The organism is Lachnospiraceae bacterium oral taxon 500, from assembly GCA_002999035.1.
Lineage (GTDB): Bacteria > Bacillota > Clostridia > Lachnospirales > Vallitaleaceae > W11650.
In genome coordinates, this window is sequence record CP027241.1 from 1,240,073 (window position 1) to 1,355,415 (window position 115,343).

Genomic DNA, 115,343 nt, shown 5'->3' on the forward strand with positions numbered 1-115,343 from the left:
GCAATAAGGTTTTGATTGCAGTGATTTTAGCAAATGCTTTTCTCTTTACGGTATCGGCCTGAAAAGAAAAGCTTTTGACCGGGAATGGGGCTAAAACGGGAGATAAGGTATTGTCCTAAGGAAGAGAAAACAGTTCCGGCGGATGGGAAAACCTATAACATAAGAATGGAGGTTTGGAAAAAAACATGTTACGCTATATCATTGAAAGGATTGTGCTGATCTTTGTAACGATGTTCGTGGTCATTACCCTGAACTTTTTCTTGTTGCAGCTGATCGACGGCAGTCCTTTTGATAACGGCAAGATTACGCCGGTTCAAATTGAAATGATGAAGAAAAAGTTCGGCCTGAATGAACCGCCGATGAAGCAGTATTTAAAATATTTGCAGGGTCTGGCCAAGGGAGATTTGGGTGTTTCCTTTAAGCTGCAAAACAAGGAAGTGTCCGGCCTGATTGCCGATAAACTGCCGAATACTATTAAGATCGGCCTGTTGGCTTTGGTTTTCGGGATTGTGGTCGGAATCTTGCTGGGGGCGCTGGCGGCGATTTACCGGAATTCGTTTTGGGATCATGTGGTTACGATTTTGGCGGTCATCGGGGTGTCTATCCCGTCCTTTGTACTGGCGGCTTTTTTACAGTATTATTTTGTGTTTAAGCTCGCCTGGTTTCCGTTTCTCTTTCAGGAGCCGGATCCGATCAAGGGGATCACGGCTTGGGATACTTTCCGCTCCATGATTCTGCCGGCTTTTTCGCTGTCGCTGTATGTCATTTCGGCGACCATGCGCTATATGCGGGCGGAGTTGGTGGAAGTGTTAAACAGTGATTATATTTTGCTGGCTCGGGCTAAGGGTCTGAATAAATCGCAGGTTATCATGCGCCATGCCCTGCGCAATGCCTTGATTCCGGTGGTTACCATTGTCGGGCCGATGGCGATTGGTCTGTTGACCGGTTCCTTAGTAATTGAAATGTTTTTCGGCGTACCGGGGCTGTCCCGGCTGCTGCTCAACGCTGTTTATCAGAACGATTATTTCCTGATTTTAGGCGTAAACTCTTTTTACAGCCTGATGTATGTTGTTGTTATTTTGGCGGTTGATTTGCTCTATGGCGTAATCGACCCGCGGATTCGGCTGAAAGGAGAGAATTAAAATGGAAAATATGGAAAAAAAGACATCGCAGCCGAACCAAGCAGATTTATTTGTTCTGACGCAGGGGCATAGCGAGGAAAGAGAAAAGTTAGTGACCAAAAGCATGACCTTCTGGCAGGATGCTTGGCGGCGGCTCCGGGAAAATAAGATGGCGATGGCGGGGCTGTGGGTTATTGTTATTTTGGCGGTATTTGCCACGTTGGCACCGTCGGTTTTTGCCTTCCGCAATGCAGACGGCAGCCGTTATACCTATCACTCTGCGCCGATTCTTCTAGATGAGGACGGCAAGGAAATCAGCAAGGTGGATATTGCCTTTCTGCCGCCGCGCATTCCCTATCTGGAAAAGCTGGGCATTTTTAACGGTGTGATTAAATTAGAGCGCAGTTCATGGGATATTTTTGTTGGCGAGCTGCCGGCGACCGATGAATTTAAAGAACTGAAAAAGCCGCAGAACCGGAAAAAATTGATCAAAGAGCTGGGCATTGCCTATCATCCCTATGAAGTCAATATTAAAAGCATGCAGGTTAAGGACGGGGAGAAGTATGTGACCTTGCTGGATCTAGGCACCAAAAAAGAGGTGGAGATTCCGCTGGTTGATATGATTAGCCCGTACAGCCGTTTCAAGCCCGATACCTTTGAATTCGTATCGGCTTCGGTGGACGACAAGGGTGTGGAAATGGTCACCATCCTTTCGGATGAGTATGCGATTAAAAATGTGAAGAACCTTTATTTTTGGTTTGGTACCGACCGGCTGGCTTTGGACATTTGGACGCGGCTGTGGATTGGCGTTCGGATTTCGCTGATTATCGCCTTGATTTCAATGGTCATCGACTTTGTGCTGGGCATTATTTACGGAACAATTGCCGGCTTTTACGGCGGCACGGCGGTTGATACTGTGATGATGCGCTTTGCCGAAATCTGGGGCAGTATTCCGGCGCTGGTATTGATGATTATTATGATCAGTATTGAAAAAAAGATTTCCCTGTTCTTAAATACCGTTACTGGCGGACTAAGTTACGAGGTGATTCGTTTTATTATTTTGGTCTTTGCCATGAGCTTATCCGGCTGGATTGGGGTAGCCAGAGTGGTGCGCGCGCAAATTTTAAAGCTGCGTGATCAGGAGTTTATTTTGGCATCCAGAACCCTGGGTGCGGGTAAGGCGCGACTGATGGCCAAGCATTTATTCCCGAATATTATCGGTCAGCTGACAGTTATGGCGACCTTTTCCATTCCGGGTGCGATTTTTTATGAAGCGTTTTTGACCTTTATCGGTCTGGGTTTACCGATTCCGATGTCGTCGCTGGGCGTCTTGGTCAACGAGGGCTATAAGGCGCTGCAGAGCCGGCCGAGCATGCTGCTGATTCCGGCTGTGATCATGTCGATTTTAATGCTGTCGATCAATCTTTTGGCCAATGGCCTGCGTGATGCGCTGGATCCGAGAATGCGATAGGAGGAGGGAAAGAAAATGCCAAATAAAATATTAGAAGTTAAAAATTTGGAAGTTAATTTCCGCAGCTTTTCCGGTGAAGTCAAGGCGGTACGCGATGTTTCCTTTGATTTGTATCAGGGTGAGACGCTGGCGATCGTGGGTGAGTCCGGCTCGGGCAAATCGGTAACGGTCAAGGCGATCATGGGGCTGCTTTCCGCCAATGGTTATTATAAAGGCGGGGAAATCCTCTTTGACGGCAAGAATATTGCCGCTATGGCTGAGAAAGACCTGCACAGTATTCGCGGCAACCGGATTGCCATGGTTTTTCAGGACCCGATGACTTCATTGGATCCGACAATGAAGATTGGTCAGCAGATTATGGAGGTTATCCGTCTGCATCAAAAAACATCCAAAGCGGAAGCTTATGAAAAGGCCATCAAATTGATTGAACTGGTCGGCATTAGCGACCCGAAGGAAAGAATGAATCAATACCCGCATCAATTTTCCGGCGGTATGCGTCAGCGGATTGTCATTGCGATTGCGCTGGCCTGTGAGCCGAAGATTTTGATTGCCGATGAGCCGACGACGGCGCTGGACGTGACGATTCAGGCACAGATTTTGGATTTAATGAAGGATTTACAGAAAAAGATCGGTGCATCCGTTATCTTTATTACCCATGACTTAGGTGTGGTCGCCAATGTGGCAGACCGGGTGGCGGTTATGTATGCCGGCCGGCTGGTTGAAATCGGAACGGCCGATGAGGTCTTTTATGACCCGCGTCACCCCTATACCTGGGGACTGATTGCGTCGATGCCGGATTTGGATACGCAGGGCAAGCTGTATGCGATTCCGGGGACACCCCCGAACCTGGTGCAGCCGCCGAAGGGCGATGCCTTTGCTTTGCGGAGTGAATATGCGATGGAGATTGATTTTGAGGAACAGCCCCCATTATTTAAAATCACCAATACGCACTATGCGGCGACCTGGCTTTTGGACGAAAGAGCGCCGCAGGTCGAGCCGCCGGAGATTATCGTGAGGCGGCGGGAAAGACTGAAGGAGGTGAGATAAATGGAAAATACGAAAAACACCCCAAATAAGCCGGCAGTTTCCGAAGAAGTGCTGGTCGAAGTCAAGAACCTGAAGCAGTATTTTAAAATGGGACAGGGCAAGATCGTCAAAGCAGTTGATGATGTCAGCTTTCATATCAATAAAGGTGAAACCTTCGGTTTAGTCGGCGAGTCCGGCTCCGGCAAATCTACGACCGGACGAACCATGATTCGGCTGTACCGCCCGACCGGCGGCGAGGTTTATATGAAAAACCGTTTGATCAGCGGCCGGATTTCCAAACAGGATATTGCCTATGTCAACCGGAATATGCAGATGATTTTCCAAGATCCGATGGCCTGCTTAAATCCGCGGATGAAGGTAATCGATATTGTTGCCGAGGGGCTGGATATTCATAAGCTGGCTAAGGACAAGAATGACCGGCGTGAGCAGGTGATTCGGATGATGAAGCTGGTGGGCTTGGATGAACAGCATATTGAGCGCTATCCGCATGAGTTTTCGGGCGGACAAAGACAGCGGATTGGAATTGCCCGGGCCATGGCGGTTGACCCGGAAATGATCATTGCCGATGAGCCGATTTCGGCGCTGGACGTGTCGATTCAGGCGCAGGTGGTCAATTTGATGAACGAGCTGAAGGAAGCGCACGGGCTGACGTATTTGTTCATTGCCCATGATCTGTCGATGGTTAAATACATCAGCAACCGGATTGGGGTTATGTATCGGGGTAAGATTGTCGAACTGGCTACCTCCGAGCAGCTCTTTAAGAAGCCGCTGCATCCCTATACCAGATCACTGTTATCGGCTATTCCGCTGCCGGATCCGATTAGCGAAAGAACGCGCCGGCGGACGGCTTATGTGCCGGAAAAGGAACATGATTATTCCAAGGAGCAGCCCACCTGGCGAGAACTGACACCGGGGCATTTCGTGTCGGCGACCGATGCCGAGGTCGAAAAGTGGGAAGCGCTTTATCGGTAGAAATCAAATGATGCCAGTGTTAAAAGTGTGAAAATCCGGGCGGAGCTTTCCGGCAAAAGAAGTTTCTTTTGACGCTGCATCAAGAGTAAGGATATTTTTGAACCAAATGCCGCGGGGACAGAGCGAATGAGCTTTGCGCCGCAGCGGCAGGGTTTGGAAATATCTTTTTTTATAAGCGGCTTGCCTTGAAAGGGACGGAAACAGATGAAAAAATGGTATTATCTTTTGGTTTTGCTGGCGGGCAGCGGGCTTTTGCTGCGGCAGTTCGCTGCCGGAGGGCTGGGCGGCAGCCGAATTGAGCTGCTGTATGGCTTTCTGCTGTTGCTGGGAGTGACAGTTATGGCCGGGATTGATCTGCAAAGATATGAGATTCCCGGTTCTGTGCAGCTGTATTTTTTGATTTTGGGCATTGTCCGGCTGCTGCTCAGCCGGCAAATTTTGAATCCGCTGCTGGCTTTTGTTCTGATGGGCGGTCTGCTCTTAGGGATTGCCATTTTAACCGGCGGCCAGCTGGGCGGCGGCGATATTAAGCTGATGGCGCTGGCCGGATTGAGCTTGGGGCTGCGCAATATTTTTTTGGCGCTGGCGATTGGGTCGATTCTGGGAACTGTCATTGGGCTGGCGCTCATGGCTGCCGGCCGAATTCGGCGTGATACGCCGCTGCCTTTTGGCGTATTTTTGGGTGCAGGTATTTTTTTGGCTTATCTTTACGGGGAAAGCCTGTGGCGGTGGTATGCGGGGTGAGGCCGACTAAAACACTGGCGCTTGGCGGCATACATAGTAATACTGCATAAAATATAAAACCTTATTTTGGGTATAACGTATATTGTAAAATACTTTTTTCTGTGTTATCTTATAAACATCTGGAAGACATGTCACTGGTAATGCAGGCAGGATCGACTTGATAATAGCTAAAATATAGCCCGCTTTTGGGGGAGTTTTGGACAGCTATTTCAGGTGCGATCTTTTTTTGTTTCCTTTTTTGGCCGATCAGGATAACAAAAAATGAACAACAGGAAAAACATGGAAAGGAGTTATTCTTATGGCAAAAGATTATTCATCTATCGCTAAAGCCGTCGTAAAATTAATCGGTGGTGAATCGAATGTAACTCATTTTGAACATTGTTCGACCCGGCTGCGTTTTTCGGTTGCCGATTTGAGTAAGGTTGATCAGGCCGGATTAAAGGGAATTTCCGGAGTGATGGGCGTGGTTGCCAGCGGGAACCAGTGCCAGGTAGTCATTGGCAATGATGTGATTGAAGTTTTTGATGAAATCAAAAAGATTGCCAAGTTTGGCGGTAGTACATCTGCCCCGGTCGCCGGCGGCAAGAAAAATATCGGACCGATGGTGTTGGACTTTATGGTCGGCGTATTTCAGCCGCTGGTTCCGGCGATTGCCGGCGGCGGTATTCTAAAAGCGTTTTTGGCGTTGCTGTCCTTAATCGGAGTGATGAACAGCAGCAGTGTGTTATATCAGGTGCTGATGAATGTAGCCGATGCGCCGCTGTACTTCTTGCCGGTGCTGGTAGCGGTCACCATGGCGACCAAGATCGGCTGCAATAAACTGACAGCGGTGGCGGCGGTGGGAGCACTGCTTCTGCCGAAAACGGCTGCTTTAATCGGCGCCGAAACTCCGGCTGTTTTGTTTGGGTTGAAGATTCAAAATGTCAATTACGCCTATCAGGTATTTCCGGCGATTTTGGCAGTGGCGGCGCTCTATTTTATTGAAAAATATGTAACCAGGATTACGCCCAAACCCATTCGGGTGTTCTTTGTGCCGATGGTATGCTTTGCGGTGGTATTTCCGCTGACGCTTTTGTTATTGGGACCGATTGGTCTGACCTTTGGTAAAGGGCTGACGGCGGTAATCCTTACTTTATACAAATATGTCGGCTGGCTGGCGGTTGGCCTGGTGGCGGCAATTTTACCGCTGATGATTTCCGTTGGTGCGCATAAGGCGTTTATCCCTTATTTGCTGGCAACATTGGGCGATTTAGGATATGAGATTTTGTATATGGGTGCGTCTTTGGCGCATAATATTTCCGAGGGCGGAGCGGCTTTGGCGGTTGCCTGCAAGACGAAAAACGCGGAACTGCGCTCGGCTGCTTTTTCCAGCGGCGTCTCGGCTATTTTTGGTATCACCGAACCGGCCATTTATTCCGTTACTTTACAGCATAAAAAAGCGCTTTACGGCGTGATGATCGGCAGCTTTGTCAGCGGCTCCTTTATCGGCATGATGGGCGTAAAAGCCTTTGTGGCCATGGGACCGGGTCTGGCCGGCATGGCGATGTATGTTGATCCGGAGAATGGGATGAATATTATTTGGGCCTTTGCCGGATTCGGCATTGCGCTGGCTGCTTCTTTTATTGCCACCTTCCTGTTATATAAAGATGAAGCTGCGGCAGCTGTTAAGGCGCCGGCAGAACAACATAACGATGAAATCTTCCAAGCACCGCTGACCGGTAAAATGGTTGATATCACCGAAGTTCCGGACGCGGTCTTTTCCGCTAAGATTTTGGGAGAAGGCGTTGCCATTATTCCGGACAAGGGTGAGCTTTACGCCCCGGCGGACGGGGTGATTGAAACGGTTTTTGAATATAAGCATGCTATTGCCATGACCTGCGACAATGGTGCGGAGGTTCTGCTCCATGTCGGCATCGATACGGTTAAGCTGGAAGGTAAATATTATGAAGCCAAAGTCAAAAGCGGCGACCGGGTAAAAGCCGGACAGCTCCTGATGGAGTTTGATATTGACAAGATTCGGCAGGCCGGATATGATGTTGTTACACCGATTGTGGTCACCAATCATGCCGGTTTTCAAATTGAAAAAGGGAAGCCCGGCCCGGTTGAAGTGGGCGCTGTCATTATGAATGTTTCTAAGGAGGTGTCGGTATGAGTTTTCCGCAAGGCTTTCTGTGGGGCGGAGCGCTGGCTGCCAATCAGGCGGAAGGCGCGTGGAATGTGGACGGTAAGGGCTGGAGCGTGGCTGACGTGGCCACTTACAAGCCGAATGTCGATGTTAAAAATTACAAGGCGCATGTAGCGATGTCCAGTCAGCATATTCACGAGGCAATGGCCGATACGGATGACACTTATTATCCTAAGCGCCGGGGAATTGATTTTTATCATCATTATAAAGAAGATTTGGCTTTGTTCGCTGAGATGGGCTTTAAGGTTCTGCGCGTTTCCATTGCCTGGACGAGGCTATTTCCGACCGGCGAAGAATCCGAGCCGAATGAAAAAGGGCTGGCTTTTTATGACAGTCTGTTTGCGGAAATGAAAAAGCTGGGAATTGAACCGCTGGTTACGCTGCATCATTACGAGATGCCGCTGGCGCTCAGCTTAAAATATAACGGTTGGACCGACCGCCGAGTGGTGGATATGTTCCTGCGCTATGCCAAGACCTGTTTTGCACATTACGGCAAATATGTTAAATATTGGCTGACCTTTAATGAAATTGACAGCATTCATCGCCATCCTTTTATTACGGCCGGTATTGTGCCCGATTTGTGCGGGGAAAAGGGAGAAGCCGCCTGCTGCTATCAGGCGCTGCATCATCAGTTTGTGGCGGCAGCCAAAGCGGCGGTTTTGATGCGGGAAATGATTCCGGGTGCCATGATCGGCACGATGCTGACGAAACTGATGACGTATCCTTACACCTGTAAGCCGGAGGATGTGGCCGCTACCCAGAAAAAAAATCTGGAGAATATGTTTTATTCTGATGTGCAGATTTTTGGGGAATATCCGCGCATGATTTTGCGGGACTTGGAAAAGCGGGGAATTAAGATTCTGATGGAGCCGGGAGATTTGGAAATACTGGCGCAGGGAACGGTAGATTTTCTGTCTTTCAGCTATTATAACAGCATGACGGAATCGGTGGATCCGGATGCGCCGCGGACGCCGGGCAACACCGTTTTGGGTGTTAAGAACCCATATTTGGGCAGCAGTGAGTGGGGGTGGCAGGTTGATCCGGTCGGTATGCGGATTGCACTGATTGAATTGTATGACCGTTACCGGCTGCCGCTGTTTATTGTTGAAAATGGGATTGGCTCACATGATACTGTTGAGCCGGACGGCTCTATCCATGACCCGTACCGGGTGGATTATTTTCGTCAGCATTTTCTCCAGATGGAAAAGGCGATTGACGAGGGAGTAGAATTGATGGGTTATACCAGTTGGGCGCCGATTGACATTATCTCTGCGTCAACCAGTCAGATGAGCAAACGTTATGGCTTCATTTATGTTGATCAGGATGATTTGGGCAACGGAACTTTAAAACGCTCGAAAAAAGATAGCTTTTATTGGTATCAAAAGGTTATTGCCACCAATGGTGCGGATATGAGTTGAAGTAAGGACTTGACAGGGTTATAACAGAAAAGTTTACAGTTCAGACAAGCTTTCCGGGCGGATCAATCCGGATTATCTGCCGGCCTGAACTGTAAGCTGTAAATTGTGAAAGGAGGAGCGGACAGTTTGCTGACCATTAAAAAGGTACTGAATTCCAGTGTTGTGTTGGTAACTACGCAGGACGGACAGGAACAAATCCTGCTGCAAAAAGGCGTTGGTTATGGCCGTAAGCCCGGAGAAGCGATTGAAGTGCTGGAAAACAGTCAGCTGTTTGTTCCTTTTATTCCGGCTGACAGGCAAAATATGCTCCAGCTTTTGGCTGAGGTGCCGGCGATTTATCCGGAATTGACTCAGGAAATCGTGACCTATGCGCAGCAGCAATTAAATGCGGCGCTCAATCCGCATATTTATTTGACGCTGACCGATCATCTGCATTTTGCGGTACAGCGGGAAAAACAGGGAATCATTATTACCAATCGGGTATTTTGGGAAATGAAAACCTTCTACCAAAAAGAATACGCGATTGGCCGGTATGCCTTGGAAATAATTCGGGAAAAACTGGGCAGCCGGCTGCCGGAAGAAGAGGCAGCCAATATTGCCTTTCATATTATCAATGCGCAAAATGAGGACAGCCAGGGCGATGCCATGCGTGACGCCAGATTGATTGGCCGGATTGTCATGCTGGTGGCTTATACCATGAAGTACCAACCGGATAAAGAAAGCATTCATTATGCCCGCTTTATTGCGCATTTGCAGTATTTTGCACAGCGCTTTTTCACCGGCAAGATGCTGGATTCAAAGGATGATTTTCTTTACCGGCAGATACGGGCGGCTTACCCGCAGGCATTGGCCTGTGCCGAAAAAGTCAGGACGCTGCTGGTCAAAGAAAATGACATCTTTATCAGTAATGAAGAAGTAGCTTATCTGGCTGTCCATATTCAGCGGCTGACCGACAAATAAAATAAAATCTCTTTCCATTTTCCCCAAAGTGTGATATACTGTTGCCGATAAGAGCGTGAATACAGAGTGGCAGGAAAGACCGGCGGCATTTGTTTCCGCTAAGTCCTCACATAGCTGTCCGCTTGTCTGAACTGTAAAACAAAAGTAAGAAGGAGAAAAGAAATGAGCGCAAAGGTTGAACATTTGGGAAAAAGTATGGTTAAAATTACAATGGAAGTAGACGCCGCTACCTTTAAAAAGGCGATTGAAACGGCGTATTTAAAAAATAGAAGTAAAATCAATCTGCCCGGCTTCCGGAAGGGCAAAGCACCGCGCAAGCTGATTGAGCAGGCGTATGGGGCTGAGGTGTTTTACGATGATGCGGCCAATGAGGTAATGCAGCCGGCCTATGAAAAGGCATTGGCTGAGGTGGAACTGGATATCGTTTCCCGTCCGAGTATTGACATCGTCAAGGCCAAAGAAGGCGAGGAGTTCATCTTTACCGCCGAAGTAGCGATTAAGCCCGAAGCGGTTTTAAAAGACTATAAAGGAATTGAACTGAAAAAAGAAGAGATCAGCGTCAGCGAGGAAGAGATTGATAAAAAACTGCAGGAAGTCAGAGAGCAAAACGCTCGGATTATTGATGTGGATGACCGTCCGGTTAAGACCGGTGATACCGTCACCATTGATTATGCCGGTTCGGTTGACGGTGTAGCGTTTGAGGGCGGCACCGATCAGAATCACAAGCTGACCATCGGTTCCGGTCAGTTTATCCCTGGCTTTGAGGATCAGATTATCGGCAAGAATATCGGCGATGAATTTGACGTGCAGGTAACTTTCCCGGAAAAGTACCATGCGGAAGAACTGGCCGGAAAAGCTGCGGTTTTTGCTGTTAAGCTCCATGCCATTACCGAAAAGGAACTGCCGGAGTTGGATGATGAGCTGGCACAGGATGTGTCGGACTTTGACACTTTGGCGGAGTACAAGGAAGATATTAAAAAAGAGCTGCTTCACGAAAAGGAACATAAGGCTGAGCATGAGCTGGAGCATCAGGTCATGGATGCTTTAGTGGAAAGACTGGAAGTGGAGCTGCCGGCGCCTATGGTCGATTTGGAAGTGGAAAATCAAATTTATAATATGGAAAACCGGATGCGGGCGCAGGGCTTTTCCCTGGAGCAATATATGCAGTTCACCGGTCAAACGATGTCAGCTTTGCAGGACAGCATGAAGGAAAGCGCTGTCAAGGGCATTAAAGGCCGGCTTGCTTTGGCAGAAGTCATAAAGGCCGAGAAATTGGAAGCAGCCGCCGAAGATATCGAAAAGGAATATCAACAGATGGCGGAAAACTACAACATGGAGATTGATAAGATTAAAGAATATGTACCGGAAGAAGAAGTCAAAGAAACGATCTTGAACCGGAAAGCGCTGGCGGTGGTGACCGAAGCAGCTAAGTTTATTTAATTGGCACACGGATAGTATCCCGGGGTCAAAGGCAGTTGCGGCATGATAAAAAAGAGGATAAATTCTTTGGCAGGGAAGCCCGGCAACGGAGTTTTATACTTTTGATCTTTCCATCATAAAATTAAATAAAAGACGGCGGAGAAGCGGCGGACCTTTAAACATAGGGGACAGCCGCTTTCCGCAACCTATCGGCCTAACTTTCAGGTGAGTCCATCCAGATTGCCGCCCGGCAGAAGTGCGCAGCGCTTCGACCGGGGAAAGCGAAGCTGTTAACAAAAGAAAAGGAGTGAAGCAATATGAGTTTAGTACCTTATGTTATCGAACAAACCGGACGCGGTGAGCGTTCTTATGATATTTATTCCCGGCTGCTGAAGGAGCGCATTATTTTTTTGGGTGAAGAAGTCAATGATGTGACGGCCAGTCTGGTCGTCGCCCAGCTCTTATTCCTGGAATCGGAAGACCCGGAAAAAGATATTTATTTGTACATCAACAGCCCGGGTGGTGTGATTACCGCCGGTATGGCGATTTATGATACCATGCAGTACATTAAGTCCGATGTATCGACGATTTGCATCGGCATGGCGGCCAGTATGGGCGCTTTCCTCTTAGCTGGCGGTGCCAAGGGCAAGCGGATGATTCTGCCCAATGCCGAGGTCATGATTCACCAGCCGTCGGGCGGTTCGCAGGGACAGGCCACCGATATCAAGATTCAGGCGGACCGGATTATTGAAATGCGGCGGCGGCTCAATCAGCTTTTAAGCGAAAATACCGGTCAGCCGCTGGAAGTGATTGAAAGAGACACCGAGCGCGATCATTTTATGAATGCCGACGAAGCGGTTGCCTATGGGATCGTGGATAAAATAATAGAAAAGAAATAAGCAGAAAGAAGAAAGGTGATAAATTTGACGAAGCAAACAGATGAAAAAAGGCAGCAGATTCGCTGCTCGTTTTGCAATAAGACGCAGGATCAGGTCAGAAAAATGATTGCCGGGCCGAACGCTTATATTTGTGATGAATGTATCGGTCTGTGCGGAGAGATTGTCGCCGAGGAGTTAGGGCAGGCGCATGAAATTGATTTGACCAATATTCCTAAGCCGGGGGAAATTAAGGAGTTTCTGGATCAGTATGTGATTGGTCAGGAAGAAGCCAAAAAAACTCTGGCGGTAGCGGTTTACAATCACTATAAACGGGTGAATGCCGGTGATGATGACGAAGTTGAGATTCAAAAATCCAATATTCTCCTCTTAGGGCCGACCGGTTCGGGCAAGACTTTGCTGGCGCAGTCGCTGGCCAGAGTATTAAACGTACCCTTTGCCATTGCCGACGCAACATCGCTGACCGAGGCCGGTTATGTTGGCGAAGATGTGGAAAATATTCTGCTCCGGCTGCTGCAGACGGTTGATTTTGATGTGGAGAAAGCGGAACTGGGCATCATTTATATTGATGAAATCGATAAAATCACGAAAAAATCGGAAAACCCCTCCATTACCAGAGATGTCAGCGGCGAAGGCGTACAGCAGGCACTGCTGAAAATCTTAGAGGGAACGATTGCCAATGTGCCGCCGCAGGGCGGGCGCAAGCATCCGCATCAGGAGTTTATTCAGGTCAATACCGCCAATATTTTGTTTATTATCGCCGGTGCATTTGACGGTTTGGAAAAAATCATTGAGAAAAGAAGCGGCAAAAACGGCATTGGTTTCGGCGCGAAAGTGACAGGCAAACAGGAGGAATCCCTGGGAGATACACTCAGGAAAGTAAGCCCCGAGGATTTAATCCGCTACGGCCTGATTCCGGAGTTTGTCGGCCGGGTGCCGGTGGTGGTCAGTCTGGATAACCTGGATGAAGAGGCGCTGATCCGGATTTTAACGGAGCCGAAAAACGCATTGGTTAAGCAGTACCAAAGTCTTTTGGCGATTGACGGAGTGGAGCTTGAGTTTGAGGAAGCGGCGCTGAAAGCGATTGCGAAAAAGGCAATTCACGGCAAAACCGGTGCCAGAGGGCTGCGGGCGATTATTGAAAAATTGATGCTGGATATTATGTATGAGATTCCCTCTGACCCGGAGATCAGCAAGGTGATTATCACGGAGGCGGCGGTTTCCGGCGGAAAACCGGAGGTAATCCGCAATGTTCAGGCAATTAAAAAGCCCTCTTTCCCCAAAAAGAAAAAGGTTGTCGACTCAAGCCAGGATCTTGCCTGACAGGAGGCGCCATGGAAAATAAGAAAGAGATGCCCTTGTTGATTTTAAAGGGCCTGGTTATTTTACCCAAAAGTCTTCTCCATATCGATATTAAGCACGAGTTTTCGGTCACGGCGGTCGAGCGCGCCATGGCCGAAGACCAGCTGGTCTTTTTGCTGACGCAGAAAAACTGGCTGAAAGATGAGCCGGATTTAGACGAGGACCTTTATACTGTCGGCACAATTGCCCGGATCAAGCAAATCGTCAGACTGCCGAAAAACAGCCTGTCGGTGGTAGTTGAGGGTCTGGCGCGGGGGCGGATGGAAGCGTATGAGCTGACGGATAATTTTTACCGGGCAAAGGTGGAATACCTGCCGGAGCTTGCGGCGGAGGTCAGCCCGGAAGAAAAAGAGGCCTATGTTCGTCAAATTCAGGAGGCGGTGGCGGATTACGTTGAACTGGCCGGTAAGATTGACAGGCAGTTGGCGGAGCGGGTGCTGGCAGCCGATACGCTGGGTGATCTGGCGGACGGGATTGCCGCTTATTTGCTGCGGCCAATGGAGAAAAAACAGGAGATTTTAGAGGAACCGGACGAAGAAGAGCGGATTAAAAAAATCAGCCAAATACTGCTGACCGAAATTGAGATCATTAAGCTGCAGCGGAAGTTAGGCGAGGAAGTGAAACGCTCGCTGGATAAAAATCAGCGCAATTATGTGCTGCGGGCGCAGCTGAAAGCAATTCAGGAAGAGCTCGGCGAGGAAGACGACGAAGAAGATGAGATTAAGGAGTACCGCCGGCAGATTCAAAAGCTGAAAGCGCCGGCTGAGGTTCGGGATAAACTGACGCTGGAATTAAAACGCCTGTCCAAAATGCGTTTGGCTTCGCCGGATGCGGCGACTGCCCGCAATTATTTGGATGAAGTGTTGGAATATCCGTGGAACAAGCGAACCAAGGAATCGAATGACCTGAAAAAAGCAGAAACGATTTTAAACGAAGATCATTATGGTCTGGAAAAAGTCAAGGAACGGATTTTGGAACATTTGGCAGTGCGCCAGCGCTCCAAAGGCGAGGGCAGTCCGATTCTCTGTTTGGTTGGCCCGCCCGGTACGGGCAAGACATCGGTGGTCTGCTCCATTGCCAAGGCAATGAACCGCAAGTATGTCCGCATTTCTTTAGGCGGCGTCCGCGATGAAGCGGAAATTCGCGGGCATCGCAAGACCTATATCGGTTCCATGCCGGGCCGGATTGTGACGGCGATGAAACAGGCGGGGACGGTCAATCCGCTCATTCTCTTAGACGAAATAGACAAGACCAGTTCGGATTTTCGGGGCAATCCCGCTGCCGCTTTGCTTGAGGTTCTCGACGGCGAGCAGAATAAGAGCTTTCGGGATCACTATTTTGAAGTGCCGGTCGATTTGTCGGAGGTTTTGTTTATTGCTACGGCCAATACTTTGTCAACCATTCCCCGGCCGTTGATGGATCGGCTGGAGATTATTGAGGTCAGTTCCTATTCGCTCAATGAAAAGTTGCATATTGCCAGACGGTATTTGCTGAAAAAGCAGATGAAAAAGAACGGTATAACCGAAAAAGAACTGACCATCAGTGATAATGCCCTGCGCGAGATTATTTCCGGCTACACCAGAGAAGCCGGTGTTCGTGGTCTGGAACGCAAGCTTGGCGATATCTGCCGCAAGGCCGTCAAGGAAAGCCTGCTGACCGGCAAAACCCGGGCGACGGTCAAGGAAAATAATTTGGAGCATTATTTGGGGATTCCCAGCTATCATTATGATAAAATGGCGGCCAGCCCGCAAATCGGCGTGGTTCGCGGTCTGGCCTGGACGGAAGCCGGCGGCGATACCCTGTCGATTGAAGTGGCGGTAGTCGGCGGCAAGGGCGACTTTAAGTTGACCGGCCGTTTAGGTGATGTGATGAAGGAATCGGCCAGCACGGCCATGAGTTATCTGCGCAGTACAACCGATCAGCATCAGCTGCCGCCGGATTTTTATAAGACCAAGGATTTTCATATCCACATTCCGGAGGGGGCGGTGCCCAAGGACGGCCCATCAGCCGGAATTACCATGGCGACGGCGATGCTGTCGGCTCTGACCGGCCGGGCGGTGCGCAATGATATTGCCATGACCGGTGAGATTACGCTGCGTGGCCGGGTGCTGGCTATCGGCGGCCTGAAGGAAAAGATTTTGGCGGCTAAGCGGGCCGGGATTAAGGAAATCATCGTCCCGGCAGCTAACAAGGCCAATGTCGGCGAATTGGACAGTGAGATAGTTAAGGGTTTGACGATTCATTATGTCGAATCGGCGGAGGAAGTTTTTGCCTTGGCGGTTTTGGCGCCGGCGAAAAAGCCCCGCTCCGCCGGCAAAAAGAAAGCGGCCGAGTAGATTAAATAATAAAAGAGCAGATTAGTTAAAAAGCTGGTTTCAGCTGAAAATAATCTGCTCTTTTTACTTGGTTTCTCAACTTGCCGGAATAGTCTTTTTTTAACGTTTAGCTATGTCAATTCGCAAAAAAGGCTTTGCCTTTTTCGCTAGGCATTCTGCTAAGCGGGTTGTGCCCGCGTAGAAACGCAAAGCCCTTCGACAGAGTCAGTTTTTGACGACTCCCGACAAAATATAGCAGTCCGGCGTATCCACCAAGATATCAATGGTAAAGTACGGCGCGAAAGCAGCCGCTTCCTCGGCGGCGCTTTGCAGCGTCCGTGATATGGTGTGATGATTGGCCGGGCCGCTGTGCCGGTGATTGATAACCTGCCGGCTATGGTCATGGGCAATCACCATTCGTCCGTCGCCGGTTAAAATCCGGCGGAGTGCAGCCGCCAGTTTTTCCGGCTCCAGGATATGTGGATAAGCGTTGAAAACAATCGCCCAGTCAAAGCCCGTTTCTGCAAACTCCATAACATCCGCGCAATGAAAACGCACCGGTTTGCCTTCGGCTTTGCGCCGGGCCAGTGCAATCATTTTCTCCGACACGTCAATCGCCTGATAATCGGCCGGCTCATAGGGCAGAATATGCGGCACCAACACACCTGTACCGCAGCCGATATCAAGCACCTTTTGTCCTTTTTTCAGGCCGGTCAGGCGCAAAATAGCGGCGATCCGGTCATGGTCATTGTGCACGCGGCTGTCCCACTGCTCAGCCCGCTGGTCAAAAAACTCCTGCATTAAAGTAGACATAAATTTCCTTTCTGTTTCATTTCTAACGAAGTGTATTCGGCCAAAAAACAAAGTCTTTTGCCAATTTCCAAATATCGAAACGTTGCGCTTTCTGTACGGTGCGAACCTGTCAAGCAAAAAGACACAGCCTTTTAGCAAACAGAAGTGGTGAAACGCTGCGCTTTCCACGTGGCACGCAGCCTACCTAAAAATGGCTGTCCCGATGAATGCGGATAAGCTTAGTTTTTAAGATCAGGTTTATTAGCAGCATGCGCGCTAAAGGCAGGCGGAACTTGCCGGCAAAAGCTGAGTGAAATTTTAATTATCATAAACGCGGGCTTTATTCAGCAGCAGCAGAAGTGAAGGAATAAAGATTAACTGTAAAATAATACCGGGCAAACCTTTGGTCACTGCACCGATAAGATAGGGCAGCGGCGAAAGCTGAATTCCGGCGACGGTCAGGGAAAGAACAAAGACCACCAGGCCGGCCGCAATCCGGCCGCCAAGCATAGCAATCAGCAGGCAGAGAATTTGCGCCAGACTTCGGTTTTCCACCAAACGGCGCTGGCGGCTAAAGGACACCAGTCCGGCGTAAGCAGCCAATTCTACCATCATAATAACGGCCATTGGGAACAGCGGCGGCATACTGGTCAGAATAGAACTAAGCAAGGGGGTTAATAAACCCACCATAACAGCTGGCAGGGGTGATAAGAAAAAGCCGGCCAACAGTACCGGAATATGCATGGGCAGAAAAACAGGACCGCCCATTTGAAAGAAATGGAAGCCCATCGGCAGAACAATGCCCATGGCAATAAAAAAGGCAGCTTTGGTTAATTCGGCAGGTTTGAAAGTCGGTTTCATGGAATTCTCCTTTTTTAAGCATAATAAATTTTCTCGTGATCACCCACCGAAAATCATTTTTTCAAATGCTGCCAAAAGCCGGTGATAACGAGCACGGCGCCAAATCAGCGGTTAGGCTTGCTATTTATCTTGAAAAAATTCATTTTCGGTCAGGAAAGGCAAATTCTTTTGCCGGCTTTCGGCTTCAGCCGAAAAGCTGTCTGATATCAGTTTGATGCCGCTTCAGCGGAGAGCCTTTTGGACATGGCCAAAGACAATTATAAAGTTTATATATGTAAAAACTAAAAATAATATAACATATTTTAACGAGATGGACAAGAGGGGAACGGAAAATTCTTTTGCCCAAACTATAATGTGTGGCTTTTCTTGACAACGTCCCGAAATATGATAAAATATGATTAGTCACCGATTATCCTAAAAAGGAGGTGCATCATGGCATACATTACCCGAGAGCTTGAAAGGAAATTCCTAAAACTCAATGATTTTTTTAAGGTCGTTCTTGTAACGGGGGCAAGGCAAGTCGGTAAAACAACGATGTTAAAGCATTTGGCCGGCAATGACAGAACCTATGTCACGATGGATAATGCAATGGCAAGGGCGCTTGCCCAATCTGACCCGGTATTGTTCTTCCAGACCTATAAGCCGCCGATTCTCATTGACGAGGTGCAGAAAGCACCGGAGCTATTCGAGCAAATTAAGATTATTTGCGATGAGAACGACGAAACAGGTTCTATCTGGCTTACTGGTTCGCAGCAGTACAAGATGATGAAAAGAGTACGTGAGACCCTTGCCGGAAGAATTGGTATTCTGGAACTATACGGTTTATCCGCAAGAGAAAAAGCTGGGCTTGTGTTCGATACCGACTTGGATTTCTCGTTGGCCACCTTGCAGGCAAGGCAGCGGAAGCTTCCCCAAAACGATGTGATTCAGGTATTTCATCATATTTGGGAGGGTGGTATGCCGCAAGTGCAGGGGGTGGATGATGAACTCAGACAAGAGTATTTTAATTCCTATATCGACACTTACCTGATGCGTGATGTTGCCGAAGCAGGCGGGATTACCGATACCGTGCGTTTCCGCAAATTCCTTGTAGGCTGCGCTGCCCTTGTATCAGAGCAGGTCAATTACGCAACGCTGGCTGAATCTGCTGACATTGCGCCAAGCACCGCCAAGGAATGGCTGAAGGTGCTGGTAGGACTTGATATCATCTATTTGCTTGCACCGTACGCCAACAACGAACTAAAACGACTCAGCAAAACACCGAAGCTGTACTTCTGTGATACGGGACTTTGTGCCTATCTATCTATGTGGCTGACACCGGATACGCTGCGCAGCGGTGCTGCCAGCGGCCATTACTACGAAAATTATGTGGTAATGGAGTTGGTCAAGAACTACGCCTATGCCAAGTCCAAGGTGAACCTTACTTATTTCAGAGATTCCAACGCCAAAGAAATTGATGTATTTGTTGAGGAGAACAATGTCATTCATCCGCTGGAGATTAAAAAGAGTGCCGCACCTGACCGCCGTGAAGTCAAAAAATACAGTGTGATTGACAAAGCGGCCTTGAAGCGTGGAGACGGCGGCATCATCTGCATGTGCGAGCAGCCGATACCGATTGACGCGGATAATTGCTTTATTCCGAGCAATCTGATCTGAATAATTTTAAAGCACTGGCTGCCCTACCCCTTAACTGACCCGATCATAACGCCTTTGACAAAATATTTTTGAATAAAGGGATAAATTAGCAGGACCGGTACCATGCTGACCACAATCAGGGCATATTTGATGACCCCGGCTGACTGCGCCAGTTTGGCCTGCATTTCCGGATCCGATACCGTTGACGGGTCAATTTGATCGGCCATTAGAATTTCCCGCAAAAACAGAGTCAAAGGATATAAATTCTTGTCATTTAAGTAAATCATAGCGCTAAAATAGGAATTCCAGTGTCTTACCCCATAAAATAAAACCAGCACGGCGATGATTGCTTTGGACAGCGGCAGAACGATTCGAATAAAATACATAAAATCAGAACAGCCGTCGATTTGAGCAGCCTCCAAAAGATCGGTGGGAATCGTATTTTGAATAAAAGTCTTGCAGACAATCAGATTATATACGCCAATCGCGCCCGGAATCAGCAGAGCCCAGACAGTATTTAAAAATCCCAGCTTTTGTACCAGTATGTAGTGCGGAATCATACCACCGTTAAAGAACATGGTAAAAGTAAAAAGCAGCATAATAAAATTACGGCCGTAAAGGTCATGGCGCGATAAGCAGTAAGCGGCGGTCAGGGTCATGGTAATGTTAATCAGGGTACCGACCAGGGTATAAAAAAGTGAGTTTTTAAAGCCCAACCAGACGGTTGGAGTGTGGAAAACCGTCCGGTAGCCTTCCAGACTGAAGTCAACCGGAAAGAGGATGACTTTTCCGCTCTGGACAGCCGTTCCGGTGGAAAAAGAAGCACTGATCACATAAATACAAGGGTAGAGCACCAAAAGGAAAAATAATGTCAAAATCAAAGTAGTGAAAAAATAAAAAAGCTTATCATTCAAACTGTATTTTCTGCGATGCATGGCAACCTCCTAAAAAATACCGCTGCCGTTCAGTTTTTTGCTGCCCCAGTTAGCCAGACTGAGCAGCAAGAAGTTGACGACCGAATTAAACATACTGATGGCGGTAGAGAGAGAAAAATCATTCAGGCCGCTGGCCAGTCCGACTTTATAAACATAGGTGGAAATGATTTCGCTGTAATTCAAATTCAGATTGTTCTGCATCAGCAGAACCTTTTCAAAGCCGAGATTCATAATGTTGCCGACCGCCAAAATCAGCATAATGCTGGCAGTTGGCAGGATGGCCGGAATATCGACATACAGCAGTCTTTGCATCCGGCTGGCGCCGTCAATCGTAGCTGCTTCATGCAGCGTCATATCAACACCGGATAAAGCGGCAATATAAATAATGGCGCTGTAGCCGGTCGTCTGCCATACGCCTGACCAGACATAAATATGTTTAAACAGTTTGCCATTAGTCAAAATATTGGCAGCTACCCGGCCGGTCAGCAAGGTATAAAAACTGCCGTAAATGCCGCTGCGGTTATTTAAAATCTGCATAATCAGGCCAACCATGACTACGGTTGAAATAAAATAGGGAATATAGGTAACGGTTTGGATGACTTTTTTATATTTTTCATTCAGCATGGCGTTCAGCAGCAGGGCAAATACAATCGGAATGGGAAAGGATACCAAGAGACTGTAAAGCGAGATAACCAGCGTGTTTTGAATAATATTGGCAAACTTATAAGAAGAAAAAAACTTAATAAAATTATCCAGTCCCACCCAGGGGCTGCCGAAAATTCCCTGAGCGATGTTATATTTCTTAAAAGCGATCACAAGTCCCCCCATAGGGAAATAAGCGAATACGATTAAATAAGCCAGCGGCAGCAGCAGCAGTAAATAGAGCTGCCAGCGGAGTTTTATCTTTTTCCACGGAGTTTTTGTTATTTTGGAATGAGTCACGATTTTCCTCCTCCCATACGCGAACGGGTGCGGCCTTGCGGCAGCAAATGTGTTTTTGGCGTCACTGGCGGCAAGCTGCAGCCAGTTTAGATGCCCGTCCGGTCAATGCCGGACGGGCAAAGCAGTCTTATTTGCTGCGCTCATAAACGGCTTGGGCAATGGACAGCCACTCGTTTAAACCCATGCTTTCCAGCTCCTGCAAATATTTATCCCAAGTGCCTTCAATATCTCTGGAGCCGGTGATAAACTCAGCCATCGATTGCTGGATATAACCGGGGATATTGGCGATTGCTTCCTGCACTTTAGCGGCTTCCTCTTCGCTGTAATGCAGCAGCGGCAGGACATGTTCCGGGTGCTTGGTAAAATAGTAGTTATAGTTTTTACCGACCAGTTCTTCCGGATTATATGGCTTGGTGCCATTGGCAACTGTGTTCGCCATAGTCAGGCTGGCATAGCGCGGATTGATATTATGCCAGGTTTTGTTGCACGGCTCCTGCCAGTAGTTGGAAATATAGGCCATGCTAACCTTATCGTAGAGCTTTTCTTCAACGTAAGCATTGGTCATGCCGGCCAGCTTTTTTTCGTCTCTCGTCCAGTCAACTTCTTCTTCGCCAAACCGGGCGATAATGGAAGTTTCCGGATCATAAAATTCATCGGCCAGCTTTATGGCCAAATCAACATTTTTACAAGAGCTGAAAATAAAGAAAGTCTGCGCCGGGGAATATTCCGTATACGGTGTGTAACAAGCGCCGTTTGGCCCGGTCAGCGGCGGCAACAAAGCCATTTCCAAAAAGTTTTTATTGTTGTAAGCATCAGGATAATTAGACAGCGAGCCACAGGAAGTCAGGCCAACAATGCTCGGGTCATGGTTTAAAGTGGCTTTAAACTGGGTGTCTTCATCGGTAAACGTTTCGGGAGAAAGCAGCCCCTCTTTGTAAAGTTCATTCATAAAAAGCAGTCCGTCTTTGAAGTTATCGGTAGTAAAGGGAGCGATTACCTTGGTGCCGTCGGCGGAAAGCGCCAGCCCGCCGTTCATCGTGTTATTATTCCAAAACTCAAAAGCATTCATTAGGCTGGCGATAACGTTTTGCCCATAGCCGCCGTTTTGGAAGCCGTAAACACCGATTTCATCCTTAAGACCGTTGCCGTTGGGGTCTTTTTCATAAAAGGCCTTTAAAACGGATTTTAGTTCATCGGTTGTCTTTGGCAGGGCAAGGCCCAGCTTATCTAACCAAGCCTTGTTGATAAAAGTCCGGTTTGGGGTCAGATTCCAGGTTTCCGGCTCAAACCGGGACAAGCTGTACATCATGCCGTTAGCCATGGTCTGGGTATCATTCATCGTTTTCCGGTCTTCTTCGGGAATAGCGTTATAATTTGGCATTTTTTCCGGATTTTGAAGATATTCGTTCAGCGGCAGGAAAATTCCGCTGCTGCCGTATTGCAAAATGGTTTCCGGTGTCAGGGCATTACTGACAATCAGGATATCGGGCAGATTGCTGCCGGAGGCCGTCATTAAGGAAACTTTGGTGCGAACTTCATCATTGGCGGCCGGCAGCTGATAAAATTCAATGTCGATGCCGAGTTTATTTTCTAAATATTTGGTAAAATAATTGTCGTCATAGTCGGTGACAAAGCTGTTGGTCTGCAAAGCAATGACCAGTTTTTTGCCGCCTTCTTCTGATTGGGGAGCGGTTGTTTGGTTATCAGCGGGCTTATCAGCAGAAGTTTGGGCCGGGTCTTCGCTTTTGGGAGTGTTTTGCGTCGATGGCGTACAGCCGTAAGAAACGAGGGTTAAAGCGCAGATAAGCAATAAAGATAGTAGCTTTTTCATAAAAATTATCCTTCCTTTCTAGAGATGAGTTTAATAAAATGATGTGAGCATGTCAAAAGATGAGAATTTTTGCGTTGAGATCTCGCAACGGATTTTCACGTTTTTGACATTGACAGCATAAAATTATCAGGCAGACAGCCTTTTTGCAATTCACTTTCTTTAAAATGCCAAATGTCGCCGTTTTTTTGGATGAGGTCAATCGTCTGATCGGCCGGCGCCTCTTCTGCCCGCAGAGCGGTCACGGAATTGTTTGCCGGCTGCGGGAAAAAAGCAGTCACGATACGCAGATTCTTTCCCCGGATTTTGGCGGAAAGACAATTAACCGGCCGGTACATGCCCTGCTCAGCCGAAGTAGCGAGATACCCCTGCCATTCCGGGTGTGTCTGGCCACAGAGAATGGAAAGGGACAGCCCGGGCAGAGAAAACAAAACGGCCATGTCATTGGAAAAAGCACCGTTTGGCGTAAGATTCAGGCTTTCGTCGTCAATATGCCATAGCATTTCATATTCGTGTTCGGTTTCGGCGGTCAGGCGGTCAACTACCAAAAAGAAGGGGGCAGCCGGCCCTTTTTTAATAAAGTACACTGCTCGCTGATGGACGACGCTGCCGGCCGGCAAATCATCGAACGCTTCCCGGTAGCTGCCGGATGCGTAATCGCAGTCGGGATGAATATGCCAGCCAAAATCAGGTGCCTGGCGGGTAATGTCATCCTCCTGCCAAACATAGTCCTGCCGCCGGTTTTGCCCCCGGCCATCGACCCGGATAACATTATGGGCGCGGCTGGAGAGGACATATCGGCGCATGTCCGAGTCATCGTATGCATAATTGCCGCCTTCGGTCAAAAGCAGTCGGCCGCCGGCAAAAATCAGCAAAGACAGCTTATCTTCATGTTGATGTCCTTTGCCAAAGGGAGCGGCATCCAAGAGGGCCCAGGTATCGTTTTTGGCCCAACCGGTTCGCATCGCCAAAAAACCGGCGTAGGGCAGAGCAACAGAGGTATATTCCGGGGGGATCCCCTCCGCCCCTTGGCTGGCGGCCCAGTCAATCAGCGGATCGTTCGGAATCATTCTTTGCTTGGGCCGCAGGATTTCCGCGACAGCCCATTTTTTGCCGTCGTTGATATCAGGCAGTTTACCGTCGGGCATCATCAGTTGGACATTCAAATGACAAGCTGTTTTTAAGACAGCGAACAATTCCGGCGGCAGCGGATAGGCAAAGGCCTTGGCGGTTTCAAATAGACGCTGGTAATTATTGACCGCAACCTCGTGATAGCAGGTCGTCAATTCATAGTGGAAACCGTCCGGATAAAACTGGCGTTTAGCCTCAGCCAGCATTTTTTCCAGAGCAGTTTGCAGCCAGAGATTCGCTTGACGCAGCTGCGGATATAAGATACCGATGTGAGCCAGACCGTTCATTTCCATCAGCAGCCAATTATTTTTGGTGCAAAAATGGAACAGACGATTGCCGTGTTCCCAGACCGAAGCATACCATTGAAAGAGCAGCTCATCGGTAAAATGCTTCGTCCGGAAAAAAGCAAACAAAACATAGGGCCAGTTGGCGCCCATGCGGATACCGCATTCAATCGTGCGCCAGCATTTGGTATCGTAGCCCGGTGCGCTTTCCGGACAAGGTGCCTGGGTGAGCCAGGATTGAAAAAGTGCGGCCACTTTTTGGGCGTAAGCGTCATCGCCGGTTAAGCGGTACTCATGCGCCAGCATTTTCCATTCATTGTGCCGGCTGAACTGCCAAGTCCACTCCTTGTACTGATTGGCGGTTGGGTTTGCCAGCCAGTCCACCGGTTGGCCGACTCCGAAATCGCATGGCACACCAACCGACAGAAAAACATTTTTTTGAACAATTCGCTGGCAGGCTTCGGCATCGCTTTCGCCCGGATACTTAAAAACATTTTCCGGCGTTTCGTAGGGGATCGTGAAAAAACGTTCCGGATCCAGCGTCCGGCGCAGATACGTGCCAAACTCCTTTTTGGCAGCGGCGTAATCATCCTGCCGAACCGCTTCCTTTACCTGTGTCAGCCCCGGATAGTCAAGATCAAGGCAGTCTTTAAAAAAAACTTCCGCTTTCATTTCCACCTCCTTTTTTGTGATTTCATTGTAATGTGATTCCATTGCTGCTTTTATTCAGCAAGAAATCCTAAAAATACCGAACAACATAATTGGAAAAAACTATTAGCTGTCATCGGTTTCTCCTCTAAGATATTTTACCGACTTTATGTTTTCAGTATATAGTAAATTCAGTTAAAAAACAATCCCCAAAAACCGGCCTGAACTGGAACCGGCTGTCCTGACGAACATGGGAAAGTTGAGTAATTCCCTTGCAATTTCCCCATTTTTCCGCTACAATAAACTTAAGTTTTTAGGACTGAAAATCAGATTTTTGAAGGAGCTTGTTATGAAACGCCGGTACTTGATGAAATTATCACTTTCCATTTTTCTGCTGCTGTCCTGCATAGGAGTATTATATATTACCAATATCACTTTAGCGGAAAATAGCAGCGGTCGCGGGAAAGAGGCCGGAGTGGCGCCCAAAACTTACCCGGCGCTGTCGGAGGAACTGATTTATGAGCTGCAGGGTGCCGGTTTTGAGGATTATTCGTTGGAGGCGGGCAAACCTGCTCTGATTAAGCAGCCGCATCACCGTTTCGTGCTGCTCAATAAACAAAACTATTTGCCGGCGGATTTTGTGCCGGAAAATTTGACCATGCCCGGGATTCCTTTTACTGGCGGAGCGGGAAGCCGGAAGCTGCTGGTTTCGGTTGCGGCTACTGCGGTGGAGCAGCTGGTGGCAGCCGCTGCGCAGGAAGGTGTTGTCCTGAACGGCGTGTCGGCCTATCGCTCCATTGACTATCAAAAAGAGGTTTATGCCCGCAATGTCAAAAAATACGGCCAGAAGCATGCCGATCAATACAGCTCGGTGGCCGGTTACAGCGAACACCACAGCGGCTTGTGTATTGATATCAGCAGTCCGAGTGTCGGCAATGCGTTAGAGGAACGACTGGGCAAAGCCAGGGAAGGACAGTGGCTGGCCGCCAATGCCCATCGCTATGGTTTTATCATTCGCTATCCCAAGGGCAAGGAAGCCATTACCGGCTATGCCTATGAGCCGTGGCATATTCGCTATTTGGGCGTGCCGCTGGCGACGTATCTATATGAAAATGATTTATGCTACGAAGAGTTTATCGGTTTGGTGCAAAGCGGCCAGTTGCTTATCCCGGAAAAGCCGCTGGCTCAGTTTAGCGACCGTGATGTTTTAAAAACACATCCGTACCGGCAGGCGCTGGAACTTTTGACGGTGAAAGGCGGGCTTTTGCCGGATGCCGAAAACCGCTTGCAGCCGGAGCAGCCCATCAGCCGGCAGGAGTTTTTAGCGGCCGCACTGCAATGGCTGAGTCAGATCAGACCGGCAGAGGCAGCGGATAGCCCGGTTGCCGCGGAGGACAGCCAAACGGCAGCCGAAAGCCAGACCATAGCGGAAGATCAAGCTGCGGTCAAGAGCCAAATGATAGATGAAAAGGAAATAAAGGCGGACAGTAAAACGGCACCGGACAGCCAAAAACCGGCTGAAAATGAGAATAAAACAACGGAACAAATGGCACCGGAAGGTTTGCCGGCGCAGGGCTTTACGGTTTATGCCGAACTGCTTGAACGGGCGGACGGATATGGCGTTGCGTTGCTGGCGGAGACAGATGCCGGTTACGACCAGCCGCTGTCCCGGGCCGAAGCGGCCATGATTTTGGCGGCGCTGGCCGAGCGGGCTTTGGGTGAGAGCCATACCCTAAAAGGTCAGTTGCAGGAGTATGTCAGCGATGCTTTTGCCCTGCGCGACAGTTCCTATCAGGCAGCAATTGAGCAGATGATAGCGGCCGGAGTGATTTCCAATGCGGAATTTCAGCCGTTTTCCGCGGCGGCATCCGTGACCAGAGCCGAAGCGGCCGTCTTGCTGATGCGGCTCTTTCAGCCGGCAGACCGGCAGGTCAATCAAAAGCTGGAGATTGAGCGACTGAACGATTTGACGGATGATTATCAAAGCAAAGCGATGTGCTTATTTAATAATGAAACGAAAACTTTTGTCTGGCAAAAAAATGAAACCATGCGTCTGGCTCCGGCTTCACTGACCAAGTTGATGACGGTTTATCTGGCTCTGCAGGAGATTCCTGATTTACAGCAAAAGGTCAGCATTGCCGGTGCTTACCGCAGCCGGGTGCTGCGTTTCGGTGCCAGCATTGCCGGTTTTTCCGCTAATGAGAAGGTGAGTTATGAAGATTTGGCGTATGCGGCACTTTTAGCTTCCGGAGCGGAAGCGGCCGGCACACTGGCGATCCGGACGGCGGGCAAAGAGGCGCTTTTTATTGAAGCGATGAATCAAAAAGCGGCGGAGTGGGGCATGAATGATACCCATTTTCAGACGGTGGAAGGGCTGGACGCGGAAGGACAATATACGACGGCCCAAGATATGATTATTTTTCTGGAAAAAGCCTTGCAGGATCCGCGCTTTTATCGGATCTTTACCACGGCGGCCTATACCACCGGAAAAACATGGCAGCATCCCGGCGGGCTGCGGCTGACCAGTACGGTGCTGGGCAGTATTTCGCCAAATGAGGAAAAGGGCTTTCATATTATCGGCGGCAAATCCGGCACCACCGGTAAGGCCGGTCTGTGCTGGGCAACACTGGCGCTGAAAAAAGAAACGCCGTATCTTTTAGTCACTTTGGGTGCGCCGCTTGACAATATCTATAAGCCGACCAAGACCCAAAAAGCGGATGCTTTGAAAATTTATGAAAGAGTGATGCCGCCGCTTAAAAATACCGAGCAGCCGGCAGGGAAAAATTAGCAGTTAAGAACGCCGGATAATCGGCGATTTCTTCTCTGCCTCTGGAATAGAAGTAGGGCAGGAGAGAATACCTGCTGATAGAGAACAAAAAGTAAAGAGGGAAACCGAAGAAAAATTGTTAAGAAAATAATTAAATTTACACAGCAAATGATAAATATTCTCATTTGATTTTGGTAAATTTTACTGCTTGACTTTTGAAATATTTTTGATATAATCATACTCATAAATGATGTTGATTTTCATTATCAATACATTTAATGCTAAATGGCACTTATAGTGTCAGATAGCCTCCTTAAATAGCCTTACCTTATTAACCTTGAAGATTATTAGCGTAATCTTCCCCCTCTAACCAAGGGTAGAAAAACAAGCGGCCTAACCTACCGCTTGTTTTTATTTGCAGTTTTAGCAGCACCCCCACACGAGGTGCTGTATTGCCCAAATAAGATTTTAAGTTGGAGTTGTAATAGTAAGAAGGTATTTATGTTATAGAAAGGCCATTCGTGAAAATGTTAGATGAAATCAGAGTTTATTGGGATGAATTAAAAACAGAATATGAAAAGAGATATAATCAAGTTTTTTTAAGCGATTTTGAAAGCTCAAAAGAGTATCTCGAAAGAATGAAAAGTTATCTTTTAGCAAAGCAGAAAGAATGTCCATCCGATGTTGATGTGGTTTGTACACTTGCTTCCGTAGAGGTGGAACTTAGAGATGAAAAATTTGACTATATCGAATTTCTGGATGGATTTTTAAACGAATTTGAAAATTCTTTAGGAGATAACCAAAAAGCAAGAATCTATACTAATATGGCTTTTTGGGATGATTTTTCCAAAGATAGTTTAAAGTATTTTAATAAAGCTGAAGATTTGAATTCACCATTTGCAGAAACTTATACAGGTCTTGGCCTCTATTATTTTAGTGAGTATGAATTCTCTGGAGAGGAAAGTGACTTATCAATAAGTTATAATTACTTTAAGATAGCGAGAGGAATGGATGAAAACTATGTAACTTCCTTAAACTATGCAGTATCTTTATATGAACTTAAGGAATATGAAGAAGCAAAAGAAATATTTATAGACTTACTCAAAATTTATCCTGATAGAATGCGTTTGTTATTGTGTTTAGCTTATTGCGAGGTGTATCTTGGAAATAAAAATAAAGCAATTTCTTATGCAGGGAAAGTAAAGCATGGACAGGATCGTAATTATAATTTAAATACGGATGATATTTCAGAAGACCAAATTATTGATGTCTATTATGCGCTTGAAGAATATGACACTTTTTTAAATCTTTGCGGCGATTGTGTTGAGTACTATTATATCGCAGAATGGGAAGAATATTTTTATGTTTTGTGGTTAAAAAACCAAAAAGAAAGATTTTATAACCTTGAAGAAAAGAATCGAAAATATTTTGAAGAGGCTATAAATGAAGCTATCGCTGATGAAGACTATGATAGTGAAAAAGAGAAACAAGAAACGATTGCCAGTTGGGAAAAAGATAAAAAGGATTTTGAAGAAATGATTTTTCGGATAAAAAATGGAGCTTTAAGGCCTGGGATAAAATTAAAATTATATCCGGAGTATTCATGTTTTATGGTGGACTGTGTTAGACACAAATTTATTTACTTAGAAACCTTTCTTTGAAATACATTGGCAAAGCGACACGCATGTCTTATAATAAAAAAGCGACAAGCGAGTCGCTTTTAAGAAGGAAGGGTGATGTAGTGTCAAAAAAAGGTGATAGAACGAAACAGTTTATAAAAGAAAAAGCAAAAATACTGTTTGCCGAAAAGGGCTTTAAAATCGTTACAATGAAAGATATTTGCGAAGCTACAGGGCTAAGTAGGGGTGGATTATATCGCCATTACGATAGTACCCATGTGATTTTTTCAGAAATAATATCTGAATTTTTAGACGATCAGAACAATCTATTTTCAGAAAGCATTGATAACAATGTTCCGGCTAAAGAAATTCTAATAAGCATATTAGACAAGTATGAAGCGGAAATGCTTGATACAAAAGGCTCATTAAGCATGGCAATTTATGAATATTTTAGCAATGATGAGATAAGCGAAAGTGAAAACCTCTTATTAAAGCGATATGCACTATCTTATCAATCATGGAATACCTTGATAGAATATGGGATTTCGCGTGGTGAGTTTAAGCAAGTAGACACCAACAGTATATTTGATTTAATTGTATTTTCCTATCAAGGAGTACGAATGTATAGCCAGCTTATGCCTGTTTCTAAAGAAACGCCCGGAAGAATTCTTAAGCAAATTAAACAGCTCATACTAAAATAAGAAACGGAGGACACATTAATGGTAAACAGTGATAAATTGCAGCTTGTAAAGCCTACACTATCATTAAAAAATGAAGCACTTAATTACAGACAGGAACACTTTGATTATGGGGAATATGTTATAAACGGAAGCGAATTATTTGATAAAATACAATCTTATGAGGAATGGTTAGAAAAAGTAACAGTAAATTCAAAATCGGAAACTGTTGATCCTAATTGGGTTTTAACGGATACTTTTTTTGTGATTAGGCTCTCTGATAGCAAAATTGTAGGAATAGTAGATTTACGATATCAGCTAAATGATTTTCTTAAAGACTTTGGCAACTGTGGATATAGTGTACGTCCTACTGAACGCAGAAAAGGTTATGCTGCTGAAATTCTAAAGCAGATATGTACTTTAGCCAAAAGTCAGGGATTAGAAAGTCTTCAACTATCAGTAGAAAAGAATAACACCGCTTCAATAAAAACGATTAAAAAAAATGGTGGTACATATTTACGAAATTTTGTTTTCGACAACGAAGAAGCCTATATATACACTATCCGATTGTAACGATAACCGCCGTTTTTATCCTGCTGGAATAAAGAAGCGTAAGCTCAAAATCAATCAAAGGATTAGGAAAACACGGCGGACATATTCATTTTGCGGCGCCACGCCGGCAGACTGCGTAGCAAAATCCGATGCCCTAAAAGGACCGCGGCGAATAATTTCAAGCGGAGCATTTGGTCTGACGGCGGAGAACTCCCCAATAAATTTCTATTTATTTACATAAAGGCAAAACTGTCAAAACATAAGAAATCAGATTATATCCTGCATGAGCGAGTATACAGGGAAATAGTGAACCTGTTCGGAAGTAAAGGAATCCCAGTATCAAACCGCAGATAAAAGAAGGGACTATCTGAATCAAATTAAAATGAAGCAAGGCAAAAAGCGTCGATGATATGATTAAAGCCACCATTTTTCCATAATTTACTGATAAGCCTTCAAGTAAAAAGCCTCTCATTAAAACCTCTTCAATAACAGGTGCCAGAATACAAAAATCAAGTAAGCTGATAATGGGTGCAGCACTTATTGATTGAATTGTCTGCTGATAGTTTTCCTTACTTGCGGGAAAAAGCTTCTCAAATATAGGGTCTAAACCTTTATCCAAAAGGAAGTAGAATAATACGGAACAAGCTATAGCCAACAGCGCTCCATAAAGTGAAATATTCGCAAATACTTTTGCTTTGAAATGTGTCTTTCTCTCTAATAAAATAAAGTATGATACCATGCACAAAATAACAGTGATAGTGTTCAGAATTCTGCTATAATCCGGAACGATCTTCCTCCAAATCACTATATCAAGGATGGTATATAAAATCATAAAGCAGAACCAAATAAAAATCCATAAAAACCCTGTTTTAATTGATAATCCATTATTCATAGATTCTCCTTTAAGATTTTATTCGAAGGAACATTAATACCAACGTCAGGGAAACAGCTGCTCTTACTATATGATGAGATAAGTGGAAATCATTCATCAGACCGGTAATAATAGCTGCGATATGCATACAAGCCAATCCCGCTATCAAAAGCACAAGTAAATGAGAAGTTTTTAAGAATGCTACGCCAACAAGCATTGCGCATCCTATAAAAAAGAATAAATGAGCAAGATTGAATGGATTAACACTCAAATCTGATATTACCGCTAACAGGGTTAGAATTGCATATATACTCAGCAATGCTTTAAAAAGTATTTTCTTCATTTAGTATATCCCTCCATTTTTCCGCTTTGAAGTGCATCCGCTAACTTGGAGTGCATTTTCTCCAGAGTGTTAACGCTTTTCTGCATTCGGCTTATTTTTTCACGAGTCATGTTACACTTAGTAAAGACAAGATCTTTTAGATCCGTTAAAACCTGTTCATCTTTTGAGCTTAAGCACATGGGATTTTCGATGACATCATCAAACGTAAACAAAAAAACAATTTCTTTGAGCAGAAACCCGGCCTCTTTCAGTTGTGAAATCATGTGAATTTGCTCTAAATTTTTCTCCGAAAAGGAACGTACACCATTTTTTCTTTCAATTTGCAATAGACCTATTTTTTCATAGTAACGTAATGTATCAGCTGTGGTTCCGGTTAATTCAACAACGTCTTTGATTTTCAAATAAAGAGCCTCCTTTCAAGAACAATGAATAAATACCTGAAGTATTTAACAGTAGTATAGACCTTGGAGTTAGCTCCAAGTCAAGAAGAATTTTAAAGCATCTTGATAATGTTCCGAAAGTCTAAAGTGATATCGATGAATGCGACCGCGAAGCGGGCATATTCATTTATGCTGTGCGCCATATTCCCATAATTTTTTAAAAGGGCTTCTTGTTGCGGCCGTGCCCTTATGAGATAATGGATAGGCTTACCACCCCTATATTGGTACGGAAAGGGGGTGTGTTTGTTGAGTATATTTTTGTCGTTTATCGTTTCTATTATGGCAGGTATAGTTTGCCACTGTATCTGTAAATGGCTGGATAGAGATGAAAACAGGTAGTCAGCCTAAGGCCTAAGCCACCTTACCAAAACAAAATAGAAAGGCCACGAGTTGCGACCTCGTGGCCTTTCTTGTGTTCATTGAGCATTCTTGTCGTTTTGCCTGTATTTATTATAGCACACCAAAACCAGTTTGTAAACTATTATAAAAAAACTAGATTTGACATTCCGCCGGGTTAGCGATAAAATAAGAAATAAATATTTTTTTAATATTTCATAAGGAAATGGGAATCGGCGCAAAGCCAAGCAGGAAAATAAAAACAAGGCGGACTTCATAAAGCCTGAAAATAAGCAAGGAAGCGCTGAATAAGAAGAAAAAGGGGAAGGCTGATTAAAGGGGGACAAATATGGAAATATTAACAGTTCATCAAAAAGGGAAATCTCAGATTAAATCCAAAAACCGCCTGAAAATTTTTAAGCTGATTCTGAGCAGCGGCGGTATTTCCCGGATTGAATTGGGGAAAAGCCTGCATTTATCGGCGGCATCGGTGACCAGAGCAGTAGAGGAGCTGGTGCGGGCAGGATTGGTGTATGAGGAAAAAAAAGAAATTACCTTTGTCGGCCGGCGGCCGGTGCTGCTAAACATCAGAAAAAACAGCTGTTACAGCATGGGTATTCATATCAGTCGGCGCAGTATCAGTCTTTGTATTCATAATTTGTTAGAGGAAGTGGTTTACGAGGCCAAGGACAGCATCGGGGGAGTCGAATATGCGGTGGATTTGCTGCGGGTACTGCATCAAATGATGAATCGGGCTTTGGAAAAAAGCGGTATTTCCAAGGAAAAAATTGTCAGTGTCGGGCTGGCGGTCAGAGGCATTGTCAACCGGCAGCGGGGCACTGTCATTTATTCGGAGCAGACGCAGGAGATTATTCCGATTGTCGAGTCGGTCAAGTCGCTGTTTGACAGCGCAGTGTTTTTGGAAAACAATATTGATGTCGATTTAAAATCTGCCTATTCTCAGGAGTTTCCGCATACCGATGAATTAGTGTATGTCTTTGCCGATGAAGGCATCAGCGGCGGGATGATCAGCGGACGGCAGGTAATTCGCGGCCGGAACAATATGGCGGCTCAGTTCGCTCATTTGCTGGTCGAAGAAAACGGCCGGCTGTGCAGCTGCGGCCAAAAGGGACATTTGCAGCCGTATTTAGCCAAATCGGCGATTGAAGCCGAGTATCAAAGCCAAAGCGGTCAAACCGGCGTTAATCTGGTTCAGATTTGCGACCGGGCCGATCAAGGGGAAGAAATCGCCCGGGCGGTTTTGCACACAGCACTGGAAAAGCTGGCGGCGGCGATGGCGCAGGTGATCGTTTTGTTTAATCCCGGTGTCATTGTGCTGTGCGGCGATATTTTTGAACATTATCCGGACGGCGTCCCCTTTTTAAGGGATACGGTGGCGGCCAGGGTCCCGATTCCGCCACTGCTGAACTTTGACTGGCGGGTGCGGATTCGCCGGGAGATCCGGCCGGAGCGCAATGTTGCTAAGTTAGCGCTAGAATATTTATTGGAACAATAAGGAAAGCCCGGTCAGAGAAGCACTTTAGCAAAGCGCCTGCGGCCGGGCTTTTTACCTGCAAAATACGGTTTAGACAAGTGGAACATCCTCAGCTTCAAATTCATGGATGCTGCCTTTGACGGATTTTTTGGAAACATACATCGCCAAATCGGCGCATTTTTTTAAATCCTCATAGTTGCCGCCGATCGAACAGACATAACCGCAGGAAGCGCTCATGCCGTAATGCTCACCGTTTGGCAGGGTGATATAGGATTCGTTCAGTTTTTGGTGCGTTTGCCGGACGATGGCGGTCATAGCCTCCTGGCTGTCATAGCCAAACAAGAAAGCATAAAATTCATCGCCGGAAACGCGGGCGGTCAGGCTCTTTTCCGGATCCAATTCTTTTAAAATCCGGCCGGCCTGACACAGGTAAAGATCGCCGGCGTCATGGCCGTAGGTATCGTTTAAAGTCTTTAAAAAATCCAGATCCCACATCACCATGCAGATAAGCTCATCCGGGTGACGGAATAAATAATCGGTTGCCTTTTTGGTAAAGGAAAAACGGTTAAGCAGCGAAGTCAACACATCATAATCCCGCTCTTTTTTTATCTGTTCCTGTTCCAGTACATATTTGGTATAATCCAGCATTACGATGGTCCGGCCATGCTCCAGCTCACGGGTCTTAACGCAGATATATTTTTGGGTGCGCTGATCCAGATAAATATCGGTTTGGATCGAACCGTCCTTAAACCGATCGCAGTAAGAGGAATGTAAGGTAAAGTTTTGGTAAATCTTTTTCTTTAAGTTTTCAAACGCATCGCTGGTAAAGGTAATGGCCGATTCGTTGGCAAAGTCTTCGCCCAGCAGAGCCTGAAAGGTACCGAAGCCGCGGGTGATGTTATGAGCCGTGTCGGTATAAAAGGTGACCAGATTGATGTCGCTGGCCATCAAGATTTCGGTGATGGTTTGGTGAAAGTCCAAAATATTTTGATTTTGCGAGATAATGGTGTTCGTTAAAATATCAATTTCACTGATTTCGGTTTTGGGCAGGCTGAGGAAGTTTTGCGGAAACTCCTTTTGACCGATGGCCGCGGTCAATGCCGAGATCGGGAAAACAACCTGTTTGGTAATAAACAAAGCAACGATAATGCTGAATAAAACAAATAATATAATTAAAAAGATAAAGGTGCGGATCAGCAGATCGGCTTCCTGCATGACTACGTTTCGGGGTGAAATCGTCACATAATAAAAAGAAGATTCGGAAAAGGGGATGTATTCCGAGGAAGCATAGGTCAGCAGATGAGCCGAACAAAAATATTTTTGACCGTGAATGGTCGGCTCCGACAGTAAGTCGGTTGAGGAATAGTTAAGGATATCGCGTGACCGGAATAGTATATCGGCCGCTAAATCGGACTCCAGCGCCTCCATATTAAAGGCTTTTTCGGCAATAATATCGTATTTGGCAGTCAGATGATTATAGTGAACCAGCATGACCTGATGCGGAAAGTTCTCCGGAAAAGAAGTATTGCCGATCAGTTTATCGAAAGAAGACAAAAAAACTTCCGAAGCTAAAAAGCCGTATACGGTATTTTGATAATTTAAGGGGATGACAAACAGAAGCGCGGGATTATCGTTATCCAAACTGAGAATCGGACTCCAGATACCTCGTTCATACATAGTTAAAGAAACAGGCGTTTGATTTCTTTCTTTCAAGTAGTTCAAAAATCGGCGCAAAGCCGGATTATCACCTGCTGCCTGCGCATACTGCGGAAAGAGCGGTAAAATATCACCGGCGAAATCAACGCTTTCCTGTCTGACCAGTCGGGCCAGCTTTTGCGGATTAGAGCGAAAATGAAAAACTTCCGGGCTATCCGGCCGGGAAAGCTCCAAATAAATGCCGTCAGCATGTAAGTGGGGGCTTTTTAAAACCATGTCGGTTAAAATATCAGGACTGACGGTAAAGGACGAATGCTGTTCAATACTTTTGGCGTATTCTTTCCCCAAAGCTTTGATTGGCTTGGAGAGTGTTGCCAGATCGGAAAAATGGAACCACATTTCCGAGTCTACCACAGCAGCATTATTGAAAGCATTATTAAAAAAGCTTTTTTTGGCTTGCCGGACAACACTGTCAAATAATCCCAGCTGAAAAATAAACAGCCAAAAAAGAACGATTTGAAAAAAGGCCATAAATAAAATAGGAATGAGGATTTTTTTGCCGATTGAGGCGGTTTTATATGATTTAGCATTGGCAGTATTCATTTGCATTCTCCTAATGCGGCAAGGCCGTGAGCAATCACTCAGCGCTTCTCCGGTCGAAGCTGCGCCTGTCTGAAAAGTCTGAAAAAGCAGTTTCAATGGGCAAAATTAAGTTATAAAATACATCTTATATATCGGCTGAATATTTGATGGAAATAATACTGGAAAAGAAAAATAGCAAAAATTCCCCAAAACATTAGGACGTCTTACCGGGAAATAAATGTTACAGTTCATACTTGAAAAATGCGTTCTTTCCGATTATAATAAAGGTTAAGACATTGCAAGGGAAAGGAATTAAAATTATTTATGAAGCAGGAAAACATCAGAAACTTTTCGATTATTGCCCATATTGACCACGGCAAATCGACCTTGGCTGATCGGATTATTCAAAAAACCGGATTGTTGACCGACCGGGAAATGAAAGACCAAATTTTGGATACCATGGATTTAGAACGGGAGCGGGGCATTACCATCAAATCGCAGGCCGTGCGCCTGGTCTATAAAGCCAAGGACGGGCAGGAATATATTTTAAATCTGATAGACACGCCCGGGCATGTCGATTTTAACTATGAGGTTTCCCGCTCGCTGGCTGCCTGCGAGGGCGCAGTGCTGGTAGTTGACGCGGCACAGGGGATTGAGGCGCAGACCCTGTCAAATGTGTATTTGGCTTTGGAGCATAATTTGGAGATTGTGCCGGTCATCAACAAGATTGACCTGCCCAGCGCCGATCCGGACAAGGTGATTCAGGAGGTTGAGGACGTGATTGGCATTGAAGCGGCGGATGCGCCGCGGATCAGCGCCAAGGAGGGGCTGAATATTGAGGGGGTGCTGGAGCAGATTGTGGCCAAAATACCGGCGCCGAGCGGCAGTGTGAATGAGCCGCTGCAGGCCTTGATTTTTGATTCCCTGTACGATAGTTATCGAGGGGTTATCGTCTTTTGCCGGGTGTTTAACGGCAGCGTCCGGCGCGGCGATATGATTCGCTTTCTGGCAACCGGCAAGGAGTTTGAAGTGGTCGAGGTCGGCTTTTTTGCACCGGGGCAGTTTATCGGCGCAGAGGAATTAACAGCCGGCAGTGTCGGCTATATCACAGCCAGCATTAAAAACCTGAAGGACACCAAGGTCGGCGATACATTTACCAGCGCCCAGAATCCCTGCCGGGAGGCTTTGCCCGGCTATAAGGAAGTGCTGCCCATGGTTTACTGCGGTATTTATCCGGCGGATGGAGCCAAATATCCCGATTTGCGGGACGCTTTGGATAAGCTGCAGTTAAATGATGCTTCCCTTATTTTTGAGCCGGAAACATCGGTCGCTCTCGGCTTTGGTTTTCGCTGCGGCTTTTTGGGGCTGCTGCATTTGGAGATTATTCAGGAGCGGCTGGAGCGGGAGTTTAATCTGGACTTGGTGACAACGGCGCCGTCGGTTATTTATCATATTTATAAGACCAACGGCGACATGATTTATTTGTCCAACCCAACCGAACTGCCCGATCCTTCCACCATTGCCCGGATGGAAGAGCCGATTGTCAAGGCTGAGATTTTATCGCCTAAGGAATATGTCGGCAGTATTATGGAGCTGTGTCAGGAGCGGCGGGGTGTGTATCAGCATATGGAGTACATTGAAGAAAACCGGGCGATGCTGACCTATGAGCTGCCCTTAAATGAAATTATTTATGATTTCTTTGACGCGCTCAAATCCCGTACCCGCGGCTATGCGTCGCTGGATTATGAATTGTCCGGTTATCAGCCGTCAGATTTGGTGAAACTGGATATCATGATCAACCGCGAGGTGGTCGATGCGCTTAGCTTCATCGTCCACAGTGAAAAAGCCTATGAGCGTGGGCGCAAGATTGCCGAGAAGCTCAAAGATGAGATTCCCCGGCATTTGTTTGAAATCCCGATTCAGGCGGCCATCGGCAACAAGGTGATTGCCCGGGAAACGGTGAAAGCTCTGCGCAAAGACGTGCTGGCCAAGTGCTACGGCGGTGATATCAGCCGTAAGCGCAAGCTTCTGGAAAAGCAGAAGGAAGGCAAGAAGCGGATGCGTCAGGTCGGCAGCGTTGAGATTCCGCAGCAGGCGTTTATGAGCGTCTTAAAACTGGACGAAAAATAGCGCCGGGCAGTCGGGAACTGCAATCTGTGGCGGGGAAAGCCCAAGGGGAAAAAGAAAGGCTTTTTGCGGCGGTGCGCGGATAATTTTGTTCCGGTGATTTGTTTTGGCGCCGGTTTTCAGCCGATGACCGGCACCGGTAAGCAGACAGATTTCGGCAAATATTTTTAAGGTTAAAGCAGGCAAAAAAGGAGAGGGCGGGACTTTCCTCAAATAGGGGAAATCCGGCCGGGAACAGTTAAATATATTACTCAACTTTCCCGTGTTGACAGAACAGTCTTTTTTAGGCAGATCGCCCACCCGGGCGGAAGTGCGCAGCACTTCGATCAGGGGAGAGTTGGGTATATTGCACCAGAAAGAAGGAAGAAATGGCAATTACAAAAGAATTATTAGAAAAACTGGAACAGGAATATGCAGCGGCGGCGGTTAATGAAGTGGCGGCGCCGGCTGTTGCGAGAGTGGGATTAGAGGAAGCGGCTTTTAATCAGGACAGCCGTCGGCGGCATACTTTTCACTTTTCTGACAAGACCGGGCAGGGGGCGATTACCAATCAAAAACAAAGCGGCCGCTGCTGGCTGTTTGCGGCATTAAACACCGCCCGGGTCGAAGCGATGAAAAAATATGATATCGACAGTTTAGAGTTTTCGCAGACCTATTTATTCTTCTGGGATAAATTAGAGCGGTCCAACTATTTTTTGGAAAGCATGATTGAAACCCGGAACGAAGCTTTGACTTCGCGGCTGGTGGCGCATCTCCTGGCAACTCCGACCCAGGACGGCGGCCAATGGGATATGGCGGCGGGGATTATTGATAAGTACGGCATCGTGCCGAAAGAAGCAATGCCGGATACCTTTCACTCGACAACCAGCGCACCCCTGAATAAAGTGCTGAACAGCTATTTACGCTACTTCGCGGCGGAGATTCGTGAGCAGGCGGCAGCCGGCAAGGATGAAGCGGCTCTGACTGCCTTAAAGGAAAAGCAGCTGGCCACGATTTACAATCTTTTGGTCAAGGCCTTTGGTCAGCCGCCGAAGCAGATCAGCTATGAATATGAGGATAAGAATAAGAACTTTTGCCGATTGCCGCAGATGACCCCGCAGGAGTTTTTTAAGAAAATGGTCGGTTGGAATCTGGACGAGAAAGTTAGCCTGATTAATGCGCCGACGGCAGATAAGCCTTACGGCCGGGCCTATACCGTCAAATATTTGGGCTCCATTAAGGGCGTGCGGCCGATTTGCTATGTCAATATCCCGATTGCGGCCTTAAAGCAGGCAGCCATTGCCTCAATTCAGGCCGGCGAGCCGGTATGGTTCGGCTGCGATATGGGTAAAAATGTGGACAAAGAAAGCGGCATTATGGATCATGATCTGTATTTGTTTGAAAAGCTGATTGGTACGGAGCTTCCGTGGAGCAAAGAAAAGCGCTTGGATTATGGCGAAAGCTGCCTATCGCATGCCATGGTTTTAACCGGTGTGGATTTGGATGATAACGGCCGGCCGGTCAACTGGCGGGTAGAAAACTCCTGGGGAAAGGATCGCGGCAAGGACGGCCAATTTTCGATGAGCGATGAGTGGTTTGACCAATTCGTTTATCAGATTATGACCGATAAAAAATATATCGAAGCGAAATGGCTGGAAGCTTTAAAGCAGCCGGTGATTGAACTGGAACCGTGGGATCCGATCGGGGCGCTGGCACTGACGGTTTGCGCCGAATAGAAAGCAAGGCCGACAGGCGAGCAAGGTATTCCCGGGAATAGACGGAAGTAAATTGACAAAAGAGAAGAAAAATGATATTCTAAAAAGAGAAGGAAACAGAAAAATATTCACAACGGGAAAAGATAGCAGATTCTGAAGATTCGGCTGTTTTGCCGGTCGGTAAAACGGAATAGGCCGAGAAAGGCGGTTTGCATATGGGAAAGAAGATTTTGGTGTTATTGATCGTTGCTTTCTTATCACTAAACCTGGGAATGGGCTTAAAGAGCTATGCCGGACGGAGCAAGGTTAAGCAAGAGCAAGACTTGCTTGCGGGCGGGCAGGTGGAGAATAAGGTCAAAGAGGCTTTAAACCAAGTCGGGGCCGGCGGACATGGGAATGAAAACCTTTTGCAGGCGGACGAAATAAAAGCCTTGGCTGAGGATATCTCTATTCAGGCCTGCCAGATGGCGATTGCACAGTTTGATGACGGCGAAAAGACGGCGACTAAGGATAAGGCGGATGACTTTTTGTATATGCTGTTAAAGGGAGACCTCATAGACATTGGTGGTTTGCCGGAAATTGAGGGCTTGAATTAAAGAATGGAATAAAAAAATCTGCAGCCAAAACTGCAGATTTTTTTATTATTGGCGGCGGGTTCCCAATGCCCTGTTCCAAACAAAAATCCCTATTGCCCGGAAGCCTTGAACTCCGTCCAGACCTGATTATAAAGACCAAGCGCATCGCCCAGATCGACAAAGATTTCCGATTCGCCCCGTTCCATTGAGGCAAAGGGCAGAGCGCCGAGCAGCTTTTGCTTTTCCGGCGGCAGCAGTTGATACGCCGCTTGATTCGGAGTGTTATAAAAAATTGTTTCCATATTTTTAACGGCTACGTCTGCCCGCAGCAGATAATTGATAAATTGATAGGCTTCGTCTTTATGCTCGGAAGTTTTGGGAATAACCATGGCATCAAACACCAGATTGGTTCCTTCCTTGGGGATGGCATACTTAAAGTCCGGTGATTCGTTCATCACGACATAAGCCTCACCCGACCAAATCAGCGCCAGATCGCCTTCGCCCTGGAGCATCATGTCCTTAACATTATCCTCGGCGTAAGCCACTACCAGCGGCCGCTGTTCGACCAGAAGCCGGCCGGCGGCGGAGAGCTCATCGGGATTGGTAGTATTCATCGAATAGCCCAGGATTTTCAAAGCCACCATCAGCGAAGTCCGCTGCACATTCAGCATGATGATCTTATCCTGATAAGCTTTATTCCAAAGGATATTCCAGCTGTCAACCGGTTCTTTTACTTTTTGGGTATTGTAAATAATACCGGTTGAACTCCAAAAATACGGCGCCGAGTAGCGATTGCCGGGGTCATAGCTCAGGCTTGAAAACTCCGGATAAAGATTGGCCAGATTCGGGAGCTTTTCATGGTCCAGCGGCATGATTAAATCATTTTTAATCATGCGCTCAATCATATAATCACTGGGAATGACCACATCATAGGAATTGGCGCTGGTGGAAAACTTGGCCCACATATCTTCGTTGCTGGCAAAAGTATCGTAAATTACCCGAATTCCGGTTTCGGCTTCAAAATTGTCCAGCAGCTCCTCATTAAGATAATCGCCCCAATTAAAAACGGTAATGGTTTTTTGCTCTGATTCGGTGCAGCCGGTGTGAAGCAGCAGGATCGCTGCGATAAGAAAAACACTGAGTTTCTTAAAATACGACATAAAGCCTCCTTTGATATGTCGTGATCGCTTTAAGGTCTGTGTCAGCACGGAGCGCCGGATGTTTGCCCATGCATGGCCGCAGTAATCCGGTTACTGTGCAGCCTTAAATTCGGTCCAAATCTGATTGTATTGATGAATAAAGTCTTGTGGGTCTTTAAAAATTTCCGAACTTTTTTGCAGCTCGTCAAAAGGAAAACGGCCGAGAATAGCCTTACTGTCATCGTCTAACAACTCAAAGGTAGCCGTGTTCGGCGTGCCGTAAAATATATAATCGGTATTTTTCTTGCCGACTTCACCGCGCAGCAGAAAATCAATGAATTGATAAGCTTCTTCCTTATGCGGTGCGTCTTTGGCAATAACGATATTGTCAAACCAATAGTTCGTGCCTTCCTTCGGAACGGCATAAGCAAAATCATCCGATTCCTGGATGACGGCATAGGCTTCGCCTGACCAGCAAACCGCCAAAGCGGCTTCTTTTTGCAGCATCATATCTTTGACATTATCGCCGACATAGGCCAGAACCAGCGGTTTTTGCGCCAGCAGCAGCTCTTTGGCGGCGGTCAGCTCATCCAGATTTTTGGTGTTCATGGAGTAGCCCAGGAGTTTTAAGGCCACCATCAGGCCATCCCTTTGCGAGTCCAGCATCAGGATTTTCTGGGAGTATTTTTCATTCCACAGGATTGACCAGCTGTCAACCGGGTCATCGACCATGTTTTTATTATAAAGAATACCGACCGATCCCCAAAAATAGGGAACCGAATAGCTATAACCCGGATCAAAGTCCAGATCGGCAAAGGCCGGATCAATATTTTTTAAGTTCGGCAGCTTACTCAAATCCAACTTTTCAATCCGTCCCTCCCGAATCATTTTTTCAATGATATAATCGGAGGGGAAAAGCACGTCGTAATCGTTGCCGCCCTGAGTAAAGCGGACCCACATATCTTCATTGGTGGCAAAGGTATCATAAACGACCTTGATGCCGGTTTCTTTTTCAAAATCATCCAGCAGCTCCTCATTGATGTAATCACCCCAATTAAAAACATGAACGGTCTTACCGCCGCTGTGGCCGCAGCCGGCCAGTACCAAAATCAGGAAAGAAACAACAATAATTTTTTTCAATGAATACCTCCTTTAAACGAGACCATTACCCCTCTGGCTATAGCCGGTAGGGAGCCTTTCTGAACAAGGCTGCAAGACAGTTAAATCCAAAGTTCAATGCCCGCGGTCAGCTCATCAGTTGTTCCTTATCATCGGAATATTTATTGACCAGCAAAAGCAAAACCAAAACCGCAATAAACATCAAAGTCGACAGAGCGTTGATGCTGGGCTTAATTCCCCGTCTGGCCATGGTGTAAATCTTAATGGACAAATTGGTGACGCCCACTCCGGCCGTGAAATAGCTGATGACAAAGTCATCAATTGACATGGTAAAAGCCATAATCGCACCGGTGATAATACCGGGCTGAATTTCCGGCAAAACCACTTTGCGGAAAGCGTAAAAAGGCGTTGCTCCCAAATCCATAGCGGCATTAACCGTATCGTCCGGCATTTGCGCCAGCTTTGGCAGCACTGATAAAATGACATAGGGCACATTAAAGGCAATATGCGCAATCAGCATTGTGGTAAAGCCCAGTTTAAAGCGCAGTACCGCCAGTGCGGAAAACAAGGCCATCAACGAAATACCGGTTACGATATCGGGGTTAAGCAAAGGAATGTTGTTAACTGCCAGTAAAATCTTTTTCGGGCGCCGGCGCAGATGATGGATTCCGTAAGCGGTAATCGTACCGAAGACGGTGGCGACGGCCGAGGACAAAACAGCACACAGCACCGTGTAGTACAGGGCTTTCATAATGCTCTTATCCTTAAACAACTCCGAATACCAGCGCAGGGAAAAACCGCTCCAGGCAGCAGTTGATTTGGAGTTATTAAAAGAAAAAATAATCAATACTAAAATCGGCGCATACAAAAAGAAGAATATAAAAAAAGTATAAATCTTTGCTAAGCTTTTTTTCATTTGACTGCTCCTTCGTATTTACTGTCAATTTTATGCAGCAGCCGCATAAACATTAAAATAAACAGCATCAGGATGACGGAAATGGCTGAACCGAAGCTCCAGTTGTTGACCTTCATAAACTGCTCTTGTACCAGGTTGCCGATTAAAACACTTTGTCCGCCTCCTAAGAGGTCGGAGATGACAAAGGTGCTGACGGCCGGCATAAATACCATCGTCACGCCGGAAATCACGCCGGGGAGCGATAACGGAAAAATAACCTTATAAAAGGTGAGCCACGGCGGGCAGCCCAGATCATATGCCGCTTCAATCAGGCTTTTATCCATTTTGACCAAGACCGTGTAAATCGGCAGAACCATAAAGGGCAGGAAATTATAAACCATGCCGAGCAGCACGGCGTTATTGTTATAAAGGAGTTCCAGCTGAACGCCCAACAGCGAAAGAAGCCGATTGATAAAACCGTTCCGGCCGAGAATCGCCATCCAAGAATAGGTGCGCAGCAAAAAGTTCATCCACATTGGCAGAATAAAAAGGAGCAGCACCGTCTGCGAATGTTTCATTTTGGAAATAATCATTGCCATCGGGTAGCCCAAAATCAGGCAGATTAAAGTCGCCAGTCCCGCCAGATAAATCGAATTGGCAAAAACTTTCAGATAAAGAGGATGAAACAAATTGACATAATTAGCCAAAGAAAAGACCAATTCGCCGGTTACTCCGTTTTTAACGGTTAAGCTGTAATAAAGGATCAGGACAAGCGGCAGTAAAATAAAAAGAGCCGTCCAAATTACATAGGGAAACGCGCTGTATTTTTTCAATGCCTCTAAGCCTCCTTTTTCATAATATGAATTAAATCAGGGGCGATAAACAGCCCGACTTCCTGTCCTTCGGCGTGCGGGATTGTGCTTTGAATCAGCCATTCCCGGCCGTTTTCCAGGACAATCATTTCATAGTGAACGCCTTTAAAGACGATGGAATCGACCACGCCGTGCAGCTGGGCGTTCGGCCCGGTGGTAATTTCAATATCTTCCGGCCGGACAACCACGTCGATGGCTTCGTCCTGATCAAAGCCGGTATCAATGCAGGGGAAAATGGTATCGGCAAACTCAACCACCCGGTCCTCTTTAAAAATACCGGGCAGGATATTGCTTTCGCCGATAAAATCAGCCACAAAGGCATTTTCCGGTTCGTTGTAAATGTCAATCGGCGAGCCGACCTGCTGAATCTTGCCCTTATTCATAATAATGATTTTGTCCGACATGGTCAGGGCTTCCTCCTGGTCATGCGTCACATAAATAAAAGTAATCCCTAGATCCTGCTGCATATATTTCAGTTCCAGCTGCATTTCTTTGCGCAGTTTTAAATCAAGCGCTCCCAGCGGCTCGTCCAGGAGCAGGATTTGCGGCTCGTTGACCAGCGCCCGGGCAATGGCAATCCGCTGCTGCTGTCCGCCGCTGAGTGAATTGACCCGGCGCTTTTCAAAGCCGTCCAAATTGACAAGATGCAGCATTTTGCTGACTCTTTTGTCGATTTCGGACTTAGCCATTTTTTTGATGTGCAGGCCGAAAGCAATATTATCGTAAATCGACATATGCGGAAACAGGGCATATTTTTGAAAAACGGTATTGATCGGACGGGAATAGGGCGGCAGGTCAACGATGCTTTTGCCGTTTAATAAGATATCGCCGGAGGTCGGCGTTTCAAATCCTCCGATCATCCGTAAAGTCGTGGTCTTGCCGCAGCCGCTGGGGCCCAAAATGGTTAAAAACTCTTTGGTTTTTACCCAAAAATCAATATTATCGACAACTCTGGCACCGTCATATTCTTTTACCAGATTAATTCCCTCGATCAATCGTTTGCTCATTTTTTTCTCCTTATTATAGTAAAATCAGATCGAATTCCGACTGTAGGTTTCGGCCTGATACCGCCTGTTTTCCGCGCGCCGGTTCATTGACGGCTGCGGCGAAACCTCCGCAGGGTGCCGCTTACCGGGCGGCGCCGGATGATTGGGATGTCCCATGTAACCCTATAAATAGGTAATAACACCGTTTTTTGGTGAAACGCCGCTTTAAAAGCAGGGCGGGGTTGATATCAAAAGTAAAGTGGCCGGTTTGGCAGAGCGATTATGGAGGCTGTGATAGCCGTTGGCCGGGTAATAAAAGCTGTTGCCCTTTTTAATCCGGTAAACCTGTTTATTCAGATTCAGCTGAATGCTGCCGGATAAAACATAACCGAAGATTTCGCCGTCGGTCGGCGCAAACTCCAAGAACTGTCCGCCGGCTTCCAGGGACAGCAAAATCGGCTCCATTTGATTTTTCTGGGCGTTGGGAACAATCCAACTGACCTGATAGCCCAGCTCCTTATCGGTTTTTAAGAAAAAGTCCTCTTTGCAAAAAAGAACTTTTTCTTCTTTTTTTTCGCTGAAAAACTCGGCCAAATTGGTGCCGAGGCTTTCTAAGATATCGTTTAAGCTATCCAGTGAGGGCGAAGTCAAATCCCGTTCCAGCTGCGAGATAAAGCCCTTGGATAATTCGCAGCGGTCGGCCAGTTCTTCCTGCGTTAAATTATTTTTCAGCCGCAGCTGCTTAATACTTTCTCCAATCTGCATAAGAAATACCGCCTTTCCGGTTGCTGAATTTAAGGGTCAGGATCCGTGACACAGGATGGTTTCGGCTGATGCCTTCGCAGATTTCCTGTATCGTCATATATTAAACTTAAAATACAGCTTTGCTAAACACGGAAGATATTATACATAGGATTCATAAAAAAGTCAAGAGCTTTGTCAGGAATTTTACCTTTACACTTTGGCGAATTTTACCTGGGGGCAGTTATTCGGGGCAGTTATTCCCAGCCTCGGGTAAATCCGAAGTTGTAAATCAAGAAAAGTATGATATACTGGTAAAAATATTTGGATTTTAGAAAAACATAGCTGATTTGAGGTATTAAAAACATCTGCCGCAGGGGAGAGATGGGAAAAACGATTGTTAAGTTTAACCGTTTGCCGGAATTGATTCAGGAGGTCAAAAGAGAATGAAAACAATTTTAATCACAACGGAGTTTACCAAGGAAGAAAAAAACAAGGCAGCGGAAATTGCTGCCGGTCATCACTTGATTTATAAGGGCAGTACCGGGTTTTCGCCGGAGGAGATAGAACAGGCGGACGCGGTGCTGGGCAATTTTCCGCCCCGGGATTTGGCGGCGGCTCGGAATCTGGAATGGCTGCAGCTGCAAATGGCCGGAACCGACAGCTATTTAAAACCGGGGATTTTACCGGAAAAGGTCGTGCTGACCAATGTCACCGGCGCTTTCGGTGAATCGATTGCTGAGTATGTGCTGGGAGCGGTTCTGCTTTTAAAAAATCACTTTCATACCTATATCCGGCGGCAAAGCCAAAAAAGCTGGGCTAAGATTCCGGTCACGAACTTAAAGGGCAGCACTGTCCTGCTCCTGGGACTGGGTGATATCGGCCGGGAAACGGCCAAGCGGATGAAGGCAATGGGAGCATATGTCATTGCCGTTAAAAGGCGGCCAAGTGAGCGGCCGGATTATGTGGACGAGCTTTATTATGAAGCGGAGCTTGACCGGGTCATTCCCCGGGCGGATGTGTTTGTGCTGACGATTCCAATGTACGCCGAAGTGCGGCATATTATCAGCCAGAGGCGAATTGCGCTAATGAAGCCGTCGGCACTGCTGGTGAATATTGCCCGGGGCGGTCTGATTGACCAGGACGCCCTGATTGCGGCTTTGCAGCAGGGAAAAATTGCCGGTGCGGCGCTGGACGTATTTGAACAGGAGCCGCTGCCGGAGGACAGCCCTTTGTGGGAACTGGAAAATATTCTTTTAACACCGCATAACGCCGGCGGCTTCAGCTCGCCGATGGCCAGAGAAAAAATCGGTCAGATTATGCTGGATAATTTGGAGCGCTATTTAACCGGTCAGCCGCTGAAAAACGTGATTGATAAAAAAACCGGCTATTGCTTGTAATAAGCATTTGCCGTTCAGGCAGGACACTCATAATTTGCTGAAAGCGAATTATGAGTGCGGGTATCCTGTCCCGCCCGAAGCATCGCGTTTCAGTTCGGGTGAGCAGCTTTTCCGGCCGAAATATTGCGTGTTTCTGCCCAAACGGCATCCTACCCCGGTTGAAGTGCTGTGTGTTTTAGTTCGGCGGCAACTTTTCCGCTCGAAGCGCCGTGCGCTTCAATCAGGCGGGCAGCTTGCCCCAATGGGCGACTTGCCTAAAAAACTTTTTGGCGGGCATGGGGAAGATTAAAAAAATTAGAATAGGATTAAAAGCGTGCCGATGGTGTTCTAATTTGATAAATAAATATATATAAAGCATTTAATGCATATAAAACATGTAAAAAATCAGAAAAATCGGTTGGTTTTTCTCCGAAAATATGATATGGTACTGGCATTGAATTTGTCCGGGAGATCCGGCAAAACAGAGGTTATGATCTCAATTTTCCGTAACCTTTGTTTTTTTGCGGATAAATCAGCGAAAGATAGTGCGGAAAGGAAATTAACTTCAGCGGCAAGGCGCAACCCCTTTTTCTTTCGGCGGCGGGCAAACGGGAAATCAAAAACGGCTTAATAAACTGCATTTTTACTATTTCAGTTAAGCCAATCATCAAAAAGGAGATAACAATGAAACGAAAATTAACAGCACTATTATTGACAATGTGTCTGCTGCTTACTGCTTTTCCAATACCGGCGGCAGCAGCGGAAAGGATTACGATTCGCATTCAAGGCGATGAGCATGTTAAGGGCTTCCAAGTCGGCAGTGAGCTGAAACAGGAGCTTGTGCTTGAGGCAGATAAGGGAAAAAATTTAGAGGAGATTATCAATGATAATCCCGGAGAACCGGTTTTTAACACGGGCTATGAGGCGGAAAACTTCTATACCTCAGGTGGTGAAGTAATTGCTTATGAGCGGATGGCTGCCTATATTCCGGCCGACGGGGAAACCTTTCTCGTTAAGGGAAAATGGAAAGAAATGACAAATATCCAGATGATAGCGGCGGGCAGCAGCAGAGTGTACAAAGGCGGACAAGGGCTTATTTCAATTGCTGTTTACGATAAAGAAGATAAGCCGAATACCATACCGGCCAGTGAATATACATGGTCTTTGGAGGGGGCAGTGCAGCCCGGTACCAAAATTGAACCGGATGGGGCTTATGGTTTACTGACGGTTGATTCGGCGGAAACGGCAGCGTCACTTACGATTAAAGCGGTTTTTCGGCATCAGGCAGGTGTTGAGGGGGAATATACGGTAAGTGTTATCGATATGCCGACGTATTCCGGCTTGGAGATTGAAAGCCGGATCCCCGGAGACTGGGAACCGGGTAAAGTCTATGGTTTGATAATAAAAGGCAAAAAAACGCTAACAGAGACAGATAATCTTTCGCCGGCGTATTTTAATTTTGCCCTGACCGGCAATACTTCGCCGAATACCAAAATTGATCCCAGAGAGGGGTATGTCACAGTAGCGGCGGACGAACTGTCCACTTCGCTGACGGTTACAGTTGCTCATAAGACAAATACGGCTTTGCAACAAAGTAAGACCTTTACTGTTACTGTGCCGGATTATAATTTGGCAATTAAACCGGAAAATCCGAAAGTGAAAAGAGGCGAGAGTGCTCAGTTTTCGGCGTATGCATCTTATACAGATGGCAGCAGGGAAGTAGAAGTCAAAGCGCCGTATCTTGTTTGGCGGATGGCGACTTCGACAGATTCTTCAACTATTACGCCGGAAGGGCTGTTTACTTATGCTCAGAATCAGGAGGGTAATCAAGTAAACGTAGTAGCAGAATTTAAAGGGAAAGCAGCTTATGTTACAGTGAAAGAGCAGATTCTTGAGAGCATAGAGATTACGGAGATTCATTCGCTTTCATCGGTAACTCCGGGAGGAGAGATGCAGTTTAAAGCCAAAGGCAAAGATAATTTTGACGAAGACATCGTTTTCGCACCAGGCGAGATTAAGTTTGAACTGGTAGCGGGCGGTACAGTGGCACCGGCTCTGGAGAAAACCTCGACCAATACCCGTCTTGATGAGAGGACCGGCAAATTAATTGTCGGCAGGGATGAATTTAAAGATAAGCTGACGGTGAAAGTAAGCCATGCGGCTACCGGAAAGTCTGTTCAAATGCCTATTAATGTTAATCGCGGTCCTTATACTCTGAAGTTGAAGCCCCAAAATGCAACGGTGGCCAAAGGAGAAAGCAAACAGTTTACAGCGTATGTGGTTGAGGGTTCTACGGAAGTGGCTTTAAAGCCAACTGACCTGACATGGAAAGCATTCGTAGATTCAGCAGAAGCCACCCAGTCGGCAATTACCGTAAACGGTGTCTTTACCTATGGAGCAGCAGAAACGGCTACAGAAGTAGCGATTAAGGCGACTTTAAAATATGATTCGACTAAAATGGCTAATGCAGTGGTCAAGCTAGGGGCGAGCAGCAATCCCCCGCTTAACGGCTATGACAATGGCAATAGCAGTAACAATGGCAATAACAATAGTAATAACAATAACAATAGCAGTAACAATAGCAGCAGCAACACCGGCGGACCGGCTGCACCTGCACCGCAGCAGCCGAAGAAGGCGGAAGATAATAAACCGAAACCGCAAGACAAGAAGACGGATAAGACCAATGAAATTATCGGGCGTTTTCAGGATATCGCCGGACACTGGGCGCAAAAAGCAATTGTAAAAGCCATAGAAAAAGGTATCTTTAAGGGTGTAGCCGAAAACAGCTTTGCGCCGGATCGGCAAATGAGCCGGGCAGAGTTTATCACCGTACTGGGCCGGATGAGTGAGCAGGCGGCAGTCTTGCGGGAAATTCCGTTTAGCGATGTGAACACAAATGCTTACTATGCACAGCATGTGGCATGGGGGGCGGCGCTTGGTCTGATGAAAGGTTTTGAGGACGGCACTTTCCGGCCGGAGGCTAAGATTACCAGAGAGCAGGCAGCAGTCATTTTTGCTAATTTCTTAAAGGATAAAAAATTGCCGGAAAGCCCGGTAACTGCCTTTGGCGATGAGGAAAATATCAGCGGCTGGGCGAAAGAAGCCGTCAAGAAAGCGGCCGCGCTGGGGCTGTTAAAGGGCAAGGACGGCGGCCGGTTTGCGCCGAAAGATGTGCTCACCCGCGCAGAAATGGCGCAGATTTTAGATAATCTGAGTAATATGCTGGAGAAATAAAAAAAGCAGGCAAGCAAGAAACTTGCTGTAAGAAAGGTCAAAGAGCGTGGCATAAAAGCTGCGCTTTTTGTTTTTTGCTGGGAAGAGTATAACAATTCAGGTAAGCCGCTTGCGAAAACCATAGAGATTTTATTAACGAAAATCCATCCGGCGCGGGTCTTGACTATTGCTTTGAAATTCCTTATAATAAATTCAACTTTCAACCGGGCGGATCCCCGTCCCGACAGAAATGAGCAGTATTCGAGCGGGCAGGTCATGTGCCCGGATAAAAGTGCATAGCGCTTTCGTCAGGGCAGGATGCGTGCGTGGCGTTTCGGCCAAGGGAAAGTTGAGTAACAAAGAAATAAAAGACAATACAGCAACAGAAACAACGCGGTGCGAACAGATGGAGGAATAAGATATGGCATTACAATTTACAGATGCGAATTTTGAACAGGAAGTATTAAAATCAGAAGTGCCGGTATTGGTCGATTTTTACGCGGATTGGTGCGGCCCCTGCAAGATGATGAGCCCGGTGATCAGTGAACTGGCGACCGAGTACGAGGGCAGAGCCAAGGTTGGCAAACTGAATGTAGATGATAACAGCGAAACAGCAAGGGCTTACCGGGTTATGAGCATTCCGACGATGATTGTTTTTGTCGGCGGCAAAGCAGTTGACAGCATTATGGGTGCGGTACCGAAGCAGAAGTTAGTGGAAAAGTTAGATGCGGTGCTCTAAGGCACATCGAAGTAAAATAAGAAACAAAACCGGCATTTTCGGGTCGTTCTGAAAATCGTCGGTTTTTGTGCTGAAATAAAAAAGGGGCAATCTTATCCCGGTCAAAACGCTATCCGTTTCTGCCGGGGTGTGGTCTGCTCGGAGTGAAATGCTTTGCATTTCTGTCCGGCGGGCGGCCTTGATTGAAAGTTACGCTTTCTGTTCGGCCAGATTATATGCACATGCACAGGAATCAACCGGTCAAGCGGTGCCGGAACCCGCGGAAAAACAGGGCGGTGCGTTAAGTTCTGAAACCGGATTTTCGGCGGCGGAGTGAAAAATAAAGAATTCGGTAATGGGAGGAAGTTATGAAAACAATAGGATATTATGTTTCGGATACGGGTTTTGGCCATATTACCAGATCGCTGGCTTTGATTGAGCGGATTTTGGAGGAAAGTGATTATCAGGTTTATCTGGTCAGCGGCAGAACGCAGATTGAATACGCGAAAATATATTTAATTCCCTATGAAGACCGGGTGATTTATCAAATCACCGAAACAGAAGCCAAAACGGTTTATTTTGAAAATACTTTAACTACCGATATCAAAACCACCGAAAAAAATGTAGAAAAGTTTATTCGTAAGCTGCCTGAGCTCCTGGAAAAGGAACTGGAAACGCTGAAAGACATTGCGCTGGACTGCGTGATTACCGACCTTTCCCTGCTCGGCATCGAAGTGGCCAAAGCGCTGAATGTGAAAAAAATCGGCCTGTCCAATTATACCTGGTATCACCGTTACCGCAAAAAAGGGATTAAAGAGGAATTTATCGGTTATTATTTAAAGCTGTATAACGAATTGGATATGTTTTATCAACTGGCGATGGCTGACCGAATGGATGGGCTGACCTGTCCGATTGCGGACGGCGGTCATTTGATGCGGCGGGTTAATTTTTTGGCATCGGTTGACCTGAAAAAAATGTATTGGCCGGCGATGTATCTTTCGATTGGCCAGATTGCCCGCAAAAAAGATATGATTATCAACTTTCAGTCCGGTCATGTCTTTGCTGCCGGAGCATTGACCGCTACCGGTGATGCACATGTCATCAATCTGCCCAATAAGATCAGTCATAGTCAGGACTATCTGATGGCCAGTTCTCTGGCGCTGATTAAGCCGGGCTGGGCGACGGTGATGGAATGCCTGATTTTGGGAAAGCCTTTTGGCATTATCGTATCGGAGGACACCGAGGACGAGGAGCTGATTGAGAAACTGCGGGCGCTGGATTGTTGTTTTTCGCTGCATGAGGACGCGCTGGATTATTTGGATGTGAAAAAATTAAATGTCAAGGCGGTTCATACCAAGCGGGTCAAAGTGTCGGATGATACGGCGGCAACCGCCAAGAAGATCCTGAAGTTTATTAAAAGCGACAAAGTCTCGAAATAATAAGCGGGCAAAGAACCGGCGGGGAATTAGGCAAATGTGGTATTTCCTGTGCGGGCGCACAACTTGTCTAAGAAAAAGGAATTGAACGGTGGAAGAAAGCGGAGCGAATCATAAACCGATATTGTTTTACCGAGAAAGGCGGACGGAGGGAAATGCTTGAATTCATTTTAGGCAAGCCATATTCGGATAAAAGTAAATATATGCAGAAGCAGGCGCTGAAAGCGGCGGCCGCCGATCCGTTTGCGCCGGTCTGGTATTTTGTGCCGGAACAGTATACTTTGCAGATGCAGCGCCAGCTTTTGGCGCAAAATGATAAGAAAGGACTTCTAAATTTAGAAGTCCTTAGTTTTAACCGTTTGGTTTATCGCCTGCAAAACGAGCTGCCGGCGGCCGGAAAGCTCGCCCTCAAGGGGAGCGGCCGGACGGCTTTGATTTATCGCCTGTTGGAAGAAGGCAAAGACCGCTTTCCGCTGCTGGCCGCCAAGCGAAAGAGCCATGCTTTTATCCAAAACTTGGCAAAACAGGCGACCGAGTGCTATCAGTATCAAATGTCCCCGGAAAAGCTGCGGCAGACAGCGGGCCAAATATCGGGTGAACTGCTGCGGGATAAGACGGCGGAACTGGCGGAATTTTTGGCGGCTTATCGGGCGGCTTTAAAAAAAGAATATTTTGCGGTAGAAGCTGCCCTGGAGGAGGTTTGCAGTTTGCTGCGGCGCCTGCCTTTATCCGGGACAGAGATTTTTGTGGATGGCTTTTACGGCTTTGTGCCGATTCAGCTGGAGATTTTATCTATTTTAAAGGAAAGAGCCAAGGCGGTGCATATTGCTTTTCCCTATGCATGGAAAGATAAGGCAAGTTTAAACTTAAATGATTTGCGCTATCCGGCGGAGCTTTATTTTGATGTCAAAAATGCAGTTAGTAAGCTGCGTTTGACGCCGGCAGAGGAAAAGATTACGCTGATTGCAGAAACGGCGCCGGGTATTGCGCCGGAGTTTTTAAAGATAGAGGCGGAGCTGTTTCAAAGCCCGGGGCTGCCTGCCGGCGAGGAATGCGGGCATATTCATTTGGCGGAAGCGGGCACGATGGAAGAAGAACTGCGCTATGTGGCCGAGCAGATTCTTTTTTATGTATACGAACGGGGATATCGGTTTCGGGATATTGCCGTTTTAGCCGGCAATTTGGAGGATTATGCCGAGAAAGCGGAACGGATTTTCCGGGAATACCGGCTGAGTTTTTTTCTGGATAAAAAGGAAACCATTCGCCGCCATCCGGTTATGACCTTTATTGAATCGGCGCTGCAAACGGTGCGGACGGATTTTCGTTATGAAGAATTGATGCAGCATTTGAAAAATACTTATAGTTACCTGCCGAATTTGGAACCGGAGCAAAGCGAAGCCTTGGAGGCGGAAATCAGCCGGCTGGATATTTATGCTGCCGAGCATGGCTTGCGGGGCAGTGCCGCCTATGGCCGGTTAGAGGGGCTGTCGCCGGAATTAAGTGAGATTTTGGCGGATTTAACCGAGCTATCCCAGGGACTGAAGCGGGAAAAAGACTTTGCCGGAAAATTGGCTGTTTTTCAAAATTATCTGGAAAAGCGCCGGGTATTTACTGCACTGGAGATGCAGGCCGAAGCGCTGGCACTGCGGGCCGATTGGGTCAAGGCCTCGCAGTACCGGCAGGCCGGGGAAAAATTACAGGAATATTTTGCGGAACTATTGCGCTTTATGGCGCTGCCGCTAAATGTAAGTACTGATGCGCAAATGGAAGCGGGAAGTGAGGAGCGGCCATTATTGCGCGCGGAGGGCAGAGAGTGGTCATCACCTGAAACGGGCAGCGCCAAACGGCTATCGCCGGCAAGGGAAAAAGCGGAGCGGTCATCATTGGGAGCGGAAAAAGTAGAGCGACCATCACCGAAAGCGGGGAGCAGTATGGATTCAGCCTTGCTTTCAACCGATGATTTTGCGGCACTTCTCTTAGCCGGAATGAGCGAGTTAGAGTATGCGGCAGCTCCGCCGGTGCCGGATCAGATTGTAGTCGGGAGTTTAGAGCATACCCGTCTGCCGCAGACCAAGATTGTTTTTGCGGTTGGTCTGACGGAAAGCAGCGTACCCAGCATTCAGCCGGATAACGGCTTTTTCTCCGACTGGGAGCGGCAGATGCTGAAAAAGACCGGGGCGGGTGCAGGACTGGCGGAAGACCGCCGCACCAGTATCTTTAAAGCGCAGCTGACCATTTTTATGAGCCTTTTAAGTGCGACCGAGCATTTGTACCTGAGTTATGCTGCTGCCGCTGGAAACGGCCGAAGCGAGCGGCCGGCTGATTTATACTATCAAATCAGCCGGATGTTTGCCCATAATGCGGTGAAGAACTTAAGCCAATGGTGGCAGGCTCATGAACAGGTGACTTATCCGGAACCGACCCTGGTCAGTTTTATAAAGCAATGCCATGACGGCGGGAGAAATCCCAATTTTTCAGCAGTTTATCAGAGTTTAAAAGCATCTTCACTGGGAGAGGCGGTTGGACGTTTAACCCGGCCGGTTTATCGGCCGGCGGAACAGATTGCTCCGGCGCTGGCCGCTCGACTTTATTCCGGTCGGCGGCGGATGAGCATATCGCGGCTGGAAAGCTATAACGCTTGTCCGTTCCGGCATTTTCTCAGCTATGGCGTGAAAGTCAGAGAAATTGTGCCGTATCAGGCGGAGCGGGTTGATATGGGGATTTTCCTGCATAAGGTGCTGGAAGCCTTTTTCCGGCTGAGCCGTAAGCAGAAAAAACAAGTTTTTGAATTGACCGCCGAGGAATATGATCAAATTTTAAGCGCGGCAGCGGCCGAAGCGCTGCAAAGTGACCGGCGCAATATTTTCGGCGGCAGCGCCCGGAACGGCTTTTTGGCCGAGCGCCTGACGGAGCTGGCTGACCGGGCGGTTAAGACCGTGCAGAAGCAAATGCAGCGAGGTGAGTTGAGTTTTTATCAGGAAGAAATTCATTTCCGGCCGGAGGACTGGGCGGCTCTTCGCTTTTTTACCGAGGACGGCGCAGAGTTTTTCCTGGAGGGCGTGATTGACCGGATGGATATCAGTCGGGAGGGCAATGTTGTTTATTTTTCGGTCTTAGACTATAAAACCAGCGAGCATGATCTGGACTATACTGCAATTTATTATGGTTTGCAGCTTCAGCTTTTGCTTTATTTGGAGGCGGGGCGGGAATATCTGCAAACCCGGCAGGAGCTGGCGGCGGTGCCGGTGGGAGCGGCGTATTTTCATTTAAAAGATCCGCTGTTTGTGCAAACTGAAATTGCCGGCCGGCCGGCTGAGGAAGATTTTTTAAAAGCTATGCGGCTTCGGGGCGTTTTTGCGGCGGAAAGTCTGACGCGACTTGACCGTGGGGCGGCCGAGGGGCAGCCGGTGGTGATGAATGTCCGGCTGAAAAAGGACGGCAGCCCTTATGCGGGCAATATGGTCTTAGCGGCGGACGAATTGGAGCAGCTGCAAACCTTTGCCCACCGGCAGGCGGAAACTGCGGCCGGCCGTATTTGGCAGGGGGACGCGGCGATTCGGCCGTATTATTATAAGAAAGAAACGCCCTGCACCTATTGCCGCTATGCCGGAATCTGCAAGTTTGACCGGCAGGAGCGGCCGTATCGGTATTTAAGTTCCAAAGGGAAAGAGGATGTGGTAGGGAATTTTTAAAAAATCCCCCCTTGCCAATTGACGTAAAGTATGATACAATACTTTACGTCTGTTTTTTAGGCTTCTTTTTTTGTGGCCGAAAAATAAGAATTTAGCAGCACTAATGAATCAATATTGGAGGTGAAAGGAATGCCAACATTTAACCAGTTAGTCAGAAGCGGAAGAAAATCCGCCGAGAAAAAGTCAACGGCTCCGGCGCTGCAAAGAGGATACAACTCTTTGACCAAAAAAGCGACCAAACAGTCCGCTCCGCAAAAGAGAGGCGTTTGCACTGCCGTTAAGACCGCTACTCCGAAAAAGCCGAACTCGGCACTCAGAAAGATTGCCAGAATTCGTCTGACCAACGCAATGGAAGTTACCGGCTATATCCCGGGCGAAGGTCATAATCTGCAGGAGCACAGCGTTGTTTTAATCCGCGGCGGTCGTGTCAAGGATCTGCCCGGTACCCGTTACCACATCATTCGCGGTACTTTGGATACCGCCGGGGTAGCAAAACGGAAACAGGCCCGTTCCAAGTACGGCGCCAAGAGACCGCAAGCCGGCAACTAATTTTCCGGCAAAAGTAACAAATCAGACAGGAATCAGAAATAAGAACTCCATAATTAGTGCTGGGATAATAGATATTATCGTTGCACGAACAGAGGAAAACTGAGTACCGATGAGTTAATAACTCAATTTCCCATGTTCGTCAGAACAGTCTTTTTTAGGCTCGTTGCTTCCAGAAAGGCTACGCCTTTCGGCGGCGGGCGGGAACGATAGGCAAATTGCGAAGCAAATTGCCGAAAGTGGAGTCCATGCACCCGCTCTTTGAGCGGGATAGAGTCAAAAAAGACTATGGGAAAATTGAGTCAATGATTATTAAGGAGGGAAGTAACGTGCCACGTAAAGGACATATTGCAAAAAGAGATGTTTTGCCGGATCCGATTTATGGTGAAAAAATCGTAACCAAGCTGATTAATAATATCATGCTGGACGGAAAAAGAGGAACGGCGCAGAAAATCGTATACGGAGCCTTTGAAAAGGTTTCGGAAAAAATGGGGAAAGAAGCAGTTGACGTCTTCCATGACGCATTAAATAACATTATGCCGGTCTTGGAAGTAAAGGCTCGCCGTGTTGGCGGTGCTACTTATCAGGTGCCGATGGAAGTTCGGCCGGACAGACGGCAGGCTTTGGCGCTGCGCTGGCTGACCCTGTATTCGCGCAAGCGCGGTGAAAAGACAATGGTTGATCGTTTAGCGGCTGAGCTGATGGACGCTGCCAATAATACCGGCGCATCGGTTAAGAAAAAAGAAGAAATGCACAAAATGGCCGAAGCCAATAAGGCATTTGCTCATTATCGCTGGTAAGCGACGGCAACTGATTAATTTTGTAAAAGAAACCAAAGGGAGGAAAAACTTTGGAAAAAAGACAATACCCATTAGAGCGCACAAGAAATATTGGAATCATGGCGCATATCGACGCGGGTAAAACGACCTTAACGGAAAGAATTTTGTTTTATACCGGTCGGACACATAAATTAGGCGAAACGCATGAGGGCGCTGCTCAGATGGACTGGATGGAGCAGGAGCAGGAAAGAGGCATCACCATTACTTCGGCGGCGACTACTTGTGCATGGAAAGATAACCGGATCAATATTATTGACACCCCCGGTCACGTTGACTTTACCGTGGAGGTAGAGCGGTCCTTACGCGTGCTGGACAGCGCGGTTGGCGTATTCTGCGCCAAGGGCGGCGTTGAGCCGCAGTCGGAAACGGTTTGGCGGCAGGCCGACAAGTATAACGTACCGAGAATGGCCTTTGTTAATAAGATGGACCGTTCCGGCGCTGACTTTTTAAATGTAGTCGGCATGATGAAAGATCGGCTGGGAGCAAACGCTGTGCCGATTCAGCTGCCGATCGGTAAAGAAGAAGACTTTGCCGGCATCGTTGATTTGATTGGGATGAGAGCCTATTATTACAACGATGATTTGGGCAATGATATTGCGGAAAAGGACATTCCCGCGGATATGCTGGATGAGGCTGAGCTTTATCGGGCGGAAATGGTAGAAAAAATCGCTGAAACCGACGACGCTTTGATGGACAAATACTTAAACGAAGAAGAAATCAGTGTAGACGAATTAAAAGCGGCACTGCGCCAGGCGGTAATTGGTGTTAAGATTATTCCGGTGCTGTGCGGTTCGGCTTATAAGAATAAGGGAATTCAAAAGCTGCTGGATGCGGTGGTGGCATATATGCCTGCCCCGATTGATATTCCGGCGATTACCGGCGTAAAACCCGGTACGGAGGAAGTGGTAGAGCGCCATTCTTCCGATACAGAGCCCTTCTCGGCGCTGGCGTTTAAGATTATGACTGACCCGTTTGTCGGAAAATTAGCTTTCTTCCGGGTATATTCGGGTACGGCCAATGCCGGCTCTTATGTTTATAACTCGACCAAGGGCAAAGACGAAAGATTGGGCCGTATTTTGCAGATGCACGCCAATAAGCGGGAAGAAATCGATAAGGTTTTCTCCGGCGATATTGCAGCGGCTGTCGGCTTTAAGCTGACCACCACGGGCGATACGATTTGTGATAAGCAAAATCCGGTTATCTTAGAATCCATGGTATTTCCGGAGCCGGTTATTTCGGTTGCAATCGAGCCGAAAACCAAGGCCGGTCAGGAAAAAATGGGTCTGGCACTGGCGAAACTGGCGGAAGAAGATCCGACATTTAAGACCTTTACCAATGCTGAAACAGGACAAACCATTATTTCCGGTATGGGCGAACTGCACTTGGAGATTATTGTTGACCGTCTGCTTCGTGAGTTCAAGGTCGAAGCCAATGTCGGCGCACCGCAGGTTGCCTATAAGGAAACTATTACCAAGGATGTTGATGTCGAAGGTAAGTTTGTTCGCCAGTCCGGCGGACGTGGTCAATACGGTCACTGTAAAGTGCGTTTTGCCCCGATGGACGTCAATGGCGAAAAAGAATACGAGTTTATCAACTCGGTTGTCGGCGGTGCGATTCCGAAGGAATATATTCAGCCGGTGGACAATGGTATCCGCGAAGCAATGCAGTCTGGTATCTTAGCCGGTTATCCGGTTGTCGGTATTCAGGCGGACTGCTACGATGGTTCCTACCATGAAGTTGACTCCTCGGAAATGGCCTTTAAGATTGCCGGTTCCATGGCTTTAAAAGAAGCAATGCGCAAGGGTAATGCAATTTTACTGGAACCGATTATGAAGGTTGACGTCAGTGTACCGGAGGAATATATGGGCGACGTCATCGGCGATATTAACTCGCGCCGCGGTCGGATCGAAGGTATGGATGCAGTAGCCGGAGCTCAGAATGTTCACGGTTTTGTACCGCTTTCGGAAATGTTCGGTTATGCAACTGACCTGCGCTCCAAGACGCAGGGACGCGGTACCTACTCGATGGAGTTCCATCATTATGAGCAGTTGCCGAAGAGCATTCAGGAAAAGATTTTGGCAGGTAAGAACGCAGAATAAATCAGCGTTTTGAATGATTTTGAGACCGGGATTTATAAAAAAGGCTGAATTCCTGTAAAAAATCAAGAAAAGGCTTGCAAAAAAACGGAATATAAAATATAATTTGAAATGATAGACAGCAACAACAAGGAGGATTATTGAAATGGGAAAAGCGAAATTTGACAGAGGTAATAAACCTCACGTTAACATTGGAACGATTGGACACGTTGACCACGGCAAGACCACTTTGACCGCAGCCATTACCAAGACTTTGCACGACAGACTGGGAACTGGTGAAGTTACTGATTTTGATAAGATCGATAAGGCACCGGAAGAAAAAGAGCGTGGTATTACCATCAACTCTTCGCACGTTGAGTACGAGAGCAACAATCGTCACTATGCACACGTTGACTGCCCCGGTCACGCCGACTATGTTAAGAACATGATTACCGGTGCCGCACAGATGGACGGCTCGATCTTGGTCGTAGCTGCTACCGACGGTGTTATGGCGCAGACCAGAGAGCATATCTTATTGTCGCGTCAGGTTGGTGTACCGTACATTGTTGTATTCATGAACAAGTGCGATGCAGTTGAAGATGAAGAACTGCTTGACTTGGTTGAAATGGAAGTTAGAGACTTGCTGTCCGAATACGGTTTCCCGGGCGATGATACCCCGATTATCCGTGGTTCGGCACTTAAGGCTTTGGAAGACCCGAACAGCGAATGGGGCGACAAGGTTTTGGAATTGATTGAACAGTGCGATCAGTACATTCCGGAGCCGGTTCGTGATACCGATAAGCCGTTCTTGATGCCGGTCGAGGATGTATTCTCCATCACTGGCCGTGGTACCGTTGCTACCGGTAAGGTAGAAAGAGGTACCCTGCATGTTCAGGACGAAGTTGAAATCGTTGGCTTGATGGATAAGCCGAGAAAGGTCGTTGTTACCGGTATTGAAATGTTCCGTAAGCTTCTGGACGAAGGCCGGGCTGGTGATAACATCGGCGTGCTTCTGCGTGGCGTACAAAGAACTGAAATCGAAAGAGGACAGGTTTTGGCAAAGCCGGGCAGCATTACCCCGCACAGCAAGTTCAAGGCTCAGGTTTACGTATTGAAGAAGGAAGAGGGTGGCCGTCATACGCCGTTCTTCTCCAACTACCGTCCGCAGTTCTATTTCACCACCACCGATATCACCGGCGTAATCAATTTGCCGGAAGGTGTTGAAATGTGCATGCCTGGCGATAACGTTGAAATGACGATTGAACTGATTGGACCGATCGCTATGGAAAAAGGCCAGAAGTTCGCTATCCGCGAAGGCGGCAGAACCGTAGGATCAGGCTCGGTATCCGAGATCATCAAATAGCGCGAAAAAAGCGTGAGTGCGATAAAAGCCAAAAAAGAAAATCCTATGTATATGGTTATATGCGTATGGTTTTCTTTTTTTGTGCTTTATTTTGCCGAAACTATTTTTTGATGTCTTTCGTGGTGTAGACAGAAAAGAAAAATAGCTATATATTCTGAAAATATTAAAAAATAACAAATATTCCCATACAAAAATTATTAGGAATAATATCTTTTGATAAAATTATTGACGAGCGAATAATGAAATGATAAAATGAATAAAAAATAATAACATTTCTAATAATAGACAGGAACAAATCCAATGAGTGCAGATACATTAAAAGGGAAGGTGATATTTACAATTGATAATAAGCATGGTGTTTTGGCATGTGGCAGATCAGATAAAGGAGATTCACAATTGCCGGGTTATCCAAATTATTATGTTGGCCATTGGCTGGCAATTGATGGATACCGTGATTATGGGAATATAATTTATATTGTTGATCCAGCGAAATCAGATGTAATATCGTGGTCTAAAAACATAAGTGCGTATTACTCGGTATCAGCAAAGAAATTAGCGAAATTTTGCGAAACCAGAGGAATTGTATATTGAAATTATGATAGAATGAATAGTAAAAAATGAGAGCTTAATAACTCGACTTTCCCTTGACGAAAGGTTTTGCTTTTCTGTTTGAGAGAATAACAGTTAAGGGATAATGTATGTTCTTGCATAAAAGCGTAGTTATTTTGAGAGAGAAAATTTTTAACAAACAGGGGAAAGTTGAGTTATTGTAAGCAGAGATTTTAACAAATACGTATTGTTTCAATGAAAATGATAAACATAAACTAAGGAGCGGAGTATGAAGCATAAACTATACTATCTGGCATGTATTTTGCTTTTCTTACTGGCAGCCTGTACCGCTAAAGAATATAAACCGGAAAAAGAACCGGGAAAGGAGAAACCAGTCAAAGAAGAACAAACTAAAGAAGAACAGGCCAAAGAGGAGCAAGCCAAAGAAGGCAAGACCGAGGAAGAAAAAAATGGGATGACAAGAGAAAATGTCGATTTGGACTATCATCTGCAAAAGCCGGTTATTTCTGCCCAAGAGGTTTTGACCTATCAGAAAATAGAGCTGCCCTCAAAAATAAATAATAAAAAAATGGCAGTTTTGGGGTTCTATGATGATGATCATTTTTTGCTGTCGCTGGAGAATATCACCGCTTTGGAAGAAACCGAATATGGCCTGCTGGATGTGAAGAGTCAAAGTTATCAGCCGCTGCTGTCGCCGCCGGGTAAGGGTAAGATGCTCGCTGGAATTGTGGCGCACAGCGAGGATTATATCGTCTATGTGGAGTACCATGGAAAAAGTGAATTTGACAGAACCAGTGAGGAAGAGGAGCTGCTGATGATTTTTTTAAAGGCCTATGACAAAAAGCAAAAGCAAATTGTGCCGATTCATGCTTACAGCGAGTTTTATCCGTATAGCGAGCTGCATTTTAAAAATAAAACTATCCTGATGGGGGATAAACTGTATTTTGATGATTTTAATGAAGCCGGTATGGACGCGGATTTATATTGCTATGATTTGACGAAGAAAAAAGTGGAAACCATGAAAAGCGGCTATCAAAATCCAGGGCTTTATCAGGGCGAGCCGGTTGCGATTGGCAGGAGCGGCGCGGAGTATGATACGATTTACCGGTTATCCGGCGAGAAAGTAGTGTCCCTGCCGGAAAATATCATTGAATTAAGCGTGGGCGAGCGGGGGATTTTTGCACTAAACAACAAAAACACCGATGAGGTTTTGCGGGTTACGACTTTCAGCATAAATGATTTGCTTTCTGGTGAGGAATTGCTGGAAACGATGGGCTCAATCAGTCAGCCGGATAGCAATCAGTATTATCTGTGTTGGCAAAATTATACCGACCAGCCGCCGATGTTGTACAACTTGGAAAAGGGTTGTTTTTTAGCCTTTGACGATTTGCCGAAAGGAATTTTTGGGTTTGAACTGCGAGGCAGCGGCGGCCTGCTGATTTGCTATGCAGAAGAAGGGACGACGTATTATCGCTTTGACCGGAAATGAGGGTTGCTTGTATTCGTTAGAGTAAACAGGAGCAGTTATGAAAAGTTTTATAAAAAACCATCGAACGTTGACCATAGGCTTAGGGATTGTTGCTTTACTCCTGGCCGTTTATTGGGGGGCATTTCATTATGTCCCCCCATGCGGCCGGGCGAAAAAAAGATAGGCATCGTTACTTCGGATCTTGATTCGTATAAAAGCAGCCTGATAATTTACAATCAAGACCTGAAAAGGCAAAGACAAAAATCCTTGAAGTCATTTGGGCATGCCGGCTTAGGTTTTAACTGTTACCGGCAGCCAATCAGTGACGGGCATTTTTTCTTAGAAGCCAATGGCATTTTTGGATTGTATTCGATTGAGGACTTTATCTCGATTGATATGGAAAAGGAAACGGCAGCGGCATACCCGGTTTCTACGAAAATGGGTCTTTTAGGAGTGGCGGCCAATCAAGACTACGCCTATAGCCTTACCAATGTAAACGCCGAGTCGGTTATAGCGCAGCATAGCCGCCGGGATAAGCAAGAAACGTACATAGCGAGATTTAAAGTTTATATCGAATTATTAGCGGCTTCGGAACGTTATGTTTTCGCGGGGGCGACGGACTCGTTTCAGGATGAAAAATATTGCCACATTCATGTGCTTGACGCGAAATCGCTGCAGCTCCTTCGGATTATCGACCTGACTGAGTATGGCTTGATTTATGGCAATAACTATCTGCTGACGGCAGACAGTCTTTATATTCCGCTGGTTGCTAAGCGGCGAGAAGATGAGGAAATGCCGTTTGATAATAATAAAGTGGTTAAAATATCCTTGGCAGATTTTTCTTACTCGGTGATTGAACTGGCCTGCCGAATGCCGGGGCAAATGGAAAAACGAAAAGACTCGTTGTTTGTGCTGCACGAATACGAAGAGGAAGGCTCCGGCCCGAATCATCTGACAGTGTATAATGAAACGACCGGCAAGCAGACGATTTATATACTGGGTGATGTTTATTGGCTGGACTTTGCCATTTCCGGCGATGAGCTGTATCTGCTGGGGATTGATGAAGCGGCGGGCGGATATTTCTGCTTTCACCGCTACGCCATAACCGACGACGCGAAGCTGACCTTGGAAAAGAAGCAGATTGTGCCAATCTATGGCTATGTCGCCGGCATGTATGTTTATGAAAAGGAAGAAGCGGCGGAGTAGCTATGCTGTCCAGCTTTGAAAAAGACTGCTCTAGTTTTATAGAATATGGGAAAGCGGAGTAACTTATTGATTTTGATTAGAATGGGGGGGGATTATCAGATGGAAAAAATTATAAATACCCAAAAATCATTAAAAAGAATCAAGCTTACAACCTTTTCCTTGCTGGTCATATCCTCTTTCTTTCTGATGTTTGATCACACCAGAGCGATTGGGGCTATTGTTATGGCTGTGTCATTAGTTGCCGAATGGAGATGGTATCGCTGCCCGAACTGCCATAAATCTTTAGACCCAAGAATTAACGTTGATAAAAATAGGTATTGTCCGCACTGCGGTAAGGAAATATAAAGCTATACCACAGAATACTTGCGGCACTTGTGTCTAAAAATAAACGAAACCGTCAAACGGAAAGGAGAAACTGATGAAAAAGAAAAATAGTTTTTTAATAGTCATAGTTATTGCCTTATTCCTGACGGCGGTCAACACTTCGTGCCGGAACCCGGCCAAAGTGGAAGAACTGACCTTTGGCCGGACGATGGCCGCCAGCCTACATTATACCTTGCTCGTCAAGCCGGACGCGAGCCTGTGGGTGCTGGGCTATTTTCCTGATAGCTGGCCGCAGCCGGGGGCGCAGCTGACGAAAATGGATGAAAATGTCAAAGCCGTTTACGCGGCGAAGCATTATGCTTTTGTTCTCAAGCAGGACGATAGTTTATGGTACTGGGAAACGTTAACTAAAGAGGTGCCGAAAGACCAGCCGAATTCGGAGTTTTGGGAGAAGACTAGCCAGAAAAAACCCAAAAAATTAATGGAGAACGTGGCGAAGGCGGAAGGAAACTTCGCGCTGACCTTAGACGGCGATGTTTATTGGCTGGGCGAAGCGGCTTTTCCCGGAGCGATTGAAAATATTGATTTGCCGCCGCGCAAGGTGTTCGCGGGCGCTAAGGATATTGCCGCCAGTCAGGGATTTGGCCTGTTTTTAAAGGCAGACGGCAGCGTTTGGGGAATGGGGCGCAACGATCATGGCCAATTAGCCACCGGCACCAAGAATGACGATTATGAGCGGGTTAGTGTAGAAGGCGGAGAGTTCGATATTGTCGCTCAACCGATTAAGATCATGGATGGCGTTATCGCGGTGTCGGCCGGTGATAAGACCAGTATGGTGATTAAGGACGACGGCAGCTTATGGGGCTGGGGCGATAATGAATATGGCCAACTGGGCAATGGCCGTTATGGGGACGGCTTGTTTGAGAGTAACGATCAACTGGAATTAAAGCCGGTTAAAATCATGGAGGATGTTATTTTCGTGACCCAAACGTCCGGCGCCGGCACCTCGGCGCATGCGCTGGCGATTAAGACTGACGGCAGTCTGTGGGCATGGGGCGATAATGGTCATGGTCAAATCGGTGATGGCCAAAGGGGAGATGACAGCATTTATAATGTTGACTTGGTGGCGGTGCCAACTAAGGTTTTGGAGGGGGCAGTGGCGGCTGCGGCCGGCTCCTTTTACAGTTTGGCCTTAAAAGCCGACGGCAGTCTATGGAGCTGGGGTGATAATGACTGCGGCCAGCTGGGGGACGGCACGATTGGTGATTTGGAATATTTTACGATTGACCATGTGACGCTTTGGCCCAAGCAGGTGATGACCGGTATTGCCCTGCCGTCGGTCAAAAGCGGAATGTGATTTGTGCTGCCGCTGTAATAAAAGCCAATATGCCTGTTGCGAGCAAAATAAAGCAAAAAAGGCGATTTATTTGCTCTCGAAAAAGACTTCGCTTGTTCGTTTAGTATTGGGAAAGTTGAGTTTATAAGCGAATAAACGGCAGCTGCCGATAGGGCGACTGTTGTTTTTTTATGTAAAAAAGAAATTTTTGTAACCCCATCGCCGCAAACGGTGCTTATTAGGGTGAAGGTCTTTTAATAGGACAAGATGCTAAAAGCATGAAAATCCAGTGTCAAGCCGGCAGTAGGAGGGTTTGTCTTTTTGATGCCCGCACGGATAATTTGGCGATATTTTGATGAGCTTGCCTGAACGATACTGAACAACTAATTAAACGGTATTTTGGCAGATGGAATGATAGTGAATAAGGAAAAGAAAGGAGATAAAAGCCGTGGACGACAGCAGAATCGTGGAACTATATTGGCAGCGGAACGAAGCCGCCATCCGGCAAACCAGCGAAAAATACGGCGGCCGTCTGCGCTCTCTGGCCTATGGCATTGTCAGCGACCGGCAGACCGCTGAAGAATGTGAAAACGACACCTACCTGAAAGCATGGAACGCCATACCGCCGCATCAGCCAAAAAGCTATTTGTACGCCTTTTTAGCTCGAATCACCCGGCACATTGCGTTGAATTGCTGCCGCGACCGCAGCCGGCTGAAGCGGAGCGCTTTTATTTGTGAACTCAGCGCCGAACTGGAGCAATGTATTCCGGCGCCGGATAACGCCGCCTGCCGGATTGATGATCTGGCGCTGGCAAATGCTGTTAACGGCTTTCTCAGCCAGCTGGACGCGGAAAAAAGGAATATTTTTATTCGCCGCTATTGGTATCTGGACTCGGTGGCGGCCATTGCCGGGCGCTTAGCGTTGTCGGAAAGCAAGGTAAAAACCACGCTCTTTCGCTGCCGCCGGCGGCTCAGGGAATATTTGGAAAAGGAGGGTTACCGCTTATGAACGGAAATGAGTTTTTAGATAAAATGGAACTGGTTGATCCGGCCTATGTCGAAGCGGCGGATACCGCGCCGAAAAAGAAAAAGGGCGCTTGGCTCCGGTGGGGTGCGATAGCGGCCTGCCTATGCGCTGCCGCCATTGGCGGGTTTGTCCTTAGCCGGCCGGCCAAGCCGCAGCTGGCGGACGTTACTGGTCTGGAAATGATTACCATTCCCAAACTGCCTGTTGATGGAATGGGCTTCGAGGGGCGTCTGTATTATGATATCGCGGAGCGAAAGGACAGGAATCCGTGGTCGGAAAGCATGAAAATCAGCACTTTGCCGGTATATAGAAACGGCTCTTATGACCCTACCGGCGCCGGTGTTCCCAAAGGTATGAATGAAGCGGAAATGACTGAGAAATTAAATCATATTACTTCCGCTCTTCATTTGACTGTGCTTTCCACAGAAGTAAAAGCAGACGGACATACCATAGAAGATGGGAAAATGGTGCCAAGCTCAGCGCCAACGGAGATTTACGCTCAAACTGACAACGGAACGATTTCAGTTTGGGCGGACGGAAGGGTGGATTATTTTCTGCCGGAGGAAGGACTGGCGCTGCCGGATGAGTATCATTTTACTTATGGAGCGACTACCGAGGCCGAAGCGGAAAAGGTTTTGTCCTATCTGACAGAAACTTATGCTAAACTGCTTAATTTTGCGGAACCCCAATTTGTGTCTGACAAAAGCTATTATTTTTCTGGGGAATTTAGCCGCAGTTATCAGGTTTATGATGCCGCGGGTGATGATATCCAAGATATCCTGAACTATAATTTTAACAGCGTTTATTTCCAGCCAAATAGTCGGGGAAATTTGTATCTTGTTAGTTTGAGCGGCGGTTTATTGACAGCGGAAAAAATCGGGGATTATCCCATTATTTCCCCGGCACAGGCAATGGCTCGGTTGGCCGCCGGCCATTATCAAACAAGTGTGCCTTTTCGCTTTCCCGGTAAAAAATGGATCGGCCAGGCGGAACTTATTTACCGCACCGGCCGGCTGGAAGAAATGCTGCTGCCATATTACCGTTTTCATGTGCTGCTGCCCGATGAGTGTATGGATAACGGCTTAAAGAACTACGGCGCTTATTATGTGCCGGCTATCGCGGAGGAATATATTGCCAATATGCCAATTTATGATGGGCGGTTTGATTAAAGCCCGGCCATGCACGCATGTTTTTTGTTAAAAAAAGAGCAACCCACGGCAGCGGTAGGTTTTCCTTTGTCAAGAGAAACAGCACAAAAAGATTTCCTAAAAAAACGGAGAATTTTTCATCAAATTTTCTCTGATTTTTTTGGGGAAATCCATGGAATTTAACTTGACTTATACAACATATAGTGTTAGTATTATATTCGCTCTCAATATATTGTGGGTTGGTTGAAAGCGAAAAAGGAACACAAAGGAATAGCAATCAATTTTATCTGCCGGGCAGATAGGGGAAGGTGTACCATGGAGCTAAAAGAAGTAAAAGTCAGGAAAAAAGATTCAACCCTGCAGCCGTTTACTGCCGAGAAGATTGTGGCGGCGGTTAAAAAGTCGGCCGACCGGGTTTTGGTTAAGTTTACTGCGGAAGAAGAAAGAGAAATTGTCGGGCTGGTGACGGAAAAGATTCTGCATTTGAATACCAATATTGTACCGATTGAAACCATGCACAACTTTGTCGAATATGCATTGGATAAGGTCAATCCGGCAGTGGCCAAGTCGTACCGGGAATACCGCAACTATAAGATTGACTTTGTCAATATGCTGGATGATGTTTACCGCAAATCACAGAAGGTACGTTATATCGGTGATAAGGAAAACTCCAATACCGATTCGGCGCTGGTGGCGACCAAGCGGAGTCTGATTTATAATCAGCTGAACAAAGAGCTTTATCAGAAGTTTTTCCTGAACAAGGAAGAAAGAAGCGCCATTCGGGCGGGCTATATTTATATTCATGATATGGTCAGCCGTCTGGACACCATGAACTGCTGTTTATTTGATATGAAAGCGGTTCTGACCGGCGGCTTTGAAATGGCCAATATCTGGTATAATGAGCCGAAAACTTTGGATACTGCCTTTGACGTCATCGGCGATATTGTGCTGTCAACGGCCGCACAGCAGTACGGCGGCTTTACCATCGGGGAGCTGGATAAGATTTTGGCGCCTTATGCGGAAAAGAGTTATAAAAAGTATTTGTTTGATTACAGTGATATGATTGTCGGCGAGATGACGCCGGAGCAACGGCAGAGAATTGAAGAAAAGGTATTGGCCAAGGTTCGCCGTGACATGGAACAGGGTTTTCAGGGAATTGAGTACAAGCTCAATACTGTCGGCAGCAGCCGGGGCGATTATCCGTTTATTACGATTACAGCGGGACTGGCAACCGACCGCTGGGGAAAACTGGCGACCGAATGCATGCTGCGTGTGCATATGGGCGGTCAGGGCAAGGCAGGCTTTAAAAAACCGGTGCTTTTCCCGAAAATTGTTTTCCTTTATGATGAAGAACTGCATGGCGAAGGTAAGGAGCTGGAGGATATTTTTGAACTGGCGATTGAGTGTTCCTCCAAAACAATGTATCCCGATTTCCTGAGCCTGACCGGCGAGGGCTATGTAGCGGAGATGTATAAGAAGTATAAGAAGGTGGTCTCGCCGATGGGCTGCCGCGCTTTTTTAAGTCCGTGGTATGAGCGGGGCGGGATGAAACCGGCTGATGAAAATGATGTGCCGATCTTTACCGGTCGCTGGAATGGCGGAGCCATCAGCCTGCATTTGCCGATGATTTATGCCAAGGCGAAGGAAGAAGGAAAGGATTTTTATGAGGTGCTGGATTATTATCTGCAAATGATTCGTACCCTTCATCAAAAAACCTATGAATATTTGGGGAACCTCAGGGCATCGGTCAATCCGCTGGCTTTTTGCGAGGGCGGTTTTTACCAGGGCCGGCTGAAGCACTCCGATAAAATCCGGCCGATTCTGCCGGCGGTGACGTTTTCCTTTGGTATTACCGCACTGAACGAGCTGCAGCAGATCCATAACGGCAAATCGCTGCGTGAGGATGCGGAGTTTGCGCTGGAAGTAATGGAGTATATTAACAAAAAAGCGCAGGAGTTTAAAGAAGAGGATGGAATTCTGTATGCGATTTACGGGACGCCGGCCGAATCGCTGTGCGGTACACAAGTTGAGCAGTTTCGAAGCCTTTATGGGCGGGTCAAAAATGTATCGGATCGGGCGTATGTAACCAACAGCTTTCATCTGCATGTGACCGAGGAAGTTACGCCGATCGAAAAACAGGATTATGAGAAGCGCTTTTGGGATTTGCTTAACGGCGGCAAGATTCAGTATGTCCGCTATAACATTCCTTATAATGTCAAAGCCATTCGGACGCTGGTGCGCCGGGCAATGAAAATGGGCTTTTATGAAGGTATCAATATGGCGCTGTCCTATTGTGACGACTGCGGGCATCAGGAGCTGAATATGGAAGTTTGTCCCAAGTGCCATTCGGAGAATCTGACTAAGATTGACCGGATGAACGGTTATTTGAGTTTTTCACGGGTCAAGGGCGACACTCGGCTCAATCACGCCAAGACGGTGGAGATTTCGGAAAGAGTAACGATGTAAACGAAACGTGTATTCGGAGCTGCGTTAAGGTGAGAAAATGAGATATCATAATATTACCAAAGACGATATGAATAACGGCGAGGGGCTGAGGGTAGTGCTGTGGCTGGCGGGCTGCGTTCATGCCTGCCCCGGCTGCCACAATCCCATTACCTGGGATATTTGCGGCGGTTTGCCCTTTGATGCGAAAGCCAAGGCTGAGTTGTGGGAAGTCCTAGGCCGGGAGTATATCGACGGTATTACGCTGTCTGGCGGAGATCCGCTCCATCCGCAGAACCGGCCGGAGGTGGAGATACTTTTGGCGGAGATTCGACGAGAGTTCCCGGATAAAAGTGTTTGGCTCTATACCGGCTATTTATGGGAGGAAATTAAGGATTTGCCGCTGATGCGGTCAGTGGACGTGGTAGTTGACGGCAGGTTTGAACGGGATAAGTTCAGCCCGGAACGGCCTTGGGTCGGTTCCTCCAATCAGAGAGTGATTGCGGTTGGCCCGAGCCTGGTGCAGGAGCAGGTTATTTTATATGAAGGATAGATGAATAAGGTCGACTAAGGTCGGCTGGCGGGAAGCACCCTTTTGCCGGATAAACCGGCAGAAGGGTGCTTTTTCAATGTATTTTTTTATGTATTTTAGGGAAAATGAACAAGAAATAAATTGAAAATCCTATGGATAGTAAAAAAGAACTATAAAGAAAATAAGACTTTTAATGAATAAAAAGCAAAAAATGAATAGACAAAAATGCAAAAGTTGGATATAATAAGAATAAGCAGTTACAAGGTTTACATAGGTCATAAGAACTATTAATGGTCTTGAAATAAAGGTATAAATACCTACGACAAGCTGACGAAATGGCTTGCAGATGGGGTTGGAATATGACAGAAGAAAAAGCAAGGGATTTAAAGAAATACCCATTATATTATCCGCTGGTTATGGGTGCACTGTTAGTGCATGTTATCTGTCAGGTTTTGTTTCTTTACTGGAACGAGCCGGTGATGAAGTTTTATAATCTGTTCAGTATTGCCGTTTTTGCAGCGGGTTTGCGATATATCCGCCGGTATCAGAAGCGGGTTGTTTTTATTGTTTTAGTGGAAGCGACCATTTTTGTGATGCTGGCGACGATTACGATGGGCTGGGACTATGGTTTTCAGAACTGGATGTTTGCTTTTCTGATTGTTGAATTGACGGTGCCGTTTAAGGAGCGAAACCCCTTTTATGTGCTCGGCGTATTGCAGTCTGTTCTGTACATTGCCCTTTCTTTTGCTATCAAACAGAAAATGGAGTGGGAAGTTTTATTTCACTTGGACATGATGTTTATTTCTTTAAATATGGCGGCGGTTTTTGCGGTGATTTTCTTTTCCGAGCGGGTACTGGGGCTGTCCAAAGCGATTGAGTTCTTTTTCCTGCAAAAGGAAATGGACGAGATGCGAGAGAGCATTTCCCGGGATGAGCTGACGGGTCTGGTCAGCCGACGGCGGATGAATCAGATCTTAGCGGAGATGAATGATCGCCTGCAAAGAGAGAATATGAAGTTTTATTTGATTTTTGCCGACATTGATCATTTTAAAAATATCAATGATGCTTACGGCCACGAGTTCGGCGACTGCGCTTTGAAACAGGTGTCGAATATTTTGAACCGCGAGCTACGGGGCGATGATATCGTGGCGCGCTGGGGTGGTGAAGAGTTTTTGATTTTGCTGCGCAGCAAAGCAAATGGCAAAGGGCCGTTGGCGGTTGCCGATGTGAAGGAAATTTTAAACCGGGTGCGCCGGAAGGTTGAGGAAACGCCGCTTTGCCGTCAGGGGGAGGATATTGCCATCACCATTACTTTCGGGGGCGTTGGTTCGGACAATTACCGGGATGTCTATGAGATGATTCGCCGGGCTGACGAGCAGATGTATAACGGCAAAAAAGCCGGTCGCAACCGGGTGCAAATTGAGGAGTAATTTGCCGGTTTTGGCGGAAATGTGTTTTGTATTTATGTACAGTTCAGGCAAGTCATTCGTAATTCCTTGCAGTGTCGGCGAATTACCGGTGCGGGCGGAAATGCCTGCCGGCTTGAACTGTAACTTCAATTCTTGAAAAAAAGCAGAGATAGGATTATAATAAGAAATGAGCCTTGCGCTAAGGTGCATTTCTTTTTTTCGTTTTAGAGATTGAAAAGAAAATAGCGGCCGGAAAAAATAAAGTCTTTGGGCCGGTGGCAGCAGCCGCGGGCGCTAAAGTACCAAGCGCAGAGAGCGGCGGGACATTCGGGCGGGAAAGTCAAAACAGAAATCAGAAAAAGGGGAACATTATGCGGGAAAGCTGGAAGAACATTGATAAAAAGCTGCTGGTGAGGAGAGCTTTTTTGATTTTACTGGATATTTTATTAATTAATTTAGCGGCAGGCTGTGCCCTGCTGGTGCGCTTTGATTTTAGTCTGAGCAATATTCCCGGCGGGTACAGCGAGGCGGTGTTTCGGTATGCCCCGATTAATATCGTCGTTACCTTGGGTCTGTTTTGGCTGTTTCGGCTGTATCACAGCCTGTGGAAATATGCCGGCATCGAGGAGCTGACCAATGTAGCCTATGCCTGCGCCTTTTCGGCAGCTGCTCAATGGGGCGGAATGATGGCCTTGGGAGTGCATGTGCCGCGCAGCTTTCATCCGCTGTACTTGGGCTTTTTGCTCTTTTTGGCGGCGTCTTCCCGTTTTGCCTATCGTTTTCTGCGGGCCTTAAATAATCGCTACCGCAATGACCGCAAACGGCGGACGATGATTATCGGCGCGGGCGAAGCGGCGAATGCGATTATCAAGGAGATTAACAACAGCCAGTATCTGGACGGGAAAATCGTCTGTGCGATTGACGATAACCGCAGTAAGATCGGCAGCTATATTCAGGGGGTTAAGGTCACCGGCGCCAGAGAAGATATCCTTGACATGGTAAACAAATATGAAGTGACCGATATCATTATTGCCATTCCCTCGTATTCCAAGGAGCATTTGAAACCGATTCTGGATATCTGTAAGCAGACGGAGTGTTCCCTCAAGATTTTGCCGGGCATGTATCAGTTGATTAACGGACAGGTCAGTGCTTCGCAGCTGCGGAGTGTCGATATTGAGGACTTGGTGGGTCGGGATACGGTTGATTTAGACTTAGGCAGTATTATGAATTATGTCGGCGGCAAAACGGTGATGGTGACCGGCGGCGGCGGGTCGATCGGCAGCGAGCTCTGCCGGCAGCTGGCAAAATATCAGCCGGCCCGGTTGATGATTGTTGATTTTTACGAGAATAACGCTTACGATATTGAGCAGGAGTTAAAGGCCAAATATAAGGATTTGAACTTAACGGTGCTGATTGCTTCGGTTTGTGATGAAAAGCGAATGGCGGCTATTTTTGAGAAGTACCGGCCGGATATTGTGTATCATGCGGCGGCGCATAAGCATGTGCCGCTGATGGAAGGAAGTCCGAACGAAGCGATTAAAAACAATGTTTTCGGTACGCAGACAATGGCGGAGCTGGCCGACCGCTACGGAGTCAAGCGCTTTGTTTTGATTTCGACCGATAAGGCAGTCAATCCGACGAACATTATGGGAGCATCGAAGCGGATTTGCGAGATGCTGATTCAAAGCTTTGATAAAAAGTCCAAAACCGAGTTTGCGGCTGTACGTTTTGGAAATGTTTTGGGCAGCAACGGCAGTATTGTGCCGCTGTTCCGCAAGCAGATTCTGCGGGGCGGGCCGGTCACGGTCACGCATCCTGATATTATCCGTTATTTCATGACAATTCCGGAGGCGGTGGCTTTGGTGCTGCAGGCGGGAGCGCTGGCCGGCGGCGGTGAGATTTTTGTGTTGGATATGGGGGAGCAGGTCAAAATTGTAGATTTGGCTCGGAACCTGATTCGGCTGATGGGTTTTGTGCCCGACCGGGATATTAAGATTGAATATATTGGCCTCCGGCCGGGTGAAAAGCTGTATGAGGAGTTTTTAATGGCTGAGGAGGGCTTACAGGAAACCAGCAATAAGCTGATTCATATCGGCCGGCCGATTCCGATGGAGGAGGAAGTCTTTGCTGCCAATTTAGCTAAGCTCAGGCAGGCGGTCGAAGAAGAAGGCGAAATCAAAGAGATTGTTAAAAGCCTTGTGCCGACTTACCGGATGGACGGGCAGGAGTAGGCGCTGCATACCATGGGTGAGCGGGCGCTGATAGAAGATATTGATGAATATATAGCGGTACTTGCGGCCAGGGAAACGCAAGGGGAATAAGATTTGCTTGTGCTTTTGGTAAAAAACGGCTATAATAAAGGTTGGAGCAGACAGACAGCTGACGGTGAGGAAATGTTATGGCATATAAATTATTGGTAGTGGACGATGAAAGCAATATCGTGGACATTTTGCGGTTTAATTTGGAAAAAGAAGGCTTTGAAGTGCATACCGCTGAAAACGGCAGGCAGGGCTATGAGCTTTTTAAAAAAGAAAAGCCGGATTTGCTGCTGCTGGATATCATGATGCCGGAATTGGACGGTTTTGGCCTGTGCAAGATGATTCGGGAAGAATCCAATGTGCCGATTATCATGTTGACGGCTCGGGCGGAGGAAGTCGACAAGGTGCTGGGACTGGAGTTTGGAGCGGATGATTACATCACCAAGCCTTTCAGCGTCAGAGAATTGATTGCCAGAGTCAAGGCCAATCTGCGCCGGCAAAATATGGAGGGGCAAAGCATCGGTCTGCCGGATAAAATTTTACGCTTCGGGAAATTAGAGGTCGATACGGTACAGTACAAAGTGACCAAAGACAAGGCCGAGATTGATTTGACGGTTCGTGAGTACGAATTGCTTAAGTTTTTAATGGAGCAGGGCAATCAAATCTTTACCCGCGAGCAGCTTTTGGAGCAGGTTTGGGGCTATGAATACTATGGCGATGTGCGGACGGTTGACGTCACGGTACGTCGGCTTCGGGAAAAAATTGAGGATGAGCCGAGCAATCCCATTTATATTTTAACTAAGCGGGGCGTGGGCTATTATTTTAATCCGAAGAAAACCGGAGTTTAGGGAGAATATATGCATTTAAGAAGTATACGCTGGCGCTTGGTGACGATTTATGTTTTGCTGGTAATTATTGTCATGATGGCCAGCGGAACCTTGATTGTATATCTGACCAGAGATAATGAGTATAAGGTGATCAAAAACGATCTGCGGCATCTGGCGGCACTGGCGACCGCCATTTCCGCCGAGGATGACGCATCGGCGGAAGCGCTGGAAAAACAGTATATGAACCTGCTGATGCAGGGGCGGCTGGGTCAGCCGGCCTCGGACAGTATTATTTGTATGCTGCGGCCAAACGGGGAAGTGATTTATACGACCTCGGAGGTGGAAACGGCCAAGCGGATTCTGACGCCGCAGACCATGGCGGCGGCTATGGGCAATACGCTGGAGGAGTTTGACCGGGTCGGCAACATTCGGGAAAATGACCGAATGATGGGATTGGCCTTGCCGGTCAAGGACAACCGGGGCGAAGTCGCCTTTATTCTTTATTTTTTAAAGGGAACCGAGCAGGTGGAAGAAAACATCCGGCGGACGGTTTATGTCATTGCGGTTTCGGTTTTGCTGGCAATCGGGCTGGCGATGTTTTTGGGCTATGTTTTTGCCGGATATTTGACTCGGCCGATTCGTTCGCTTTCCAGGCGGGCTAAGGATATGGCGGCCGGAAACCTGAAAAACCCGATTCCGGTGCTGTCCAATGATGAAATTGGCGATTTGACCGATAATTTTAACTATATGGCTAAGTCCTTGAACCGGACGATGGAACAGATGGCCGGGGAAAAGAACAAGATGGAAACCATTATTCATTATATGACCGACGGGATTCTGGTCTTTGATGAAGAGGGCCAGATTATTCATAAAAATCCGGCTTCGATGCGGATGCTGGATTTCCGCGGTGCTAAAAATTATGAGGAAGTTTTTGATGAAGCCCTGAAAATGTCGTATCGGGAGCTGACCGGGAAGATGGAACAGGGTCAGCTAAAGTTTACTTTGGAAAAGGAAAATCAATATTTTAATGTGGCGTTTGCCCGATATTTCAGTGACGACCGGGTGGCCCGAGGAGTGATTTGCGTTATTCAGGACGTCACAGAGCATAAAAAGCTGGAGCAGATTCAAAAAGAGTTTGTGGCCAATGTTTCGCATGAACTGCGGACGCCGATTACAACGGTGAAAAGCTATGCCGAAACTTTGCTGGATTTGCCGCCGGAGGATATTGAGAACCGGGAACGGTTTTTGACCGTTATTAATTCGGAAAGCGACCGGATGACGGCTTTGGTTCAGGATTTACTGGACTTATCTAAGCTTGATAACAAAAAGATTGGTTTTCAGATGGAGCAGATTGAACTGACAGCGCTGGTCCGCGGCGAGGTAGAGGGCTACCAGATTCATGCCCGTAAAAAAGGACAGCAACTCTTATTTGAAGCTGAGGAAAACTATTATATTTACGGCGATCCCGGTCGGGTATCGCAGGTTTTTCGCAATTTGATTTCCAATGCCGTTAAATACAGCGGTGAGGGCAGTCAGGTTAAGGTGTCGTTATCCGCGGAAGAAAGTTTTGTGGTCGGTAAGATTCAGGATCAGGGGATCGGAATCGCGCCGGAGGATTTGCCACGGGTATTTGAGCGCTTTTACCGGGTCGATAAGGCCCGCTCCCGGGCGATGGGCGGAACGGGATTGGGACTGGCGATTGTCAAGGAGATTATGCAGTATCACGGCGGCCGGGTTGAGGTCACATCGGAGCTGGGGAAGGGGAGTTGTTTTTATTTATATTTTCCCTGTTGAGTGGGATTTTTGGCGACGTTCCGTCAGCCTTATTCGTAACCTATCCGTTAGCGGATTGTAACGGTTTTGTAATATAAATCCGGTATAATGTGTACCAATCAGGGAAATATTCTAAACTGTAACAGATAAAAGGAGAAAGGAGCGAATATGAAAAAAAACAGGCTTGGATTGTTTTTTATTTGTTTGATATGGACGTTCCTCTTTTCTTTTGCTGCCGAGGCGAGCACCTTCGCAAACGGTGGGGTTCGTGAAACCGCAGGCAATAAAGTTATGACAAACAAGGCAACGGAAGAAAAAGCTGCGCTGGGTCAGGCGGAAAAGCTGGAAGCAGCCGGTATTGCGGCCGAAAGTTTACTGCAATATGTGCAGGAATTGGAAGAAGGTCTGAAAACGGAAGAAAACGGCGTGGCGGAGCAAATCGGCTCTTTGACATTGACTGAGGGAATCGGTAAAAAAAGAACGAAGCTTTTCAGCGGCAGCCGCAAGCTCTTAGGAAGCGGCGGCAAGGAAGATCGGGTTGATTTGGTGCTGTTTTATTTGCCGGCCAAAGAAGACGACAAAACCGAGCCGATGATTTTGCAGATCGATCAGTATACCATCGGAGCCAGCAAGTTGTTCAGCGCTGAGATTGAATTAAACCGTGTCGGGGTCAATTACCTGCTGATTCAAGTCGGCGGGGAAAACCAAAAACTGTCTTATCAGCTCTACCAGATTATTGTCGAGGACATTAAAACCAAAGACAAATTGGAAAGCATGACATTAAAGTTTAAAAAATAGTTTTGCGCAGCCGGAGGCCGATAAAATGTATGAGCAGACGGTACGCAAGCGGGGCGGTTGTGAATACGATGCGTGTGCGGCGTGATGACGGGAGTCGCATGGTGCGGCGGATTGGCCGTATGCGCAGCCAAGAATCGAAAGAAAAGAATTGGAATGGAGCAAAGATGAGCGGCAAAACAGCGATTAAGTCGATGACATTAGCAGTGCTTATTTTAGTGAGTCTTTTGCAGATTGAAAGGTTATGGTTTGAAAACCATGGCCTTTTTTCTTCTGCGGTACAGAAACAAACGGCGGAGCAGGCCTTGCAGGACCTGATTATGGAGCCGGAATATATTGCCCTGCATAAGGGAGAAATCAAAGGGGAGTACCATGTGCTTGACTCAGCCGGGATTTTATTCAGTTCGATTTTAAAAGATACCGGCCGGGTGATTCGCCAGCTTGAGAAAATGTCGGTGATAAATCAATATGATTATCCGGTTTTGTTTGAGCAGCCGCATATTTTGTATCATTTTTCGGTACCGATTTCGGCGGAAACGATTGGCCGGATTGCGCAAATAAAGATGCCGAAAGAGGCAGCGGAGATTACCGGCATGGCTTTGGTTCCGGCAGGATTAGCCGAGAACCGCTTTTTGCTGCTCTTTTTTGATAAGGACACGACTTTGGTCAAGGGTTTTTCTGTTTTAAAAAATGATTTATCCGATGAAAATGAAGTTTTCAGCCGTTATATCAGCGGTCAGGTTTCCGCCGGTAATCTCCGGCTGTCCGCCAAACAGCAGGGGCTGGCTGATTTTGCCGGTGAGGTGCTGCTGCCGGCACCGAAACAAAACTATATTTTGCCCCAGGAATGGAAATGGGAAGCGCCTTATCTGCTGGAGGCAGACGGGCGGCTCATGATTGATACCGACCGGTTGTCGGAATATATCTTTTTCTTTGTTAAAAACCCGCGAATTTTATGGAGTATTCTGGAGGCGGAAAGAGCCCGCTATGGTGATTCATCAACACTCGTGGAGTATAACACCAAAGGGATATTTACCTATCGCTTGGCTCAGGCAGTTGAAAAAAGGAGCGAGGCTCTGCCGGCAGGCGAAGCCTTAAAAAAAGCGGTTAATTTTATGAATAAGGACAGTCTGTTGAGTACACAGGAGATTAAATTATCGGCCTATCAGGCGGAGGGCGCGCGGCATCATTTTTATTTTGATTATTATTTCCGGGGGCATCGTTTGATTTGGAACGAGGAAATGACGGAGCATTACGGTGTTAAGTATCCGCTGGAGGTAGCGGTGGAAGGGGAGCAGGTGACTTTGTATAAGCGGCTGCTGCTTCAGCCGGAAGTGCTGCTCCAGCAGGGGGTGCGGTTTCAGGCCAATTATGAAGAGGTGCTGAACCGCTTTTATCAGACACATGATCAAGCGGTGATCCGAGATTTGTCTTTGGCGTATTTTGCCGAGAAAAGCGGTGTCCGGCTGGGCTGGGTGATTGATACCGACGGCGGAGAGTTTCTTTATTCCCTGATACCGCAAGGAGGGAAACGATGAACTGGAATAAGATATTATCGGTTTTTATTGTCATATTTTTGGTGATTAATCTGGGTCTTTACGGGGTGAGGAGTATTCGGGACCAGCGCAGCTATACGCTGTCCAATAATCGGACCCGGCAATTGGAAAATATGATGAAGCAAAAAGGGGTAACGATGTATGATTATCTGCCGGAGTTTTATCCCAAGGCAATTTTAGAGTTGAAATCGGCGGAGTGGAAAAAAGAAGAGATTTTAGCGAAAATTTTCGGTGGGCAGGATTATCGTTCGGAAATTACCTATCAGGCGGCCCTGGCGGACAGCTATCAAAACGACCGCCAGCAGCTGGCTTTTTACACGGGTGATCACAGCGGTACTCTTTATTATAAAGGGAAAAATGAGCGCTATGTACCGGACAGTTCTGCGCTGTCGGCGTTAGAGGCCAAAGCACTGCTCTTTGTCAGGGATCTGGTCGGCGATGGCAAACAGTTCCAGGTAACAAACCGGCAAGTCAAGGGTTCGGAATATTTGCTGGATATCAATGGTGTTTTTCGTGGTCAGATCATATTCAGCAGCCAGTTTCAGGTTCAAATCGGAGAAAAAGGCATCAGCGAGGCGATTGGGCATTTTTACGAGCCGCTTGAGTTTGACGGGGCGGCACAGGAGATTTATGCCTTTGATGAAGTGATGTACTATTTTATGAATAAAATGGAAGAAAAGGGCAAAAAAAATATTATCATTAAGGATGCGGATATCGGTTACTGGATTTTGGATTCGGATACCCGCCAACTAACGATTGAAGCAACGCCGGTCTACCGCCTGATTTTGGAGGACGGCAGCATTTACTATATTGACGCTTATCAAAATGAGTTTTTAAATGCGGAGTAGGAGCTGTCTGCCCGGCAAGTGTCTAATAAAAATTTCTGCGGCAATCTGCAAAAATTTTTATTAGACGCTCAGGTGCTATATTTGAGAGGCAGGAATTGAAAATGTCGGCAAAGCCAAGACGAAAGAAGCGGAGGCAGCCGGTTTTTGGTGTGTTGCCCTTACGTTTTAAAAATCTAAACTATTTTCATTTAAAAGAAAATCAAATATATTCATGATCAGTGTTCCTGATTCGGTGAACCTTGGCGAAGTCGCATCCTTGGCAATGATTATTTTTTTGAAGGAATCGGGAATTCGCCGCAAAGAGCCTTCTTCCTGTTCCAGCTTTTCTTGATTAGGCACGGCAAAGGCAGATTGGATATAACAGCGTTTGGAACCTTTGTTGCAGACGAAATCCACTTCCAGATGCTTGCGGACAGTATTTCCGCCTGCATTTCGTTCATTGCAGATTACCAGCCCAATGTCTACATTGTAGCTGCGGATTTTGAGTTCGTTGAAGATGATATTTTCCATCGTATGCGTTTCTTCCAATTGACGAAAATTCAGTCTGGCATTTCTAAGCCCCATATCCGTGAAATAATATTTCAGAGGCGTATTGATGTATTTTTTTCCTTTGATATCGTATCGAAGCGCTTTGTCAATCAGGAAAGCATCGCAGAGGGCATCAAGGTATTTTTTCACGGTAATGGGGCTGATTGCTTTTTGCTTTACGCTTCGAAATGTATCGGAAAGTTTTTTCGGATTCGTCAGAGAGCCGATTGCCGAGGAAATGATATTGAGGACTTCTTCCAGTTCGTCTTGATTTCGGATATTGTTTCGACCAAGAATGTCCTGAATATAGGTTTCTGCGAACAGCATTTTTAAAAATGAAATTTTTTGCTCATTCTCCGTATAGGTGAGGACGGATGGCAAGCCGCCGTAAAGCATATATTCGTTCCAGCCCTCGTATTTTGAGTGCGGATAAGCGGACATAAATTCAGAAAAACTCAGCGGATACATAGAAATTTCATCCCCTCGGCCGCGAAATTCCGTAATAATATCCTTAGATAGGAACTTGGCATTGCTTCCGGTGACATAGACATCGACATTTTCCATTCGGATAAAACCATTAAGTACGGATTCAAACTCATCCAAAAGCTGAACTTCGTCCAAAAGGAGATAGTACATTTTGTCATCCTTGATTTGCTCCTCAACAAAAGGGTAGAATACTTCGGGATTTCGATACTTTCTGTTTTTAAAAGTATCAAAAGCAATCGCAATGATATGCTGTTGGTCAATGCCATTCTCTATCAGATGATTTTTGAATAAGTGAAACAGCAGATAGGATTTCCCACAGCGGCGGATACCAGTGACTACCTTAATCAGCCCGTTATGCTTTCGGGCAATCAATTTTTTCAAATAGGAATCTCTTTTAATTTCCATATCAATATCTCTCCAATAATTTTTTGGCAGCAATCTGCATTTATTTTTATTAGAGTATAGCATATCGCCCCTTAGCATACAAGTGTCTAATAAAAATTTCTGCAGCAATATGCAAAAATTTTTATTAGACAAAAAAGATTTTTTTGTTTTGCGCCATTTCTTTAGCCTAAAACAGCGATTACAACTATCCGGAACAGTTCAGATAAACTTGTAGGCAGTGAATTACAAATGTTTGCGTTAAGCAAATAGATAGCAGCCAGAAATAATCGCATGTCTTTCGCGTTTAAAAAATGAACATTTCTTGCAGATTCAACTTGCAATTAGAATAAGAGCGTGCTATAATTCAGAGGAATAAAAGCATCGCTCATAAACGGAACCAATTCGCTTTTGGTGCGGATGCGGCCGGCCCGAAAGGGCTGTTTGGATGAAGATGAGAGAGCTGAGTCATAAAACAAAAGTTATAGAGGTGAAAAAATGGAACAATTACTGATTGAGGGCGGAGTCAGACTGAAGGGACAAGTGGAAGTCAGCGGTGCCAAGAATGCGGCTTTGCCGATTTTGGCGGCGGCAACTCTAACTCAGGATGTTTGTGTGATCGAAAACGTGCCGAATATTTTAGATATCCAGATTATGATGAAGGGAATCGAATGTCTGGGGGCAAAGGTAACCTATCAGAATGGCCGGGTGACGATTGACGGCAGCGGAATTAAGCAGCCGCTGGTGGATTCGGAATATATGCAGCAGATTCGCGGCTCTTATTATTTACTGGGAGCTTTATTGGGAAGATTTAAACATGCACAGGTGATTATGCCGGGAGGATGCAATCTGGGAACCCGGCCGATTGACCAGCATATTAAAAGCTTTGAAGCGCTGGGCGCTCGTACAAAAATTGAACACGGCTTTATTATTGCCAATGAGGAAAAAGCGCCGCTGATCGGTACCTCGATTTATTTGGATATTGCCAGTGTTGGCGCAACCATCAACAGCATGATGGCGGCGGTGCTGGCCGAAGGCAGAACGGTGATTGAAAATCCGGCTAAGGAGCCGCATGTTGTGGATTTAGCCAACTTCTTAAACAGCATGGGAGCCGATATTAAGGGTGCCGGGACGGATGTGATTCGGATTAAGGGCGTCAGCCGGCTGCACGGCTGCGAATACTCCATTATTCCCGATCAGATTGAAGCAGGTACCTTTATGGTGGCAGCGGCTATCACCGGGGGCGATGTAGTGGTGAAAAATCTGATTCCCAAGCATATGGAAGCAATTTCAGCCAAGCTTTTGGAAATGAATGTCAAATTAGAGGAACGGGAGGACGCGATTCGGGTTTATGTTGACGAACCGCTCAGGCCCTGCAATTTAAAAACTTTGTATTATCCGGGACTGCCGACCGATATGCAGCCGCAGATGACGGCACTGCTGGCCTTAATCGAAGGAACCAGCATTGTGACCGAAACCGTCTATATCGACCGGTTTCAGTATGTAGAAGAGCTTTTGAAAATGGGCGCCGATATCACGGTGGAGGGTAATACCGCCATTATCAAAGGTGTGCCGCGGCTTCTGGCGGCGGACGTAAAGGCCAAGGATTTACGGGCCGGTGCGGCATTGGTCTTGGCAGGACTGGCAGCACAGGGGCAAACCGGTGTTTTCCACCTGGATTATATTGACCGCGGCTATGAACGGATTGAAGAAAAATTGCAGAAATTAGGTGCCAACATCAAGCGGGTTTCCTTTGATAATGTCAAAAGCCAGCTCAGGGTTGTTTAATTCGGCAAGGAGATGCCGAAGCGGGAAAACGGCTAAAATAAAGGCTTTGTAATAAAGAAGCCGCTGTTTTAGCGAAAAAATGGCAAAAAATAAAGAAAAAAACTTGACAAACCGCTAAGAAACGGTTATAAATAGTATAAGAAGCAAGGTTTGCTTCGGATCTATTATAATTTTTCAATATTTTCAACTTGTACAGGAGGAGTTTAAATGAACAAAGCGGAATTAGTTAGCGCAATTGCAGAGAAGGCGGAACTGAGCAAGAAAGACGCGGAAAAAGGCTTAAAGGCTTTTATGGATGTTGTTACCGAAGAGTTGACCAAGGGTGGAAAAGTACAGTTAGTTGGCTTTGGTAATTTTGAAGTAGCCGAAAGAAAAGAAAGAAAAGGACACAATCCGCAGACCAAACAGCAGATTACGATTCCGGCTTCGAAGGCACCGAAGTTCAAAGCTGGTAAGGCTTTAAAGGATGCGGTTAATGTACCGGCTCCGAAATCCAAGAAGAAGAAATAAGTATCTCGAAAAATCATATACAAAAGATCTACCCCGTCGGGATAGGTCTTTTGTCTTTTGTACGGCCGGCAGCCGGCAGAAAAGAGGCAAGATGAGAATCGACAAGTTTTTAAAGGTATCCCGTTTGATTAAACGGCGGACAGTGGCAAATGAAGCGGCATCGGCCGGCCGGGTAAAAATTAACGGTAAGGTGGTCAAGCCATCCGAAGAGGTCAAAATCGGCGATATTATTGAGATTGGCTTTGGCCAGAAAAGCGTTAAGGCTGAGGTATTATCAATCAGTAATGTCATCCGCAAAGAAGAAGCCGATGGCATGATCCGGTATTTATCGGGAGAATAAGCTATGGGAAAAATCAGACGGTCTAAAATCTATATTTTGTTTGTGATCAGCGTCTTAACAGTCGTGGCCGGTGTTCAGCTGGTCAATCTGTTCCATCAGTACAATGAAAAAGAGGGTGAAGCCCAAGCGCTCAGGGAAAAAATCCGGATGGAAAACGAAAAGAATCTGCAGCTGAAGGAATATGAACAATATATGCAGTCAGACGCTTTTATCGAGGAAAAGGCCAGAGAAGAGTTTAACCTGATCAAAGACGGCGAAGAAGTCTATATTTTGAAAAAAGAGTAAGGACGAAACACATGCAAAATCATAAGAAAATACCAGAAAGGATTTTGGCGGCGCAGTTGATCTTGTCGGGAGAGGCGATATTAGCCGGATTTTCCGGCGGCAGTGACAGCGCGGCGCTTTGTCATGCTCTGGCCGGACTGCGGGCAGAGCTTGGTTTTTCTTTGGAGCTTTTTTATGTGCAGCATGGTTTAAGGGATGAAGAAAGCCGATCGGAAGAAGAGTTTGTTCGGGACTGGGCCAAGCGCTATAACTGCCCGATTAGCGTTCAAAGCGTGAACGTAAGAGAATTGGCTGCCCGGCAGAAGCTGTCAATTGAAACGGCAGCCCGGCGGCTGCGCTATCAGGCTTTTGCGCAAAAGGCGAAAACCGGAGGCTTTGATAAGGTCGCTTTGGCGCATCATGCCAAAGATCAGGCCGAAACCGTACTGTTGCATTTTTTACGGGGGAGCGGTGTGGACGGGCTCACCGGGATGAAACCGCAAAACGGGATTTATATCCGGCCGCTGCTGTCGGCGGGAAAAGAAGAAATTGAAAATTATTTACAAAGCGAAAAAGTTCCCTGGCGACAGGATTCTTCAAATGAAGATTGCCGGTACCGGCGCAATCGGGTGCGGCAGGAGTTGCTGCCGTATTTGCAGACGGCGTTTAACCCCAATTTAGTTCAGACTTTAACGCAGACCGCCGGACAAATGCGGGATTTGCAGGAATATTTAAAAGAACAGACGGAAAAGGAGTTTGCTTTGACCGGCTGCTGTCAAGACGGACGGGTGGTACTGGCGGGCAAACGTCTGAAAGAGCTTTTGCCTTATATGCAGCAAATGCTGATTCGGCGAGCGGTTCAGGCAGCCAAGGGTGATACCGTCAACTTGGAAGCGGTGCATGTGGCGCGGGCACTGTCATTGCTGGCCAAAGAAAACGGCAAACAGGAGGATTTGGTCGAATCTTGGCGGGTAAAAAAAGAGCGGGGCGATTTGGTCTTTTTCCAGGCATTTTTGCCCGGAGATCAATGTTAGGAATAATACACTAAACCATTTTGTTTGAAAGGACAAATTCCGGTTTTGATTTGATTTTATTTTAACAAATATTTAAGACTGTTTTTTATGAATGGCATGCACAAAGTTGATTTCCGTGCTTGACATATCTGGCTGGAAAAGGTATATTTAAATAATTGAAGATTTTAAAAAAATTAGGGTTACAGTTCAGACAAACCATTTGTAATTCGTCAAAACTGAATTTCGGTGAATTACGCATGCGGGCGTTAAGCAAATAGATGTATGCTTGTCTGAACGAATAACTATCGTAGGAGGACAGGCATGTCAGGCATTAAAATTAAAGAAAGAATAGCAAGAGAAACCATAGAAGCCAGAATCAAAGAATTGGGCAAGCAGATTAGCCGTGACTATGCGGACACAGGTGTGCATCTGGTCTGCATTTTAAAGGGTGCGTTCATGTTCATGAGCGATTTGGCCAAGGAGCTGACCTGCCCGGTAACGGTTGATTTTATGGCGGTCAGCAGCTATGAGGATCAGTTGGAAAGCACCGGTATTGTCAAAATCGTAAAAGATTTAGACGGCAGTATTGAAGGCAAACATGTGCTGATTATTGAAGATATCATTGATTCCGGGCGAACGCTCCATTATTTGATGGAGATTTTAGCCAAGCGCAATCCCGCTTCCATTCGGTTGGCGGCTCTTTTGGATAAAGCACCCCGGCGGGTAATTCCGATTGAGGTGGCTTATTGCGGTTTTCAGATTGAAGACTTTTTTGTGCTGGGATATGGCCTTGATTATTTGCAAAAATATCGTAATTTACCATATATCGGCGAATTAGTAGAGGAGTAAACAAAGCTTTGGTGTCCGGCCGGTGGCGAAGGCTCGAGGCCGGCAGGGCGGAGTGGTTTTCAGAAAGGAGAACTAGGTGAATAAGAACTTACGTGGGTTTGGCTTCTACGCGATCTTATTGGTGGTACTGTTTGCCGCTGCTTATTTCGCGCAGTCAACGCAAACCGCAGTAAATGAAATTAATTACGGCCAAATGGAACTGGCTCGGGATATTGATAAAGGCAATGTGGTGAAAATCATCATTTATCCGAGCGAATATATTCCGACCGGCCGGGCAGTTGTGTATTTTAAAGATCCGACCATCGCAGCAGCCGAGATTAACCTGCCCAATACTCAGGAATTTGAGAAGGAAATGCTGGCCAAAAATATCGGCACTTATATGGCCGAGGTGCAAAAGGCCAGTCAATTTTGGAGCATGGCGCCGATGGTGCTGACCTTTGTTTCGGTTCTTTTCCTGTTGATTTTTGTGATGAGCCAGGCTCAGGGCGGAGGGGGCTCTAAGATTATGTCGTTTGGCCGCAGCCGGGCGCGAAAATCCAGTGATAAGGATAAAAAGGTTACTTTTCAGGATGTGGCCGGTTTAGAGGAAGAAAAAGAGGATTTAAAGGAGATTGTTGAGTTTTTGATGAATCCGCAGAAGTTTTCCGCACTGGGTGCGCGGATTCCCAAAGGCGTGCTGCTGGTCGGCCCTCCGGGTACCGGTAAAACACTTTTAGCTAAGGCGGTGGCTGGAGAAGCGAAAGTGCCGTTCTTTAGTATTTCCGGTTCGGACTTTGTGGAAATGTTTGTCGGTGTCGGTGCTTCCCGAGTTCGGGATTTATTTGACGAAGCCAAGAAGCACTCGCCCTGTATTGTTTTTATTGACGAGATTGATGCGGTCGGACGCCGGCGCGGAGCCGGACTGGGCGGCGGGCATGATGAAAGAGAGCAGACGCTCAATCAGCTTTTGGTTGAAATGGACGGCTTCGGCATCAATGAAGGCGTAATCGTGATTGCAGCCACCAACCGGGTGGATATCTTAGACCCGGCACTGCTGCGGCCGGGGCGGTTTGACCGGCAGGTTACGGTCGGTCGGCCGGATGTCAAGGGTCGGGAGGAAATTTTGAAGGTTCATGCCAAGGGCAAGCCCTTGTCGGATAATGTGGATTTAAAAGAAGTGGCCAGAACAACCGCCGGTTTTACCGGCGCGGACTTGGAAAATCTCTTGAACGAAGCGGCGATTTTTGCCGCCCGCAAGGGTGCGCGCGTGGTCAGTCAGGATAATCTGCGCGAAGCTTTTGTTAAAGTCGGGATTGGTACGGAAAAGCGTTCCCGCATCATCAGTGAAAAGGAAAAGCGGATTACCGCCTATCATGAGGCGGGACATGCCATTATTCATCAGGTTTTACCGAACATTGACTCGGTGCACAGCATTTCCATCATTCCCACCGGTTTTGCCGGCGGCTATACTATGCCGATGCCGAAGAAGGACGAAATGTATATGACCAAGTCGAAGATGGAGCAGGAAATTGTGGCTCTCTTAGGCGGCCGGGCGGCGGAAGCGCTGATTATCGGCGATATCACCACCGGTGCATCCAATGATATTGAAAGAGCAACCAAGATTGCCCGCAATATGGTGGTGCGCTACGGGATGAGCGATGTGATCGGGCCGATTCTTTTGGGCGAGGATGAAGATGAGGTCTTTATCGGCCGGGATTGGGGGCATACCCGCAATTACGGCGAAAATATTGCCGGTTTGATTGATGAGGAAATTAAACGGATTGTAACGGATGCTTATCAGGAAGCAACCGATATTTTGGAGAAATACATTGATGTGCTGCATGCGACGGCGAAGCTTCTGATTGAAAATGAAAAAGTCTACCGCGAGCAGTTCGTTGCCTTGTTCGGCGATCGGCTGCCCAAGGAAGAAGAGGAAGAGATGCATACCTCTTTAAAGGAGCAGACCGAAGCACTGCGTCGGGCAAAGGAAGAAAAGGCGAATAATGACTTTATGCCTGATCTCGGCGGTGCGGATTTGGCTCCCGGAGAAAATAATCAGGAATAAAAGAGGACAGCAAGCGTCGGAGAAAACTCCGGCGTTTGTTATGTCATGATTTTTGAATTCCGTTACCGGTGTGGTTCGTGGTGACTAAGCGGGAGCGGCCGAATAGATAAAATTCACAAAAGCGGCTGCGAATCAAAAGGAGATTTGTTTAGAATTTAACTTCCTTAAAAAAATGCTCAAAGAAACTTTTGGAATTAAAAAAAGTTTGGGCAGACTTTTGCCGGCCGGGGTGCTATAATACAAACATACCTCAATAGAGTATTAAGTTTTTACTACCCCAAAAAAACAAAATACCTTCTCCTTAAAACTGCCTGTCCAGTAATGGAACAGGCAGTTTTGTTGTATACCCGCAAATTACCGCAAAGAATTCGTTGCAATCCATTTTTTCTCAAAGCATAATTATTTTGCATTTGGACGCATGAAATGGCTTGCCGGAACGGTAACGCCGGAGCCCGTGCGGTAACAAAGGGAAAATTGATTGCTGCCGGAATAGGAGTATGCTATAATCGGCTTAGAAAATCAGATGAAATCAAATAAGGAAAGGAAATAGAAAATGATAGTAAATAACGCTTCGCTGGCGGCAGTGGGAGTAAAGGAAGAACAATACCCCCAGACCGGCCTGCCGGAAATCGCCATGGCCGGCAAATCAAATGTCGGCAAGTCGTCACTGATTAACACACTTCTGCGGCGGAAAGCGCTGGCTCGGACTTCCTCGCAGCCCGGCAAGACGCAGACGATTAATTTTTATCAGGTCGAGAACCTGTTTTATTTTGTGGATCTGCCCGGTTACGGCTATGCCAAAGTGTCCAAAACCGAGCGGGAGCGCTGGGCGAAGATGATTGATGATTATCTGCATACCCGGCAGACGCTGCTGCAAGTCATTTTGCTGGTAGACGGCCGCCATGAGCCGTCGGCCAACGATGTGCAGATGCTGGAGTGGATTCGCTCGTTTGGCTATGCGCCGACCGTGATTGCAACCAAAATGGACAAAATGGGCAAACAGCAGCAGGCCAAAGCACTGAAGCTGATTCGCCAGACTCTGCAGCTGGAAAGCGACCAGCTGTTTCCTTTTTCGGCACTGACCAAAGACGGAACCGAACCGATTTGGGAAATGCTGGATAAACTGCTGATCAAAGCAGCAGACTGAAAGGAATAAGCCGCATTTAGTTCCATTCTTTCATCAGGAGAAAATTGCGGATATTTTGATGTTTAATGCCATTGCGGCTCATATCAAACTCATCCAGTGAAATGACATATTTTGGAAAATTATCACGGACAGTATCATATACACCAAATTCACGAGTAATGGTTTCCTCAGAGGAAAGCAGATAAGAAACTTGAATATATAGCTTTTGACCGTGCTGACTGCCCACAAAATCAATCTCTTTACTGCCGACTTTGCCGACAGTCACTTGATAGCCCCGACGCAGCATTTCCAGATAAATAATATTTTCCAGAATGAGATTGATTTCTTTGGTGTTGCCGCCGAAAACAGCCTCGCGTACGCCGTGGTCAGCAATATAGTATTTTTCGGTAGATGCAAGAAGCTGTTTGCCCTGTAAATCCTCACGTTTTACGGGATAGAACAAATAAGCGTCACAGCAGTATTTGAGATAATTTAAAATCGTTTCCGGTGCTACGGTGCGCTGCTCGTGTTTAAAAAACTTGGCAAGAGAGGAAGCGGAAAAGGGCGTGCCGATACTGGACATAACATAGGTGATGATGCGTTCCAGTAGGTCGGCATCGCGGATTTTGTTTCGCTGTACAATATCTTTGAGCTGAACCGAGTTAAACAGATCGCACAGATATTGCTTTGACGGTGCGTCTGCATAGTGCAGATTGGCCAGATAAGGCATACCGCCAGACAGAATATATTTTTGGAAGCATTTGGCAACCGGTTCTTCCGGTGCGGTCAGTCGGTACAACTCGATAAACTCTGCAAAAGAGAATGGATAGATAACAAACTCCACATAACGGCCACCCAGATAGGTTGCCAGTTCACCGGATAAGAGTCTGGCATTGGAGCCGGTGATATAAATATCACAGTTTAAAGAAAGCCGCAGAGAATTGATACATTTTTCCCAGTCTTTCACTTCCTGAATTTCATCAAAGAATAAATAAACCTTGCCCTCGATTGCGGCGGCTCGTTGAGTGATTTCATCATGCAGAGCGGCCGCTGTCTGCAAATGAGCATAGCGCATATCTTCAAAGTTGACCGAGATAAACTGACAAGGGTGGATGCCGCTTTCACTTAATTCCTGCTTTATTAATTCCAGCATAACCGATTTGCCGCAGCGCCGAATACCGGTCATCACTTTAATCAGTTCTGTTCCGATGAACGGACGAATACGGCTCATATATAGTTCCCGTTTAATCATCAAGAGCGCCTCCTTTTCCTGCGGTTTCAGCTTGCTATTATCATAAATGTATTTAAGTGAAATGAAATTTTCAAGATGGTTAGCTTATATTGCCTATGCGAAAGCTCGCTTTCAGTATAGGCAAATACAGCTAATCATCAATGTCGTTTTATATGCTTATAAAATAGCACAGTTACAACTGAAAAACAATAGAAAAAACCGATTTTATCAGTTATAACTGATAAAATCGGTTCAAGATACTAGAATAAAACCAAAAAACCATCTTTTCTTTGGCTTGCGGGCTCACCCCAAAAGCTGTTTATAAAGCAGGGCATAATTTTCCCGCCAGCGGCGGCACAGCCGCAAGGCAGCCGCCTCATCGGGGGTCAGTACGGTCAGATCGATCAGGAGCTGCCCCTGATCTTTGGCGATTAAACGCACATAGAAGCCGCCGTCCTTATTGGCATAATAGTCGGCGGCCAGTTCCGTTGCCTGCCGCAGTTCAATTTGGTTACTCTTTAAATAGTTTTGCACCGTCATTCTTATTTTTTCCGGAATTTCCTCGGCAAAAAAATCCAAAGTAACCTGCCCGTCTTTCGTGATTTCATACTGCGTTTCCGGATTTTTGGGAAGGACCCGCAGCAAATGAACATCGGCCAATTCCGTTAAAGCTTCCTGCAACTGAAAATAAGTGCTGTAATACTCGCCGACCATAAGCTCGGAGATCGTTGTATTGGACAGAGGCAGGCTGACTTCATTTAAAATATATAAGACAACCAATTTACGCAGTTTATTTTCTAACATAAGCTCTCTCCCCTCTCGTATAATCCGTTTTCGGGTGTTCGTTATTGGGCTGGCGCATAATTGCCTATTTTTGAATGAAATAAGGCAGGCAGATCGTGCCCGGGTGCTTCAACCTTGATGGTGCGTTCAAACCAGAAAGCCGGGTCAAGAAAAAGTTACGACCGGCTGCGGTTATATTTGATCCGGTCGCCGGCGTTTAAGATTTTCTTGCGCATCCGGATGGCCGTCGGCGTCACCTCGACCCATTCGTCCGGCTCAACAAACTCCAACGCTGCCTCTAAGGACATTTCCAGAGGTTTTAACAGCTTAATGGCCTCATCACTGCCGGCTGCCCGGGTATTGGTCAGCTTCTTGTTTTTCGTGGGATTGACCACCATATCTTCGGGCCGGTTATTCATACCGATGATCATGCCTTCGTAAACATCCTCCGACGGGCCGACAAACAGCCGTCCCCGGTCACTCAGGTTAAACAGTGAATACGCCATCGTCTGGCCGTCCTCCTGCGAAATCAAAACGCCGTTTTGCCGCCCCGGGATTTCACCGGCATACGGGCCGTAAGAATCAAATGCCCGCAGCAGAATCCCCTCGCCTCGGGTATCGTTGATGAATTCGGAGCGATAGCCTAAGAGGGCCCGGGTGGGAACCAAATATTCCACCTTGGTATGGCCGTTTTCTGCCAGCATTGACTGCATGGCACCCTTGCGCAAATTGAGCTGCGCAATTACATTGCCGATATACTCATCCGGCGCGCTGACGCTGACCTTTTCATAAGGTTCTAAGCGCTTGCCGTTCTTCTCCCGAAACAGCACTTCCGGTTTGGATACGCTTAACTCATAGCCTTCCCGCCGCATATTTTCAATTAAAATGGATAAATGCAGCTCGCCCCGGCCGGAGACCTTGTAGGCATCGCTTCCTTCAATCGGCTCAACCCGCAGGCCGACATTCGTTTCCAGCTCCTTTTTCAGCCGGGCGGCAATGTGCCGGGTAGTGACAAACTTACCGACTTTTCCGGCAAAGGGTGAGTTATTGACATAAAAGTTCATCGACATGGTCGGTTCTTCGATTGCAATCATCGGCAGCGGCAAAACATTGTCCGGCAGGCAAATCGTTTCGCCGATGGAAATATCGCTGATACCGGAAATGACGACGATATCGCCGGAATGTGCCTCCGGCGTTTCTGTCCGCTTTAAACCGACATTGACAAAAACCTGATTGACTTTTGCCTTGACGACGCTCCCGTCCCGCTTGCTGACAGCTACGATATCAGCCGGGTGCAGCGTGCCCTGACTGATCCGGCCAATTCCCAGCCGGCCGATGTAATCATCATAAGCCAGCGCCGAGATTTGAAATTGCAGCGGCAGATCATCCTTATCAGGATAAGACGGCACCTGCCGGGTAATCATTTCAAACAGAGGCTCAATATCTTCATTGGTGTCATCCAGATTATAATGAACCACGCCGGCTCTGGCTGTTCCGTATAAAATCGGAAAATCCAGTTGCTTGTCATTTGCACCCAGTTCGGCAAATAAATCAAAGGTCATATTGACCACTTCCTCCGGCCGGGCGTCGTTTTTATCAATTTTGTTAATCAGCAGAATCGGACAAAGTCCCTGCTGCAAAGACTTTTGCAGCACAAAGCGGGTCTGCGGCATGGGGCCTTCCGCCGAGTCGACCAGCAAAATAGCAGTATCGACCGTCCGAATGATGCGCTCGACTTCCGAAGAAAAGTCGGCGTGGCCGGGGGTATCGACAATATTGATTTTATAATCTTTATAGTTGATGGAGCAGTTTTTGGAATAAATGGTAATTCCCCGCTCCCGCTCAATATCATTGCTGTCCATCACACATTCAACGATTTCTTCATGTTCGCCGAATACACCCGACTGCGCCAGCATGGCGTCAACCAGCGTGGACTTGCCGGCATCGACATGGGCGATGACCGCGATATTAATAATTTTCTTTTCTCTCATAAATTCTCCTTGCAGAGCAAAGGGCTCCTCTGAGCCGAATGCTTTTTTTGGTACTGAAACTGATTTGAAACTTTGCCCGGCGCTGTATTTTGGATAAGAGTTCAGGTCAACGGGTCTAAATCTTTATTTTTGGATTGGATTCATTCCATCCCCATATCCGGACAACTTAACTTAGTGTAACACTCTTTTTTCCGGCTGGCAAGAGCGAAAATTTGTTTTCCGGTTCAGACAAGCGGATGTTTATGCTTATTATGCCTGTGGAGAACTTGCCCGCCAAGGACATATTAAACATAAATATCTATTGGCTTAACGCCCACACTGGTAATTTGCTGAAAGTGAATTACGGATGGCTTGCCTGAAAAGTAGCGATGGATGCTGGATCATTTACTTAACGTCCCGCTCGCAAGTCGTTGACATTTCGACGAATTATCGCTGGCTTGCCGGAAAGGGAACAGAAATTTCGACGAATTATGAATGGCAGACCGGAGCGCTGAAATAGGATGCAAACTCTTGACAAAACTTTTATAAATGATATAATTAGTTAAATTAAAAAATAAATTAAAGATTGCCGATAACGGAACGGTTTAGATAGCAAACGCACAGCCGGAGATATGCGAACAGATTGGTTTTGGACGCTGCTGTAAAAATATTCTGATCGGCAGGTGACAGCCGGGTTTCAGCTGGGGATAGTATTGCTGATTCCGAAAAATGAGGATTTTATGTAAGTTAAATTGCCACCAATGCTCAAACTTAGATAAGGAGTTACTATGAACGCAAAATTTGAGGCCAGTACCATTTCCTTACCGCTCCGTCAGCAATCAGAAAGCATTTGGAGCCGGATGCGGGAGAACCGTTTTTACGGTCGGGATTATTCGGCGGAACATATTTCGGCTTTGCAGGAAAAAGCACGGGCGGTCAGAGAAAAGTGTCAAAGTTTTCTGCTGATCGGGGTAGGCGGCTCCAATGGTGCCGCTCGGGCAATCATTGAAGGGCTTGATAAAAATGGCAGCCCGAAGATCGTTTATGCCGGCAATGGTCTGTCGCCCCGGCAAATGTCCCGTCTTTTGCAAGAAGTAGAAGAAAAGGACGTTTGTTTAAATATCATTGCCAAAAACTTTCAGACCCTGGAACCGGGCAGTCATTTTCGGATGCTGCGCGCAGCCATGGAAAAAAAATACGGCTTGGCGGAGGCGGCGGCCAGAATCGTTGTGACCGGCAGCAAAGGTTCTTTACTGGAAGAAATAGCGGCCGAAAACGGTTATACTTTTTTGGAGTTTGAGCCGGAGATCGGTGGTCGTTTTTCGGCGTTTTCCAATGTCGGGCTTTTTCCGATGGCGGTGGCGGGCATAGATATTGCCGCTTTGCTGGCCGGACACCGGGAAATGCTGGCGGAAATGGAGGACAGTGCTCACTTTTTGCATGATTATGTGGCGTACCGGCAGGGGGCCTATCAGCAAGGCTATAAGATCGAGGTCTTATCAGCCTGTGACTTGGACTTTCGTGAATGGCTGAAGTGGTGGGTACAGCTTTTCGGCGAATCCGAAGGCAAGGAGAAAAAAGGACTGTATCCCGACGGTCTTTGCTTTTCCGAAGATTTACATTCAATGGGACAGTTTTTGCAAGACGGCAGTCCGATTTTAATTGAAACCTTTTTGCGGATAAAAAATTACGGAGAAGCGGTGGAAGTGGCAGCTTCCCGGATTCAGGATGATTTTGCATATTTGGAAGGCAAAAGCTTTGCCCGGATTAACCGGGAAATGGAGGAGGCCACACTCGGTGCGCATCGGGAGGAAGGGATTCCGGCTTTTTTGCTGGAGATGGAGGATATGAGTGAAAAAGAATGGGGCAAGCTCTTTGTCTTTTTCATGGCGGCAGTGGTGCTGTCGGCCGAAATCATGGGAGTCAATCCTTTTAATCAGGATGGCGTGGAAAAATACAAGCAAAAAATGTTTCAGCGGCTGTGGATGGATGGCAGATAAGCTGTGAATTTACGGCGGTAGTCCGGCAGAATAGCTTTTTCCTTAGCGGCTCACCCTACGCCGGATAAAGCCCTGAAAGGCGATGCCAGCTTGTCTGCCGCGTTTCGAGGAGAGAAAGCGGAGAGGATAAATTTGAATTACCCATAAAACAGTGATAAAATGGAGAAAAAAATGGCAAATAATTTATTGATCATTCATGGCGGCGGGCCGACGGCCGTGTTGAATTGTTCTCTTTATGGCACAATTCGGCAGGCGCAGAAAGAACGGCAGATTGACGAGATTTACGGCGCTGACGGTGGAATGGGCGGAGCGCTGCGGGAGGACTTGATTGATTTGCGCCAGCAAAAACCGGAAGACATTGAAAAGTTGCTGATTACACCCGGTTCGGCCATCGGCACCTCGCGTGATCCGATGGAAGCGGAAGATTATGCCCGCCTGCTGTCGGTTTTAGAGAAGCATCAGATTCGCTATGTGCTGTTAAACGGCGGCAACGGCACCATGGACACTTGCGGTAAGTTGGCTCGGGCCTGTGCCGGGACGGATATTCGGGTGATGGGCATTCCCAAAACGATTGACAACGATTTGGCAGTGATTGACCATAGCCCCGGTTATGCCAGTGCTGCCAGATATTTAGCGGAGAGCGTTAAAGAGGCTGTTTTTGACGTTAAGGGTTTGGCCATTCATGTGGTGGTGATTGAGGCCATGGGTCGAAACGCCGGTTGGCTGACAGCCGCTTCGGCTTGGGCCAGACAGGAAGCGGGCGATGGCCCGGACTTGATTCTTTTGCCGGAAAATGCTTTTGTGGAAGAAGAGTTTTTGGCTAAGGTCAAAGCCTTATATGAAGCCAAAGGCGGAGTGGTAGTAGTGGCCAGCGAAGGGCTGCGCGGGCCGGACGGAACGCCGGTGACGCCGCCGGTCTTTCAAACCGGCCGGTCTCTTTATTTTGGCGATGTCAGCTCGCATTTGGCGATGCTGATCACTAAAAAGCTGGGGATTAAAGCCCGGTCGGAAAAGCCCGGTATTTTGGGGCGGGCATCTATTCATCTGCGCTCGGAGATTGATGTTAAAGAAGCAATTTTAGTCGGAGAAGAAGCGGTCAAAGCGGCAGTCGCCGGAGAAAGCGGGAAAATGGTGGGGCTGCGCCGCCTCAGCAATCAGCCGTACCAATCGGAAAGCTTTTTAATTCCGGTCGAGCAGGTGATGCTGGCGGAGAAGCAAATGCCGGCTCAGTATTTCAGCCGCTACGACGTGACCCCGGCTTTTTTGGAATGGCTGCGGCCGCTGATGGGCGGAGAACTGCCGGAACTGGTTAGTTTTCGCCGCTGAGGTTACAAAGAGTGGCCGATCGGCTGAAGATAAAACTCGCGGCAGACACAAACGGAGTTGTCCGGCCGCGCAGGTTTCGAAAAAGCAGGACTCGGGCTGTCAGGCAGCTTTGAGGAGAAGGAGGAGATATGAATTATTATCAAATATCAGCGGAAGATTTGGGAAAAGAAGCGAAGATTCCTATTTTGAAATTGGGCGATTCGGCTGAGGTTTTTTATGAACTGGCAATGATTATGATTCGGGAGATTCGGAAAAATAACGAAGCCGGACGGCAAACTGTCTTTATTTGTCCGGTTGGGCCGGTTGGCCAGTACCCGATTTTTGTCCGGCTGGTCAATCAGGAAAAAGTTTCGCTGAAAAATGTTTGGTTCTTTAATATGGATGAATATTTGCAGGAAAACGGTGAATGGATTGATTCGGAGCATATTCTTTCTTTCCGTGGTTTTATGGCGCGTCAGGTCTATGACCGGATTGCTCCGGAGCTGGTTATGCCCCGGGAGCAAAGAGTTTTTCCGCAGCCGGATCAGCCCGAGAAGACAGATGAGCGGTTAAAGGCGCTGGGCGGAGCAGATATTTGTATCGGCGGTATCGGCATCAATGGGCATTTGGCTTTTAATGAGGCGAGCGATACCTTGACGGCAGAGGAGTTTGCCAAGCTGCCGACCAGAGTATTGACAATTTCACGGGAAACCAGAACAATCAACAGTGCCGGTAGCTTAGGCGGTGCGATTGACGCCATGCCTAAGAGCTGCGTAACGCTTGGCATGAAGGAGATATTATCGGCCAAACGGATTGTTTTGGCGGTGTTTCGGGACTGGCACCGGGCGGTTATCCGGCAGGCGGCTTACGGCGAAGTGACGGCTCATTTTCCGGCCAGTCTCCTGCAAAGGCATCCGAATGCGCTTATTTTGACCAATGAAAACGCGGCCGGTCCGGCTTTTTAGCAGGGAAAACGAAAAACATTTGACAATTCGGTTATAAAATATATTTCGCTGCCAGTCATGCATCCGGCGGTTGAATTACCGGAAACCGTACAGTCATTTATCAAAGCAAGCAGGAGAAAGTTTTTTCAGCGGCATTTTGACGGACTGGCGGCACAAGGTCAACCGGATACCGACAGCGGCACAGAATCAGGAGGAAGCTATGCTCACATCGTTAAAACCTTTATTGGAACTGGCTATCAAATACAATTTTGCCTACGGTGCCTTTAACGTCAACTCGGTCGCCCAGGTGGAAGGGGCGATTCGGATGCATGAAATATTCCGCAGTCCGGCCTTGCTGCAAGGCGCAGAACTGGCCAATGCTTTTATGGGCGGGCGAACTGACTTTATGAACGGTACTTTAGAGGAAAAAAAGGCCGGGATGAAAAATCTGGTGGAGGCCGTCCGCCGGTACGGAGAAGATTCGCCGGTGCCGGTGGTTTTGCACTTAGACCACGGCCAGACCTTTGAATCCTGTCAGGCGGCGATTGACGCCGGTTATACTTCCGTGATGATTGACGGCAGCAGTAAGCCGTTTGAGGAAAATATGGAATTGACCCGGGAAGTGGTTAAATATGCGCATGCCCGGGGAGTCAGCGTCGAAGGAGAGCTGGGGGTGCTGGCCGGGGAGGAGGATCATGTTTTTTCCGAGAATTCGACCTATACTCATCCCTTAGATGCCGTCCGTTTTGTTAAGGCCACCGAAGTCGATGCGTTAGCCATCAGCTACGGCACCTCGCATGGGGCGGTCAAGGGCAAGAACGTGAAGCTGCGTAAGGAAATCGCCATTGCCGTGAATGAATGTCTGGCACATGAGCGTTTATTTTGCGGTTTGGTTTCGCATGGCTCGTCCAATGTGCCGGCCGAAGTGGTTGCGGAAATTAATGCTTTGGGCGGTCAAATCGGCGAGAGCCACGGCATTCCGATTCCGCAGTTAAAAGAGGTCATTCAAATCGGCGGGATTCGGAAAATTAATGTCGATACCGATATTCGTTTGGCGACAACCCGTAATATCAGAGAATTGTTCCGCCGCCGGCCCGAACTTTTGGCTGTTGCGGAATTGGCCGAGATTCATAGGCTGCTTCTGGAAAAACCGGCTGCGTTTGACCCCCGCGCCTATCTGACGCCGGTGATGGATATGGTCATGTCCGGCCGCGTGCCGGGAGCAGAGATGCAAAGTCTGGCGGAAGCAATAAAAGACGCGGTCATGGAAGTGACCGGCAAGATGATCGTGGAATTTGGCAGTTACCATATGGCACCGTTGGTCAAGGCCAGAAGTCTGGCGGAGCTGAAAGCGGAATACGGAGCGGCCAGATAAGCAGCGGCGGATGCAGGAAAAAATGACGGTGTTCTGCCGGAAGCGTAGCGCCTGTCGGCATCGAGAATTTGCAAAAAGGCGGTTTCGGTGAACCGGGAAACTGGACGGACGGGAAAGTTGAATTGACGGGAAAGATTAAGGAAAGGCTACCAAAAACAGGACCCAAGAAAGGCAGGCGTGTATGAAGAAAATTTATTTAAACTTAAAACGGTTTGATGTACCGGCAGCCAGCGGCGGAATTAACCGGCTGGCGCCGATTGAAAGTTGGGCGCGGGAGATTATTAACCGGACGCAGGACGCTTTGGCCCGGTATGACGGTCAGGCGGAGTTTACTATGTTTTTCCCGGAGGCACATCTGCTGCTGGCGAAAGCGGCCAGCAACGGCCGAATTCATATCGGCAGTCAGGGCGTGTTTCGGGCGGATATCGGAGCGGGCGGCAATTTCGGCGCTTTTACCACCAATTTGCCGGCTACGGCGGCGCGGGAGTTGGGTGCCGATACGGCTCTGATCGGGCACAGTGAGGAGCGGAATGATAAGATCGGTGCTTATATGTTGGGCGGCGGTGACCGGGGAGCGGTGAATGCGCAGTTGAATATGGAGGTTAAAGCTGCTTTAAAGGCCGGACTGAAAGTGGTTTACTGTATCGGGGAACGAGAGGATGAACTGGAATGCTGGGAGAATGTGCTGCGGATCCAGCTCAATATCGGCCTGATGGATGTTGATCCGAAACGGGTGACGATAGCCTATGAGCCGATTTGGGCGATTGGGCCGGGCAAAACCCCGCCGGATAAGGCATATATTCAAAAGATTGCCCGTTATGTCAATGATCATACCGGCGGTGTGGAGATGGTTTACGGCGGCGGATTAAAGAAGGAGAATGCCGGTATGCTCGCTCAGATTCCGGAGATTTCCGGCGGGCTGATTGCACTGACCAACTTCGGCGAAAACTTCGGCTTTACGCCGGAAGGCTATCTGGAGATTGTCGAAACCTATTTGCAGCAGGGAAAGGAAGAAAAAAATGAGGCTTGAGTTTGAGTATGGAAAAGGAACGATGAGCGCGGAACTGCCGGATACAACCGATGTTTTTATTCCGGGAGTGACGGTGCCCGATCCGGAGCATATTCCGGAGGAAAAACTGGAGGAAGAAACGCTCAAAAGCTTGCGGGCGCCGATTGGCATGCCGCCGTTAACGGAACTGGCTCAGGCCGGCAGTAAATGTGTGATTGTGTTTCCTGACCGGGTCAAGGGCGGGGAGCAGCCGACCTCGCACCGAAAGATAGCAATTAAGCTCATTTTGCAGGAGCTTTATTCGGCCGGCGTTAAAAAAGAGGATATCCTGCTGCTTTGCTCGAACGGCCTGCATCGGAAGAACACCAAGGAAGAAATTTTGGGTGTTTTGGGGCGGGAGCTGTTTGATGAGTTTTGGCTCAGCGGTCAGATTAAAAATCATGACAGTGAGGATTATGACCATTTGATTGATTTGGGAACGACCCGCCGGGGCGATCCGGTCATTATGAATAAATATGTTTATGACGCGGATGTGGCGATTATGATCGGCCATGTTCAGGGCAATCCCTACGGCGGCTACAGCGGCGGCTATAAGCATTCGGCTACGGGAATTACTCACTGGCGCAGCATTGCCAGCCATCATACGCCCAGCGTGATGCACCGGCAGGATTTTACGCCGGTCAGCGGTCACAGCCTGATGCGTTCTAAGTTCGATGAGATCAGTATGCATATGGAAGAAAAAATGGGCAAAAAGTTTTTCTGCTGCGATGCGGTGCTGGACACCAAGAGCCGGCAGATTGCTATTTTCAGCGGTTATGCCAAAGAAATGCAGCCGCTGAGCTGGCAGGTAGCCGACCGGCGCACCTATGTGCATTGGGCGGAGAAAAAATATGATGTTTTGGTGTTTGGGATGCCTCAGTTTTTCCATTACGGCGAAGGCATGGGCACCAATCCGATCATGTTTATGCAGGCAATTTCGGCGCAGGTGATCCGGCATAAACGGGTTTTGAGCGATCGCTGTGTTATCATTTGTTCGAGCCTGTGTAATGGGTACTTCCATGAGGAGCTGTGGCCCTATCTGCCGAAGCTGTATAATATGTTTCAGCATGATCAGATGAACACTTTGCCGGATTTGGACCGCTACGGTGAATATTTTGCCACCGATCAGGAGTTTATTCGGCAGTACCGGTACTGCAATGCGTTCCATCCGTTTCATGGTTTTTCCATGATCAGCTGTGCCCATATCGCGGAAAAGAATGCGGCGGCCATTTATATTGTCGGCGCGCAGGAGCCGGGCTATGCCAGGGGCATGGGCTGTAAGACCAGAGCCAGTTTTGAAGAAGCTTTGGCGGATGCCGTGAAGATAGTGGGAGAAAATCCGAACATTCTGGCTCTGCCGCTGACTTTTAAAACCTCGGCAGTTCATTTGTGCATGAAGGATTAATCTTTTTGCTTGGGCGCAGTTTGGCGGGCAGGAAAATGTTTTTTATAGAACAAGAAGCGGAGAAATAGAATTAAGCAGAATATTTCATCACTATTTCAGTGACAGATATTTTGCTTAATTCTTTTTTATTGCTTGAGGGATTACTTGAAAAAAGCGAGGTGGGGGAGCAAAAAGTAAAAAGTCAGAGCAGGAGAATAAATTTTCTATTGACAAAAATACTTCTATATAGTAATATCGTAAAAACAAATAGTTCTATATAGAAGTTAAAGGAGGAAAAATGAAAGTAGAAGGCGGATATTTAATCGGCAGGGCCAAATTTCTTAGCGGAAGAAAGCTAAATAAACTGTTTTCTGAATATGGGCTTACGGAATTTAATGGGGAGCAAGGCAAAATATTATTCTGCTTGTGGAAAAAAGACGGTGTCAGCAGTACGGACATCTCCTTAGGTACAGGGCTGGCAATCAATACTTTGACCAATATGCTTGACAAGATGGAAAGTGTGGATTTAATTTACCGAAAGCAGAGTGATACGGATAAAAGAAAAAAATATGTGTTTCTAACAGAGAAAGGAAGATCATTAGAAATCAAGTCTAAAATAGCAACGGATAAAATGGATGAGATTTTCTATAAGGGTTTTTCAACAAAAGAGATAGAAACATTTGAAAATATGTTAAGAAAGATCATTTCTAATTTGGAGGAAGAAGATGATAAATAGGATTATAGAAGAGTTGTCAAGCAACTCATCATTTTATTGGAACCTTTTGCTGGAGCATATCGTTATTACCTTTACGGCAGTGATCATTGCCATAGCGGTAGGGCTTTCGATTGGCATATTCATTTCGCAAAAACCTAAAATTGCGGGCTACATAATATCCGTTGTAAATATAGCCTATACGATCCCGTCGATCGCACTTTTGGGCTTTTTGATCTCTCTGACAGGAATAGGAAATACAACGGCAATCATTGCTCTGACCATATACGCATTACTGCCCATCGTTCGAAGTACCTATGTGGGCATAACTACGATCGATCCTAAAATCATTGAAGCAAGCAGAGCTATGGGAGCAGGGAATTTCAAATCTTGTATCAGATTAAACTTCCTTTGGCATTTCCGGTAATATTTTCATCGATCATGAATATGGTGACGATGACAATAGCCTTAGCCGGAATTGCTTCATTTGTTGGGGCGGGCGGCTTAGGCGTGGCAATTTATAGAGGAATTACCACAAACAATGACATTCTTATTTTGATCGGAAGCCTGCTGATTGCGGTATTGGCTTTGACAGTTGATGGGATTTTAAGCTTATTTGGGAAATTGGCTTCCGCTCATAAATTAAAAAAACTGGCAAATAAAAAAACAGGATGGACAGCAGGTCTTATTCTGCTCATCGCCCTGTCTGTCTTCGGACTTTATCGGAGTGGTAAGAACAATAGTATTGAAATTGCTTCCAAGCCAACATCAGAAGGCTATATATTGGCGGAACTGGTTGGGGCGTTGATAAAGAATGACACTGCGTTAAATGTGAATATAACACATGGTGTAGGCGGCGGAACATCTAACATTCATCCGGCGATCGTAAAGGGAGACTTTGATATGTATCCCGAATATACGGGAACCGCCTGGCAAATCGTGTTAAAGAAAACAGAACCGTATACGAATGAAAATTTTGACATGCTGGATGCAGAATACCGAAAGGAATATAAACTGACATGGAAGGGAATGTTCGGATTTAATAATACTTACAGCTTAGGCATAAGAACAGACTTGGCAGAAGAATATAAGATTAAGATATTTTCGGATTTAGCCAAGTATGCAGAAAAATTTATCTTTGGAGCAGAATATGATTTCTTTGAAAGAGAAGACGGTTATGAGGCATTGGCAGATGCCTATAAATTCCAATTCAAAAAGGCTGTGGATATGGATAACGGCCTGAAATATCAGGCATCATATGATAAAAAGATTGATGTTATGACAGTGTTTACAACCGATGGGCAGATCTCAGATCCAAGACTTGTGGTTCTGGAAGATGATCTCGGCTTTTATCCGAAATATATGGCGGGTATGGTGGTAAGAGAAGAAATACTCGGTAAACATCCGGAGTTAAATGCTGTATTAGAAAAATTAAATGGCTTGATTGATGAGAGCACCATGGCTGCTTTGAATAAAAAAGTCGAAATCGATAAAGAAAATCCAAGTGATGTGGCAAAAAATTTCTTGAGAGAAAAAGGACTTGTGGAGGAATAAAATGAGTAAAATCATAGAATACAAAAATATCGGCAAATCCTATAACGGAAAATGGGTAGTCCGAAACTTCAATCTTAGTATAAATGAAGGGGATTTTATTTGCATAGTAGGAACATCAGGCTCCGGAAAAACCACGCTCCTAAAAATGATCAACGGACTTTTGAAACCCGATGAAGGAGAGATCATGATTTCCGGAAAAAATATTCTGAATGAAGACATCATCTCGCTTAGAAGAAAGATTGGCTATGCAATCCAAGGAAATGGATTGTTTCCTCACATGACAGTTTCGGAAAATATAGGCTATGTCCCAAGACTTGAAAAAAAAAGAGGAGAAAACAATAAATGAGATTATCGACAGGATGCTGTCTCTTGTCGGGTTGCCTTTAGATATAAAAGAGAAGTATCCCGACGAATTATCGGGCGGGCAGCAACAGCGTGTCGGCATTGCAAGAGCATATGCCAACTCTCCGCTCATACTCTTAATGGATGAGCCTTTTGGTGCGGTTGACTCAATAACAAGGTATCAACTGCAAAAGGACTTGAAAGAGATCCATAAACAAACGAATTGCACCATTATCTTTATCACACATGATATTTATGAAGCTTTTAAAATGGGGACTCATATTTTGGTGATGGATGACGGAGAAATTCAGCAGTATGGAACAACGGAAGAGGTATGGGATCATCCAAGCAATGATTTTGTAAAAAAATTGATAGAAATGACGAGGTAATAAAAAGATGATGAGAGCAGTGGTAGTTTATGAAGCCGGCGGAACGGATAAATTAGTATTTCAAGAAGTGCCAAAACCAAAAATGAAAGCGGGTTGGTCGCTCATAAAAGTAAAGGGATTTGGCATAAATCGCTCAGAAATTTTTACCAGAAAGGGATATTCACCAAGTGTTCAATTTCCGAGAATACTGGGGATTGAATGTGTTGGTATCATTGAACGGAGCGAAAAATTTGAAGCCGGAACGAAGATCGTATCCATAATGGGAGAAATGGGAAGAGCGTTTGACGGAAGTTATGCCCAGTATGTATTGTTGCCGGACGAACAAATTTATCCGGTAGAAAGTAATTTGCCGTGGGAAGTATTGGCGGCGATACCTGAAACATACTATACTTCATACGGATGTTTTACAAACTTAAGAATCACAGATAAAGATGAGATACTGGTTAGGGGAGCAAGCAGTGCAACCGGTATAGCTTTTTGCAATTTGGTAAGATCCTGCTTTCCGAAAACAAAAATCTATGGAAGTACCCAGAATATGTCCAAAAAAGAAAGTTTAACGGCGAGTGGTTTTGAGGATATATTTGAAGACAAGGACTATACATTGCAAACGGAAAAAAAGTTTGACAAGATACTTGAATTAGTCGGTCCGCGATCGATTAAAGATTCGATTAAGCATCTGAACCGCTTCGGGATTGTTTGCAGTGCAGGGCAGCTGGGAGAACAATGGTTCTTGGAAGAGTTTGATCCAATCATGGAGCTTCAAAATGATATATACTTGACTACTTTTTATTCCGGTATTGTTGATTCTTTCCGGCTAAAGGAGATGTTTCGCTTTATCGATGAGCATAATGTGACGGTAAATCCAAGCAAGGTTTTCCGTTTGGATGAAATTCAAAAAGCGCATGAGTATATAGAAAGTAAAAAGGGATTTGGAAAAGTGGTATGCCTTGTATGATAGCTCATCCTCTTCTGTTTTTTTCTTTCGAATGACTTTTCTTGCCCCAACTTCTGTGGTATACTATCTTTATTTATAAGGCCGGCAAGATGCTGTGTGCCGGTATTATCAGTGCGGATGGGCGAAAAAGCCGAGCCGTTTTTTCGGCTGAGGAGGAATGATGGAAGTTTTATTTTTTTTGGTAGCGTTTTTAGCGTCGATTGTCGGAGCGATTTGCGGCATCGGCGGCGGTGTTATTATCAAGCCGACACTGGATTCTTTCCATGTCATGTCGGTGGCGGCGATCAGTTTTCTGTCGGGCTGCACGGTGCTGACCATGTCCGCGTATTCGGTGATAAAAGCGAAACTATCGGGCGATTCGGCGGTGGAAACGAAAACCGGTTTGCCGCTGGCGGCCGGAGCGGTCATCGGCGGGATTTTGGGTAAGGAATTATTTGATCTGGTCGGTAATCTCGTAGCCAATAAAGAACAGGTCGGCATGATTCAGGCAGTTTGCCTGCTGATTATCACTTTGGGTACTTTGCTGTATACCTTGTTTAAAGATAAAATTCAAACCAGGCAAATCCAAAATCCTGTCCTCAGCGGATTGATTGGCTTGATTTTGGGGATGGTGTCCGCTTTTCTTGGTATTGGCGGCGGCCCGATTAATCTGGTGGTGCTGTTTTATTTCTTTTCCATGCCGACCAAGACGGCGGCGGCCAATTCGCTTTATATCATCCTTTTTTCGCAGCTGGCCAGTTTTTTGAGAGTGGTTTTAAGCGGCAAGATCCCGGCAGTTGCACCACTCCTGCTGCTGATTACGGTGGCTGGCGGCATGGCCGGCGGGATGGTCGGCCGCAAGATTAACCGCCGGATTGACAGCCGCGTGGTAGACCGCCTGTTTATCGGCCTGATGGTGGTTTTGATTGGGATTAATGCCTATAATATCTGGCGTTTTTGGTAGAATTTAAAAAAGCGGAACGGGCAAAGCCAATACAGCAGAGAGGAGAAATTTATGATTAAAACATTGAGCCGGAGCGTGCGGCAGTTCAAAGTTAGCTCGGCGGCGACCGCGGCTTTGTCCGCGCTGGAGGTAGTCTTTGAAATTGTGGTTCCGCTGACTATGTCGCGGTTAATTGATCATGGGGTTTATGCCGGCAGTATGGGGCAGGTTTGGAAATACGGACTGATTTTGCTTTTGCTGGCCAGTATGCAGTTGACGACCGGTATACTGGCGGCAAAACTGGGCGCTAAGGCCTCGGTCGGACTGGCGGCTAATTTGCGGCAGGATATGTACGACCGGGTGCAGACCTTTTCCTTTTCCAATATTGATAAGTTTTCTGCCGCTTCGATCGTTACCCGGCTGACGACCGATGTGAGCAATGTCCAGAACGCCTATCAAATGCTGCTGCGGATGGCGATACGTGCGCCCTTTATGATGGTTTTTGCCATGATCGCTTCATTTTCCATCAGCCGCCAGATCTCAATGGTCTTTTTGGCGGCCATTCCCTTGTTAGCTTTGGTCCTGGCGTTGATTATCCGGGCGGTGATACCGGTCTTTAAGCAGGTTTTTTCCGATTATGACGGATTAAACAAAGTGGTGCAGGAAAATGTTCGCGGCATTCGGGTGGTGAAATCCTTTAATCAGGAAAACTTTGAGATTAAAAAGTTTGAAAATATGTCTGCTAAGATTTTCCGCGGTTTTGCCAAAGGCGAGCGGCTGATTGCCCTCAATATGCCGATAATGCAGATTTTTATGTACACTTGCATGTTGTTGGTGTCCTGGCTGGGTGCCAGAGCGATTATCGCCAGCGGCAATAATGAGGCGCTGGGTCTGACGACAGGTCAGTTAACGGCGTTGTTTAGCTATTCCATGCAGATTCTGATGAGCCTGATGATGCTGTCGATGGTCTTTGCCATGATTACGATTGCTTCGTCTTCCGCAGAACGGATTACAGAAATATTAAACGAAAAAAGCGATATCACTGACCCGGCCGATCCGGTGTATGAAGTCAAGGACGGCGCGGTCGTCTTTGACCGGGTTAGTTTTGTCTATCACGCCGACGCCGATAAGAAAGTCCTTGATAATATTGACCTGCGGATTGCCTCCGGTGAGACGGTCGGGATTATCGGCAGCATCGGTTCGTCCAAGTCAAGTCTGGTGCAGCTGATTCCCCGGCTTTATGATGTGACGGAGGGCAGTGTTTCGGTCGGCGGGGTTGATGTGCGCCGTTATCACCTTGATACTTTGCGCGGGGCAGTAGCAATGGTGCTGCAAAAAAATGAGCTTTTTTCCGGGACGATCAAGGAAAACTTACGCTGGGGCAATGAAAACGCCAGCGATGAGGAGCTGGTTCAGGCCAGCCGGCAGGCCTGTGCAGATGATTTTATCCGTTCTTTCCCGCAGGGCTACGATACTTATATTGAACAGGGCGGGACGAATGTGTCCGGCGGGCAGAAACAGCGTTTGTGCATTGCCCGGGCACTGCTGAAAAAGCCGAAGGTGCTGATTTTAGACGATTCGACCAGCGCGGTCGATACCAAGACGGACGCAGCGATTAAGCGTTCCTTTGCCGAGGAGATTCCGGATACGACCAAAATCATTATTGCTCAGCGGGTCAGCTCGATCCGCCATGCCGATAAGATCATTGTGCTGGATGAGGGCAAAATCTCGGCGCTTGGCACTCATGACGAGTTGCTGAAAACTTCCTCCATTTATCGGGAAGTGTTTGAGTCCCAGCAGAAAGGAGAGGAGTAAGATGAAACAGGAAAAGAAACTGCCGAAAGGTGCTCCCAAACTGGACTTTAAAATTGCCCGCCGGATTTTTTCGTATATGAAACCGGATCGGGGCAAGCTGATTTTAGTGGTGTTTTGTATTTTACTAAGTTCTCTCGCCAGTGCTGCCTCCTCCTTGTTTTTAGGGAAATTGATCGACAATCATATTATGCCGCTCCTCACGGTGGAGTCGCCTGTCTTCAGTGGACTTTTGCGGGCACTGCTGATGATGGCGCTCCTATATTTAACCGGAATTACCGCCTCACTTTTTTATAACAGAATGATTGTAACCTTGGCGCAAAAGACCTTAAAACAAATTCGGGATGAAATGTTTACCAAGATGCAGGCTTTGCCGGTGCGCTATTTTGACAGTCATACCTATGGCGAGGTGATGAGCCTTTATACGAATGACACAGATACATTACGGCAGGTGCTGGCACAGGCTATGCCGCAACTGATTGCCTCGATGTTTACGCTGATTACGGTATTTTTCAGTATGCTTTATATCAGCGTACCGCTGACGATTGTGGCGGTGGTTTTGATTTTCCTGGTCATGCAGGTCACCGGCAAAATCGTCGGTCGGATTGGTGTTCATTTTGCAGAGCAGCAACGGACGCTGGCAGACGTGAACGGCTATGTGGAAGAAATGATCGGCGGGCAAAAAGTGGTGAAAGTATTTTGCTATGAAGATAAGGCAAGAGAGCAGCTGCGGCGGAGAAATCAGGCTTGGGCGGACAGTTCAACCAAAGCCAATGCCAATGCGAACATGCTGATGCCGCTGATGAATGCGGTCGGTTATTTTCAATATGTCATTATTGCGGTTTTGGGTTCTTATATGGCCATCAGCGGTATGACTAATTTTGGTCTGACCGGCGTTAATGTTATGTCGCTGGGAATGATCGCCTCCTTTTTGACCTTGACCAGAAACTTTGTCTGGCCGCTGGGGCAGATTTCCAGCCAGTTTAATTATGTGGCGATGGCATTTGCCGGCGCCGAGCGGATTTTTGCTTTTATGGACGAGCATCCGGAAACGGATGAGGGTTATGTGACACTGGTTAATGCCCATATTAGGGAGGAGGGTCAAGTTCAGGAATGTGCGGAAAATACCGGGCACTGGGCGTGGAAGCATCCGCACCGGGCCGACGGCAGTGTTACTTATACGGAGTTAAAGGGTCAAATCACGATGGACGACGTTGATTTTGGCTATGTCCCGGAAAAAACAGTGCTGCATGACATTACGCTCTATGCCGAGCCGGGGCAAAAGATTGCTTTTGTCGGCGCAACCGGTGCGGGTAAAACCACGATCACCAATTTGATTAACCGCTTTTATGATATTGCCGACGGCAAAATTCGCTACGACGGAATCAATATCAATAAGATTAAAAAGGCGGATTTGCGCCGTTCTCTCGGGGTGGTGCTGCAAGACGTCAATTTGTTTACCGATACGGTGATGGAAAATATTCGCTACGGTAACCCGAATGCGACCGATGAGGAATGTATTGCGGCCGCCAAACTGGCCAATGCCGACGGTTTTATCCGGATGCTGGAACATGGCTATGACACGGTCTTAAAGGGCGGCGGCAGCGGGCTGTCGCAGGGGCAGCGCCAGCTTTTGTCAATTGCCCGGGCGGCGGTATCCGATCCGCCGGTTATGATTTTGGATGAAGCAACGTCTTCGATTGATACCCGAACCGAAGCCTTGGTACAGGACGGCATGGATAAACTGATGCAGGGCCGGACGGTATTTGTCATTGCTCACCGGCTGTCAACCGTACAGAATTCGGATGTGATTATGGTCTTAGACCAAGGCCGGATTATTGAGCGGGGCAACCATGAAAAACTGATTGCCCAAAAAGGAGTTTATTATCAGCTCTATACCGGCGCATTTGAGCTGGAGTAGGGCGGGACTCATTTAGGGTGGGCTCGTGACATTGCAGAAACGCGAAGTTTTTCGATCAGAGGTAAGTTGAGCAAATGAAACGGTCTGTCAAAGCGAAAAGGATTGCTTTGGCAGGCCGTTTTATGGTTGAGAGTTGCTTTCGTTCTCCCTACACTTGACGGATACCCCAGATAAAGTTATAATAAAACTACCCCAATATCCTTGCTTTTGTTCGGAAGCTGCGGTGCAGGATTCAGAAAAGGAAAGAAGCCGCGCGGCAGATTTCCATTTTAAGCGGGGAGAGGTATAGGGAGGCTCAAAAGTGTTTTTGCGCCGTTTGCCCGTGTTGACAGTTTGGGGTTTCAAGCAAGCAGTAATAATAGAAATTCCCGCCGCTGTAAGAAAAGCGGAGGTACAAAAGAAAGGAAAGACATGGCAGAAAGTTACGTACAAAAATTATTGGCGGACAGGATTGGCGGAAACAGGTTTGGGAAAAGGGAAAACAAAAATCATTTGGAGCAGGCAAAACAAACCTATGTGGAAAGCACGAATCAGGGTTTGCTCGATCTTAGCCGGGAAGAACCGGATGCCATGGCGGATTTTGATGTCATCGGGAGCCTGGGATATGAGGCCGGTCAATGGGGTAACCGGGAGCGGGCGGAAAACGGGATTTTAGAGTTTTGCGAAGCGGCAGCCGCTTATCTGCAAAGGGAGTTTAAGGTCGAAGGGCTGAATCCGCAGACGGAGATTGCCCATGCCATCGGCACCCGGTCGGCTCTCAGCCAACTGGCGCTGGCACTGATCAATCCGGGAGATGTCCTGTTAAACGCTGATTTACGGGAGAACTCCTTAGTGGCCACAACCAAATGGCTGGGCGGCGAAGTCTTTTCTCTGCCGCTTTTGCCGGAAAACAAGTTTTTACCGGATTTAGAGAGCGTTCCGGCTGAGGTTTTGGCGAAAGCCAAGCTTTTATATATCAGTTATCCGAATGACCCGACCGGCGCGGTGGCCGGAAAGGCCTTTTTTAAGAAGGTGGTTAAGTTTGCCAAAGCAAATCAGCTGGCAGTAGTGCATGACGCGGGACTGGCGGCCTTGACCTATGATCAAACGGAGCCGCTCAGCTTTTTAACGATTCCGGGAGCAAAGCAGGTCGGGGTTGAGATTCATTCTCTGTCCAAAGCCTTTAATATGACGGGCTGGCGGCTGGCTTTTGCCGCCGGTAACGCCAAATTGATCCAGGCTTTTGCGGCGGTCAAGGCCGTCACCGATGCCGGACAGTTTAAAGCCATTCAGCGGGCCGGGATAACGGCGCTGAATAAGCCGGAAATTACGGCGGGAACCAAGGCCAAATATGACCGGCGGCTGCAAAACTTAAGCGAAGTTTTCGCAGAAATGGGATTTGCCGCTAAGAAACCGCAGGCCGGCTATTTTCTGTATCTGCCGATTCCCAAGGCAGCGGGAGACGGCGTGAAGTTTAAAAAAGCAGCGGACTTTGCTGAATATTTGCTGCAAAAAACCGGCGTCATCGTTTCGCCGCAGGATCAGGCTGGTGCTTTTATTCGGGTGTCGGCGGCTTTTCAGGCCTTGGAAGCGGAAGAATACGGAGTCTATGAAGAAATTCGGCGGCGTTGTCAGGATTTAGGGCTTCTGTTTAAATAACTATTTGTGGGAAGCGAAAGGAATCAATAAGAAATGGACAAATATCAGAACAATAATTTTTCACAGGGAGTAAATGAGCCAAATAGCCCGGTTCAGCCAGCCTATCCGCCGCAGCCGGTGGGGCAGCCCGGTCCGCAGGGCAATTATCAGCAGGCTTATCAGGGGCAGTCCGGTGCGCCCAATGGGAATTATTATTACCGGCAGCAGCCGAATCCGCCGTATCCGGGCGGTCCGGGGAATATGCCGTATAACCCTTATGTTCAGCAAATGCCGGAAGAGATTTCAATGTGGAAGTATTTAGGCATGATGTGGGTGATGGCGCTGCCGATTGTCGGTCTGGTGCTGATGATTATATGGGCATTTTCCAATGAGGGCATCAATCGCCGCAATTATGCCAGGGCAGTGCTTTTAAATATGGTGATTGCGATGGTACTGGGTATTTTCCTGTGGGGAACGATGATGGCCATAATGTTGCAAATCATGCGGATGTCGCAATATGTACATTAAATGAAAACGCGGGATAAATGGCCTGCCGGGTCGGGCCGGGGGCAGAAATGGAAGAAAGGAATTCAGCGATTGATAAAGATGGCGGCAGCAGTGCTTTTCATAGCGTTGTTGCTGCTGCTTGGCGTGAATGCCTATATGCTGTGGAAAACGCAACGCTACATTTTAAGCAATGACCAGATTGCAGTCGAGGCCGAAAAGGGCGGTTTTGATTATATCCTGGTGTTGGGGGCGGGTGTCCGTCCGGGCGGCGAGCCGTCGCGAATGTTGCGCGAAAGAATTGATAAAAGTGTAGAACTTTATCGGCTTTTGTCGGGAACGCCGCTGCTGATGAGCGGGGACAGCGTGGATATTTATTATCGGGAGACAGTGGTCATGGCGGCGGAGGCGGAGAAGGCCGGAGTACCGGCAGAGGGTATCCGACAGGATCCTTATGGGGTATCGACTTATGACAGCATCTGGCGTTTGAGAAAAGTTTATCAAGGGAAAAAGGTATTGATTGTAACGCAAAAATATCACCTCAGCCGGTCGCTTTTTTTGGCTAGGGCACTGGGGATGGAAGCGTATGGCGCGGATGCGCAGAAGGTGCGCTACTATGGTCAATTGTACCGGGATTTGCGGGAGATGGCAGCCCGGCTGAAAGATTTCTTTTTGGCATTTTGGCAGCCGGCAGCGGAATATCCGGTTGGGGATTCTTAGATACAAAAGCAGTAGCTGGCGGGATTTCAAAAGGGAATCGCAAGATCAAATAATCATTACAGTGGAAGACGATATATACCTTATTTTTCGATAAAAGGGGGAAAGTAAAAAACTATGTCCATACCAAAGTATAATGAACTTTATGGAGCTGTACTTCAATCTTTGAAAGATGGAAAAATTCATGATTATAGGGATATGAAAAAATATGTAGCGAATGCTTTCAATCTTTCAGAGGAAGATAGGGCTTTAATGTTGCCAAGTGGAAGGCAGTCGGTATTTGATAATCGCATTGGCTGGGCCAGAACGTATTTAAAACAAGCAGGCCTTATTGAGAGTCCGTCTAGGGGCAGGCATGTTTTAACAAATGAGGGAAAAAAAGCCTTACCGGATGCGGAAAGCATTGATAACACTTATTTATTAAAATACCAAAGTTTTTCCAATTTTTATAACCATGTGCCAACAAAAGATTTGCAAACGAATACGGCTGTAAAGGAAGAACAGTCGCCGGCTGAGGTGATAGAGGAAGCCCTAAAAGAATTAGATGATGTTTTGGCAGATGAATTGATGACGGAGGTGATGAAGCTTCCAGCGGCAGATTTTGAGAAATTGGTTATAAAATTGCTGCTTAAAATGGGGTATGGCAATGGAATTGAAGAAAATGCAGTTGTAACTTCTATTTCAAATGATGGTGGAATTGATGGGATAGTAAAGGAAGACCAGCTGGGTTTTAGTTCTATATATATTCAAGCCAAGCAGTGGGCGGTTAATCGGAAAGTAGATAGACCTGAGATTCAAAAGTTTGCAGGAGCGCTTCAAGGGCAACAGGCATCAAAAGGGTTATTTATCACAACAGCCGGATTTTCCGCCGGGGCAAAAGATTTTGCGAATGGCTTATATGGTTCAAAAATTGTTCTTGTGGACGGGATGCAGCTGATGAAACTGATGATAAAGCATAATCTTGGTGTATCGGTTGAAAGTGTGTACGAAGTAAAAAGAGTCGATTCTGATTTCTTCGAAGATGATTTTTAGAAAATATGAGGTAGAGCGGCGGTAACGAAAGGCAGAATCGAAAATTATGCTTGCTAGTGATCTGGCAATGTTTTATCAGATAGAAACGGAATACTTAAACAGGTAAAAAAGCAGAAATGCCGAAAGATTTCTAGAAGACTTTGGAACTACTAGGATAGAAGAAAGCGATTTAATGAGGAGATGACACTAAATGAAAAAAGCACCTATTTTAGCAATCTGCTATGATTTCGATAAAACCTTATCTCCGGACGATATGCAGGCACAA

The 115,343-nt window shown here is 47.0% G+C and carries 90 protein-coding genes and 2 pseudogenes (1 of these 92 cut by a window edge); 72 read left to right on the forward strand and 20 right to left on the reverse strand.

Features of this window, described 5'->3' with window-relative positions:
- Positions 1–185: 185 nt before the first annotated feature.
- From C3V36_05745 to lon, 12 genes are all read left to right on the forward strand, one after another.
- Positions 186–1,142 carry a peptide ABC transporter permease gene (locus C3V36_05745; protein AVM68780.1) on the forward strand — a complete coding sequence of 319 codons (957 nt, stop codon included), beginning with the start codon at positions 186–188 and terminating at the stop codon, positions 1,140–1,142.
- Between the two features lie 10 nt (positions 1,143–1,152).
- Complete coding sequence (locus C3V36_05750) at positions 1,153–2,592, forward strand: ABC transporter permease (GenBank protein ID AVM70454.1); 1,440 nt, start codon at positions 1,153–1,155, stop codon at positions 2,590–2,592.
- A gap of 15 nt (positions 2,593–2,607) precedes the next feature.
- Complete coding sequence (locus tag C3V36_05755; protein AVM68781.1) at positions 2,608–3,639, forward strand: peptide ABC transporter ATP-binding protein; 1,032 nt, start codon at positions 2,608–2,610, stop codon at positions 3,637–3,639.
- Positions 3,640–4,611 carry a peptide ABC transporter ATP-binding protein gene (locus C3V36_05760; protein ID AVM68782.1) on the forward strand — a complete coding sequence of 324 codons (972 nt, stop codon included), beginning with the start codon at positions 3,640–3,642 and terminating at the stop codon, positions 4,609–4,611.
- Between the two features lie 204 nt (positions 4,612–4,815).
- The gene (locus tag C3V36_05765; GenBank protein ID AVM68783.1) at positions 4,816–5,355 is read left to right on the forward strand and encodes a hypothetical protein; all 540 of its coding nucleotides are present in this window, start codon (positions 4,816–4,818) and stop codon (positions 5,353–5,355) included.
- Positions 5,356–5,653: 298 nt separating this feature from the next.
- Positions 5,654–7,507 carry a PTS beta-glucoside transporter subunit EIIBCA gene (locus tag C3V36_05770; protein AVM68784.1) on the forward strand — a complete coding sequence of 618 codons (1,854 nt, stop codon included), beginning with the start codon at positions 5,654–5,656 and terminating at the stop codon, positions 7,505–7,507.
- On the forward strand, positions 7,504–8,958 hold the full coding sequence (locus C3V36_05775; GenBank protein ID AVM68785.1) for a beta-glucosidase: 1,455 nt from the start codon (positions 7,504–7,506) through the stop codon (positions 8,956–8,958). Before C3V36_05770 ends, C3V36_05775 begins: the two co-directional genes overlap by 4 nt.
- Positions 8,959–9,084: 126 nt before the next feature.
- Complete coding sequence (locus C3V36_05780; protein ID AVM68786.1) at positions 9,085–9,918, forward strand: transcription antiterminator BglG; 834 nt, start codon at positions 9,085–9,087, stop codon at positions 9,916–9,918.
- Between the two features lie 162 nt (positions 9,919–10,080).
- A complete protein-coding gene (locus tag C3V36_05785) occupies positions 10,081–11,358 on the forward strand; it encodes a trigger factor (protein ID AVM68787.1) in 1,278 nt (425 codons plus the stop codon).
- A gap of 296 nt (positions 11,359–11,654) precedes the next feature.
- Positions 11,655–12,236 (forward strand): ATP-dependent Clp endopeptidase, proteolytic subunit ClpP, encoded by a 582-nt coding sequence (clpP, locus tag C3V36_05790; GenBank protein ID AVM68788.1) that lies wholly within the window; start codon positions 11,655–11,657, stop codon positions 12,234–12,236.
- Positions 12,237–12,260: 24 nt separating this feature from the next.
- Positions 12,261–13,556 (forward strand): ATP-dependent Clp protease ATP-binding subunit ClpX, encoded by a 1,296-nt coding sequence (locus C3V36_05795; protein AVM70455.1) that lies wholly within the window; start codon positions 12,261–12,263, stop codon positions 13,554–13,556.
- An 11-nt stretch (positions 13,557–13,567) separates the two neighbouring features.
- Entirely contained in the window at positions 13,568–15,931 is a 2,364-nt protein-coding gene (gene lon / locus C3V36_05800; GenBank protein ID AVM68789.1) for an endopeptidase La, read from the forward strand.
- A gap of 204 nt (positions 15,932–16,135) precedes the next feature.
- Here lon and C3V36_05805 read toward each other — a convergent pair whose 3' ends face one another.
- Complete coding sequence (locus C3V36_05805) at positions 16,136–16,723, reverse strand: class I SAM-dependent methyltransferase (GenBank protein AVM68790.1); 588 nt, start codon at positions 16,721–16,723, stop codon at positions 16,136–16,138.
- 297 nt (positions 16,724–17,020) lie between these two features.
- On the reverse strand, positions 17,021–17,563 hold the full coding sequence (locus C3V36_05810; GenBank protein ID AVM68791.1) for an ECF transporter S component: 543 nt from the start codon (positions 17,561–17,563) through the stop codon (positions 17,021–17,023).
- 432 nt (positions 17,564–17,995) lie between these two features.
- On the opposite strand from C3V36_05810, the gene C3V36_05815 reads away from it, so the two are divergent.
- Positions 17,996–19,219 carry a GTP-binding protein gene (locus tag C3V36_05815; protein AVM68792.1) on the forward strand — a complete coding sequence of 408 codons (1,224 nt, stop codon included), beginning with the start codon at positions 17,996–17,998 and terminating at the stop codon, positions 19,217–19,219.
- A gap of 23 nt (positions 19,220–19,242) precedes the next feature.
- Here the strand turns inward: C3V36_05815 and C3V36_05820 are convergent, their stop codons facing one another.
- From C3V36_05820 to C3V36_05835, 4 genes are all read right to left on the reverse strand, one after another.
- Positions 19,243–20,133, reverse strand: coding sequence for a sugar ABC transporter permease (locus tag C3V36_05820; GenBank protein ID AVM68793.1), 891 nt, complete (start codon positions 20,131–20,133; stop codon positions 19,243–19,245).
- A gap of 9 nt (positions 20,134–20,142) precedes the next feature.
- Positions 20,143–21,078 carry a sugar ABC transporter permease gene (locus C3V36_05825; GenBank protein AVM68794.1) on the reverse strand — a complete coding sequence of 312 codons (936 nt, stop codon included), beginning with the start codon at positions 21,076–21,078 and terminating at the stop codon, positions 20,143–20,145.
- A 124-nt stretch (positions 21,079–21,202) separates the two neighbouring features.
- Positions 21,203–22,906, reverse strand: a complete 1,704-nt coding sequence (locus C3V36_05830) for a hypothetical protein (GenBank protein ID AVM68795.1) — start codon at positions 22,904–22,906, stop codon at positions 21,203–21,205.
- A 95-nt stretch (positions 22,907–23,001) separates the two neighbouring features.
- Positions 23,002–25,032, reverse strand: a complete 2,031-nt coding sequence (locus C3V36_05835; GenBank protein ID AVM68796.1) for a hypothetical protein — start codon at positions 25,030–25,032, stop codon at positions 23,002–23,004.
- Positions 25,033–25,216: 184 nt separating this feature from the next.
- Here C3V36_05835 and C3V36_05840 point away from each other — a divergent pair, with 184 nt between their 5' ends.
- The 4 genes from C3V36_05840 (at position 25,217) to C3V36_05855 (ending at position 30,602) form a co-directional block, all read left to right on the forward strand.
- Positions 25,217–27,754 (forward strand): hypothetical protein, encoded by a 2,538-nt coding sequence (locus tag C3V36_05840; protein AVM68797.1) that lies wholly within the window; start codon positions 25,217–25,219, stop codon positions 27,752–27,754.
- A 506-nt stretch (positions 27,755–28,260) separates the two neighbouring features.
- The gene (locus C3V36_05845; GenBank protein AVM68798.1) at positions 28,261–29,394 is read left to right on the forward strand and encodes a hypothetical protein; all 1,134 of its coding nucleotides are present in this window, start codon (positions 28,261–28,263) and stop codon (positions 29,392–29,394) included.
- Positions 29,395–29,474: 80 nt separating this feature from the next.
- On the forward strand, positions 29,475–30,053 hold the full coding sequence (locus C3V36_05850; GenBank protein ID AVM68799.1) for a TetR/AcrR family transcriptional regulator: 579 nt from the start codon (positions 29,475–29,477) through the stop codon (positions 30,051–30,053).
- Positions 30,054–30,071: 18 nt separating this feature from the next.
- Positions 30,072–30,602 carry a GNAT family N-acetyltransferase gene (locus C3V36_05855; protein ID AVM68800.1) on the forward strand — a complete coding sequence of 177 codons (531 nt, stop codon included), beginning with the start codon at positions 30,072–30,074 and terminating at the stop codon, positions 30,600–30,602.
- A 208-nt stretch (positions 30,603–30,810) separates the two neighbouring features.
- On the opposite strand, the gene C3V36_05860 is transcribed toward C3V36_05855, so the two are convergent.
- From C3V36_05860 to C3V36_05870, 3 genes are read right to left on the reverse strand one after another with little or no spacing between them, the layout of a single operon-like run.
- On the reverse strand, positions 30,811–31,473 hold the full coding sequence (locus C3V36_05860; GenBank protein ID AVM68801.1) for a CPBP family intramembrane metalloprotease: 663 nt from the start codon (positions 31,471–31,473) through the stop codon (positions 30,811–30,813).
- Between the two features lie 10 nt (positions 31,474–31,483).
- Positions 31,484–31,795 carry a hypothetical protein gene (locus tag C3V36_05865; GenBank protein AVM68802.1) on the reverse strand — a complete coding sequence of 104 codons (312 nt, stop codon included), beginning with the start codon at positions 31,793–31,795 and terminating at the stop codon, positions 31,484–31,486.
- Positions 31,792–32,196, reverse strand: a complete 405-nt coding sequence (locus tag C3V36_05870) for a hypothetical protein (protein ID AVM68803.1) — start codon at positions 32,194–32,196, stop codon at positions 31,792–31,794. Before C3V36_05870 ends, C3V36_05865 begins: the two co-directional genes overlap by 4 nt.
- A 724-nt stretch (positions 32,197–32,920) precedes the next feature.
- Between C3V36_05870 and C3V36_05875 the strand changes: the two genes are divergently transcribed.
- A complete protein-coding gene (locus C3V36_05875; GenBank protein ID AVM68804.1) occupies positions 32,921–34,087 on the forward strand; it encodes an ROK family transcriptional regulator in 1,167 nt (388 codons plus the stop codon).
- A gap of 69 nt (positions 34,088–34,156) precedes the next feature.
- Here the strand turns inward: C3V36_05875 and C3V36_05880 are convergent, their stop codons facing one another.
- Positions 34,157–36,331, reverse strand: a complete 2,175-nt coding sequence (locus C3V36_05880) for a hypothetical protein (GenBank protein AVM68805.1) — start codon at positions 36,329–36,331, stop codon at positions 34,157–34,159.
- Positions 36,332–36,628: 297 nt separating this feature from the next.
- On the opposite strand from C3V36_05880, the gene C3V36_05885 reads away from it, so the two are divergent.
- The 3 genes from C3V36_05885 to C3V36_05895 all read left to right on the forward strand — a co-directional run bounded on the left by C3V36_05885 (position 36,629) and on the right by C3V36_05895 (position 40,721).
- Positions 36,629–38,434 carry an elongation factor 4 gene (locus tag C3V36_05885; protein ID AVM68806.1) on the forward strand — a complete coding sequence of 602 codons (1,806 nt, stop codon included), beginning with the start codon at positions 36,629–36,631 and terminating at the stop codon, positions 38,432–38,434.
- Between the two features lie 365 nt (positions 38,435–38,799).
- The gene (locus C3V36_05890) at positions 38,800–40,146 is read left to right on the forward strand and encodes an aminopeptidase (protein AVM68807.1); all 1,347 of its coding nucleotides are present in this window, start codon (positions 38,800–38,802) and stop codon (positions 40,144–40,146) included.
- Between the two features lie 194 nt (positions 40,147–40,340).
- Entirely contained in the window at positions 40,341–40,721 is a 381-nt protein-coding gene (locus C3V36_05895) for a hypothetical protein (GenBank protein AVM68808.1), read from the forward strand.
- An 89-nt stretch (positions 40,722–40,810) separates the two neighbouring features.
- Here C3V36_05895 and C3V36_05900 read toward each other — a convergent pair whose 3' ends face one another.
- The 6 genes from C3V36_05900 to C3V36_05925 all read right to left on the reverse strand — a co-directional run bounded on the left by C3V36_05900 (position 40,811) and on the right by C3V36_05925 (position 46,476).
- Positions 40,811–41,860 carry a spermidine/putrescine ABC transporter substrate-binding protein gene (locus C3V36_05900; GenBank protein AVM68809.1) on the reverse strand — a complete coding sequence of 350 codons (1,050 nt, stop codon included), beginning with the start codon at positions 41,858–41,860 and terminating at the stop codon, positions 40,811–40,813.
- A gap of 90 nt (positions 41,861–41,950) precedes the next feature.
- Entirely contained in the window at positions 41,951–42,979 is a 1,029-nt protein-coding gene (locus tag C3V36_05905) for a spermidine/putrescine ABC transporter substrate-binding protein (protein ID AVM68810.1), read from the reverse strand.
- Between the two features lie 106 nt (positions 42,980–43,085).
- Positions 43,086–43,874 (reverse strand): spermidine/putrescine ABC transporter permease, encoded by a 789-nt coding sequence (locus tag C3V36_05910; protein AVM68811.1) that lies wholly within the window; start codon positions 43,872–43,874, stop codon positions 43,086–43,088.
- Positions 43,871–44,686 (reverse strand): ABC transporter permease, encoded by an 816-nt coding sequence (locus tag C3V36_05915; GenBank protein AVM68812.1) that lies wholly within the window; start codon positions 44,684–44,686, stop codon positions 43,871–43,873. Before C3V36_05915 ends, C3V36_05910 begins: the two co-directional genes overlap by 4 nt.
- 5 nt (positions 44,687–44,691) lie before the next feature.
- Positions 44,692–45,732, reverse strand: coding sequence for a spermidine/putrescine ABC transporter ATP-binding protein (locus C3V36_05920; GenBank protein AVM68813.1), 1,041 nt, complete (start codon positions 45,730–45,732; stop codon positions 44,692–44,694).
- A gap of 204 nt (positions 45,733–45,936) precedes the next feature.
- On the reverse strand, positions 45,937–46,476 hold the full coding sequence (locus tag C3V36_05925; GenBank protein ID AVM68814.1) for a Cro/Cl family transcriptional regulator: 540 nt from the start codon (positions 46,474–46,476) through the stop codon (positions 45,937–45,939).
- 422 nt (positions 46,477–46,898) lie between these two features.
- Here C3V36_05925 and C3V36_05930 point away from each other — a divergent pair, with 422 nt between their 5' ends.
- From C3V36_05930 to C3V36_06050, 25 genes are all read left to right on the forward strand, one after another.
- Positions 46,899–47,852: a D-2-hydroxyacid dehydrogenase gene (locus C3V36_05930; protein ID AVM68815.1), complete on the forward strand. Its 954-nt coding sequence runs from the start codon at positions 46,899–46,901 to the stop codon at positions 47,850–47,852.
- Entirely contained in the window at positions 47,824–48,141 is a 318-nt protein-coding gene (locus C3V36_05935) for a hypothetical protein (protein ID AVM68816.1), read from the forward strand. Before C3V36_05930 ends, C3V36_05935 begins: the two co-directional genes overlap by 29 nt.
- A 374-nt stretch (positions 48,142–48,515) precedes the next feature.
- The gene (locus tag C3V36_05940) at positions 48,516–51,065 is read left to right on the forward strand and encodes a hypothetical protein (protein ID AVM68817.1); all 2,550 of its coding nucleotides are present in this window, start codon (positions 48,516–48,518) and stop codon (positions 51,063–51,065) included.
- Positions 51,066–51,465: 400 nt separating this feature from the next.
- Positions 51,466–51,783 carry a thioredoxin gene (gene trxA / locus C3V36_05945; GenBank protein ID AVM68818.1) on the forward strand — a complete coding sequence of 106 codons (318 nt, stop codon included), beginning with the start codon at positions 51,466–51,468 and terminating at the stop codon, positions 51,781–51,783.
- Between the two features lie 347 nt (positions 51,784–52,130).
- Entirely contained in the window at positions 52,131–53,201 is a 1,071-nt protein-coding gene (locus C3V36_05950; GenBank protein ID AVM68819.1) for a hypothetical protein, read from the forward strand.
- A 152-nt stretch (positions 53,202–53,353) separates the two neighbouring features.
- Positions 53,354–56,890, forward strand: a complete 3,537-nt coding sequence (locus C3V36_05955; protein ID AVM68820.1) for a hypothetical protein — start codon at positions 53,354–53,356, stop codon at positions 56,888–56,890.
- 129 nt (positions 56,891–57,019) lie between these two features.
- On the forward strand, positions 57,020–57,439 hold the full coding sequence (locus tag C3V36_05960) for a 30S ribosomal protein S12 (GenBank protein AVM68821.1): 420 nt from the start codon (positions 57,020–57,022) through the stop codon (positions 57,437–57,439).
- 302 nt (positions 57,440–57,741) lie between these two features.
- The gene (locus tag C3V36_05965; GenBank protein ID AVM70456.1) at positions 57,742–58,236 is read left to right on the forward strand and encodes a 30S ribosomal protein S7; all 495 of its coding nucleotides are present in this window, start codon (positions 57,742–57,744) and stop codon (positions 58,234–58,236) included.
- A gap of 50 nt (positions 58,237–58,286) precedes the next feature.
- Positions 58,287–60,374, forward strand: coding sequence for an elongation factor G (gene fusA, locus C3V36_05970; protein AVM68822.1), 2,088 nt, complete (start codon positions 58,287–58,289; stop codon positions 60,372–60,374).
- Between the two features lie 142 nt (positions 60,375–60,516).
- Entirely contained in the window at positions 60,517–61,713 is a 1,197-nt protein-coding gene (gene tuf / locus C3V36_05975; GenBank protein AVM68823.1) for an elongation factor Tu, read from the forward strand.
- A gap of 300 nt (positions 61,714–62,013) precedes the next feature.
- The gene (locus tag C3V36_05980; protein AVM68824.1) at positions 62,014–62,304 is read left to right on the forward strand and encodes a hypothetical protein; all 291 of its coding nucleotides are present in this window, start codon (positions 62,014–62,016) and stop codon (positions 62,302–62,304) included.
- 247 nt (positions 62,305–62,551) lie between these two features.
- Complete coding sequence (locus C3V36_05985; protein AVM68825.1) at positions 62,552–63,772, forward strand: hypothetical protein; 1,221 nt, start codon at positions 62,552–62,554, stop codon at positions 63,770–63,772.
- 138 nt (positions 63,773–63,910) lie between these two features.
- Complete coding sequence (locus C3V36_05990; GenBank protein ID AVM68826.1) at positions 63,911–64,957, forward strand: hypothetical protein; 1,047 nt, start codon at positions 63,911–63,913, stop codon at positions 64,955–64,957.
- A 418-nt stretch (positions 64,958–65,375) separates the two neighbouring features.
- On the forward strand, positions 65,376–66,638 hold the full coding sequence (locus C3V36_05995; protein ID AVM68827.1) for a hypothetical protein: 1,263 nt from the start codon (positions 65,376–65,378) through the stop codon (positions 66,636–66,638).
- A gap of 427 nt (positions 66,639–67,065) precedes the next feature.
- Positions 67,066–67,626: an RNA polymerase subunit sigma-70 gene (locus C3V36_06000; protein AVM68828.1), complete on the forward strand. Its 561-nt coding sequence runs from the start codon at positions 67,066–67,068 to the stop codon at positions 67,624–67,626.
- On the forward strand, positions 67,623–68,813 hold the full coding sequence (locus C3V36_06005; GenBank protein AVM68829.1) for a hypothetical protein: 1,191 nt from the start codon (positions 67,623–67,625) through the stop codon (positions 68,811–68,813). The genes C3V36_06000 and C3V36_06005 overlap by 4 nt, the downstream gene beginning before the upstream one ends.
- Before the next feature lie 294 nt (positions 68,814–69,107).
- Positions 69,108–71,258, forward strand: a complete 2,151-nt coding sequence (nrdD, locus tag C3V36_06010; protein AVM68830.1) for an anaerobic ribonucleoside-triphosphate reductase — start codon at positions 69,108–69,110, stop codon at positions 71,256–71,258.
- 37 nt (positions 71,259–71,295) lie between these two features.
- Positions 71,296–71,787 (forward strand): anaerobic ribonucleoside-triphosphate reductase activating protein, encoded by a 492-nt coding sequence (gene nrdG / locus C3V36_06015; GenBank protein AVM68831.1) that lies wholly within the window; start codon positions 71,296–71,298, stop codon positions 71,785–71,787.
- Between the two features lie 314 nt (positions 71,788–72,101).
- Positions 72,102–73,196 carry a GGDEF domain-containing protein gene (locus tag C3V36_06020; protein ID AVM68832.1) on the forward strand — a complete coding sequence of 365 codons (1,095 nt, stop codon included), beginning with the start codon at positions 72,102–72,104 and terminating at the stop codon, positions 73,194–73,196.
- A 350-nt stretch (positions 73,197–73,546) separates the two neighbouring features.
- Positions 73,547–75,406 (forward strand): nucleoside-diphosphate sugar epimerase, encoded by a 1,860-nt coding sequence (locus C3V36_06025; GenBank protein ID AVM70457.1) that lies wholly within the window; start codon positions 73,547–73,549, stop codon positions 75,404–75,406.
- Between the two features lie 167 nt (positions 75,407–75,573).
- Positions 75,574–76,281 carry a DNA-binding response regulator gene (locus tag C3V36_06030; GenBank protein ID AVM68833.1) on the forward strand — a complete coding sequence of 236 codons (708 nt, stop codon included), beginning with the start codon at positions 75,574–75,576 and terminating at the stop codon, positions 76,279–76,281.
- 9 nt (positions 76,282–76,290) lie between these two features.
- Positions 76,291–78,054 (forward strand): hypothetical protein, encoded by a 1,764-nt coding sequence (locus tag C3V36_06035; GenBank protein ID AVM68834.1) that lies wholly within the window; start codon positions 76,291–76,293, stop codon positions 78,052–78,054.
- Positions 78,055–78,201: 147 nt separating this feature from the next.
- On the forward strand, positions 78,202–78,831 hold the full coding sequence (locus tag C3V36_06040; GenBank protein ID AVM68835.1) for a hypothetical protein: 630 nt from the start codon (positions 78,202–78,204) through the stop codon (positions 78,829–78,831).
- A gap of 29 nt (positions 78,832–78,860) precedes the next feature.
- Positions 78,861–80,366 carry a hypothetical protein gene (locus C3V36_06045; GenBank protein ID AVM68836.1) on the forward strand — a complete coding sequence of 502 codons (1,506 nt, stop codon included), beginning with the start codon at positions 78,861–78,863 and terminating at the stop codon, positions 80,364–80,366.
- Entirely contained in the window at positions 80,363–81,232 is an 870-nt protein-coding gene (locus C3V36_06050) for a hypothetical protein (protein AVM68837.1), read from the forward strand. The genes C3V36_06045 and C3V36_06050 overlap by 4 nt, the downstream gene beginning before the upstream one ends.
- Before the next feature lie 165 nt (positions 81,233–81,397).
- Here the strand turns inward: C3V36_06050 and C3V36_06055 are convergent, their stop codons facing one another.
- On the reverse strand, positions 81,398–82,651 hold the full coding sequence (locus C3V36_06055; GenBank protein AVM68838.1) for an AAA family ATPase: 1,254 nt from the start codon (positions 82,649–82,651) through the stop codon (positions 81,398–81,400).
- Between the two features lie 474 nt (positions 82,652–83,125).
- On the opposite strand from C3V36_06055, the gene C3V36_06060 reads away from it, so the two are divergent.
- From C3V36_06060 to C3V36_06095, 8 genes are all read left to right on the forward strand, one after another.
- Positions 83,126–84,415, forward strand: coding sequence for a UDP-N-acetylglucosamine 1-carboxyvinyltransferase (locus C3V36_06060; protein AVM68839.1), 1,290 nt, complete (start codon positions 83,126–83,128; stop codon positions 84,413–84,415).
- 207 nt (positions 84,416–84,622) lie between these two features.
- The gene (locus C3V36_06065) at positions 84,623–84,925 is read left to right on the forward strand and encodes an HU family DNA-binding protein (GenBank protein AVM68840.1); all 303 of its coding nucleotides are present in this window, start codon (positions 84,623–84,625) and stop codon (positions 84,923–84,925) included.
- A gap of 91 nt (positions 84,926–85,016) precedes the next feature.
- Positions 85,017–85,265 carry an RNA-binding protein gene (locus tag C3V36_06070; GenBank protein AVM68841.1) on the forward strand — a complete coding sequence of 83 codons (249 nt, stop codon included), beginning with the start codon at positions 85,017–85,019 and terminating at the stop codon, positions 85,263–85,265.
- Between the two features lie 3 nt (positions 85,266–85,268).
- A complete protein-coding gene (locus tag C3V36_06075; GenBank protein ID AVM68842.1) occupies positions 85,269–85,550 on the forward strand; it encodes a hypothetical protein in 282 nt (93 codons plus the stop codon).
- 11 nt (positions 85,551–85,561) lie between these two features.
- Complete coding sequence (gene tilS / locus C3V36_06080; GenBank protein ID AVM68843.1) at positions 85,562–86,563, forward strand: tRNA lysidine(34) synthetase TilS; 1,002 nt, start codon at positions 85,562–85,564, stop codon at positions 86,561–86,563.
- Between the two features lie 300 nt (positions 86,564–86,863).
- Complete coding sequence (gene hpt, locus C3V36_06085; protein ID AVM68844.1) at positions 86,864–87,391, forward strand: hypoxanthine phosphoribosyltransferase; 528 nt, start codon at positions 86,864–86,866, stop codon at positions 87,389–87,391.
- 193 nt (positions 87,392–87,584) lie between these two features.
- Complete coding sequence (locus C3V36_06090; GenBank protein ID AVM70458.1) at positions 87,585–89,435, forward strand: cell division protein FtsH; 1,851 nt, start codon at positions 87,585–87,587, stop codon at positions 89,433–89,435.
- Positions 89,436–89,988: 553 nt separating this feature from the next.
- A complete protein-coding gene (locus C3V36_06095; protein AVM68845.1) occupies positions 89,989–90,582 on the forward strand; it encodes a YihA family ribosome biogenesis GTP-binding protein in 594 nt (197 codons plus the stop codon).
- 16 nt (positions 90,583–90,598) lie between these two features.
- Here C3V36_06095 and C3V36_06100 read toward each other — a convergent pair whose 3' ends face one another.
- From C3V36_06100 to typA, 3 genes are all read right to left on the reverse strand, one after another.
- The gene (locus tag C3V36_06100; GenBank protein ID AVM68846.1) at positions 90,599–91,813 is read right to left on the reverse strand and encodes an ATPase; all 1,215 of its coding nucleotides are present in this window, start codon (positions 91,811–91,813) and stop codon (positions 90,599–90,601) included.
- Between the two features lie 282 nt (positions 91,814–92,095).
- The gene (locus C3V36_06105) at positions 92,096–92,596 is read right to left on the reverse strand and encodes a hypothetical protein (protein ID AVM68847.1); all 501 of its coding nucleotides are present in this window, start codon (positions 92,594–92,596) and stop codon (positions 92,096–92,098) included.
- Positions 92,597–92,751: 155 nt separating this feature from the next.
- A complete protein-coding gene (typA, locus tag C3V36_06110) occupies positions 92,752–94,566 on the reverse strand; it encodes a translational GTPase TypA (GenBank protein ID AVM68848.1) in 1,815 nt (604 codons plus the stop codon).
- 767 nt (positions 94,567–95,333) lie between these two features.
- Here typA and C3V36_06115 point away from each other — a divergent pair.
- The 18 genes and pseudogenes from C3V36_06115 to C3V36_06200 all read left to right on the forward strand — a co-directional run.
- A complete protein-coding gene (locus C3V36_06115) occupies positions 95,334–96,545 on the forward strand; it encodes a glucose-6-phosphate isomerase (protein ID AVM68849.1) in 1,212 nt (403 codons plus the stop codon).
- A gap of 171 nt (positions 96,546–96,716) precedes the next feature.
- The gene (locus tag C3V36_06120) at positions 96,717–97,871 is read left to right on the forward strand and encodes a 6-phosphofructokinase (GenBank protein ID AVM68850.1); all 1,155 of its coding nucleotides are present in this window, start codon (positions 96,717–96,719) and stop codon (positions 97,869–97,871) included.
- Between the two features lie 128 nt (positions 97,872–97,999).
- On the forward strand, positions 98,000–98,815 hold the full coding sequence (locus C3V36_06125) for a glucosamine-6-phosphate isomerase (GenBank protein AVM68851.1): 816 nt from the start codon (positions 98,000–98,002) through the stop codon (positions 98,813–98,815).
- Between the two features lie 199 nt (positions 98,816–99,014).
- The gene (locus C3V36_06130; protein ID AVM70459.1) at positions 99,015–100,169 is read left to right on the forward strand and encodes a fructose-bisphosphate aldolase; all 1,155 of its coding nucleotides are present in this window, start codon (positions 99,015–99,017) and stop codon (positions 100,167–100,169) included.
- A 181-nt stretch (positions 100,170–100,350) separates the two neighbouring features.
- Positions 100,351–101,199 carry a triose-phosphate isomerase gene (locus tag C3V36_06135; protein ID AVM68852.1) on the forward strand — a complete coding sequence of 283 codons (849 nt, stop codon included), beginning with the start codon at positions 100,351–100,353 and terminating at the stop codon, positions 101,197–101,199.
- Entirely contained in the window at positions 101,189–102,622 is a 1,434-nt protein-coding gene (locus tag C3V36_06140; protein AVM68853.1) for a hypothetical protein, read from the forward strand. Before C3V36_06135 ends, C3V36_06140 begins: the two co-directional genes overlap by 11 nt.
- 277 nt (positions 102,623–102,899) lie before the next feature.
- Positions 102,900–103,337 (forward strand): MarR family transcriptional regulator, encoded by a 438-nt coding sequence (locus tag C3V36_06145; protein AVM68854.1) that lies wholly within the window; start codon positions 102,900–102,902, stop codon positions 103,335–103,337.
- Positions 103,327–104,867, forward strand: a pseudogene (locus C3V36_06150) (glycine/betaine ABC transporter substrate-binding protein). The gene C3V36_06145 and the pseudogene C3V36_06150 overlap by 11 nt, the downstream one beginning before the upstream one ends.
- Position 104,868: 1 nt before the next feature.
- Positions 104,869–105,598 (forward strand): annotated as a pseudogene (locus C3V36_06155) (glycine/betaine ABC transporter ATP-binding protein).
- A 10-nt stretch (positions 105,599–105,608) separates the two neighbouring features.
- Positions 105,609–106,553, forward strand: a complete 945-nt coding sequence (locus tag C3V36_06160) for a quinone oxidoreductase (GenBank protein ID AVM70460.1) — start codon at positions 105,609–105,611, stop codon at positions 106,551–106,553.
- Between the two features lie 157 nt (positions 106,554–106,710).
- A complete protein-coding gene (locus C3V36_06165) occupies positions 106,711–107,496 on the forward strand; it encodes a hypothetical protein (GenBank protein ID AVM68855.1) in 786 nt (261 codons plus the stop codon).
- A 51-nt stretch (positions 107,497–107,547) separates the two neighbouring features.
- Positions 107,548–109,290, forward strand: coding sequence for an ABC transporter (locus C3V36_06170; GenBank protein AVM68856.1), 1,743 nt, complete (start codon positions 107,548–107,550; stop codon positions 109,288–109,290).
- A gap of 1 nt (position 109,291) precedes the next feature.
- Positions 109,292–111,208, forward strand: a complete 1,917-nt coding sequence (locus C3V36_06175) for an ABC transporter (protein AVM68857.1) — start codon at positions 109,292–109,294, stop codon at positions 111,206–111,208.
- A gap of 411 nt (positions 111,209–111,619) precedes the next feature.
- Complete coding sequence (locus tag C3V36_06180) at positions 111,620–112,846, forward strand: aspartate aminotransferase (protein AVM68858.1); 1,227 nt, start codon at positions 111,620–111,622, stop codon at positions 112,844–112,846.
- A gap of 33 nt (positions 112,847–112,879) precedes the next feature.
- The gene (locus C3V36_06185) at positions 112,880–113,353 is read left to right on the forward strand and encodes a hypothetical protein (protein AVM68859.1); all 474 of its coding nucleotides are present in this window, start codon (positions 112,880–112,882) and stop codon (positions 113,351–113,353) included.
- A complete protein-coding gene (locus C3V36_06190) occupies positions 113,354–114,049 on the forward strand; it encodes a SanA protein (GenBank protein ID AVM68860.1) in 696 nt (231 codons plus the stop codon).
- A gap of 114 nt (positions 114,050–114,163) precedes the next feature.
- A complete protein-coding gene (locus tag C3V36_06195) occupies positions 114,164–115,078 on the forward strand; it encodes a restriction endonuclease (protein ID AVM68861.1) in 915 nt (304 codons plus the stop codon).
- A gap of 190 nt (positions 115,079–115,268) precedes the next feature.
- Positions 115,269–115,343: the 5' portion of a haloacid dehalogenase gene (locus C3V36_06200; GenBank protein ID AVM68862.1), read on the forward strand. Its footprint extends 1,059 nt past the window's final position; 75 of the gene's 1,134 nt are visible here — the first part of the coding sequence; it begins with the start codon at positions 115,269–115,271; the stop codon falls past the right edge of the window.

Coding starts and splice junctions, on each gene's coding strand:
- C3V36_05840 (AVM68797.1), top strand. CDS start 25,217: ATGGGAAAGTTGAGTAATTCCCTTGCAATTTCCCCATTTTTCCGCTAC.
- C3V36_06185 (AVM68859.1), top strand. CDS start 112,880: ATGGACAAATATCAGAACAATAATTTTTCACAGGGAGTAAATGAGCCA.
- C3V36_06075 (AVM68842.1), top strand. CDS start 85,269: ATGGGAAAAATCAGACGGTCTAAAATCTATATTTTGTTTGTGATCAGC.
- C3V36_05860 (AVM68801.1), bottom strand. CDS start 31,473: ATGAATAATGGATTATCAATTAAAACAGGGTTTTTATGGATTTTTATT.
- C3V36_06090 (AVM70458.1), top strand. CDS start 87,585: ATGGAACTGGCTCGGGATATTGATAAAGGCAATGTGGTGAAAATCATC.
- C3V36_06130 (AVM70459.1), top strand. CDS start 99,015: ATGCTCACATCGTTAAAACCTTTATTGGAACTGGCTATCAAATACAAT.
- C3V36_05755 (AVM68781.1), top strand. CDS start 2,608: ATGCCAAATAAAATATTAGAAGTTAAAAATTTGGAAGTTAATTTCCGC.
- C3V36_06070 (AVM68841.1), top strand. CDS start 85,017: ATGAGAATCGACAAGTTTTTAAAGGTATCCCGTTTGATTAAACGGCGG.
- trxA (AVM68818.1), top strand. CDS start 51,466: ATGGCATTACAATTTACAGATGCGAATTTTGAACAGGAAGTATTAAAA.
- C3V36_06025 (AVM70457.1), top strand. CDS start 73,547: ATGCGGGAAAGCTGGAAGAACATTGATAAAAAGCTGCTGGTGAGGAGA.
- C3V36_05985 (AVM68825.1), top strand. CDS start 62,552: ATGAAGCATAAACTATACTATCTGGCATGTATTTTGCTTTTCTTACTG.
- C3V36_05810 (AVM68791.1), bottom strand. CDS start 17,563: ATGAAACCGACTTTCAAACCTGCCGAATTAACCAAAGCTGCCTTTTTT.
- C3V36_05890 (AVM68807.1), top strand. CDS start 38,800: ATGGCAATTACAAAAGAATTATTAGAAAAACTGGAACAGGAATATGCA.
- C3V36_05815 (AVM68792.1), top strand. CDS start 17,996: ATGGCATACATTACCCGAGAGCTTGAAAGGAAATTCCTAAAACTCAAT.
- C3V36_05820 (AVM68793.1), bottom strand. CDS start 20,133: ATGCATCGCAGAAAATACAGTTTGAATGATAAGCTTTTTTATTTTTTC.
- C3V36_05855 (AVM68800.1), top strand. CDS start 30,072: ATGGTAAACAGTGATAAATTGCAGCTTGTAAAGCCTACACTATCATTA.
- C3V36_06035 (AVM68834.1), top strand. CDS start 76,291: ATGCATTTAAGAAGTATACGCTGGCGCTTGGTGACGATTTATGTTTTG.
- C3V36_05950 (AVM68819.1), top strand. CDS start 52,131: ATGAAAACAATAGGATATTATGTTTCGGATACGGGTTTTGGCCATATT.
- C3V36_05930 (AVM68815.1), top strand. CDS start 46,899: ATGAAAACAATTTTAATCACAACGGAGTTTACCAAGGAAGAAAAAAAC.
- C3V36_05865 (AVM68802.1), bottom strand. CDS start 31,795: ATGAAGAAAATACTTTTTAAAGCATTGCTGAGTATATATGCAATTCTA.
- C3V36_05910 (AVM68811.1), bottom strand. CDS start 43,874: ATGAAAAAAAGCTTAGCAAAGATTTATACTTTTTTTATATTCTTCTTT.
- C3V36_06195 (AVM68861.1), top strand. CDS start 114,164: ATGTCCATACCAAAGTATAATGAACTTTATGGAGCTGTACTTCAATCT.
- C3V36_05990 (AVM68826.1), top strand. CDS start 63,911: ATGCGGCCGGGCGAAAAAAAGATAGGCATCGTTACTTCGGATCTTGAT.
- C3V36_06060 (AVM68839.1), top strand. CDS start 83,126: ATGGAACAATTACTGATTGAGGGCGGAGTCAGACTGAAGGGACAAGTG.
- nrdG (AVM68831.1), top strand. CDS start 71,296: ATGAGATATCATAATATTACCAAAGACGATATGAATAACGGCGAGGGG.
- C3V36_06105 (AVM68847.1), bottom strand. CDS start 92,596: ATGTTAGAAAATAAACTGCGTAAATTGGTTGTCTTATATATTTTAAAT.
- C3V36_05785 (AVM68787.1), top strand. CDS start 10,081: ATGAGCGCAAAGGTTGAACATTTGGGAAAAAGTATGGTTAAAATTACA.
- C3V36_06125 (AVM68851.1), top strand. CDS start 98,000: ATGAATTATTATCAAATATCAGCGGAAGATTTGGGAAAAGAAGCGAAG.
- C3V36_05765 (AVM68783.1), top strand. CDS start 4,816: ATGAAAAAATGGTATTATCTTTTGGTTTTGCTGGCGGGCAGCGGGCTT.
- C3V36_05830 (AVM68795.1), bottom strand. CDS start 22,906: ATGAAAAAGCTACTATCTTTATTGCTTATCTGCGCTTTAACCCTCGTT.
- C3V36_05885 (AVM68806.1), top strand. CDS start 36,629: ATGAAGCAGGAAAACATCAGAAACTTTTCGATTATTGCCCATATTGAC.
- C3V36_06030 (AVM68833.1), top strand. CDS start 75,574: ATGGCATATAAATTATTGGTAGTGGACGATGAAAGCAATATCGTGGAC.
- C3V36_05895 (AVM68808.1), top strand. CDS start 40,341: ATGGGAAAGAAGATTTTGGTGTTATTGATCGTTGCTTTCTTATCACTA.
- C3V36_05750 (AVM70454.1), top strand. CDS start 1,153: ATGGAAAAAAAGACATCGCAGCCGAACCAAGCAGATTTATTTGTTCTG.
- C3V36_05770 (AVM68784.1), top strand. CDS start 5,654: ATGGCAAAAGATTATTCATCTATCGCTAAAGCCGTCGTAAAATTAATC.
- C3V36_06120 (AVM68850.1), top strand. CDS start 96,717: ATGGCAAATAATTTATTGATCATTCATGGCGGCGGGCCGACGGCCGTG.
- C3V36_05960 (AVM68821.1), top strand. CDS start 57,020: ATGCCAACATTTAACCAGTTAGTCAGAAGCGGAAGAAAATCCGCCGAG.
- C3V36_06115 (AVM68849.1), top strand. CDS start 95,334: ATGAACGCAAAATTTGAGGCCAGTACCATTTCCTTACCGCTCCGTCAG.
- C3V36_06160 (AVM70460.1), top strand. CDS start 105,609: ATGAGAGCAGTGGTAGTTTATGAAGCCGGCGGAACGGATAAATTAGTA.
- C3V36_05920 (AVM68813.1), bottom strand. CDS start 45,732: ATGAGCAAACGATTGATCGAGGGAATTAATCTGGTAAAAGAATATGAC.
- C3V36_05955 (AVM68820.1), top strand. CDS start 53,354: ATGCTTGAATTCATTTTAGGCAAGCCATATTCGGATAAAAGTAAATAT.
- lon (AVM68789.1), top strand. CDS start 13,568: ATGGAAAATAAGAAAGAGATGCCCTTGTTGATTTTAAAGGGCCTGGTT.
- C3V36_05980 (AVM68824.1), top strand. CDS start 62,014: ATGAGTGCAGATACATTAAAAGGGAAGGTGATATTTACAATTGATAAT.
- C3V36_06165 (AVM68855.1), top strand. CDS start 106,711: ATGATGGAAGTTTTATTTTTTTTGGTAGCGTTTTTAGCGTCGATTGTC.
- C3V36_06190 (AVM68860.1), top strand. CDS start 113,354: ATGAAAACGCGGGATAAATGGCCTGCCGGGTCGGGCCGGGGGCAGAAA.
- C3V36_05995 (AVM68827.1), top strand. CDS start 65,376: ATGAAAAAGAAAAATAGTTTTTTAATAGTCATAGTTATTGCCTTATTC.
- C3V36_06020 (AVM68832.1), top strand. CDS start 72,102: ATGGCTTGCAGATGGGGTTGGAATATGACAGAAGAAAAAGCAAGGGAT.
- clpP (AVM68788.1), top strand. CDS start 11,655: ATGAGTTTAGTACCTTATGTTATCGAACAAACCGGACGCGGTGAGCGT.
- typA (AVM68848.1), bottom strand. CDS start 94,566: ATGAGAGAAAAGAAAATTATTAATATCGCGGTCATCGCCCATGTCGAT.
- C3V36_06040 (AVM68835.1), top strand. CDS start 78,202: ATGAAAAAAAACAGGCTTGGATTGTTTTTTATTTGTTTGATATGGACG.
- C3V36_06135 (AVM68852.1), top strand. CDS start 100,351: ATGAAGAAAATTTATTTAAACTTAAAACGGTTTGATGTACCGGCAGCC.
- C3V36_06140 (AVM68853.1), top strand. CDS start 101,189: ATGAGGCTTGAGTTTGAGTATGGAAAAGGAACGATGAGCGCGGAACTG.
- C3V36_06145 (AVM68854.1), top strand. CDS start 102,900: ATGAAAGTAGAAGGCGGATATTTAATCGGCAGGGCCAAATTTCTTAGC.
- C3V36_05745 (AVM68780.1), top strand. CDS start 186: ATGTTACGCTATATCATTGAAAGGATTGTGCTGATCTTTGTAACGATG.
- nrdD (AVM68830.1), top strand. CDS start 69,108: ATGGAGCTAAAAGAAGTAAAAGTCAGGAAAAAAGATTCAACCCTGCAG.
- C3V36_06095 (AVM68845.1), top strand. CDS start 89,989: ATGATAGTAAATAACGCTTCGCTGGCGGCAGTGGGAGTAAAGGAAGAA.
- C3V36_05760 (AVM68782.1), top strand. CDS start 3,640: ATGGAAAATACGAAAAACACCCCAAATAAGCCGGCAGTTTCCGAAGAA.
- C3V36_05925 (AVM68814.1), bottom strand. CDS start 46,476: ATGCAGATTGGAGAAAGTATTAAGCAGCTGCGGCTGAAAAATAATTTA.
- tuf (AVM68823.1), top strand. CDS start 60,517: ATGGGAAAAGCGAAATTTGACAGAGGTAATAAACCTCACGTTAACATT.
- C3V36_05965 (AVM70456.1), top strand. CDS start 57,742: ATGATTATTAAGGAGGGAAGTAACGTGCCACGTAAAGGACATATTGCA.
- C3V36_05805 (AVM68790.1), bottom strand. CDS start 16,723: ATGTCTACTTTAATGCAGGAGTTTTTTGACCAGCGGGCTGAGCAGTGG.
- C3V36_05900 (AVM68809.1), bottom strand. CDS start 41,860: ATGTCGTATTTTAAGAAACTCAGTGTTTTTCTTATCGCAGCGATCCTG.
- C3V36_05940 (AVM68817.1), top strand. CDS start 48,516: ATGAAACGAAAATTAACAGCACTATTATTGACAATGTGTCTGCTGCTT.
- C3V36_05875 (AVM68804.1), top strand. CDS start 32,921: ATGGAAATATTAACAGTTCATCAAAAAGGGAAATCTCAGATTAAATCC.
- C3V36_06180 (AVM68858.1), top strand. CDS start 111,620: ATGGCAGAAAGTTACGTACAAAAATTATTGGCGGACAGGATTGGCGGA.
- C3V36_05845 (AVM68798.1), top strand. CDS start 28,261: ATGTTAGATGAAATCAGAGTTTATTGGGATGAATTAAAAACAGAATAT.
- C3V36_06055 (AVM68838.1), bottom strand. CDS start 82,651: ATGGAAATTAAAAGAGATTCCTATTTGAAAAAATTGATTGCCCGAAAG.
- C3V36_06045 (AVM68836.1), top strand. CDS start 78,861: ATGAGCAGACGGTACGCAAGCGGGGCGGTTGTGAATACGATGCGTGTG.
- C3V36_05835 (AVM68796.1), bottom strand. CDS start 25,032: ATGGAATCACATTACAATGAAATCACAAAAAAGGAGGTGGAAATGAAA.
- C3V36_06175 (AVM68857.1), top strand. CDS start 109,292: ATGAAACAGGAAAAGAAACTGCCGAAAGGTGCTCCCAAACTGGACTTT.
- hpt (AVM68844.1), top strand. CDS start 86,864: ATGTCAGGCATTAAAATTAAAGAAAGAATAGCAAGAGAAACCATAGAA.
- C3V36_05775 (AVM68785.1), top strand. CDS start 7,504: ATGAGTTTTCCGCAAGGCTTTCTGTGGGGCGGAGCGCTGGCTGCCAAT.
- C3V36_06065 (AVM68840.1), top strand. CDS start 84,623: ATGAACAAAGCGGAATTAGTTAGCGCAATTGCAGAGAAGGCGGAACTG.
- C3V36_05880 (AVM68805.1), bottom strand. CDS start 36,331: ATGCAAATGAATACTGCCAATGCTAAATCATATAAAACCGCCTCAATC.
- tilS (AVM68843.1), top strand. CDS start 85,562: ATGCAAAATCATAAGAAAATACCAGAAAGGATTTTGGCGGCGCAGTTG.
- C3V36_06170 (AVM68856.1), top strand. CDS start 107,548: ATGATTAAAACATTGAGCCGGAGCGTGCGGCAGTTCAAAGTTAGCTCG.
- C3V36_06005 (AVM68829.1), top strand. CDS start 67,623: ATGAACGGAAATGAGTTTTTAGATAAAATGGAACTGGTTGATCCGGCC.
- C3V36_06100 (AVM68846.1), bottom strand. CDS start 91,813: ATGATTAAACGGGAACTATATATGAGCCGTATTCGTCCGTTCATCGGA.
- C3V36_06050 (AVM68837.1), top strand. CDS start 80,363: ATGAACTGGAATAAGATATTATCGGTTTTTATTGTCATATTTTTGGTG.